Genomic DNA, 115,343 nt, shown 5'->3' with positions numbered 1-115,343 from the left:
CGTTGGGGATCCGCGCGCGTCGCCCCTCACTCGAAAGGAGGCGCAAGCGACGCTTCACGCTGTCTTGGAGTGGTTGTGGGACGCGGCGGCTGAACCGGTCTTGCTTCGCCTCGGTTTCACTGGTGAGCCCTCTTCCGGACAGCCGTGGCCCCGCGTCTGGTGGGCGCCCGGAGGGCTCCTTTCGCTGCTACCCCTGCACGCTGCCGGCCATCACTCCGAGCCGCCCCGGGCGGGTTTGAGGGACAGGGAACCGCCGACCGTCATGGACCGTGTCATCTCCTCGTACACCACCACTATCCGCGCACTGCACCACGCACGCCGTCATCACACCTCCGGGCCGACTGTGAGCGGGTCATTGATCGTGGCCATGCCCACAACTCCGGGCGTCCAAGGCCGCCTGGACCACGTCTCGGAAGAGGCCACACTGCTGTGCGGCCTGCTGCCCGAGCCGACGCTCCTCATCGAGCCGGATGCAGAGGCCGATGGCATGACCGCCACCGAGTCGGAGACACGACCGACCAAAGCTCGGGTCCTGAAGACTCTCTCCGATTGCGGGATCGTTCACTTCGCGTGCCACGGTGCCCACGATCCCGACGACCCGTCCCAGAGCCTGCTGCTTCTGCACGACCACGAACGTGATCCGCTCACGGTGGCGAGCCTTGCAGAAATGAGGATGGACTCGGCCCAACTGGCCTACCTGTCAGCGTGCCGAACAGCGTTCATGGAATCCGTAGAGCTGATCGACGAGGCCATCCATCTCGCATCTGCCTTTCAGCTCGCGGGTTTTCCCCACGTCATCGGTACCCTCTGGGAGATAAATGACGAGGTGGCCTCGCATATGGCAGCTGATTTTTATGCTGAGCTCGGCGGGATCACCGACCAGCATGGTGGCCTCGACACGGATTCAGCGGCCCGTGCTCTGCACCACACCGTGCGCAAGGTCCGTGATCGCTATCCCAAGTCCCCCTACCTCTGGGCGTCCCACCTGCACGCCGGGATCTGAACGCGGGCGGTGTCGCTGTTGAGCCGCGGCATCGACATGCACATTGCTGTCGATGCCGCTCGCACCTTGACCTCGACTGATCGTGAGTGCGCGGTGATCGGTTGTACGTGACGCGGATCTTCCACGATGGACATGTAGAGACTTCCCCAGGCTATGGCTCACATTGTGGTGGGCGGGGTCCCACCAGGCCGAGGTCCGACAGGACTTGGTGGGCCAGTTCGAAGGGCTGGTTGCGGGGGCCGTGGGGTACGGAGGCGGCGGATTCGAAGCCCCGCTGTGCAGCGAGGGCTCTGGGGCCTACCAGTCCGGTGAGCCGGTAATGTCGCCAGAGGGGAATCGGCCGGCGGGCATCGACCACGATGAGGTCGGGCCGACGCCAGACGACCAGCGCCCAGGCTCCCTCGCCGGAGTCGGAGCCCGAGCTGGCCCAGGCTCCGACCAGGGGCGCATCTTCGGCGGCGCCGACTGCTTCGAGTGCCACCAGCGCGGGGTTGCTGAAGCGGCCGGTGACATGAAGAAGGAGTCGTCCGTGGCGGTGTACGTCGCGCCCCTTCTCGGCGAGGGACCATACGGCGTCAGCGAGGGGATCGTCCTGGACGACGTCCGACGCGACATCGAGCACGGCGGCCTGGTCGACGGCCGGGCCGAAGGCTGTGTCGAGCAGCGTCGTGTACTCCGTGACGTACGCGGAATCCACTGCGGGCAGCAGGTGGCCGACTGCCTGGGAGGCTTCGTTGAAGGCGAGTGTCTCGGGGGTGATCTCGTAGCGTGGGGCGTGGCTTCGGAGCACGGCGAGTGCGACTGCGGCGAGGCTGCCGACCTGGGGCTCGATCCGCTCGGGGAGATCGTTTCGGTTCAGTGCGCGGACGGCCCGGGAGAGCAGCGGCAGCCAGTCGGTGTGTGCCGGAGGCCAGGCGCCTGCCGCGACGGTCCATAGGGTCAGCCGGACTACGAGCATGCGCTCGGGAGGGCCCAGGTGGGGAGCGAGGGCGACGAGGCGCTCCACCCAGCGCCGGTATCTACGGCGGACTTCCTGGTCGGCCTGCCGGAGGTCGGGCAGGGTGGCGGTGCTGCTCGCTTCGTCACCGGCTGCCTCGGGGTCGTGATCTGCTGCCACGGCCTCGGCGTCGTCATCGTCGAGGGCGGCTTCGATGTCGTCGGTGAACCGCTCGTCCCAGGAGACAGGCAGCAGGTCCTGAAAGGGCGTGCTGGTGTCGGTGGGCAGGGGGAGCCCCAGCGCGAAGCGCGTGAGCGGGTGTCCGACACGCCCGGCGCATTCGTCCAGATAGCGCTCCCAGCCGTCCTCGTCGCCGTCCAGCGGGGCCGTAGCGACCGCACCGCCACGGCTGCTGCTCGCGGATACGCCCGCTGGGGTGGGGGTCAGTCCCGTACGGAGGGTTTCCAGGTCGCCCAGGAATCGTTCGGCGAGCCGGGGATCCGCGAACAGGTCGGGTGGCCGTGTCGTGGGGGCCTGGGACTGGGCCGGGGTCATTCGGCGCAGGGCACGGTCAGGGTCGACGACGAACACGATGTTGCCGAAGCTTGGTACGCCGTCGTTGTCGACTACGACCAGGCGCGCACGGCTGCCCGCATCCGCCGGAGCCGTCACCGTCAGCGTGGCCTGGCCGGGCGGGATGTCGGCGATGCGCTCCCATGCCTCCGGCGGTGCTGCCGCCTGAGACAACTCCAGGCGAGCGGTGTCGGAGAGGGGCCGGGCCATGCTGATCTCCAGGCCGTCCGATACGCGTAGGGCACCGAGCAGCAGCGGCCCACTGCCAGCGATGGGGCGGGGAAGGGGCGGAGCCGTGTGCAGCCCGGCGGCGGGCTCGTCGGTGCCGTCCGGAAGGAGGGTGGTGGGGATGGGGGTGATGATGCCGAGTTCGCAGTTGCCGCCGTCGCCCTGGGAAAGCAGGAGGGCCGCGGCGGAAAGGTTCGGGCTGCCGGTCAGGGCCCACCGCTGCCCCTCGGCGACCCACTCGACAAGTTTCCCGTGGCGGTACCGCTGGTCGTTGTCGCTGATGACGCGTCCGTCGTACTCCTTCACCAGGGCCGCGACCGACGGACCGTCGAGATCGCTGAGTCCGGGCTGGTAGGCGAGGGTGAACCGGCTCGGACGGAAGCGTTCGAGCAGCCGCCGCAGTGCCATCGAGCGCCGGTCGTAGAAGGGCGCGAACACGGCCAGTTCATCGACGGGCCCCTCCGGCAGCTGATCGATGATCGGCGAACGCAGGCTGCTGACGACGCGGATCTGTGGAGCCGTGGGTGTCCTGTCGCGGTGTAGCCGGTCCAGCAGCGCCGCGACCCGCCCAAGCGCTTGTGGCACGCCGGCGGAGAACCTCACCTTTTCCGGGAGGTCGCGCAGCCATGCCGACAGCTCCGGAACCGCGGTGGGACTCTGCTCGCCGTCCACTTGCAGAACCGTCCACAGTTCGGCGTTGGCCTGCCAGCCAGCCAGCGTGGTGTTGCCGGAGCCGAGGGCGATGGTGGCGTGCTCCGGTCCGGCGAGGACCATCAGCTTGGGGTGGAACGCGGCACCGTGGGCGTATGCCAGACCGGAGAGGTAGCTGCGGCCGGCTCGCCGGACGGAGCGGGGATCGTTCCGGGCCATGGAGACATCTCCCGCCACGGTGACGCGTGCGCCGGTGGCCTGGGTGACGCCGAGGGCGACCTCCTCGAAGAAGCCGAGATCGGCGGTGAAGCTGAGGAAGAGTGCTTCTTCCAGGCTCCGGCCGCCCGTCCGCTCCTCGTCAAGGATGAGGGTCAGCGGAGAGGCGAACGTGGTTGGCGGCTCCACCACTCCCGGTGCCAGTGCGGTCTCAGTCAACGAGAGCCCTCCCACTACTGGTCACCGACCAGTGCTGGTCGTGGTAGTGCAGTACGCCGCAGGTGGCCAGGACCGTCCCGAGCTGGTCCAGCCGCAGGCCGACGTCACCGCGCCCCTCCTGGCTCGTCCGGTACAACAGCCCGCCCCGTTCGTGTAGCCGGGTCGGTAACCACAGCGTGCCGTCAGCACGTCGGCGGGCCTTGGCCAGCGCGATCCGCTGCGACCGCGCCACCAGGTCATAGGTGAGTCGGCGGGCGACATCGCGCAGTTTCATGGGCCGTGCTTCGTCAAGCCGCCACTGGACCCATTCCGGGCCGAGCTCGACACCGCGCTGGCCGAGGAACGCGTCCCGGACCCGACCGGTGAGTTCGTCCACCCGACGGGCACTGGCGGCGAGCACCCGCAGTTCGGCGACGGGCAGGGGATCACCCGCCCACCGCAGGTCGTGCTCGGCGGGCAACGGCGCTCCGGTCGTGCTCTGCGTCGCGGGAAGGGAGGACAGGAAGGCGTCCACCGTCATGTCGGGCAGCTCTGCGGCGAAGCGGTCGGCCACTTCCTCGATCGGCACCAGCCCGTCGACCTGCTCCACGAGCCAGGACCACAGGCGGCGCCACGCTCCGACGGAGTAGTTGCGCAGCACCACTCCGCGCCAGGCACCAGCAGCGTCGATGCCGCTGGTCACGGCATCGGTGGTCAGGAAGTCACCGAAAGCGAGCACATGGCCGATGTCACGGGTGAAATATCGGACGGGATGTGTGGCGACCACACGAGCCAGAAGCTGAATCGTCTGTCGTCGTGTTGCAGAGCGGGAGCCTGCTTCGGCTGGCGCGCCGGGCTCGCACATCAGGTTCGCCAGCCAAGCCCCGTCAGGGTGCTCGCCGCCCATGCACACGCACAGCTGGCCCCCGAAAGAGACGAGATCATCCACGTTCAGTGTGTCCTCGGCGGCCAGTTCGAGCAGCCTGCCCAGTCCGGCTCGTAGTGCCGTGGTCTCAAGCCGCGGTCCGGGAACTGGCATGGGGCCTCCACCGAGGATGCCGAGCGCGACCTCGGATCCGGCGTACGGTCCCCAGAACCCCCACGAGTTGCGTACGTACCCGTCCTTGCCCGGGACCTCGGCCTCGGACATGGCGACCGTGCCGGCCTGCAGCCGCCGGGCCAGGGCGTCGACCCCATGAGCGCGCGGCAGCCACTCCAGGGCCTGTGGATGATGCGCGAACGACACGGCCGCCAACGCCACTTCCGCGCGGCGGAGCAGAGTCTGGGCGGCCGGGACCGTCAGGTCTTCCGCCTTGGCTTGCGCCGCGATCAGCCCGTGCAGTGCGTAGTAACGCGCGTGCGGAGTCACCGCGGTCACCCCGGGGACCAGGTGATCGACCATGCGCATCACATGCCGCTCCACGGAGAGGGGATAACGGCCCGCGGCGACGTCCAGTCCGGGGCGGCTCCAGCCCGGTCCGTCCACGAGCGCCGGTGTTTGCCCCTTCCCACCGACGGCGACCATGCGCTCAACCATCGGACCGAGAGCAGCTGAACGCCGCTGGCCGGTGGGTGCGCCGCGCAGTGAGCCCTTTGCGGCAAGACGGTCCGCGGCTGCGCTCGACCATTTCCCGCTGCCACCCCCTCAGTGCTGTTCAGTTGGGAAACAGACCCGTCATTCTGTCGCATCTCCCCAGAGGCCAGTGGCACTTCAGACATGAATCACGCAGCTGGACGAGGCAGCTTGATGCGATGACTTCAGGCACGATTTGATAACCATCGTTATCAAACAAAGGCGCGTCCACCTCTCCGGGATCGGCGTATCGTCTTGTGGTGTCGGGGCGAGAATCCGCCCCAAGCGGAGCCGTGATGTGAGACAAGACCCGGTCTGATGGCCGAGGCGGCTGATGCGACGATAGATGAGCGGGGGAGGGATGCGCACCGTGGTCACTGGTCTGCCGGACCCGGCAGCACCGCTGCCCGTCCTGGTATCGATGTCCGATATCGCAACTTTCGCCCGGGTGAAGCGCCCCGTCGTGTCCACCTGGCGGCGACGCCACCCGGACTTCCCCGCCGCTATGTCCGAGAACTCGGGACGGCCGCTGTTCGACGGCGCACAGGTGACCGACTGGCTGATCGCCTCCGGCCTGGGCAACGCCGACCCGGCGGAGCTCCGATCCGAGCTGGCCCTCTTCGGCATCATCGCGCTGCGGGACCGCTTCACGCCGTGGCAGCTGGTCGAGACGCTGGGCAGCCTGCTGTGCCTGCGCCGGCTCGACGGCCGGCCACTGGCTAACGACGCGAACGTCTCCCCGGCCTCCCCGCTCGACGCCGAAGCCGACGAGGCCCTCTGGTCCGCGCTGCTGCGCCGAGCCGAACGGATCGACGCCGAGGACGATTTCGTACTCCGCGAGCTTCGCGCGATCGACGCCACGGCGGCCCCGCTCGCCCGCCTCGCCGAGGACCTGATCGAGTCCGCCTACGACGAGCGCGGCGCGTACGAGTGGCTGCTCGCCGCCCGCTCCCGGCTCGGGCTGGACTCCCTCGCCGCCGACGCGGTCACCCCGGAGCTGCGGAGCCTGCTCACCCAGCTCACCGACCTCCGCATCCGCCTTGAGCGAGGCGAGTCCCTCACCCTCGCCGACCCGCACGCCCGCGCCGGCGACCTGCTCGCCGCGCTCCTCGACGACACGGAGGACCGCGACCGAGTCACCGTCCTCGCCGCCGACACCGACGACCGGCTCACCCGCATCACCCGCCGCCGCCTCCTGCTGGCGGGCGTCGGCGAACTCGACCTGGACGTCCAGACCGGCCCCGACCTGGAGGAACGCTTCGCGGACCCGGACCTGGTAGTCACCCAGCTCCCGTACCGCCCTGGCGAGGACCGCTCGGTACTCACCGCCCTGACGGAGCTCGAACGCGTCGCCTACCTCCTCCGCCCCGGCTGCACGGCTCTCGTCCTCGGACCGGCCGACGCACTCGTCGACGAGCTGAAGAGCACCGAGGCCGCCCAGCTCCGTTCGGCCCTCCTCCGCGAGAACATCGTCGAGTCGGTCATCGCGCTTCCCGGCGGGGTCCTGCCCTTCCGCCCCGGCTACCGTCCCGCGCTGTGGACGCTCACACGCGGTCCCGTCCGGGAGGCGGAGGGCCTGGTCTTACTGGCCGACATCAGCTCGGAACAGCTCACGCCGGGTGTGCGCATGCGGCTCGCCGAGGACGTCCTCCTCTGGCGGGCAGAGGGCTTCCGAGGACTCGACGGGCACGACCCGCGCTACGGCCGTGTGGTCCCCGTCGCCGACCTGGACCGGGCCTTCGGCGGTCCCCTGACCCCACCTGCGCCGCCCGCCTCCGCGATCTGGTCCGACAAGGTCACCGAACGCCCCGCCCTGATCGCCGAGGCCGAGGCCCGCCTGGAGCGCGCGACGGCGGACACCCGGGCGTACGAGGACGAGCGAGGCCCTTACCGAGGGGCCGTAATGCGCAGGGTCGGCCTCCTGCCTGAGCGCACCACCCTCGGCAAGCTGATCATCGCACGCAGGGTGACCAGGCTCCCCGGCCACCGTATCGACGAGAACCACCTCACCCAGGACGGCCACCACACTGTCCTGGGTCCCGAGGAGATCACCGGCGAACGAGCCGTGGGTGACCGCCGCATCGACCGCCTGCTGCTGGCGACGGCGTACGAACGGGCGGCGCTCACCGAGCCCGGTGACGTCGTCTACACCCTCGCGCCTCGCCTCGGCGTGTACGTCGACCACGACGGCTTCTCGGTCGTCGCGTTCCCGGCCCGCATTCTCCGCGTCAACGCCGACGCCACCCGCCCGCTCACCCCCCGGGTCCTCGCGGCCCTGCTTGGCGCGGCCCGTGGCACCGCCCGCAGCCCCAGCGCCGTACGCCCGGCCCGCCGTATCGAGGACTACCAGCTCCCAGACCTCGATCCGGACGAGGTGCTGCGCTTCGAAGCCCTGCTGGCCGAGACCGAACGCCGGGAACGCCTGCTGCACGCTCAGGCCGACGCCCTCGCCGAGGCCCGCCGCCTGACGATCGCAGGCCTGGCCGACGGCACCCTCACCCTCGGCGGAACCCGAACCTTCAACCGGTAAGTAACCCATCCAGACCCACCCACTGACGAGTCGGAAGAAGGAACGATGCCTCCCCGCAAGCGAGCCGCGGCAGCCGCCGGACAGGGCGAACTGCTCAGTGTCTCCAGTACCAAGGAGATCCAGGACATCCTGTGGAAGGCCGCGGACAAGCTCCGCGGCTCCATGGACGCCGCCCAGTACAAGGAGTTCGTGCTCGGCCTGGTCTTCCTGAAGTACGTCTCCGACGCCTTCGCCGAACGCCGCGAGGAACTGGCCGCCGACCCCGAGCTGGCCCAGATCCCCGAGCACCGCCGGGCGGCCTTCCTTGAGGAGAAGGACGAGTACACGGAGAAGAACGTCTTCTGGGTGCCCCCGACCGCCCGCTGGGACCACATCTCCGAGAACGCGGCCAGCGCGGAGGGCGGCGTCGGCAAGCTCCTCGACGAGGCCATGGACGAGGTGATGAAGGCCAACAAGACCCTCACCGGCGTCCTCCCGAAGATCTTCAACCGCGACAACGTCGACCAGAAGCGCCTGAAGGAACTCGTCGACCTGATCAGCGACGCGCGCTTCACGGGGCATGGCGACCGTCCGGCGCAGGACGTGCTGGGCGAGACGTACGAGTACTTCCTGGAGAAGTTCGCGCGTGCCGAGGGCAAGCGGGCCGGCGAGTTCTACACGCCGGCGAGCGTGGTCCGCCTGCTCGTCGAGGTACTGGAGCCGTACGAGGGGCGGGTGTACGACCCGGCGTGCGGCTCGGGCGGCATGTTCGTGCAGAGCGGCAAGTTCGTGGCGCGACGGCGCGGCAAGGACCACACGCACGACATCGCGGTGTACGGCCAGGAGGCCAACGAGCGCACGTGGCGTCTGGCCAAGATGAACCTCGCCATCCACGGCATGGACCCCAAGGGCGTCGGCGACCGCTGGGCGGACACGTTCGCGGACGACAAGTTGCCTGACCTGAAGGCCGACTTCGTCATGGCCAACCCGCCGTTCAACATGTCCGACTGGGCAAGGAAGTCGGACGACAGGCGGTGGCGGTACGGCACCCCGCCCCAGTCGAACGCTAACTACGCGTGGCTCCAGCACATCGTGTCCAAGCTGGGGGACAGGGGCAGCGCGGGCGTGGTCCTGTCGAACGGCTCGATGTCGTCCAAGCAGTCTGGCGAGGGCGAGATCCGCGCTGCGATGGTCGAGGCGGACCTGGTCTCCTGCATGATCGCCCTGCCGGCCAACCTGTTCCGTACGACGGCGATCCCGGCGTGCCTGTGGTTCCTGACGAAGGACAAGTCCCCGCAGGGCGCGAAGGCGCTGGAGGACCGGCGGAGCCGGGTGCTGTTCATCGACGCGCGTGCGATGGGCACGATGGTCGACCGCACGGAGCGCGTCCTCACGGAGGAGGACCTGGAGAAGATCTCCGACACGTATCACGCGTGGCGGGGCACGAAGTCGGCGAAAGACAAGAGCCTTTCGTACGAGGACGTTCCGGGCTACTGCTACAGCGCGACGCTGGAGGAGATCGAGAAGCACGACTATGTGCTGACCCCGGGGCGGTACGTGGGGGCGGCGGAGGCCGAGGAAGACCCGGACGCGGAGCCTGTGGGAGAGCGGATCGCTCGAATGACGAAGGAACTGTTCGAGCAGCTGGACGAGTCGGCCAAGTTGGATGCGGTTGTGCGGGAGCAGTTGGGGAGGATCGGTGGCTGAGAACGCTGAAGCGCGGCTAGGGGACTTCTTGTCCCTGCAGCGTGGCACGACCTACAAGAGCAGCCTGCTGGGAGATTCAGGTCCTGTGCTTCTTGGTCTTGCTTCAATCCAACGGAACGGAGGGTTTCGATCAGACGCGCTTAAAACATATGGAGGAGACTCCCCGAACAAGCTTTTGCTCAGGCCGGGGGATATGTATGTGTCCCTCAAAGACGTGACGCAGTCGGCTGATCTGCTAGGGGCAGTCGCCCGAGTTCCGTCGAGTGTGCAGGTAGGCCGAGTCACCCAGGACACAGTTAAGCTTATTTTCGACAAGATGGAGATCAGGCAGAGCTATATCTACTGGCTGCTGCGAACTCCTCAGTATAGGAAGTATTGCCATTCGCATTCGAATGGCACAACGAATCTTTCTCTTTCGCGAGAGGATTTTCTGGCATACCCTGTTCCTTCGCTAACTCCCGATCGTGCAGCCCTGGTGGACTTGCTAGAGGTGATGGAAGCCAAGGTCGTGGTTAATGAACGTATCGCACAGTCGTGCCTTGCGCTGGCGCGAAGCTTGTATGAGGAGGCCGCCTGTGGTGCTGGGGAGGAAGTAGAGCTCGGGAAGGTCGTTACACTCAAATACGGAAAAGCTCTCCGGGAGCCCGACCGTCGACCTGGCCCTATCCCCGTATTCGGATGTACCGGGCAAGTTGGTTGGCACGATCTGGGACTCACGGCGCAAGCGGGGCCCGTGGTCGGACGCAAGGGGGCGAACGCTGGGTGGGTCTCGTGGTCGTCTCAGTCATGTTGGGTAATCGACACGGCTTTCTTTGTGGACATCTCCTGTGAATACCTCACTCCTGAAGTTGCCTACCTGATGCTGGAAGCGGCAAGATTGTCGGGCCTCGTGGGGGATTCGGCTGTTCCGGGATTGAATCGTGACGCTGCGCACAACCATTTGGTTAGGCTCCCGAATCAGGCGGCAGCTCTCGAATTGTCCAATAGGGTAAAACCGCTTATGTTGCGGTCGACACAGTCGCAGTACGAGTCCCGACAACTCGCCACCCTCCGCGACACCCTCCTCCCTCAACTAATGTCCGGCAAGCTCCGAGTCCGAGACGCCGAGAAGATCGTGGAGGACGCCGTATGACCACCGAAAGCGGCAGCGAGCGCACCCCCGCCCACCTCGACGCCAAAATGACCGAGTCCACCTGGGAGCACCTAGCCCTGGACGAACTCGGCGAGCTCGCCTGGGAAACCAAGCCCGGCAAAGACCTCGCCCCCGGCACCGGCCACCGCCGCGACTGGGACGACCTGATCCTCCACGACGAGCTCCAACTCGCCATCGAGAAGCTGAACCCGGAGCTGACCTCCACCGCCGTCCACGAAGCCCTCCGTATCGCCACCGACCCCGCCTCCCGCGAGGCATACCCGGAGAACAAGCAGGCTCACGAGCACCTGACCACCGGCATCCGCCTCACCTACACCGACGAGTTCGGAGCCGAGCAGACCCCGACCGTCCGCCTCGTCGACTTCACGGACCCCGACGCGAACAGCTACCTGGCCGTCAACCAGGTCACGGTCAGGGACACCGACGGCAGCCACCGCCGCTTCGACATCGTCCTGTACGTCAACGGCCTCCCCTTCGCCGTCGTCGAACTCAAAAGCGCCTCCGACGAGAATGCCACCCTCAAGTCGGCGCACGCCCAACTCCAGACGTACGTCTCGGAGTTCCCGATCGCTCTCCGCTACAACGTCCTCTGCCTGGTCTCCGACGGCATAACCGCCAAGTACGGCACAGCGTTCACGCCGTACGAGCACTTCGCGCCCTGGAACGTCGACCACGACGGCGAACGCGTCGACACCAACGAGCCCGGCTACGACGGCCTCGACGCGCTGAACCTGGCCCTGCACGGCCTGTTCACGCAGGACCGGTTCCTCTCCCTCACCCGCAACTTCGTCAACTTCCCCCCGCCCAAGCCGGGCGAGCCCCTCTCCGGCAAGCGCATCGCGAAACCGCACCAGTACTTCGCGGTGAACAAGGCCGTGGACGCCGTCGTCGAGGCGTCGCGGACGAACGGCCAGGCCGGCGTCGTCTGGCACACGCAGGGCGCGGGCAAGTCGGAGGAGATGGTGGAGACGGCGGCGCTAGTCGCCCGTCACCCGGCCCTCAACAACCCCACCATCGTCGTCATCACCGACCGAAACGACCTCGACGACCAGCTCTACGACACCTTCCTCGACAGCGAGACCCTGCTCGGGCAGAAGGCCCACCAGATCGACACGCGCGAGGAGCTGCGCACCGAGCTGACCCGACGCAACGTCGGCGGGATCGTCTTCACCACCCTCCAGAAGTTCGGCCTGAGCAAGGAGGAGAAGGACGCCGGCAAGTCGCACCCCCTCCTCTCCGAGCGCCGCAACATCCTGGTGATCGTCGACGAGGCCCACCGCTCGCACTACGACAGCCTCGACGGCTACGCCCGTCACCTGCGTGACGCCCTGCCGTACGCCACCTTGCTCGCCTTCACTGGTACGCCGATCTCGAAGGCCGAGGCCGACACCCGTGCCGTCTTCGGCGAGTACATCGACATCTACGACCTGAAGCGCGCCGTAGACGACGGGGCCACGGTCCGCGTCTTCCACGAGCCGCGTGTCATCAAGGTAGACCTGCCCAAGGGCGTCGACCCGAACAAGCTCGACGAGCAGGCCAACACCCTCACCGAGGGCATGGACGACGCCGAGCGCCGCCGCGCCATCCAGTACGCCACGACGATGAACACGGTCTACGGCGCCGAGGACCGCATAGCGAAGCTCGCCGACGACCTGATCGCCCACTGGGAGCAGCGCCGCGAGCTGGTCAAGCCCGACATCGGCGCCCCCGGCAAAGCGATGGTCGTGTGCGCGACCCGCGAGATCTGCGTACGGGTCTTCGACGCGCTGGCCGAGCGGCGGCCCGGCTGGGTCAGTGACCAGGTTGATAAGGGCGTCATGAAGATCGTCTTCCATGGCGACCGCTCCGACCCCGAGCACATGCGCAAGCACTCGCTGCGCAAGTCCCAGCAGAAGGTCGTGCAGAAGCGAGCCAAGAAGGCCGACGACGAGCTTGAACTGCTCATCGTCCACTCGATGCTGCTCACCGGCTACGACGCCCCGCCCATCCACACCCTGTACATGGACCGCCCGATGCAGGGCGCCAACCTGATGCAGGCGCTCGCCCGCGTCAACCGCCGTTTCCGCGGCAAGCAGGACGGCCTGCTCGTCGGCTACGCGCCTCTCACCGACAATCTCACCAAGGCCCTGCGCGAGTACTCGGACCAGGACCGCAAGGACCAGACCCTCGGCGCGGACATCGAACGGGCCGTCACCGAGGTCAAGAACGAGCTGGCCACCATCAAGGGGCTGCTGGCCGGGAGTCGTTGGAAGGAGTGGCTGGCTGACACCGGCCGCCCCGACACCCGCAAGCGAGCCCTCCGCCTGACCGCCGACTTCCTGCGTGACCCGAAGAACCCGGGCAACAAGGTCGAGCCTCCCGCCAAGCCGCTCTCCGTCCGCTTCAAGGACAGCGCTGCCCGGCTGGACCGTTTCTACCGTGTCTGTGCGATGAGCAAGGAGATCGCCGAGCGCTGCGAGGACCTGGACGACTGGCGTCGTGACATCTCGTTCTTCAGCGAGGTCAGGGCTTGGATGATCAAGCTCGACGCCGCCCAGCGCGAGGCGAACGGAGAGCCGCTCAGCGCCGAGGTCCAGCGCTATCTGCAAGCCCTCGCGGCCTCGGTCGTCGACGCCGACGAGATCACCGACCTGTACGCGGAGGCCGGTATCGGCCGGCTGGACATCACCCGCCTCAACGAGGCGCAGCTGCGCAAGCTGGAGAACTCCGAGACCCCGCACCTGGTCACCGAGGCGCTGCGCCGCATGATCCAGCAGAAGATGCGCGAGGTGACCAAGCACAACGTCGTCCGCAACGAGAGCTTCACCGAGCGTCTGAACGACCTGATGAGGCGTTACATGCTCCAGCAGCTCACCAGCGCCCAGGTCATCGCCGAACTCGCCGCCCTGGCACGGGAGGTGTCCGCGGAGGCCCGCCGTGGCGAGCGGTTCGACCCGCCGTTGACCCATGCCGAGCTGGCCTTCTACGACGCCGTCGCACACCGCGACATGGCCGAGGCGATGGAGGGCGGCGACGACACGCTCGCCAAGATCGCCCGTGCTCTCGTCAAGGACATCCAGAAGAACCTCTCCGTCGACTGGCTCTCCCGCGAACCCGTCCGAGCGAAGCTCCGTACCCGCATCCGCCGCGTGCTGGCGATGTTCGACTACCCGCCGGAGGAGGAGCGCGAGGCGGTCGACCTGGTCCTCAAGCAGATGGAGATCGTGGCCGCCCTCTGGGCGCCCGCCGCGAAGTAGCCGTAGTGCGACGGAGGCGCAGTTCCCTGGGGCGGGTGACGGCTACGCCAGCCCCAGGATCACGCGAATGCGCTCTTCCACACGCCGCATTTCGTTCGGATCGAGCAGGCCGAGACGCCGACGGAGCCTTGGTTTGTCCACGGTGTGCAGGTCGGTGCAGTTCACATATGACTCGTCGTATTTGGTCACCCCGCAGTCGGGGCCGACCGGGACATGGGTGGAGGCGGGCCCAGGTGTTCCGGTGATTACGACGACAGTCACCGCCGACAGTGGTTCGGCAACGCGATTGACCGTGAGAACGACCACCGGATGCGGGCCGATGGGGTTGGGCAGGGCACAACCCCAGACCTCGCCCCGCAGCGCCGAGCCGACCTTCACCATTCGGTCTCGTCCGCTGCCGCCAGCTCATCCGCGGTCGCGGGCAGAACGCCTTCGGGCGTCGGAGCCTGGTCGCCCCGGTAGAAGTCGCGGATCTCCTGAGAAGCGGCAACCTCGGTTGCTTCACGAGAGAGCAGCCGAAGCCCCTCGCGCAAAGCATCGGAGAGCGAGTGCAGCTTGAGGGTCTGCATCACTTGTTGCAGATCCGCCAGCTCATCCGGGCGCAGCCGCACCTGGGCCACGCTTGTCGCACCGCTGCCGCCCTGCTTCTGGCGCGCCTGTGAAGTCCGGGCCGCGGTCGAGGTGCGCCTCTTGGTCTTGGCCGTGGCAGCTGAGGTGCGGCTCTTCTGTTCGGTCTTCGGGACCATTCCTGCCTCCCTCCCCCTCGTGTATGACAGATGTCGTACAACCAGTGTCATGCTCGTGTCCCTGCTGGTCAAGCGCCCTGAGTCATTGACTCAGCAAGGTGCACCACGGCCCGGCAGAGCGCGTCCACCTGCTCAGGCGTCATGTCGTAGTCGTATGCGATGTCCTCAACGGTCTCCCCTGCCTCCCACAAGTCCGTGATGGCCTTGACCGTGACACGGTTGGTGGCCACCACGGGGAGACCGTGACCGAACCTCGGGTCGATCACGACGGGGACAGAGTCCGGGTACTGCCGGAGCCGCAGGCTGGAAGGGAAGTCGTCGCCCGGCTCCCAGGTGAGGTAGCGCAGATAGTCGGAGACCACTTCCTTGATGGGGACCTGGCCGTCGTGGGCTCTGCGGAGATCTCCCCAACCGTGCTCGATGAAGATGTCCACGCCGTCCGTGGCGATCCGCTGGGACACGAGACCGTAGGGGGTGTCGAAAGCTTCCCGTACGGCGGCTGCCGCCTCCCTGATCTCGTTCATGCGGAGCCCCAGGGAACGCAGAGAACGCAGAACGTGTGCCTCGGCCACCGCGATGAACGGTACCGAGGGCTGTCCCTTCCGAACCGGCTCGACCTGGTGGACGAGTGGCGCTCCGGCGGCCTTGCCCTTCAGCCACGAGGTGAGGGCCGAGTGCGGAATCTCAAGGTAGGAGGCCGTTTCCGTGGGCGTCAGAAGCCCGTCCTTGAACCTGTCGACCATGTCCGGCTCAGGCGGCGTCGGAGAGGCGCTGCCCGCGCCGTCGGCAGTCCCGGCAGCGGCCGGGTTCCGCCGAGCGGAATCCCCGGTCGCAACCGTCGCAGTTGCGCATGGGCATGACGGCCGGATCTGCTGGATGTTCTGCGCTTCTTGTCGGTGTGGCCAGAGGAGTCTCCTTGAGCCGGTAGGCGAGGATGCCGGCCGGTCGGGTCAGGAGGTGGTCCGGGAGCCGTGCGGTGAGGTGGTCCGTGATGCGTGTGGGCAGAAGGCCCGCCGCGAGCCACCGGGCGACGGCCGGGGCGAGGCGGGCGGCTTCCTGCTCGGAGAGGACGAGGCGGGGGTCGATCCGGCGCAGGGCGGTGAGTACGGCGATGGCCTTGGGGTCGGCGTCGGCGAGCGGGATCGGCGTCTCCGCCTCGGCATGGGGGGACGACGCCTGCGCCGTTTCCGGTACGGCCGCCGACCGGGGCGTGACAGCCGCAGTGCCGGGTCGCTTCCGGGGTCGCCGCGGTTGGGGAGACTCGGGCGGGCCGTCCGGATCGGGCTCGCCGCCGGGGACATCGTAGAGGTACGTCCGGGTACGGACCTGCCCGGTGGGTGTCCGCTCGCGCCGACGCTCCAGGTACCCGGCCTCTTCGAGCTCCCTGAGCGCCCGCGAGATGAGGATCTCGCCCTCGCTGAAGTGCTCGCACAGGGCTGTGATGGTCACGGGGGAGCCGTCGGGCAGGGAGAGGATGTAGGCCGCGACGCCGACCGTGACCGCGCTGCCGCGCCGTTGCGCGAGGGCGTTGGAGATCACCGTGAAGTCGGCCGTCAGCCGGGTGCGGACGTGGATCACGCCGGAGGTCGGAGCTCCGGCGTCGGCGCGCGAGGGCGCGTTAGACTGCGGGTCAGCCATCGGGAAGTCTGTTCCTTCTCGATCGGTCAGGCCCTCGTTCGGGATGCCAGTCCCGGCCGGGGGCCGTATCTGTTTGCGGTTGTCGCGGCGAACGTAACCGCCCGCGTCCCACGCCTGCAAGCCGGTCACTCGGACGGGTGACGCGAGCCGTGTGGCCGGGGAGGGTGGGTGGGCGGGTAGTTCTTTCCCCCGGTTCTTTGGGGAGGTCAGCGGCCTGCCGGGCCCTCGCGGACAGGGGGCCGGTGAGCCCGGGGCGTGGACGGCGACCAGAGCCCGGCGGACTCAGTGACGGTGGCCGCCGGCCTTCAACTCGCCTATGAAGGCGGCCCAGGAGGCGGCCTCGAAGCACAGCGCCGGACCGTACGGGACCTTGCTGTCACGGACGGGGACGACGGCCTCCTGGAGTCCGTCGGCCACCTCCACGCAGTTGCCGCCCTCCTGATTGCTGTAGCTGCTCTTGCGCCACACGGCGGCGCTCAGATCGGGACGGGACATTCGCTCCACGGTTGTAGCCCTCCATCACGGATCGGATCATGTCGAGCGACATGAGCGGGGGCAGGGCATTCGCCCGTAGCCGATCGTAGGTCACCGTGAAGCGGCTGACTTCGGCTGGATCCTCAATGAGTTGGCCGTAGTGCGCACCCTCTGTGTAGGCGACTTCAGAGCCGTCCGGCAGTGTCAGCACCGTCAGGGAACCGCCCATCGCGTCGTGCTCGCCCTGGTCGAACGGGAGCACCTGGACAGTGATGTCGTGCTCCGCCGCCACATAGAGCAGCAGCTCCAACTGCGCGCGCATCACGTCGCACCCGCCGATCGGACGCCTGAGAACAGCTTCGTCGAGTACCACCCACAAGTCCGGCCGGTCGGGCGAACCGAGCCGTTCCTGCCGTGTCATGCGGACGGCGAGTCGTTCTTCCAACTGCTCGTCACTGCTGAGCGTCAGGCCGACGCTCAGAACGGCTCTCGCGTACTGCTTGGTCTGCAACAGGCCCGGCACCACGTGAGCCGCGTACTCACGGATGACCACCGCCCGCTCCGAGTACTCCATGAACTTCCGCGACCAGTCCGGAAACGCCTCCCGGTACACGTACGGCCAGAGCTCCACCAGCAGATCGTCCGCACCGAGCGCCACGTCCAGCGCCCGCGCCAGATCCAGCGTCGGCTTCGCTCCGGACGCCCGCTCGATCTGCGTGATCCGCGTACCCACCACGTGGACCTTGTCACCGAGTCCGGTCTGGGTCAGTCCGGCCGCGAGGCGGAGCCTGCGCACCCGCGCGCCGAACAGCGCGGCCATCGACGAGCTGGGGTCAATTCCGTTGGCCAAAGCGTCACTTCCGTTCCTTACGGGCTCAAAAGTAAGGCTGCGTCACCTGTTGAGCGTAGGGCGGTCGGACGAATCTTGAGTGCGGAACGTGATGACTCGCGCACATAGCGCGACATCTCCCTGCTCGACAGACAAGGACGGAACACGCCGTGCTGACAGAAACGACCGTCCCGGCGGACGAGCCGGGGCGTGGTGCCGCGCTCCTCACGTCGGAAGGGGATGCCCTCACCGACGTGCAGAGCGAACCGCCGCCCCTTGCTGCACAGTTCGCCTCCTCGCCCCGCGGTGCGCGACAGGCCCGGCAACTCGCCGTACGGCACATGGAGGAGTGGGGATATCCGACGGCGTCGGACGCGTCGTGCGCGGTCGCCCTTGTTGTCGCCGAATTCGCCGCGAACGCCGTGCGGCACGGCCGCGTACCCGGACGGGACTTCGGCCTCCGGCTCGCTCTCGACGTGGCGGCGGGCCTGGTCCGCGTCGAGGTCGCGGACGCGGCCTCCGCGAATCGGCCCCCGGCGACCCTGCCTCCGTCGGCCCCTGAGGGCGAGTCAGGCCGAGGGCTGCTCCTGGTGGACGCCCTGGCCGCGCGCTGGGGTTCGGCGCCGCGTCACCCGCTGGGCAAGACGGTGTGGGCGGAAGTTCCTGTCGCTCCTTCAACTGGTGTTCGTTAGAAGCAAGTTGCGATAACCCGGGTTACCGCTGAGAACATGGGTTGAGCAACTTCTCCGCCTCTAGCGTCTGTTCCGTCACACCGGGCTCGCGCAAAGCGAGAGGCCCACGCCTCTCGCTCGCCGCACAGGCCTGGCCCCCGAACCGACCACGGAGGGCGGAGAGCGCCATGACGGAACATCCCGCACAGAGCGAGCCGAACGCATCTGACCAGCAGGTCGATCATCGCCGAGGCACCTCCTCGACGCTCTCCCGCCTGACTGCCCGCCTCGAAAGATCGGCGCTCGCCGAGGCGCCCCGGGAACTCCTGCGCGAGGCACTGGGCGCCACGGCGACGGACTCCGGCGCCCCCGCCGTTCCGCATCCGGACCAGCCGGTCTTCCTCGACTCCATCAGCGTCAACGGCTTTCGCGGCATCGGCCGCAAGGCGCGTCTGCCGCTGACCGCGAAGCCCGGCGTCACCCTCGTCGTGGGGCGCAACGGCTCGGGGAAGTCCAGCTTCGCCGAGGGCGCCGAGACGGCGCTCACGGGTCGGACCGCCCGCCTGGACAAGCAGCGGGGCGAGGTGTGGCGCCGGCACTGGCGCAACCTGCACGACGGGGCCGAACCGAAGGTCGAGGTCCGCCTCGCCGTCGCGGGCGACCCCCGGCTGTCCACTCTGACGTGCACCTGGCCCGGCGACGACGTCACCGCCCCCGAGGTCGAGTTCAGGCGGCCGGGCCACGGCCGTCGGCCCTTCGCCGGCATCGGGTGGGAGCGGGCCCTGAACGACTACAGCCCCTTCCTGTCGTACGCGGATCTCGACAAGGTCCTCAGCGGCAAGCCCAGCGAGCAGTACGACTCGGTCGCCGCCATCCTCGGACTCGGCGAGCTGACCGCCGCGGACGAGCGGCTCCAGGGCATCGAGAAGGCGCTCGACTCCGCGCTGAAGCAGGCGCAGGCGGAGCGGCCCGCACTCGTCGAGGTGTTGTCCGCACTGGACGACCCCCGGGCGGTACGCGCGCTCGCGGTCGTCGGCGGGGCGGGCGACCCCGACTTCGTCGAGCTCGACGCCCTCGTCACCGCGCTGCCCGACGCGGACGAGGGCCGTCTCCGGGAACTGCGCACGACCGCCGTGCTGACCGGACCCGACCTCGGCGCGGTCGGTGCGGCTGTGGACCGGCTGCGCGAGGCCGTCGCCGTACTCGACGATGTACGCGCCTCGGGCGCCGAGGACGCCCACCAGCGCGCGGAACTGCTGGCCAAGGCCCTGGAGCACAGCCGCCGGCACCAGGACGAGGGCACCTGCCCGGTGTGCGGGTCCGAGCGGGCGCTCGACGAGGCGTGGGCCGAGCGGGCCGCTGAGCAGGTGGCGAGCCTGCGGCGGGAGGCCGCGACTGCGAGGGAGGCCCGCACCGGACTGCGGGGAGCGGTGGACGCCGTCCGCTACCTCGTCGCGTCGGTCCCCGCGTGGCTGCCCGCCCCGCTCGTGGACCCCTGGGAGGAGTGGCAGGCGTGCCGGGCGATCGACGACGCCGAGCGGCTCGCCGCCCGCGCCGAGACCGCCGCGCTCGTCCTCGCCGACGCCTGCGCCGCGCTGCGCGAGGAGGCGCTGCGGGAGCTGGAGAAGCTGGACGAGGAATGGCGCTCCTGTGTCACCCGCCTCGCGGGCTGGCTCGACCGGGCCCGGCCCGCGTACGCCGGCAGGCCCCGGCTGCGCCAGGTCAGGGCGGCCCGTAAGTGGCTCAAGGAGGCGTGTGCCGAGCTGCGCGAGGAGCGGCTGCGGCCGTTCGAGGACCACTCGCAGCGGATCTGGGAGGAACTGCGCCAGCAGAGCAACGTGGACCTGCGTTCCGTACGTCTCACCGGCAGCGAGAAGGCCACCGTGCGCAAGCTGGTGATGGACGTGTCCGTCGACGGCACGGAGGCCGCGGCCCTCGGCGTCATGAGCCAGGGCGAACTGCACTCCCTCGCGCTCTCGCTCTTCCTGCCGCGCGCCGCCGCGCCGGACAGCCCCTTCGGATTCGTCGTCATCGACGACCCAGTGCAGTCCATGGATCCCGCCAAGGTCCACGGCCTCGCGAAGGTGCTGCACGACCTCGGGGAGACCCGGCAGGTCGTGGTCTTCACCCACGACACGCGGCTCCAGCGGGCCTTCACCAACCAGGAACTCCCGGTGACCGTACTGGAGGTGGAGCGGCAGGGCCGGTCCGCGGTGAGCGTGCGGCGGGTGACCGATCCGGTCTGCCAGGCCCTGGCCGACGCACGCGCCCTCGCCCGCACGCGGAACCTCCCGCCGGTCGCGATGACCCATGTACTGCCCAGCCTCTGCCGCACCGTCCTCGAACGCGCCTTCTCCGAGGCCGCGTGGCTGCGGCTGCACCGGGCGGGGATGGCCGAACACGAGGCGGAGAAGACCGTCGCGGGGGCCGTCACGCTGATGGACATCGCCGCCCTGGGGCTCTTCGGAGACCCGTCGAAGAGGGCGGGTGACGTCTACCCCGAGCTGCGCAGGCGGTGCGGACCCGGGGCGGTGGACCTCATCCGGCAGTGCCAGGAGGGTGCCCACCCGTCGGGCACCTCGATGCCGGACCCCCACCGGTTCGTGGACGACATCAAGGCCGTCGCCCTGACGGTACGCAAGCCCGAGGAGAGGCCGTGAACCAGACGATTCGCCAGCTGCTCGACACCGCCGACCTGCTCCTCACGGACACCGGCGAGCCCGCCACGCCCGCCGCCACGACCGTACCCGCCGCGTCCGCTGCCGCCACGGCGAGCCGGTGCCGAGGTGCCGCCTTCGCCCTCCGTGTCGCGCTGGAGAGCGCGGTCGCTGACCGCCTCACCGCCCACCGGGCGCCGCGCGCGATCCGGGAGGGCACCCAGCGGGCCGCGTTCCTCTGGCTCCGCGGTTGCGCCGAAGCAGGAACAGCCCGCCGCGCGAAGGCCGTGTGGAGCCAGCTCTGCCTGGGATGCCACTACCACCAGTACGAGATCGGTCCGACGGAGGACCAGGTCCGCGTGTGGCGTACCGAAGTTGCGGCGATCGTCGCCCTGTTGGCCCTCTGATCCGCATCGGCGCCAGGAGAGGCGCTGCCGGGGAGGAGACACGCGTGAGAACGACACCACGAGGACGGTTATCGCGACCGCCCACAAAGACCAGAAAGAGGAGCGGCACCACGACGGCCCGTACGTCCAATCGAACCCTGTACCGGCGTCCCCGAGAACCTCGGTGAAAGGCATCCGCTGGGGCGGACGCCCCCTCCTCAACACCGCATGACAGGACGGGCCGCGAGCAGGCTCAACCGACAGGGACTCTCTCCTTGAGAAAGCCGATCAGCAGATCGGTAACGGCCGATGGCCGCTCCAGGCTGGGAAGGTGACCTGCCCATGGCAGTTCGACGTGGTCGGCGTTCGCGAGCAGATGCGGCAGTCGGGCAGCGATCTGTCGGAAGTCCGCCAGATCATGCGCGCCCGACAGGACAAGGCAGGGCGCTTGAATTGCCGCCAGATCAACCACGGCCTCGACTGGCTCGAACTCCTCAGCGGCGGCCAGCTGCAGCTCGAAGGCGTGCCGCTGCATCTGGCGTACCGCCTCGCGGGCGGTCTCGTCGGCGTCCGGGCCGAGCCAGGTTTCGACCATCAGTTCCGTCGCGCCGACGATGTCCCCCGCCTCGATCAGCGCTTCCTCGCGCTCCCCGAGCGCTCTCAGTTCGGCAGAAGGTTCATGACCGGGCAGGGCGGAACAGATCAACCCAATGGCGCTCACCCGATCCGGCCAGCGCGCGGCGATCTCCAAGGCGACCTGCCCGCCGTACGAGGATCCCACCAGTGCCGCCTGCGCGATGCCCAGACTGTCCAGGAGGGCCAGCACATCCTCGGCGTCGCTGTGAGGCCGGTCCGGCGCCGGAGTCTCACCGAAGCCCCGAAGATCACAGCGCACCAGCCGGTAACCGGCGTCGATCAAGGCCGGCCACTGGGCATCCCACATCCGCCGGTCACACACCCCGGAATGCAACAGCACCAGCACCGGACCGTCTCCGGCCACATCATGAGAGAGCGTCATCCGGCAGACCCTACGCAGCGGCTGCTCGAAACACCTCCCGATTAGCACCGCCACTTCCCCGCCCATCAGCCCGGCGAACCATGCCGGTCACAGCACTAGCTCTGCCAGAGGCTCTGTGCTGCAATGGCCAAGTGCAGTTTGAGCATGACAACATGGTCGGGGTTCATTTGGCCGTGGCGCTGGTGAATCTCGATTCGAGTGGTTCATGGATGCCTGAGACGCTCGAACAGACGCTGCGGGCGCATCAGATTCGTCGTCCGCATGTCACTGGCTCCACATCCGAGGACATCAGAGCGTGGTCGCGGCTGATGAGGCCGGTCTTCGAGGCATCCTCACAGGCCGAACGCTGCCAGAACATCAACGCTCTGCTCGCGGACGGCGCCGCAAGCGTGTATCTGACCACGCACGACAACCTGCGGCCACATTTGCACTTCGCTCCAGATGCCCAGGACCTCCAAAGCCGCGTGAAAGCCGTGACCGCCGGAGGTCTGGCCATTTTCGCCCTGCAAGCCGAAGGGGAACGACTGGGCGTCTGCGCGCTGGGCTCTTGCCGGACCGCTTTCGTCGACACCAGCCGCAACGGCCGCCGTGCCTACTGTTCCCCCCGCTGCGCCAACACCGATGCGGTCCGCCGCCACCGCGACAAGCGACGCTAGCGTCGGGTTGGAGCTATGCCGGGACCAGTGCCACGACGAGGGGGACAGCGGCTATACCCAGGACCGTTTGTGTCGCGGTGATCCCGGCCATCAGTGGTGCGTCGCCACCGAGTTGCCTGGCCATGATGTACGACGACGATGCCGTGGGCAGGGCCTGGAAGAGCACGGCGATGATCAGCGCGTGAGAGCCCAAGCCGAAGAGCTGGGCCGCCAGGAACGTCGCGGCCGGCATGAGCGCGAACTTGACGGACGAGGAGGTGAGGATCGGTGCCACCCACGATCGTGCCGCACCGAAGCGCAGAGCAGCACCGATGCAGAGGAGCCCCAGGGGCATCGAGGCGGCTCCCAACGCCTGGAGTGCTGGTTCGATGCCCGGCGGCACGCTCAGATCGAGCGTCTGCAGGAGGATGCCCCCTATACAGGCGAGGATGAGCGGGTTGGTCACGAGCTGCTTGACGATGCCCGCGAAGTGCAGCCGTGCGGTCCCGAACCGGGCGAAGACCAGCACGCACAGCACATTGACGGTGGGCACGATCGCGGCGTTGCAGACCGCGGCAAAGGCGACGCCCTTGGTGCCGAACAGGCCGGCAGCGATCGTCACGCCGATGTAGTTGTTGAATCGGATGCTGCCTTGAAAGACCGAGGTGAAGGCGTCTCCGTCCAGCCGCATCAGTGGCTTGCAGGCGATGACCAGCGCGGCCACCGCCACTGTGGCGGTGATCAGGACGCCTGCCAGGGCCCCGGCCGGGAGATCGTCAGTGTCGGCGGTCGCGAGGCTGTGCAGAAAGAGGGCCGGCAGCAGGACGCGGTAGCTGAGACGCTCGGCTTCGGACCAGAAACCTTCGTCCGTGATCACCGAACGCTTGAGCGCGTAGCCCAGCGCGATCAGCAGGACGATCGGCACGAGCGCCCTTACGGTCAGTGCGATCACGCGGAGACCCCCTCCAGCGTGGCGACGATGATGCGGCAGCCCTCCTCCACGGTGGAGAGATCGGTGGCGAAGGAGAGTCGCAGGTGACCCGGCGCTCCGAAGGCGCTGCCCGGGACAGTCGCACATCCCGCTTCGAGGAGGGCGTCCGCTGCTGCGAGGTCGTCGCCGGCCGCGAGGCGCGGGAAGAGGTAGAAGGCGCCGTCGGGTTCCACCGTGTCCAGGTGCCGGCTCCGCTTGAGGATCGCCAGGCCCGCATCGCGGCGTCGACGGTATGTCTCACGCCGTTCCGCCAGAAGATCCTGCGGCCCCCGCAGGGCGGCGACCGCGGCGATCTGGCTCACGGTGGAGGTCTGCGTGCAGTTGTGCGTCTGCACGGCGGTGATGCGGTGGATCAGATCGGGCGGGCCGAATCCCCAGCCGACACGCCAGCCGGTCATCGCGTAAGCCTTGGAGACGCCGTCGACCAGCAGGATCCGCTCGCGCAGGTCGGGCGCGGCATGGGCGATGCTGACGTACTCCCCGGCGCGATAGCGGATGTGTGCGTAGATCTCGTCCGACAGGATCAGCGTCGAGGGGTGGCGCCGCAGTACCTCGGCGAGAGCGACCAGGAGGTCATGGTTGCAGGTGGCGCCCGACGGATTGCCGGGAGCGTTGAGCACGACCCAGCGGGTGCGATCGGTCACGGCCGCTGCCAGCGCGTCAGGGGAGAGCCTGAACCCCGACTCGGTCGAGCAAGGGACGATCACGGGCACTGCACCGCAAAGGCGGACCATGTCCGGATAGCCGGCCCGGTAAGGCGCTGGGATGATCACCTCGTCGCCCGGGCGCAGGGTGGCGAAGAACGCGTTGAAGATCACCTGCTTGGCACCGCACCCCACGGCCACCTCGGCATCCGAATAGCTCAGAGCACGGTCTCGTTCCAGCGCATGCCGTGCAGCACGGCGCAGTTCGGGTATCCCGTTGGCCGGCGTGTAGCCCATGGGGCGGGCGGCGGCTCGCTGGGCGGCGGCAACGGCGTGAACGGGTGGGGCGAAGTCCGGCTCACCGAGCGTGAGGTCGATGATGCGACGGCCGGCCGCACGGTACTCGGCCGCCCGGCGAGCCATCTCCAGGATCGGCGAACCGGCAGGCGCCGTGGGGGGACTAGACAACGGTCACCACCCTCACCATCGACCGGCCGACAGCCCACGGCGAGCGGCGTGTACTCGCTCGGGCCGGCGACAGCTCGGGCTCGGCCGACCGCGCGTCTCCTGCTTCTTCGCTGGTCGGGCGGGATGGATCAGTGGTCTGCGGGCTGAGCGTCGTACCGTTCATGCCGTTCATGCCGTTCATGCCCGACAGACTGATGTAACGTCGTTAGGCATTTCAACCATTACGGAACCATCGGGCGGCCCCTGGGGTGGCGGTCCGGCGCCCCCGCCGGTGTGAACCCGCACGCGGTGGCGGCTGTCTGCGGAAACGCCGACAGTGCTTGGAGGCAAGTCCTCCAAGCACTGTGGAAGAACGGCTGATGTCAGATCGGTGCTCGTGCGGTGCGGGGCGCCTCCCGGCCCGTCACAGACCCATGTCCGCCAGCCACTCCGTCGTGGTCCGGGGCGTGATGCCCAGCAGCTTCTGCGCGGAGTTCTCCGGCGCGATCGAGCGGCCCGGCATCGCGCTCATGGCCCGGTACGCCTCCGCGATGCCGACTGCGGGACCTTCACCGATCAGGGGTGCCACCGAGGTACGGAACTCATCAGGGCTGATCGGCCCGAAGACCACGTCCCGCCCGAACCGGGCGGCGAACGCCTCGGCCAGGTCCGGACCGGTGATCGCCGGGTACTGCCCGACCCCGACCACCCCGGTGACGTCGGGCCGATCGAGCAAGGCGACCGCGACGTCGGCGATGTCCAGGTGCGACGCCCAGGAGACGGGGAAGTCGGCGCGGATCGGGTAGGGCAGTACGCCTCGCTCCCGGACGGAGTCGACGACGTACGGCATGAGCAGGTTCTCCAGGTACAGCTCGGGGGCGATCACCGCATGGGACACCCCGCTGTCCGCCAGGCCGGCGGCCAGCGTCGCGGCGGCGCCGCCGGTTGCGGGGTCGATCTGGAAACCGCTGGTGGAGAACACCACGCGGCCCGGCCGGGCCGAACGGACGGCGGCGAGGATGTTGTTCGCGAAGGCCAGGCGGTCCTCCTCCGTGCCCACCGGCAGGTGGACGAACACTCCGTCGGCGCCGCGGTAGGCGGCGGTCAGGTCGGTGACGGAGGAGTAGCTCGCGGCCACGACGCGCACGCCGTCCACGACAGCGTCCGGGTTGCGGGTCAGCGCGGTCACGGACCTGCCCGCGGCGGTGAGTGCGGAAACGACAGGGGCACCTTGGGCGCCGGTGGCGCCATGGATCACGTAGGTCATGCCGGCTATTAGTGCACACGATGCATCGGTTACATCAACTGCACTAATGGGTTATTCTCAAAAAGTGACCGATCCCTGTCTTCCCGAGTGCGGTGTGGCCCGGTTCCTCACCCTTCTCAACGGCCCCTGGGCCACCCTCATCGTGCGCGAACTCCTCAAGGGCCCTCACCGCTTCACCGAACTGCGCCAGGCCCTGCCCGGCATCAGCCCCCACACTCTGACCAGTCGGCTGCGCCAGTTCGAGACCCACGGCATCGTCATCCGCACCACGTACGCGGAGATCCCCCCGCGCGTCGAGTACCGCCTCACTCCCCTCGGCGAGGGCCTGCGCGACGTTCTCGACGCCATGGCGACCTGGGCCGAGTCGGTCCCTGCCCCGGAGACCGTCCCCTAGGTCCCCGGCCGAGGGGACAGGTGAGCAACGGTAAGCGCCGATCAGAGGGTCGCGCGCAGGTGGCTGACCGTGACGAAGTGGTAGCCGCGGGCCGTCAGCGTGCGCAGGATCTGCGGGACGGCGGCCACCGAGGTGGGGTGGATGTCGTGCATCAGGACGACGTCGTTGGGCTCCGCCTTGCTGATGACGGTCTGGGCGACCTTGGCGGCGTCGCGGTACTTCCAGTCCTCGGTGTCCACGTCCCACAGCACGGGTGAGAGGCGGGTGGCGGCCCGGACCTGGGTGTTGATGGCGCCGTAGGGAGGGCGGAAGAGGGTGGGCTCCTTGCCGGTGGCGGCTTTGATGGCGGTGTTGGTCCGGTTGAGCTGGGAGGCGATCTGCTCGGGTGTGAGCTTGGTGAGGTCGGGGTGGTTCCAGGAGTGGTTGCCGATCTCGTTTCCGGCGCGGGCGGCGGCGCGGACCAGGTCCGGATGGGCGGCGACGTTCTGGCCGGTGGTGAAGAAGGTGGCGCGTGCCTTGTACTGCGCCAGGTAGGTCAGCAGGGTCGCGGTCTCCGGTGCCGCCGGTCCGTCGTCGAGGGTCAGGGCGATGCACTTGACCTTCTTGCAGTCGGTGTCGTCGTCGCCGGAGGCGGTGTGGGTGGGCACGGCCTGCGTGGGGGTGTGGGTCGCGCCCAGGTCGAGCGAACGGCTGGGCGTCACGGTCTGCTGCTGGACACGCTTTCCGAACGCGGACAGCCAGGGGCTGATCGTGTCCTTGGGCAAGGCCACCGCGTAGGACCCGGCGGCCGGAGTGCCGACATCGCCGCGGTCGAAGGCCACTCGCAGTCCGCCGTCGGCGGTGAACGCCATGTCGTCCAGGACGGCGGAGCGGGAGGCCGGGTCGGAGAACGTGCCGTCGAGGGCGGCGGCGTCCACGCCTTCGCGCCCCTGGAGCTGATCCTTCAACGCGGTGACGAAAGCGTCCTGTGAGCCCTCGGCGATGAGTCCGAGGGCTGTGCGGTGAGCGCCGGCCTTGCCGTCGTACCAGTACGTCCTGCTCGACAGCCCGGACCCGGCGACGCTGCCGTCCTGTGTGGCGAGCCGGACGCCGAGGACGTCGCCGGACGCGACGAGGAACTGGTGGCTGATGTTGAGATCAGGACCCTCGGCGTCGCCCGTGCCGCCCTCGCACACCGCCGAGCGGAAGCGGGTCAGGCTCTGTTGGACGTCCTTCTTCATCGCGGCGGTCATCGCCTCCGCGCCGGGCACGGCCGGGTAGCTCGTCGCGAAGGGGCAGGAGTTGTGCTCGCTGCTGTCGCTGACGATCTCCAGACCCTTGATCTTCGACGGATCAACGCTGCGGGTCGGCGAGGGGGTGGAGGTGGAGCCGGGGCGTCCGTCGGGGGATGCCGTACCCGAGGGGCCGTCCGATCCGGACGAGCAGGCGGCTGTGAAGGAGAGGGCGCCGAGCAGCAGGAGCGAGGGGACGAGGGCGTGAGTGCGCATGAGACCAGAACCTGAGTGAAGGGGATTTCGCGACGTCACCGACGGGAGGCCGCGGTCGTTCTGGTCATTGATCGTTCAGGGCGGAGGCGTTTTTCAGCGACCTGCGGGGCGCCCTGAACAATCCAATCCCCGACTGTTCATTGCTCTTTCAGGTGCAAACGTCCCGATATGGCGCATCAGGGATATAGGTCCGCCACTGCGCCTCGGTCAGTCCGCCGCCGGTGCGGCTGCAGATGGTGCGGACGGCCTGGTCCGGGTCGACGCGGACACGCTGGAGCGGTACGTGAGGACCGGCGGCGTAGATCGTGCCGCCGCCGTCGGCGAAGGCGAGGGAGCGCATCTCGTCGCCGGGCGTGGGCAGGTCCGCCCCGAGGAGCTGCTGCGACTCGGTGTCCCACAGCCGCAGGGTTCCGTTCGCGCCCCCCACGGCCAGCGTGCCGCCGTCGGAGGAGAAGGCGAGTGCTCCCACCGCTTCCGGCTCGCCCCGGGAAACCGTGTCGGAGGTGCCGGTCAGCGCGCCCGTACGGTGCCGGAGTCCGCCGTCCCAGAGGGTGACGTGTCCGGTGGAGTCGCCGACGGCGAGCCGGCTGCCGTCGGGGCTGAACGCCAGCGCGGTGACCTCGCGGCCGTCGGCGAGCGCGCGCCCCGTGACCTTTCCGGCCCGGGGATCGGCGTACTGATCGTCGGAGCTCACGAGCAGGGCTCCGTCCGGGCGCGCGGCGAGTACCTCCCCGGCAAGACCGCGCACGGTTCGCGACCGCCGGTGGTTGTCGGTGTCCCAGATCTCCGTCGTGGAGCTGTCGCCGTCGGAGGGGGAGCGGACGGCCAGGAGCGTACGGCCGCCGGGTCCCAGGGCGAGGGCGGTTGCCGGCCGGTCGGCCGCGCCGGAGGTGGTGAGGGCCGTACGCACCTTGTGCGTCCGTACGTCCCACACGGTGAAGCGCAGCCGCAGGGAGCCGCGAGAGGACACGGTGTCGGCGACGGCGAGCGCGCGGCCGTCTGGGCTGAAGGCCAGCCTGGGGATGTTCTCGTCGGACGGGCTCGGCAGTGGGCCGAGCGTCGAGTGGGCGAGAACCGTGCTCTTGCGTGTGGAACGCAGGTCGAAGCGGTAGCCGCTGCCGGACCGGGTGACGATGGCCAGGGCGGCGCCGTCCGGGCTGAGCACGCTCGCGTCGGCCGGGGTGCTTTGCCAGTGCGGGGTGAGACGGTCGGTCAGGTCGAGGGTGTGGACGGTGGCGCCGTCGAGGTAGCGAAGAAGGCGCTGCCTGCCCGGGTCCCAGGTCAGCCAGTGCGTCTCGTCCTCGGACAGCCGTCGGCGGAAGACCTGCGTGCCCCCGGTCGCCAGCCGCCATACAGCGAGCTCCTGGTCGTCCGCCGTGGCCAGGAACTCCCCGTCGGGCGAGAGACCGGCCTGGGAGAAGCCGGTGTCGCCGCCGCTGGTGAAGTCGGCGAGCGCGCGTCCGCTGCGGACGTCCCAGACCTGGGCCCTGGTGCCGTAGACGGCGGCCAGCCGCCTGCCGTCCCCGCTGAAACCCAGCAGGCGCGAGCCACCGTCCGCGCCGGAGCCGGTGCCGCACACGGTTTTGTCCGCCTTCTCCCAGTCCCCCGGCAGCCGCTTGCCACCAGCTGTGTCCCACAGCTGGAGCGGCCCTTCTGCGGGGCAGAGGGCGAGTAGTCGGCCACCGGGGCCGACGGCCGCCGAGGAGAGGGTGCGCGGGATGCCGGTGGTGAAGAGGACCTTGCCGTCGTCCGTCCTGTGCAGCTGGAGCGTGCCCGGGCCGTCCGCCGGTCCAGTGAGGTACGCGCTCCCGTCGGGCGCGCTGCCCCGCAGCGACGCGTCGCCCAGCTCGGCGGCGGATCTGCTCAGCGGGAGGTTCCACAGCCTCGCGCTTCCGTCCGGCCCGATGACGTCGAGGTGGCGGGAGTCGGGACCGATACCGCCTGCCTCCGTGCCGCTCGGCAGGCGGTAGGTGGCGGTGACCTTGTGGTCGGCCACGTTCCGGGCGGTCACCGTGGTGCCGTCGACGCTGAGCAGGGTCCGGCCGCCGTCGGAGAGGAAACGCCGCACGTCCTTCCCGGTCCGGGGGTCGGTGAAGGCGTCCCGTTCCGGCTGCGCCAAGGCGCCCAGCAGCGCCGAGCGGGACTCGGTGAGCGGGGCGGTCTTCCAGGCGGCCACGCCGAGCAGCGCGGCGGTGCGCGGATCGGTGGAACGCAGACTCTCGGCCACCGTGGCCAGTCGGCGGGAGGCGGCCTTGGCCGCCTCCTCCTGGCTTGCCCGGTCGCGCTGCCAGGCGACCAGGCCGGCGGCCAGCGCCAGCACCAGGAACACGGACAGGCCGACGGCCAGCGAACGCGTCCGTCGTGCCGTGCGGGTCTCGGCCTCCCGCTCGGCGCCTCGGGCCGCGAGGGAAGCGGTGAGGAAGGCGCGCTCCAGCGGGGTGAGGTCGTCGTCCGGTTCCTCGACGCGTGCGAACAGCTCCTCGGCCCGGGCCAGTCGCGACCCCCGGTACAGCGCTCCAGGGTCGCGTTCCAGCTCCTCCCAGCCGCGAGCCGCCTCGCCGAGCCGACGCTGGGCGCGCAGCCGGTCCCGGCCCTCCTCGATCCAGCCGGCCAGGCGCGGCCAGCCGGTGATCAGCGCCTCGTGCGCGAGTTCCACCGTGTCGCCGTCCAGGGTGACCAGACGGGCGGCGACGAGGCGTTCCAGCACGTCCCGCGCACCGCTGCCGAGTTCAGCACGGGACGCCGGACGGCGAGTGTCAGGTGTTCCTCCCCCAGTCTCGACTTCTCCCCCACTCTCGGCTTCGCTCGAGCGGGGGTACCCCCATGACCGGGGGGACCCCCATCCCGGAGCGATCAGCCGCAGCAGGATGCGCCGGGCGACACGGCCCTGCTCCGCCGACAGCCCGCCGTACACCTCTTCCGCGGTGGCGGCGATCGCGCCCCGCACGCCGCCCGTCTCCTCGTACGCGGCCAAGGTCAGCAACCGGCCTCGGCGGCGCCGCCAGGTCTCCAGCAAGGCGTGGGAGAGCATGGGGAGCGCGCCCGGCTGGTCGACGACTTCCTCGATGATCCGGGCGGTGAGGGCATGCTCCACGTGCAGGCCGGCGGAGGCGGCCGGGCCGGTGATCACCTCGCGCAGCTCGTCCCGGCCCATCGGGCCGACCAGCAGAGCGGCCCGGCAGACGGCCTCGGCCAGCTCACGGTGGTCGGCGCAGTGGCCGTAAAAGTCGCCGCGGACCGCCACCACCACGCGCAGTCGGCTCTCCGGCCGCCGGGCCGGGAGCAGCAGCTCCAGGAACCGGTCGCGTTCCTCGCGGTCGTGGCACAGGGTGAACAGTTCCTCGAACTGGTCGACGATCACCCAGGTGTCCGCGTCGCAGTCGCGCGGGACGAGGGCGTTCTCGTGCGTCCGGGCGGGCCGCTCACCGGGGGTGAGCACACGGATCACCGCCGGCCGCTCGGCACCTTCCGCCTGCCGCAGCCTCGGAATCAGTCCCGCCCGCAGCAGCGACGACTTGCCGCTGCCGGATGCCCCGAACACCGCCGCGAACCGGTGCTCGCGCACCAACTCCATCACGTCGGTGACGAGCGCCTCCCGGCCGAAGAACAGATCGCTGTCATCCGGTTCGAAGCGGGCCAGTCCCCGGTACGGCGGCCTCTCGTCCGGCGCGGGCACCCGGACCGCGGCATCCGCCTCCCGCCAGCGCTGCTCCCACTCGTCCGGATCGGCGTCCAGCGCCTCGGCGTACGCCCGCACGACCGCCAGGGACGGCAGTTGATCACCGGCGGCGGCCTGCGACAGCGCGGTCACGGAGAAGCCAGCCCGCCGGGCCATCTCCCGGTACGGCGGCTTCCCGGCCTTCTCCCGGAGAACACGCAGGTCGTACGCGAGCCGCTGTATGGGACCGGCATCGGGGTCGACCGGCTTCTCGCGACGTCCCACCGAGAGCACCTCTCACCGCTTCACCCCGAACAACAGGCGTTCAAGCTACGTTTTCACCCCATCTCGCGCCAACTGCCCGACCTGTGAGCCTGCCCACGGAGCACGTCGGCCCGAAACGCCGCGCTGCCTCACAGCCCGCTCAGAGGGTGGCGCGCAGGTGGCTGACCGTGACGAAGTGGTAGCCGCGGGCGGTGAGGGTGCGCAGGACCTCGGGGATGGCGGCGACCGAGGTGGGGTGGATGTCGTGGATCAGGAGGGCCCGTAGCCACAGCACGAGGTGCCAGTCCTGGTCGTTGGCGAGCGGGTCGGCGGTGTGCGCGGGGCGGCCGTCGACGGGCGAGGGCAGGACAAAGGCGCAGGTGGCGGAGCCGTCCTGACAAGCTCGACCTCGGTGCCGCCCACACCCCCGCCCCGGCCGTCGCCGCCCAGCCGGACCCGGGTCTTCGAACTCGGCGGCGCCACCCACCTGTCCATCGGCCTGAGGTTGGTGAGGACCGGGTGGTTCCAGGAGTGGTTGGCGATCTCGGGGCCGGACTTCATCTCGGCGCGGACGATGTCCGGGCGGCAGGCGCAGGAGCGTGGTGGCGGTCAGGGTGCTCCAGTAGTCGGGGAAGACGTCTCCCCACAGGCGGTGGGCGCCGAAACCAGTAGCCGTCAGGTCAGGGTGTGGGCGTCCAGGGTGTCGACGTCCCGCAGAACGGGGGACAGGCTGGTGGCCGCCTTGCGCCCCGCGCCGCGGCTCCCAGAACTGGCACACCGGGCCCCGGCTGTACGACACCCCGCACGCCGAATGGCCTCCGGCAACGAGGTGAGCCTGGTGCTCGGCGCCGGCTGTCGGATCAGTCGGCGATGCCGGCGAAGGCGATGACCTTCTCGATGCGGGCCCGGACGAGGAGGTTTCCGGGTCCGCCGTTGCGGGCGGCGTACTCCTCGGCGCGGCCCTCACCCATGTAACGGGCGCCGAGGCGCCCGGCCCAGCGCAGTGTCTCGTCGGGGTCCTCCGATATCTCGGCGCGGCCCTGCAGCAGGACGAAGGCGTAGGGAGGCCGGTCCTCGTCCACGCACAGAGCGAACCGGCCGTCCCGGGCCAGGTTGCGGCCCTTGACCCCGTCCTTCTCCGTGTTGAGCAGCACGTCGTCCCCGTCGAGCAAGCGATCACAGCGGGCGGCGCCAGCCAGGTTGTCAACCGCATCGAGGCGGCCGGGTACTGCCGGCGTCGCCCCCACCCGCACGACCGGCGCTCCGCCATCGTCGAACTGACTCCCGAAGGACAGGACTTGATGAGCAGGGCCGTCGAGGTCTTCAAAACGGAGCTGCGGAGACAGACCGGCTCGGCGGCCTCCGAACAGTCCCTGGTGCACTTCGCCCGCGACACTGAGCGCGTTGCGGGCCACCCTTTCCTCAGACAGGCGGCAGACGTCCACCGATCTGGACGCTTGATCGTGCGCGCTGGCCGGTGCCCCGCACACGCATCGAGCGCTGGTGGCAGCTCCCTCCGCCGGGAGCCCGGGGAGCCGCCCGGGCTCCGGATTCCGAAGTCGGCTCCCAAATGGCTCCCAGAATGGCCCCCGAACGACTCAGGGGCCCGACCCGCTGAGCGGATCAGGCCCCTGACCTGGTGTTTCTCTGTCGGGGTGGCGGGATTTGAACCCACGACCTCTTCGTCCCGAACGAAGCGCGCTGCCAAGCTGCGCTACACCCCGATGTCGCTGCTGTTCGCGGCGACGACGTTTACTCTAGCCCACCGGTGGCTGGAGACGAAATCCGGTTTTCGCGCGGTGATGGGCGCGGTGGCGGACCGGGTTGGGGCGGGTGTGGTCGAGGGCCACGAGGAGGACGGCCAGGGCGTAGATGGCGAGGCCGATGAGGAGGGCGTTGGCCAGGACGCTCCGGTAGCCGTGCCGGGCCACGTCGAGGAACGGGTAGAGGTAGTGGGTCGGCGTGCCGGGGGCGAGGAGCTCGCCGCGGGCGAGGGTGAACGCCAGGTAGGTGAGGGGATAGAGCAGCCAGGTCGCTGCCTGGCGCAGGTGCAGCTGGCCGGGGGCCGTCAGGAGCAGCCAGTCCAGCAGGGCCGCGAGGGGCGTCACCGTGTGCAGGACCTGGGTGGTGATCGCGTGCCGGCCTGTCGGGTCGGTGGCCTCGCCCGTCAGGACGCCGGGCAGTGCGAAGGGGCTCGATTCGTTCGCCAGGAGCAGGTGGTAGACCAGGCCCGTGACCATGGCGTAGAGCAGCGTGGCGCCCGTCAGTGCCGACGGGAGGGGGCGACGGGCGGTCCAGGCGCGGCGGGCCGCGAGGATGAAGACCAGAGCCAGCAGGATGTTGGCCTGGATCGCGAAGTGGCTCAGGGTGCGCAGCGGGCTGCCGAGGGTCAGCTCCACGGTGACCGCCGCTGCCGCGGCCAGGGCGATCAGCAGGCGGCACGCAGCGGCCAAGGGGCGGCGTACGGGGGCCATCACCGCTGCGGCGGGGACGTGGGAGGGCGGCAGCGCGGGAATGCCCGGTATAGCGGGGAGATCCGGGATGTCCCTGGGTATCGGGGCGGTCATGCCCTCACGCTAAGCAGGGCGGATAAAAGCGGCGATACGGGTGGGCTGTGCGGGTTACGCCGGGGCGTCCCCAGCCACCCCCAGCTGCCCCTGGCCGTCCGTAGCCGCCCCTGGTCGTCCCTGGTCGTCCCTTGTCGTCCCTGGTCCCGCCCCACCAACTACTCCCGCCCCACCAACTACTCCCGCCCCACCAACGTCAACAACGTCGCCTCCGGCGGGCAGGCGAAGCGGAACGGGGTGTAGCGGTTCGTGCCGCAGCCCGCCGAGACGTGCAAGTAGGACGTACGGCCTTCCGCCGTGTGCGTGGACAGGCCCTTCACGCGGTCCGTGTCCAGGTCGCAGTTGGTGACCAGGGCGCCGTAGAAGGGGATGCAGAGCTGGCCGCCGTGGGTGTGGCCGGCCAGGACCAGGGGGTAGTCGTCGGCCGTGTACGCGTCCAGGACGCGCAGGTACGGCGCGTGCACCACGCCCATCGCGAAGTCGGCGGCACCCGACGGGCCACCGGCCACCTGCTGGTAGCGGTCCCTCTTGATGTGCGGGTCGTCCAGGCCGGTGAGCTCCACGGACAGGCCCTCGACCTTCAGCGTCCCGCGCGTGTTCGTCAGGTTGAGCCAGCCCGCGGCGTCGAAGCCGTCGCGCAGGTCCTCCCACGGGTTGTGGATCGCGCCGACGACGGGCGGGTTGCCGTTGAGGCCGTGGCGGCCCTGGACCTTCTCCAGCAGGTAGCGGGCGGGGTTGCGCGGGGTGGGGCCGTAGTAGTCGTTCGAGCCGAAGACGTACGCGCCCGGGAACTCCATCAACGGGCCCAGCGCGTCCAGGACCTCGGGCACGCCCTCCGGGTCGGAGAGGTTGTCGCCCGTGTTGATCACGAAGTCGGGGCGCAGGCCGGCCAGCGAGCGCAGCCAGCGCTGCTTCTTGCGCTGGCCGCCGACCATATGGATGTCGGAGACCTGGAGCACGCGCAGCGGACGCATGCCGGCCGGCAGGACGGGGACCGTGACCCGTCGCAGGCGGAAGGAACGGGCCTCGAAGCCCGCCGAATACAGCAGACCGGCGGCGCCAACCGCCGCGATTCCCAGGGGTACTCCGTATTGCGCGCGCATACGACCCATCGTGTCAGACCGCAGGAGCGCCGCAGGACGGGCCGTCCTCGACCGCTTCCGCTACGACGTCTGCGTGCAGGCTCCTTGAAATCAACGGGCGTTCCGCTGCCCACACCTGCGACAATCGACGCCATGACCACGCTCAAGTCGAAGCTGCAGGAAGACCTCAACGCCGCGATCAAGGAGCGCGACGAGCTCCGCTCCTCGACGCTCCGGCTGACGCTCGCCGCGATCACCAAGGAGGAGGTCGCGGGCAAGGAGAAGCGCGAGCTCTCCGACGACGAGGTGCAGAAGGTGATCACCCGCGAGGCGAAGAAGCGTCGTGAGGCGGCCGACGCCTTCGCGCAGGGTGGTCGTCCCGCGCAGGCCGAGCGGGAGAAGGCGGAGGGCGAGGTCCTCGCCGCGTACCTGCCGAAGCAGCTCAGCGACGACGAGCTGAACCAGATCGTCGCCCAGGCCGTCGAGGAGGCCAAGGCGGCCGGCGCCGAGGGCCCGCGGGCCATGGGTGCCGTCATGAAGATCGTGAACCCGAAGGTCGCAGGTCAGGCGGAGGGCGGCCGCGTGGCAGCGGCGGTCAAGAAGCTGCTGGCCGGCTGACACCCACGGCACGGGCAGCAGCCGACGGCTGCGAACGCCCCGCGCACGACCAGCTCTGTACGGCAAACGGCCCCTGTCCCTCGTACGACCGACACGAAGTCCTCGTACGCAGGGACAGGGGCCGTCCCTGTCTCAAGGGACACCTCAAGGGGCATCTCAAGGGGCATCTCAAGGGGCAAGGGAGCGCCGCGTCAGTCGCGGCCCCCGTTGCCGTTCCCGTTCGTCTGGCCCTGCCACCAGCCCTCCGGGATCGAGAAGGTCGGTGTCGGGAACGTGCCGCCGTCCGCGCCGCCGGTGTCTCCGCCGCCGACCAGGCCGCCGATCGGGTTGTCGTCGCCGTTGTCCCCGTCGTTGCCGCCGTTCTGGTTCCCGTTGTCGTCGCCGTCTCCGTCACCCCGGTCACCGTCGTCGGGCTCCGGGATGCGGACGAAGTTGAACTGCTCCACGGGCTTGCCCTCGAGGGCGCCGGTCATGGCGTCCCGCCAGATCGGGCCGGGGACCTTGCCGCCGTAGACCAGCTCGTTGTACACGCCGCCGATGTAGATGTTGCGCATCTTGACCTTCTGGGTGGCACTGCCGACCCAGACGGCGCCCGAGAGGTTCGGCGTGTAGCCGACGAACCACGCGTTGCGGCGCTCGTCCGTCGTACCCGTCTTACCCGCGCTGTCGCGGTCGGTGAGACCGGCCTCCTGGCCCGTACCGGAGTCGACCACGCCCTGCAGCAGGTTGTTGATGGTGTCGGCGGTCTGCTCGGACATCGCCCGCGAGCACGTCGACTTGGGCACCTCCAGCGACTTCCGCTGGCCGCCGACCTTCTGCGAGATCGACTCGATGGCGATCGGCGTGCAGTACATGCCGCGGGAGGCGAAGCCGGCATACGCGCTCGCCATCGTCAGCGGCGAGAGGCCGACGGAGCCGAGGGCGATGGCGGGGCGCTCGGGGAGCTTGGTGCCGTTGCCCTGGCGGACCTGGAGCTTGTCGGTGATGTTGACCACCGGGCACAGGCCGATGTCGGCGATCATCTGCACGAAGTAGGTGTTGACCGACAGCTCCATCGCCTTCTTCAGGCGGTAGGGGCCGCGCTCCGACTCGCTCTCGTTCTCCAGCTTCTCGTTGTTGCGGTTGGTCCACGGTGTGCTGTCGCAGGTCTGGACCGGGCTCGGGTACGGCATCTCGTACGGCGACGAGTACTCCTGCGTCGGCGGCCGGCCCTCCTCCAGCGCGGCCGCCGCGACGAACGGCTTGAACGTCGAACCGGTCGGGAAGCCGAAGTTGGAGCCGCCGTACGCCGAGTCGACCGAGTAGTTGAGCTCGGTCTCGTTCTTGCCGTAGCCGTACGGCTTCGACTGGCCCATGCCGAGGATCTTGCCGGTGCCGGGCTCGACCAGGGTGGCCGCGGCCGCGACCTTGTCCGTCTGGTTGACGTGGTCCTTGAGCGAGGCCTGGACCGACTCCTGGGCCTGCGGGTCGAGGGTCGTCGTGATGGTCAGGCCGCCCTGGTTCCAGATCTTGGCGCGGGCCTCGCGGTTCTTGCCGAAGACCGGGTCGCTGATGAAGACCTTCTCGACGTACTTGCAGAAGAAGCTGGCGCCCTTGACCGCGGTGATGCAGCCGTTCTTGGGCTTGCTGACCTTCAGGCCGAGCGGGGTCTCCTTGGCCTTGTCGGCCTCCGCCTGGGAGACGTCGCCGAGGTCGGCCATGCGCTGCAGCACGGTGTTGCGCCGCTTGGTGGCCTCGGCCTCGTCATTGACCGGGTCGTAGCGGCTGGGCGACTGGACGATGCCGGCGAGCAGTGCGGCTTCCTGGAGCTTGAGGTCCTTGGCGGACTTGGAGAAGTAGCGCTGGGCGGCGGCCTCGACGCCGTATGCCTGCTGGCCGAAGAACGTGATGTTCAGGTAGTTCTCGAGGATCTTCTTCTTGCCGAGCTCCTCCTCGACCTGGATCGCGTACTTCAGCTCCTTGATCTTGCGGCCGAGGGTCTGCTGGGTGGCCTGCGCGACCTTCGTCGGGTCGTCGCCGGCCTCCTCGACGAAGACGTTCTTCACGTACTGCTGCGTGAGCGTGGACGCGCCCTCGCTGACACCGCCGCTCTGGGCGTTGCGGTTGAGGGCACGCAGGACGCCCTTCAGGTCGACCGCGCCGTGCTGGTAGAAGCGGGCGTCCTCGATCGCGACGATCGCCTTCTGCATGTCCGGCGCGATGTCCTTGAGGTCGACCACCGTGCGGTCGCGCGAGTAGACCGTGGCGATCGTGCCGCCCTTGGCGTCCAGGATCGTGGTGCGCTGGCTCAGCGGCGGGGTCTTGAGGTTGGCCGGGAGCTCGTCGAAACTCTCGACCGATCCCTTGGCGGCAAGTCCCAGCGCGCCGACGGCGGGCAGCGCGATGCCGGCCAGCACGGCTCCCGCGAGCACACTGACACCGAGGAACTTGGCGGCCTGCTGAGTGGCCGACAGGCCACCGCCTGAGCGCTTCTTTGGCATGGGGGCAGCCTAAACCGTAGAGATGAGCGAACCGAGGGGCGGCCGTGCGGGAGCACGCCATGGGCACGGCGAGCCGACGAGAGCCATGGCACGGCAAAGTCGGCCGTGCACCCGCGAGCGGAGCTCGCTGATGGATGCAGCGCATTCGCCGGACAGGCGCGCAGGCCTTGGCCTAAGCTGCTCTCAACTGTCACAGCAGTGCGGCCACGTATCAATACGTCCGGCGACCCCGAATCGTTGCGGAGGTTCCCCACTTTTTTGGTGGGCGCGTGTCCGAATCCGCCTTGTGTGTCATCCGGCGTCCGTTGTGACTCAACTGAACTGTCCCGGTTTGCCGGGAAAGTCACGCATGTCGCCAGCTCACTCCCCCGGGTGATCTGCCGCTTACGCATAGTCCGTTCGGGCCATTCAAGATTGGGCCCGAAGGGGGTGTTGCGCTGTGCCCACCTTCCGTAACGTCCTCAACTGGCGGCGGTGAATATGCCGCTGCCGCCGTGGGGGAGCCTCGATTCGGGAGAGGACGGCGCCGGTATGGGCTGGGTAGTCGACTGGAGTGCGCAGGCGGCCTGCCGCACTACCGATCCGGATGAACTGTTCGTTCAGGGAGCAGCGCAGAACAGGGCCAAGGCGGTGTGCACCGGATGCCCGGTGCGCACGGAGTGCCTGGCCGACGCGCTCGACAACCGCGTCGAGTTCGGCGTGTGGGGAGGCATGACGGAGCGGGAGCGCCGCGCACTGCTGCGCAGGCGGCCGACCGTGACCTCGTGGCGCCGGCTGCTGGAGACGGCACGTACGGAGTACGAGCGCGGGGCGGGCATCCTGCCGCTCGACGACGACGAGGTGTACGAGAACTACGCGGCGGTGAGCTGAGGGGGCCCACGAGGTCTCTCCGCACACTGCGGACAGGGTCTGCCCCCGGGCCGGCTCGAGAGGACTCCCTCAGGCGCCGACCGCGGGATCAGGCAGCTCCGGCCGATTGGCCGCGAGCCGGTTTCCGATGTCCCGCAGTCCCGCGAGGTCATGCACATCACCGGGCAGCGCGGCCACTTCGGCCACCGCCACCTCGGGGTGGAGCGCGGTGAAGCGGTCACGCGTGCGCTGCTCGCGTGAGAGCAACTGCATCCGCTCGGAGTGCAGCCTCAACAGGCCTGCCGTGAGCTGGTCTACGGACCGCTCAAGATGCGGGGTGGCGGGCTGTGGCTCGTCCGTGGCTGCGGTGTGCTCCATGTCCGTGACGGCGGGGGAGCCTGCGTCAGGAGCCGGTGCCTCGGAAGCGGCCGATTCTGAACTGTCGTACGTGTCGGGGGAGTTACGAAGTCCAGCTTTCCCGCCCTCCTGATCCACAATGCGAGGCTCTTCAAGATTTTCCGCGGCGGCGAGCGCCCGCTCGGCGGACAGCCGGTCGGCGCCGCTGCCGTGGACCCGGTTGAGCACCAGACCGGCGAGCGGCATGTCCTCGGCGGCCAGCCGCTCCACGAAGTAGGCGGCCTCGCGCAGCGCGTCCCGCTCCGGCGCGGCCACCACCAGGAACGCCGTCCCGGGCGCCTGCAGCAGCTTGTACGTCGCGTCCGCGCGCGTACGGAAACCCCCGAACATCGAGTCCATCGCGGCCACGAAGGTCTGCACGTCCTTCAGCAACTGCCCGCCGAGCAGCTTGCCGAGCGCCCCCGTCATCATCGACATGCCGACGTTCAGGAACTTCATCCCGGCGCGCCCGCCGACCTTCGCCGGGGCCAGCAGGACCCGGATCAGCTTGCCGTCGAGGAACGAGCCGAGCCGCTTGGGTGCGTCCAGGAAGTCCAGCGCGGAGCGGGACGGCGGCGTGTCCACGACGATGAGATCCCACTCGTCCTTCGCCCGCAGCTGTCCCAGCTTCTCCATCGCCATGTACTCCTGCGTGCCCGCGAAGCCCGCCGAGAGCGACTGGTAGAAGGGGTTGCCCAGGATGGCGGACGCCCGCTCGGGGTCCGCGTGCGCCTCGACGATCTCGTCGAAGGTGCGCTTCATGTCGAGCATCATCGCGTGCAGCTCGCCGCCCGCCCGTCGCCCACCACCACCCTCAACCGAATCGCTGCGCGATGCCCCTGAGTGATCCTCGACGCCCTTCACCCGGCGCGGGGTGTTGTCCAGCGAGTCGATGCCCATGGACTGGGCGAGCCGGCGGGCCGGGTCGATGGTCAGCACGACCACCTTGCGCCCGCGCTCGGCGGCCCGCAGGCCCAGCGCCGCCGCGGTCGTGGTCTTGCCGACGCCGCCCGCGCCGCAGCACACCACGATGCGGGTGCTCGGGTCGTCGAGCAGCGGATCCAGGTCGAGCACGCGCGCGGGGGAGAGGTGAGGGGGATGCTGGCGTGCGGCGTCGTGCGCGTGGGCGGCTTCCGGACGACTCATGACATCCCCTGCTTCCGACGCTGACGCTCTTGACGTACGGCACGCCGGTCCCGCCGTACGACGGGCAGCTCCCGGCGTGCCGCGCACTGCTCCTGCCATGAGAACGGACTCATGACAGGCCCTGTTCCCGCAGCTCGCCCGCGAGTTCGTACAGGCCCGCCAGGTCCATGCCCTCGGCCAGCAGGGGCAGTTCGTGCACCGGCAGCCCCAACTCGTCCAGGACCGCCCGCTGTTCGTGCTCCAGCGCGTGCCGCTCGGCGTACTCGTCGGCCTGCGCCAGCAGCGGGTCCACCAGCCGCTCGGCGTTCCCGCCGCGCCGCGCCCCGCCGAGCCCGGCCGAGGACAGCGACTTGGCCACGGCGGCACGCGGCACACTGCGTACGAGTTCCAGGTCGGCCGCGTCCAACACCTCGGGCCGCACCATGTTCACGATGATCCGCCCCACCGGCAGCCGCGCCGCCCGCAGCTCGGCGATCCCGTCCGCGGTCTCCTGGACGGGCATCTCCTCCAGCAGCGTCACCATGTGCACGGCCGTCTCCGCCGACTTCAGCACCCGCATCACGGCCTGCGCCTGATTGTGTATCGGCCCGATCCTGGCGAGCCCCGCCACCTCGTCGTTGACGTTCAGGAAGCGGGTGATGCGCCCCGTGGGGGGCGCGTCCATCACGACGTAGTCGTAGACGAACCGCCCGCTCTTGTCCTTCCGCCGCACGGCCTCACACGCCTTGCCGGTCAGCAGTACGTCTCTGAGGCCCGGTGCGATGGTGGTGGCGAAGTCGATGGCGCCGAGCTTCTTCAGGGCCCGGCCGGCGCCGCCCATCTTGTAGAACATCTGGAGGTAGTCCAGAAGGGCCAGTTCGGGGTCGATGGCGAGGGCATACACCTCCCCGCCCCCTGGAGCGACGGCGATCTTCCGCTCCTCATAGGGCAGCGCCTCTGTCTCGAAGAGCTGCGCGATGCCCTGCCTGCCCTCGACCTCGACGAGAAGCGTCCGCTTCCCCTCGGTGGCGAGAGCAAGCGCGAGCGCGGCGGCGACCGTGGTCTTTCCGGTCCCGCCCTTGCCGCTGACGACCTGGAGCCTGCTCACACCTTCGAGCCTAACCAGTCGGCGCGCCGACTACGCGACAGCCTGTGGACAACTCGACGGCGGTCGGCCGCATGGCCTTCACCGGGCAGCGGATAAAGTCGGCCACATGACCAAGTGGGAATACGCAACCGTGCCGCTGCTCGTCCATGCCACGAAGCAGATTCTGGACACCTGGGGCGAGGACGGCTGGGAGCTCGTCCAGGTCGTGCCCGGGCCGAACAACCCCGAGCAGCTCGTGGCCTACCTGAAGCGGGAGAAGCAGGCGTGAGCGCGGTCGAGGCGAGGCTCGCCGAGCTGGGCCTGATGCTCCCGGAGGTCGTGCCTCCGCTGGCCGCGTACCAGCCGGCCGTGCAGTCGGGCGTGTACATCTACACCGCCGGCCAGCTCCCCATGGTGGAGGGGAAGCTTCCGGTCACCGGCAAGGTGGGCGCGGAGGTGACGCCGGAGGAGGCCAAGGAGCTGGCGCGTACATGCGCGCTGAACGCTCTGGCCGCCGTCAAGTCCGTCGCGGGCGACCTGGACCGCATCGCGCGTGTGGTGAAGGTGGTGGGCTTCGTGGCCTCGGCCCCGGACTTCACCGGCCAGCCGGCCGTCCTCAACGGCGCCAGCGAACTCCTGGGCGAGGTCCTCGGCGACAAGGGCGTCCACGCGCGCAGCGCGGTGGGCGTGGCGGTGCTTCCGCTGGACGCGCCGGTGGAGGTCGAGGTCCAGGTGGAGCTGACGGAGGCGTAGGCCTTGGGTGGTGGGGGCGGCGTATCCCGGCCGTAAAAATGAGCCGCCCCTCCACCTCCCGGCAGGGCACAGTGGCCCCATGGCCGAAATCGCTGTCCGCAGAGGGCTCGACGCTCAGGGGTACATCGCGCGCGAAGGCTCCCTCGCGCGCATCACCCACGACTTCCGGCCGGTCGTCGCCACCGCGCGCGACCGTCTGCTGGATGTGTTCGGGGCGCGGATGCACAGCGCCTACCTCTACGGCTCGATTCCGCGCGGCACCGCGCGCGTGGGGCGTAGCGACCTGGATCTGCTGGTCGCCCTGAGTGAGGAACCGACCGAGGCGGACCGGGCGGACGCGCGTGTGCTCGGCGAGGGCCTGGACAAGGAGTTCGCGCAGATCGACGGGGCCGGGACGCTGCTGTACAGCCGCGGGCGGCTGCTGAGCGACCTGGAGACATACGACCTCGGATGGTTCGTCGCCTGCCTCTGTACGCCCCTGCTGGGGGACGATCTCGCCGCATATCTGCCGCGCTACCGGCCCGACGCGCTGCTCGCGCGGGAGACCAACGGTGACCTCGGCCTGCTGCTGCCCCGCTGGCGGGAGCGGATCGCCGGCGCCGACGACAGCGAGGAGGCCCGGCGGCCGCTCGTGCGGTTCATGTCCCGGCATCTCGTGCGCACCGGGTTCACGCTCGTCATGCCTCGCTGGGGCGGATGGACCAGCGATCTGCGGGAGATGGCGGAGGCCTTCGGGTCGTACTACCCGGCGCGCGCCGAGCAGATGGGGACGGCGGCCGGGCTCGGGTACGAGCCGACGGGCGACGCGGGCGTCCTCCGGTCGTACGTCGAGGACCTCGCGCCGTGGCTCGTGGACGAGTACGCGCGCGTGCACGGCGTCAAAGCGCCGCGGCCTCAGGAGGCATAGTCACGCGCTAGATGAGGCCGTGCTCCTCCAGGTAGTCCATCTGCGCCCGCACCGACAACTCGGCGGCCGGCCACAAGGAGCGGTCCACGTCCGCGTACACGTGGGCGACGACCTCGGCCGGTGTGCCGTAGCCGTCCTCGACGGCCGTCTCGACCTGGGCGAGGCGGTGGGCGCGGTGGGCGAGGTAGAACTCGACGGCGCCCTGGGCGTCCTCCAGGACCGGCCCGTGGCCGGGGAGGACGGTGTGTACCCCGTCGTCGACCGTGAGGGATCTGAGCCGCCGCAGCGAGTCCAGGTAGTCGCCCAGGCGGCCGTCGGGGTGCGCCACGACCGTCGTACCGCGGCCCAGGATCGTGTCGCCGGTCAGCACGGCGCGGTCGGCCGGGAGGTGGAAGGAGAGGGAGTCGGCGGTGTGTCCGGGCGTCGGAACGACCCGCAGCTCCAGCCCGCCGACGCGGACCACGTCCCCGGCGCCCAGCCCCTCGTCGCCGAGCCGCAGCGCCGGGTCGAGGGCACGCACGCGCGTGCCGGTCAGCTCGGCGAAGCGGACGGCGCCCTCGGCGTGGTCCGGGTGGCCGTGGGTGAGCAGGGTCAGGGCGATGCGCTTGCCGGCCTTCTCGGCCGTGTCGACGACGTTGCGCAGGTGTCCCTCGTCCAGTGGGCCCGGGTCGACGACGACGGCCAGGTCGGAGTCCGGCTCGCAGAGGATCCAGGTGTTGGTGCCGTCCAGGGTCATCGCGGAGGCGTTGGGCGCGAGGACGTTGACGGCGCGGGGGGTGGCGGGGCCGGAGAGGACCCCGCCTCGCGGCTGGCCGGGGAGGGCTGCTGCGTCCGTCATGCGAAGGGGCCTTCCAGGGCTGCGGGCATTGCGGGGACTGTGGGGACTGTGGGGACTGCGGGCAAGGTCATGCGGGAGCTCCGCCGGCCGGGATGTGCTTGGTGAACTCGTCGTGGCCCGGCCAGGAGAGCACGATCTCGCCGTCATCGAGGCGGGCCTGTGCCAGTACGGCGGTCAGATCCCGGTCGGGGGCGGCGGCGAGGGCATGGGCGGCGCTGTCGTACGGGGTCAGCTGGCGCAGTGTCGCGATGGTGGGCGGCATCATCAGCAGCTCGCCCTTGTCGTACGAGGCGGCGGCGTCGGCGGGCCGGATCCACACCGTACGGTCGGCCTCCGTGGAGGCGTTGCGGGTGCGCTGGCCCTGGGGGAGGGCGGCGACGAAGAACCAGGTGTCGTAGCGGCGGGGCTCGAACTCCGGGGTGATCCACCGGGTCCAGGCGCCCAGGAGGTCCGAGCGCAGGGCCAGTCCCCGACGGTCCAGGAACTCGGCGAACGACAGGTCCCGGGCGACCAGGGCAGCACGGTCGGCCTCCCAGCCCTCGCCGGTGGTGTCGCCGACGACGGAATCGTCGGTGGGCCCGGCGAGCAGGACACCCGCCTCCTCGTACGTCTCCCGCACGGCCGCACAGACGACCGCCTGCGCCGCCGCCTCGTCGACGCCGAGCCTGCGTGCCCACCACGCGCGCGTGGGGCCCGCCCAACGGATCCGATGCTCGTCGCGGGGATCGACGCCGCCGCCCGGGTAGGCGTACGCCCCGCCGGCGAAGGCCATGGAGGCGCGGCGGCGCAGCATGTGCACGGCCGGCCCGGCGTCGGTGTCCCTGAGCAGCATGACGGTGGCGGCACGCTTCGGGACGACAGGGGTCAGGCGTCCTTCCGCGAGCGCACGGATACGGTCCGGCCACTCCGGTGGGTACCACTGCCCGTTAGCCATGGGCGGAGGCTATCTCCTGGTAGGCGGATGTTCGAGGGGTGGCCGAATGCGGCGGGGTCCCGCCTCGCAATGAGACGGGACCCCGGCGTCGTATGACTGGACGCGCTACCGGACGTGGCCGGACGCGTGGCTGGAAGCGCCTAGCGCGACCGCTTGGCCAGCCGCTCCACGTCCAGCAGGATCACCGCACGCGCCTCCAGGCGGAGCCACCCACGCTGCGCGAAGTCAGCCAGCGCCTTGTTGACCGTCTCGCGGGATGCGCCGACCAGCTGGGCCAGCTCCTCCTGGGTGAGGTCGTGGACGACGTGGATGCCCTCCTCGGACTGCACGCCGAAGCGGCGGGAGAGGTCGAGGAGCGCGCGGGCCACGCGGCCGGGGACGTCCGAGAAGACGAGGTCGGACATCGCGTCGTTGGTGCGGCGCAGACGGCGCGCGACGGCGCGCAGCAGGGCGGTCGCCACCTCGGGGCGGACGTTCAGCCAGGGCTGCAGGTCGCCGTGGCCCAGGCCCAGCAGCTTGACCTCGGTCAGCGCGGTCGCGGTCGCCGTACGCGGGCCCGGGTCGAAGAGGGACAGCTCGCCGATGAGCTCGCCGGGACCGACGACGGCCAGCATGTTCTCGCGGCCGTCGGGTGAGGTGCGGTGGAGCTTCACCTTGCCCTCGGTGACGACGTAGAGCCGGTCACCGGGGTCGCCCTCGTGGAAAAGGGAGTCACCGCGTGCGAGGGTCACCTCACTCATGGAGGCGCGGAGCTCCGCGGACTGCTCGTCATCGAGCGCCGCGAAGAGCGGGTTGCGCCGCAGAACGTCGTCCACGAGTTCTCTCCTTGTCGACCTGCTCAGGGGATGGCTCCCCCGCGTACCAGGGAACCGTGCTCCCCATTTTGCCGGACGGTCCAAACAGTGTGATCTGTCACAAGGATGCCGCACTGGTGTCCCGAGGTAAGCGGCAGGGGTCCAATTGGGGGCCGATCTTCGGGGTCCGGGGCGGATGTCGGTGCCGGGCTTTAGGCTGGCCGGGTGTCCAAATCGCCGGTGAGAGCACAGGCCAAGGGGGCTGGGCGGGTGGTTGTACGTCGTGATTCCGCTGTGGGCGAACAGGGCCCCAGCGGCGGAAGGAAACCGGCAAAAGCGGCGACAGGGGCGCCGGGCGAGATGGCGGCAAGTGGCGAGAAAGCGGCGGTGAAGAAGCCGGCGGCCGCGAGGAAGGCCACGCCTGCGAAGAAGGCGACGGCGAAGAAGACTGCGACCACGAAGAGGGCCACGCCTGCGAAGAAGGCCGTGCCTGCGAAGAAGACGGCGACGGCCACGGGGAAAAAGGTGACCACAAAGAAGGCGATCACCAAGAAACCCGTCATCGCCCCCGCGAAGGCCACCGCCGCGGTAAAGGGTGCCTCACCCGTCAAAACCGTCACTCCGAAGCCCCTCGCGGCCGAGTCCCGCACCGCCCTCGTGCGCCGAGCCCGCCGTATCAACCGCGAGCTCGCCGAGGTCTACCCGTACGCCCACCCCGAGCTGGACTTCGACAACCCCTTCCAGCTCCTGGTCGCCACGGTCCTGTCCGCCCAGACCACCGACCTGCGCGTCAACCAGACGACTCCCGCGCTCTTCACCCAGTACCCCACCCCCGAGGACCTGGCCGCCGCCAACCCCGAGGAGGTCGAGGAGATCCTCCGCCCGTGCGGGTTCTTCCGGGCCAAGACCAAGTCGGTCATGGGCCTGTCGAAGGCGCTGGTGGAGAACCACGGTGGTGAGGTCCCGGGCCGGCTCGAGGACCTGGTCAAGCTCCCCGGCGTCGGCCGCAAGACGGCCTTCGTCGTGCTCGGCAACGCCTTCGGTCACCCCGGCATCACCGTGGACACGCACTTCCAGCGGCTGGTGCGGCGCTGGCAGTGGACCGAGCAGACCGACCCGGACAAGATCGAGGCCGAGATCGGCACGCTGTTCCCCAAGAGCGACTGGACGGACCTCTCGCACCACGTGATCTGGCACGGCCGCCGTATCTGCCACGCCCGCAAGCCCGCGTGCGGCGCCTGCCCCATCGCGCCGCTCTGCCCGGCGTACGGCGAGGGCGAGACGGACCCGGAGAAGGCGAAGAAGCTCCTCAAGTACGAGAAGGGCGGCTTCCCCGGCCAGCGCCTCAAGCCTCCGCAGTCCTATTTGGACGCGGGCGGCAAGGCGGCCCCGCCGCTGGGGGCCGGATGACGGGGGGAATCGGAGCGGTCGGGGCGCCGCCACGTGGCCGTCCGGCCGGGGCGGAACGATCCAGGTGCCGTCGGGCGTTGGAATCGGCAGGACGACGGGGGTGGCGATGACGCGCGCGAGCGGTACGCAGGACGGGCCGGTGGTGCTCAGCAAGGACGGGCTGCCGGCCTGGCTGGATCCGGTGGTGCGGGTCGTCGAGACGGTCGAGCCGTTGCAGCTGAGCCGCTTCCTGCCGCCGAAGAGCGGCGCGGGACGCCAGTCCGCCGTACTGATCCTCTTCGGCGAGGGCGAGCACGGGCCCGAGCTGCTGCTCATGGAGCGGGCCAGCTCACTGCGTTCGCATGCCGGCCAGCCCTCATTCCCGGGCGGCGCCCTCGACGCCGAGGACGGGGACCCGAAGGCCGACGGGCCGCTGCGGGCCGCTCTGCGCGAGGCCGAGGAGGAGACCGGGCTCGATCCGGGCGGCGTCCAGCTCTTCGGCGCGCTGCCCAAGCTGTACATCCCGGTCAGCGGCTTCGTCGTCACGCCCGTGCTGGGCTGGTGGCGCGAGCCGAGCCCGGTCGACGTCGTCGATCCGAACGAGACGGCTCGTGTCTTCACCGTGCCCGTGGCGGATCTCACGAATCCGGACAACCGCGCCACGACCGTCCACCCCAGCGGCCACCGAGGCCCGGCATTTCTGGTCGAATCGGCCCTGGTCTGGGGCTTCACGGCCGGAATCATCGACCGTCTGCTCCATTTCTCGGGCTGGGAGCGGCCCTGGGACCGGGACAAGCAGGTCCCGCTCGACTGGCGGTCATGACAGGGTGTCTGCCGTGCTGTGTTGCCCGGGGCACCCCTGACCTCGGTCCCCCGGCCGTCCTGTGGTGATCGGAAAGTGACGAGGCGAGGCCTGAAACAGTGAACGTGGTGGACATCCTGTTGCTGGTCGCCGCCCTGTGGTTCGCGATCGTGGGCTATCGCCAGGGCTTCGTCGTCGGCATCCTCTCGGTGATCGGTTTCCTCGGCGGCGGCCTCGTGGCCGTGTACCTCCTTCCGGTCATCTGGAACGCGCTGACCAACCACGCGCAGGTGAGCACGACCGCCGCCGTCGTCGCGGTCGTCGTCGTCATCATCTGCGCCTCCGTCGGCCAGGCCCTGACCACCCACCTCGGCAACAAGCTGCGCCGTTACATCACTTGGTCCCCGGCCCGTGCCCTGGACGCGACCGGCGGCGCCCTCGTCAACGTCGTCGCCATGCTCCTGGTGGCCTGGCTGATCGGCTCCGCTCTCGGGCAGACCACAATGCCGGGGATGGGTAAGGAGGTCCGCAGCTCCAAGGTGCTGCTGGGCGTGTCCGAGGCGCTGCCCGACCAGGCCGACACCTGGTTCAAGGACTACACCTCGGTCCTCGCGCAGAACGGCTTCCCGCAGGTCTTCAGCCCGTTCGCCAACGAGCCGATCAAGGAGGTCGCGCCGCCCGACCCGGCCCTGGCCAAGAGCCCGGTGGCCACCCGCGCCCAGCGTTCCATCGTCAAGGTCATGGGCACGGCGACGAGTTGCGGCAAGGTCCTGGAGGGCACCGGCTTCGTCTTCGCGGACCGCCGCGTCATGACCAACGCGCATGTGGTCGGCGGCGTCGACGAACCCACCGTCCAGATAGGCGGCGAGGGCAAGAGGTACGACGCGACGGTCGTCCTCTATGACTGGGAGCGCGACATTGCCGTACTCGACGTGCCGGACATGAAGGCGCCCGTGCTGCAGTTCACGGCCACCGACGCCGAGAGCGGCGACAGCGCGATCATCGCGGGCTTCCCGGAGAACGGGTCGTACGACGTGCGGGCCGCGCGTGTGCGCGGGCGCCTGCCGGCCAACGGTGCCGACATCTATCACCGCGGCACCGTGAGCCGTGATGTCTACTCGCTGTACGCGACCGTCCGCCAGGGCAACTCCGGTGGCCCGCTGCTCACGCCCGAGGGCAAGGTGTACGGCGTGGTCTTCGCCAAGTCCCTCGACGACGCCGACACCGGCTACGCGCTCACCGCGGACGAGATCCAGGAGGACATCGTCAAGGGCCGTACCGCCAACCAGCAGGTGGACAGCGACAGCTGCGCGCTCTGACGGTCGGGCCAGGCCCAACGACCCCGGGATGATCCAAACGACCGGGCCTGGGTCAGCCGCGCGGGTGGCGCAGGCGCACCGAGACCCAGCGGGCCCGGCGGCGCAGGATGCGCGGAATGCCCACCCTCGGGTCCGAGCCCGGCATCTGCGGGGCGCTGCCTCGCTGGTGAGAGCTCAGCCCACCGGCCGAGCGGCGATTGCGTGCTGCGTCACTGTAGTCGTGCGTCCAGCCCATACCCCGACGTCTGCCCCTGCCCCAAGGTCGATAACCGCCCCCAGAGCCCCCAATTGGCCTATGCGCCGGGCAATTGGCTGTTCGTAGGACACGTGTTCAGTTCCGGATACCGGGCGCATCGGCGCGGTCACCGATCGGGTTCGGGGTCTTTCAGCCAGTTGATCAGTTCGGTCGAGAAGGCGACCGGGTCTTCCTCGTGAGGGAAGTGCCCGAGCCCGTCGAACAGCCGCCAACGGTACGGCGCTTCGACGTACTCACCCGAACCGGCCGCGCTGCGCGTGCGCATGACGGGATCGAGCGAGCCGTGCAGATGCAAGGTCGGGACGCGCACCGGCCGCTTCATGCGCCGGTTGAACTGGATGCCGTCGGGACGGGCCAGCGAGCGCACCATCCAGCGGTACGGCTCGATGGAGCAGTGCGCCGTCGACGGGATGCAGATCGCGCGGCGGTACGTCTCCACCGCGTCGTCGTCCGGCAGGCGCGGGCCCGACCAGTCCCGGACCAGCCGGGCGACGAGCGCCCCGTCGTCGGCCGTCAGCTGCCGCTCGGGAATCCACGGCCGCTGAAACCCCCAGATGTAGGAGCTCGCACTCGTCTGCTTGACGTCCGAGAGCATCGCCGAGCGCCAGCGCCGGGGGTGCGGCATGGACGCGACCGCGAGCCGCCGGACGAGCTTGGGGCGCATCACGGCCGCCGTCCATGCCAGATATCCGCCCAGGTCGTGGCCGACCAGCGCGGCGTCGGGCTCGCCCAGCGAGCGGATCACGCCGGTGATGTCGAGGGCGAGGTTGGCCGGGTCGTAACCGCGTGGCGTACGGTCGCTGCCGCCGACGCCCCTGAGGTCCATCGCGACGGCCCGGAAGCCCGCGTCGGAGAGGGCGACGAGCTGGTGCCGCCAGGTCCACCAGAACTGCGGGAAGCCGTGCAGCAGCAGCACCAGCGGGCCGTCGCCCATCTCCGCGATGTGGAAGCGCGCACCATTGGCGGCCACGTCCCTGTGTGTCCAGGGACCGTCCAGTCGTACGACTGAGCCAGGTTGCGCCGAAGGGGCGGCGGGATCCGTCATGACGACGAGCGTGCCACAGCCTCGATGGCCGCGGGTGCCCGGTCCTCCAGCTCCGGTGCGGCGGGCGCCGGGCGCGGATGGGGCTTGGCCTTCTGCAGGACGCCCGCCGTCTCCTTCACCGACGCGGCGACCTTCTGCGGGCCCTTGCTCCTCTTGGCCTTCTTCGCGAAGACGGCGCCGATCAGCCCGAGTACGCCGGCGACGATGCAGTTCGCCAGGAAGGACAGCAGGAAGCAGAGCGCGAGGTTCCAGTCGCTCCAGGTCCGAATGCCGTACGCCAGCGCGAAGTTCAGCATCGGCAGGGAGAAGACCAGCACCGCACCGGCCACCATGAACACGCCGCCGCTGATCGCGCCGCGCTTGACGTCCTGCTTGAGCTGCGCTTTCGCCAGTGCGATCTCGTCGTGCACCAGCGCCGACATCTCGGTCGTCGCCGAGGCGAACAGTTGGCCGATGCTGCGTTCGGCGCCGACCGGGCTGCCGTCGGGTGCGCTCATCGCGGTCTCCCTCGTGGTTACGGTTCCGTCTTCTGCCTGACTGCGTACGGTTCCGTCTTTTGTACCGTCCCGTCAGATCATGCCCGACGGTGCTCCTCCTCGCCTGCCCCGCCCGCCACTTCGGCAAGCGCGTTGCGCGCGGCGGCCTTCTCCTCGGCGATACGGCGGTGCTCGGCGGCCTTGCGCTCGTGGATGGCGGCCATCCGCAGGTGGTACTCCGGCTGGTCCTCCTCGTAGATGTCCGGAATGCCGTCGGCGTCCTCGTCGCGTTCCTCTTCCTCGCACATCCGGCGGTACTTGGCGTTACGTATCTTCAGCAGCACCGACGCCAGGACCGCCGCGATGAGGGACCCGATCAGTACGGCGGCCTTGACCTCGTCCGTCAGTGTGGCGTCGCCCTCGAAGGCGAGCTCGCCGATGAGCAGCGAGACGGTGAAGCCGATGCCGGCGAGGGTCGCGACGGCGAACACGTCCGCCCACTCCAGGTCGTCACTGAGCGAGGCCCTGGTGAAACGTGCCGTCAGCCACGTACCGCCGAAGATGCCGATCGTCTTGCCGACGACGAGCCCGAGGACGACACCGAGCGTCTCCGGCCGGGCGAACACATCGCCGAGCGCGCCGCCGGAGATGGTCACACCAGCGCTGAACAGCGCGAACAGCGGCACGGCCAGGCCCGCCGAGAGGGGCCGTACGAGATGCTCGATGTGCTCACCGGGGGAGTGCGCCTCGTCCTCGTGCCGCGTGCAGCGCAGCATCAGGCCCATCGCCACGCCGGCGATGGTGGCGTGGATGCCGCTGTTGTACATCAGCCCCCAGATGACGAGGGCGAGCGGGAGGTACAGGTACCACCCGCGTACGCCCTTCCTCAGCAGCAGCCAGAAGACGGCGAGGCCGACGACGGCGCCGCCGAGTGCGGCGAAGTTGATCCGGTCGGTGAAGAAGATCGCGATGATCAGGATCGCGAACAGGTCGTCGACGACGGCGAGCGTGAGCAGGAAGGCGCGCAGCGCGCTCGGCAGGGAGGTGCCGATGACGGCGAGCACGGCGAGCGCGAAGGCGATGTCGGTGGCGGTCGGGACCGCCCAGCCCGTCGACGCACCGCCCCCGGTCACGGCGGTCAGCGTGTAGACGAGCGCGGGCACCGCCATCCCGCACAGCGCGGCGACGACCGGCAGTACCGCCGCCTTGGGGTCCCTGAGATCGCCGGCGACCAGCTCACGCTTGAGCTCGATCCCGGCGACGAAGAAGAAGATCGCGAGGAGTCCGTCGGCGGCCCAGTGCTCGATGGACAGGTTCAGGCCGAGGGCCTCGGGGCCGAGGTGGAAGTGGCCGACGCTCTCGTAGCTGTCGTGCAGTGCGGGCACGTTCGCCCAGATCAGCGCGGTGATCGTGGCGATGAGTAGCAGCACGCCACCGACGGTCTCGGTGCGCAGCGCCTCCGCGACGAAGTTCCGCTCGGGGAGGGACAGTCGTCCGAAGGCCTTGCGGGCGGGGGCGGTGGTGGGGGGCGCGGCCACGGGGAGACCTCCGGTCGGTGGGCAGGACAAAGCACATGCCGACCAGACTTCCCGGCGCACCTCAGGCTGAAGTTGTTTTGCTTAGCTTACCTAAGAATGCGTCGGGCTGCATCCGTCGATCTCCACGGTACGTACGCGAAGGGCACCCGGCGCGCTGGTCGCCGGGTGCCCCGATGGCCTGACTCGATGTCGGCCGTACTCAGTGTCTGCCGTACTCGGTCTCGGCCGTACTCAGTCCTCGCTGGGTGCGGCGGGGAGCTTGGCCTGGATGAGGTCCATGACCGTCGAGTCGGTCAGCGTCGTCACGTCACCGAGCTGGCGGTTCTCGGCGACGTCCCGCAGCAGACGGCGCATGATCTTGCCGGAGCGGGTCTTGGGCAGCTCGGCCACCGGAAGGATCCGCTTGGGCTTGGCGATCGGGCCGAGGGTGGCGCCGACGTGGTTGCGCAGGTCGGCGACGAGGCCCTCGTCCTCGGCGTTCGCCGTGCCGCGCAGGATGACGAAGGCGACGATGGCCTGACCGGTGGTCTCGTCGGCGGCGCCGACGACGGCCGCCTCGGCGACGGACGGGTGGGAGACCAGAGCGGACTCGACCTCCGTGGTGGAGATGTTGTGCCCCGACACGAGCATGACGTCGTCGACGCGGCCCAGCAGCCAGATGTCGCCGTCGTCGTCCTTCTTCGCCCCGTCACCGGCGAAGTACTTGCCCTCGAAGCGTGACCAGTAGGTGTCGAGGAACCGCTGGTCGTCGCCCCAGATGGTGCGCAGCATCGACGGCCACGGCTCGGTCAGGACCAGGTAGCCGCCCCCGCCGTTGGGCACCTCGTTCGCCTCGTCGTCGACGACGGTCGCGGCGATGCCGGGCAGCGGCGTCTGCGCGGAACCCGGCTTGGTCGCGGTGACGCCCGGCAGCGGGGAGATCATCATCGCGCCGGTCTCGGTCTGCCACCAGGTGTCCACGATCGGCGTCCGGTCGGCGCCGATGTGCTTGCGGTACCAGATCCACGCCTCGGGGTTGATCGGCTCGCCGACGGACCCGAGCACCCGCAGGCTGCTGAGGTCGAACTTCGCGGGGATGTCGTCGCCCCACTTCATGAACGTGCGGATGGCGGTGGGCGCCGTGTACAGGATCGTCACCCCGTACTTCTGCACGATCTCCCAGAACCGGCCCTGGTGCGGGGTGTCCGGCGTGCCCTCGTACATGACCTGCGTCGCACCGTTCGCCAGCGGCCCGTACACGATGTACGAGTGGCCGGTGACCCAGCCGACGTCGGCGGTGCACCAGTAGACGTCCGTCTCCGGCTTGAGGTCGAAGACGGCGTGGTGGGTGTACGACGCCTGGGTGAGGTAGCCCCCGGAGGTGTGCAGGATGCCCTTCGGCTTACCCGTCGTACCGGACGTGTAGAGGATGAACAGCGGCTGCTCGGCGTTGAACGCCTCGGGGGCGTGCTCGGCCGACTGCCGCTCGACGATCTCGTGCCACCAGACATCACGGCTGTCGTCCCAGGCGACCTCCTGGCCGGTACGCCGGACGACGAGCACATGCTCCACGTTGTCGACCTTGGCGATCGCCTCGTCCACGGCTGGCTTGAGCGCGGACGGCTTGCCGCGCCGGTAGCCGCCGTCGGAGGTGATGACGACCTTGGCGTCCGCGTCCTGGATACGGGTGGCGAGGGCGTCCGCCGAGAAGCCGCCGAAGACGACGGAGTGCGCGGCGCCGATACGGGCGCACGCCAGCATCGCGACCGCCGTCTCCGGGATCATCGGCATGTAGACGGCGACCCGGTCGCCCTTCTGAACCCCGAGCTCCAGCAGGGCGTTCGCGGCCTTGGAGACCTCGTCCTTGAGCTCGGCGTACGTGATGGCGCGGCTGTCGCCGGGCTCGCCCTCGAAGTGGATGGCGACCCGGTCGCCGTGCCCGGCCTCCACATGCCGGTCCACGCAGTTGTACGCGACGTTCAGCTCGCCGTCCTTGAACCACTTCGCGAACGGCGGGTTCGACCAGTCCAGCGTCTCCGTCGGCTCCTTGGCCCAGGTCAGCCGACGGGCCTGCTCGGCCCAGAAGCCGAGCCTGTCAGCCTTGGCCTGTTCATACGCCTCCGCGGTGACATTGGCTTCGGCGGCCAGGTCGGCGGAGGGTGCGAACCTGCGCTCTTCCTTGAGCAGGTTGGCCAGGCTTTCGTTGCTCACGACATCTCCCTTTCCCAGGGTGTCCGTTGTGTCCCAGGCCACAGCTCATCAGACCTGGGGGCCCGATGACAAGGGTCGACGGAAAATTGGTTTAGACCTGTCGGTCGGGTCGGCCCAAAGGTTGGCCCGGGTTCGCCCGGAGCTGCTTTCGGCGCCGGGGTCATCCGTTCCCACGGGCGCCGGACGGACGCGGTTCAGCTCTGTAATCCCTTTCACATTCCGGATCGCGCTCCGGTCCGGCGCAGGTGAAACGCCGTCCCTCACGTCCAGGGCCGTCGGCTCCTCACGCGAAGCGCGGCCCCGCGCCGAACGGGGCCGCGCGCATCTCTCCCCGTCAGGCCGACAGATCCGCCACGCCCACGTCGTCGAACACCTCGTCCTCGTTCCCCTCGGCGAGCAGATACGCCTGCGCCTCGCCCACGTGGAAGTACATCCCGTGCAACTCCAGCGCCCCCGCCCGCAGGGCTCGGGCCACCGACTCGTGGGCACGCAGGTGCTCCAACTGCTGGACCACGTTGGTCAGGCAGAGCTGCTCGACCGCGTCGGCCGGCGCCCGCCCGGCGAGTCTGGCCCAGGGCCGGCTCTCGTCGGACATCCGCTCCAGGCTCGGCAGTCCGTGCCGCAGCCAACGCCGCAGCGGCGTCTGTGGACCACCGGGCTCGGAGTTCAGCAGCGCCTGCATGGCCCCGCACCCGGAGTGCCCGCACACCGTGATGGACCGCACCTGCAGCACGTCCACCGCGTACTCGATCGCCGCCGCCACCGAGTCGTCCCCGCTCTCCTGGCCGGGCTGGGAGCACGTCCCAGCGTTGGCTGGGGGAGGAACGAGGTTGCCGACGTTGCGCACCACGAACAGGTCTCCCGGACCACTGGAGGTGATCATTGACGTGACCACCCGCGAGTCCGCGCAGGTCAGGAACAGCTGGGAAGGCTGCTGCCCCTCACGCGCCAGCCGCGCCAGCTCGCCCCGCACCAGGGGCGCGGTGTTGCGCTGGAACGCGCTGATGCCGCGAGCCAGTTGATGCGAGCTCGGTCGGCTCCCGTCGGTTCCGCCGGACCCGTCGGCACTGCTCTCGCCGGGGCGGCCGGGCCGGGTGGGTCCGTCGGCACCGCTGGACTCGCCGGCCGTGTCGAGCTCGCCCATGGTGCTGGAGGCGTCGGTGTCGCGGGGCGCGTCGGCCCGGCCGGTGTTGCCGGTCCCGGTCGCCTGCGCCTGAGCAGGGCGTCCGTCCTGGGGCGCGACGGAGTCCGGGATCTCGCACTGGTGGTTGCGCCAGGCCGTCCAGGGGTGGCAACGGCAGTCGGCCGACTCGGCCGCGCTCGTCCCGGTGTCGGGATGGAGGCCGACCGGTCCCGTCGGCTCGCCGATCCGGACCCCGGCTCTGCGGCCGATCAGCTCGACGGAGCCGCCGTGCGCGGTGTGCGTGTTCTGCCAGTCCTGCAGTGACTCGTACGCCGCGTGGTCCATGAACGACCCATCCAACTCCACGACAGCGGAGGCGCCTTGGGGTACGAGATGCAAAGCCCGGCTGAGCCGTGGCACCGCGAGGAACGTCAACTGCCCTCGTACATGTACGTGATGGACTCCTTCCTTCTCGTCATGTGTGATCCGGGTGCGGGTGAGGCGGTGCAGGGCGACGGCGACGGCCATGGCGATCCCCAGTGCCACGCCCTGCAGGACACCGAAGAACACCACGCCGAGGGTGGTGACGGCGTACACCAGCACCTCTCGGTGGCGGGTCACCGTGCGGATGTGGTGCAGGGACACCATCTGGATGCCGACGGCCATCACCAGGGCGGCGAGCGAGGCGAGCGGGATGAGCTCCAGGATCGGGACCATCAGCAGCGCGGCGACTACTACGAAAACGCCGTGCAGCATCGTGGAGTTCCGGCTCACGGCACCGGCTTGCACATTCGCCGAACTTCGCACCGCCACACCCGCCACGGGCAGTCCGCCGAGCGTGCCGGAGACGACGTTGGCGGCACCCTGTCCCAGCAGTTCGCAGTCCAGGTTGGAGCGGCTGACGCGAGCGGGCTGGCCGGGGCGGGCGGCGACCAGATCGGGACGGGAGGCGACCAGCTTGTCCACCGCGACCGCGCCGAGCAGTGACTGCACACTGCACACCAGCGTGATGGTGAGCACGGCGGCGATGAGCCCGAGCACCGGGCCCTCGGGGAGCCCGGCCAGAGCATGGCTGCTCCAGGACGGCAGGTCGACCCTGGACAGGGTGAGCCCCATGAGCGAGGCGGTGGCGGTGGCGCCGGTGACGGCGACGAGTGCGGCCGGGATCTTGTGCAGGAGGCGTCCGATGCGGCCGGGGATCCGAGGCCAGAGCAGCAGCAGGGCCAGCGTCAGGGCGCTCACCGACACGGCGGCCGGGTGCAGGTCCGCCAACTGGGCGGGTAGCGCCCGGAGGTTGTCGAGGACGGCACTCTGCGGCGTGCTGCCCAGGACGATGTGCAGCTGCGCCACGGCGATGGTGACGCCGATGCCGGCGAGCATGCCGTGCACGATGGCGGGGCTGACGGCGAGGGCGCTGCGGGCCACGCGCAGGCAGCCCAGGCCCAGTTGGGCGAGGCCGGCCAGGACGGTGATGGCGCAGGTCGTCCGCCAGCCGTAGCGGTGGATGAGGTCGGCGGTGACGACGGTGAGTCCGGCGGCGGGGCCGCTGACCTGGAGGGGTGAGCCGCCGAGCCATCCGGCGACGATGCCTCCGACGGCGGCGGCGACGAGGCCGGCCTGGAGGGGCGCGCCGGTGGCCAGGGCGATACCGAGGGACAGGGGGAGTGCGATCAGGAAGACCGCGATGGAGGCCGACAGATCGGCGCCCGCGATGCGGTAGCGGCGGGGCCGGTTCGGCGGTGGGCTGTGGGGCTCGTGGATGCGCTTCTGTCGACGTGGGTCGTCGGCGCGGGTGGGGACGCAGGCGGACATGTTTCCCGTCTCCTCCGGGGCAGCGCGGTCGCGGATCTGGTGGTCCCCCGCTCCTGGGCGAGGGGTCGGGTCGCGGCCGTGTGGTCACGGCATGCAGCGGCGGGATGCATCAACAGTGAGTAAACGAATCGTAATGCAGAGTAAAGGACCGGAATAGATTTTCCGAGCAAATGGACTAATAAATCCCCCCAAAGAGTGAAGTGGCTAATTAGTCGGCTTGTCGTACTAATTCCTTCTTGCTCCCGTGCGACCTTGGCGGCGCTGTCGGCACCCGAGAGAAGGAAGAAGGTGGACGGAACATGGCCGCCACCCGCAGGTTCGCCGCACCTCGCAGGACTTCGGCGACACACCGGATCGTCGTGACGCACAGGATCGCCGCGGGTACCGCGATCGCCGCGGTCTGCGCCGCATCGCTCGCCGGTTGCGCGACCGGCGACGACACGACCCGGCAGGGGGCGTCCGGGCCGCAGAAGCCGCAGAAGCCGCAGCCGGCGGCGCCCGCGCCCCAAAGCGTGGTCCGCCTGATCGGCGACGGGTCGACCGCGTACACCGGAGTGCAACCGCATCTGCCCAGACCCGAACGTCTGAAGCCAGGTCACAAGCCCCCGCAGTTCGTGGTGTTCTCCTGGGACGGCGCCGGCGAGGACGGCCAGAAGCTGTTCTCCCACTTCCGCGGGGTCGCCAAGGCGAACAACGCGACGATGACGTACTTCCTCAGCGGCGTGTACATGCTGCCGGACCACAAGCGTGACCTGTATCGCCCGCCGCAGCACTCCCCGGGCCGCTCGGACATCGGCTTCAACGACACGGAGGGCATCGCCGACACCGTGAAGCAGCTGCGTCTGGCGTGGCTCGAGGGCAACGAGATCGGCACCCACTTCAACGGCCACTTCTGCGGCACCGGCGGCGGAGTCGGCGAATGGTCGGTGGAGGAATGGAAGGACGAGATCGCCCAGGCCAAGAGGTTCGTGAAGTCCTGGAAGACCAACACCGGCATGACGACGACGGCCCCCCTGCCCTTCGACTACGACAAGGAACTCATCGGCGCCCGCACGCCCTGTCTGGAAGGCCGCAAGAACTTCGTCAAGGCCGCCCGCGAGATGGGCTTCCGCTATGACTCGAGCGGCGTCAACAACCAGGTCTGGCCCGCGAAGAAGGGGGGCCTGTGGGATCTGTCGATGCAGCTCGTGCCATTCCCAGGGCACTCCTACGAGCAGCTCACGATGGACTACAACTTCATGGTCAACCAGTCGGGCACCAAGACGCAGGGCGACCCCGCCAAGCACGACTTCTGGGGCGACCAGATGCGGGACGGCCTGCTCATGGGTTTCCGCCGGGCCTACGACGGCAACCGAGCGCCCCTGATCATCGGCAACCACTTCGAGTCCTGGAACGGCGGCACCTACATGCGCGCCGTCGAGGAGGTCGTCGAGGCCGTCTGCAACAGACCCGACGTGCGCTGCGTCTCCTTCCGGCAGCTCGCCGACTGGCTGGACGCCCAGGACCCGACGGTCCTGGAGAAGCTGCGCACGCTAGGGGTCGGCGAGGCCCCGCGGCAGGGCTGGGCGTCCTTCCTGTCGGGGCACCCGGCCCCGGCCCCGAAGGGGGTACCGGGGGCGTCGGCGGTCAAGCAGTAGGAGTCCGGCGGGAGTTGTCCTCGGGCAGGACGATGAAGCTCTCGCCGAGTACGAACCCGGGGTCGATCTGTGCCGCCAGGTCATCTGGCCTGTGGAGCTGGCCAACGTCCCATGAAGTGCGGTACGTTGCCGCTCCTGCGCGGGAGTCCCCGAAGGCACAGATCCGGCATCGCCGGTGGACCCGGTTTCATACGGGACGCTTGACCGCGTAGGTGCGGGGCGCAGTCAATCGCCTCTGCTCCACCGTGGTGGAGCTGGACGCAAACGCCGCGTCACAACCAGTGGCGCTCGTTGTGCAAGCTCGCCGATTCATCGACGAGTAGTTGACATGGAAGTGCACCACTGGTGCGTGTAGCAGGTCGTCCCCGGCCTCGGCGCGGAGAAAGCCGAGGTCGGCGTCGTCCCACACCTTGTCGCCGACGACCTTCAGGACGACTCCGAAGTCGCGGGCGTACTCCTTGTACTGGCGATAGACGGAGACCCCCTTCCGGGTCGGCTCGGCGACGAGGAACGTGATGTCGAAGCGGGTGAACATGCCGGAGGCGAAGGAGTCCGAGCCCGCCGTCATGTCGACCACGACGTACTCGTCGGGGCCGTCCATCAGGTGGTTCAGGAACAGCTCCACCGCTCCCGTCTTGGAGTGGTAGCAGGCGACCCCCAGGTCGGAGTCCGTGAAGGGGCCGGTGACCATCAAACGGACGGCGCCGCCGTCGAGTTCCACCGGCCGGGCGCAGGCGTCGTACACCGGATTGTTCTCGCACACCCGCAGCAGCCGCGAACCCTCGCCGGGCGGCGTCGTCTTGATCATCGTCTGGGTGGAGGCGATCCGCGGATTGGAGCCGCGCAGGTAGTCCTTGATCAACGGCAGTCGCTCGCCCATCGCGGGCAGTGCGGCGGCCTGCCCCTCGTCGAGGCCGAGTGCGGTTCCCAGGTGCTGGTTGATGTCGGCGTCGACGGCGACGACCGGTGCGCCGGTGGCGGCGAGGTGGCGGACGAACAGGGCGGACAGGGTGGTCTTGCCGCTGCCGCCCTTCCCGACGAAAGCAATTTTCATGTTCACGAAGCGTAGCGGGGCGATAGCTGTATGTGGCATGCGTGCGTGAAGAAGGCCACTCGATCGTGGGGCGGGGGCCCGGGGTGCGTAATGTCGTACTCATGAGTACGACAGGTGCGAACGCCGATCCGCTCGCAGCCCTCGGTTCACTGCCCGGTGTGCCCGAGTCCGTGGAGTCCGTGCGCAAGGCCGTGGACCGGGTCTACGGGCACCGGGTCATGCGGCGTCGCAGCAACGAGATCACCTCCGAGGCGGCCCTGCGCGGCGCCCGAGGCTCCGCGGCGCTGTCGGGTGCCGACTGGGCGCTCGAAGAGGTGCGTCGGCGCACCGACTTCAGCGGTGACGATGAGGCGCGCGTCATGGGTGCGGCCCTGCGGCTCACGGCCGAGGCGGGCCAACTGCTGTCCATCTGGCGGCAGTCACCGCTCCGGGTGCTGGCCCGGCTGCACCTGGTGGCAGCGGCGAGCAAGGACGGCACGGTCGGGCGACCCCGCCAGGAGGGCGAGCCGGTCGACGAGCCGCTGGTCGAGCTGCCGCTGCCGAGCGCGGCGGAGGTGCATGGCCGCCTGGAGGGACTGTCCGAGCTGATCATCGCCGGCGGTTCGGCGCCCGCGCTGGTGACGGCCGCCGTCGTGCACGGCGAAATCCTCGCGCTGCGCCCCTTCACGTCCCGCAACGGCCTCGTCGCGCGCGCGGCCGAGCGCATCGTCCTGGTCGGCAGCGGCCTCGATCCGAAGTCCGTCTGCCCGGCGGAGGTCGGCCACGGCGAACTGGGCCGTGCGGCCTATCTGGCGGCGCTCGAGGGCTACGTCTCCGGCACCCCCGAGGGCATGGCCGCCTGGATCGCCCACTGCGGCAAGGCGATCGAGCTCGGCGCGCGCGAGTCGACGGCGGTGTGCGAGGCGCTGCAGCGCGGGGCGGCGTAACGCACACGCGCGTGGGGCCCACATGAGTTGCGGCGGTACGAGAATTCGTACCGCCGCTGGCATGTTCACCGAGTTACCAAGCGTCCTCGATATGTTGCCCATCAGGTCGGGAACTTTGCCCGTCACCTGGTGTGGCTGGCCCGTAATCGACGGGTCGACGTCGCGTGGGTGCCCGATGTTCATGCTCGGTCCGTGGGGCCAAATGCGTATTAAAGGTGATCCTCGCGGATGTCCTTGGTCTCGCGGGCCGTTGAGTCCTTTGTACTCCAGGACCCAACCAAGCGGAAGGCCTGGCTGCAGTTCTTTACTTTTGCTCTCAAAACTGCGTCAAACGGGCGTCGATGCGTCGAACTGTGCGCGCGGAAATGGGGAAGCGCAGGTCAAGCGCAGATCAGGCGAGCGCCGTACGGCGTCGGCTCGCGTACCAGACGAGGCCTGCGGTGGCCGCGGCGGCTCCTATGGCTGCCGCCGCGACAAGGGCTGGTCGCGGCGGCACGGAGAAGGAGGGAATCCGCTGCTTGAGTCGAACGGGGCGGTGGAAGTCGAGAATCGGCCACCCGCGCGCGAGTGCCTCGCGGCGCAGTGCGCGATCGGGGTTCACGGCGTGCGGGCGGCCGACGGACTGAAGCATCGGCAGGTCCGTTGCCGAGTCGCTGTATGCGTAGCAGCGGGACAGGTCGTAGCCCTCGGACTCGGCCAGCTCCTTGATCGCCTCGGCCTTCGTCGGGCCGTATGCGTAGTACTCCACCTCCCCGGTGAAACAGCCGTCCTCGCCCACGACCATGCGCGTGGCCACCACGCGGTCGGCGCCGAGCAACTCGCCGATCGGCTCGACCACCTCGGCACCCGACGTGGAAACGATCACGACGTCGCGGCCGGCGGTGTGGTGCTCCTCGATGAGGGACGCGGCCTCGTCGTAGATGATCGGGTCGATCAGGTCGTGCAGCGTCTCGGCGACGATCTCCTTGACCTGCTGGACGTTCCAGCCGCGGACGAGCGCGGAGAGGTACTCGCGGGTGCGCTCCATCTGGTCATGGTCCATACCGCCCAGGCGGAAGACGAACTGGGCATATGCGGTCCGCAAGGCGGCCCTGCGGTTGATCAGACCGCCTTGGTAGAAGGACTTGCTGAACGTGAGCGTGCTCGACTTCGCAATGACCGTCTTGTCCAGGTCAAAGAAGGCCGCTGTGCGGGGCAAGGAGTGGTTTTCCACAACCCTGAGCATAGGGGCAGCCCATTCGGCGTAAGGTGGGCGCGTGGGTTTGCCTGAGAGGGCTCTCGGGTACACCATGGAAGTCACGGATCGTTCGCGACCGTGCTAACCCGGTCCGACTCCTCCCCCCCCCGAGTCGGCCGTGGAGACGACCCCCGCTCTCCCCCCCGGCGGGGGTCGTCGCATGTCCGGGTGGGTTTTCCTCTTCTGAACGCGGCCGCGAGGCCGCAGCGAGGCGGCTGTGGCCGCCTTTTCGGCATGCCCATGATCCGTGACTGTGTGTAGCTGTCGTGCTGCTCTGCGGAAGTCGCACAGGGGTCGGTGCGGGGGTCACCGGTATGGGTGACGGCCATATTCACAACCGCCGAGTTGTCCACAGTTATCGACCAAGATCCACACGATTTCCGGGATCGCTGCACCGTGATTCCAGCGCGCCCCGCTCGGGCCGACTTCATGGCCGGTTCCGGTTAGTCGGGCGTGTTTGGCCGGTTCGTATCGGCCGTTCATATGGAGGCCGCTTGCCGGTTCTTCACACGTTTGGGAATCGCGGGGCCGCAGGGCTGCGCGAGTGATGCAGCGAAGGGGGATGGAAACCGTGACCGCAGCCGTCACACACGATCCGCCGCCCGCCGCCTCCGGGCGGCCGGGCAAACCGTTGATCGTCACGGAGGACGCCGACCTGCTCGACGACCTGCTGCGCCTGTGCGCGGCGGCCGGCGCCACACCAGAGGTCCACCACGGGGTGCCCGAGCCCCGGGGCAGCTGGGAGTCCGCGCCGCTCGTCCTGGTCGGTGACGACGCCGCACGCCGCGTGCGCGGGGCCGGACGCAGACGCGGAGTGGTGCTGGTCGGCCGTGACCAGGACGACTCGGGCGTCTGGCGCCGGGCCGTCGAGATCGGCGCCGACCACGTCCTGATGCTGCCCGACGGCGAACAGTGGTTGGTCGACCGCCTCGCCGACGTCGCCGAGGGCGTCGGCCGGCCGGCCCTCACCGTCGGGGTCATCGGCGGCCGCGGCGGAGCCGGAGCGTCCACGCTCGCGTGTGCCCTCGCCGTCACCGCCGCGCGTGAAGGGCTGCGCACCCTGCTCGTGGACGCCGATCCGCTGGGCGGCGGACTCGACGTCCTCCTCGGCGGCGAGGCCGCCGAGGGCCTGCGCTGGCCCTCGTTCGCCGGCTCACGCGGGCGGCTCGGCAGCGGCGCCCTGGAGGAGTCCTTGCCGAAGCTGCACTCCCTACGGGTCCTGAGCTGGGATCGCGGCGACTACCTCGCCGTCCCGCCGCAGGCGATGCGAGCGGTACTCGCCGCGGCCCGGCGCCGGGGAGGCACCGTCGTCGTCGACCTGCCCCGCCGTATCGACGACGGCGTCGCGGAGGCCCTCGCCCAGCTCGACGTGGGGATCCTCGTGGTCCCCGCCGAACTGCGCGCCCTCACCGCCGCTCGGCAGGTGGCCTCCGCGGTCCGGATGGTCCTGCGGGATCTGCGGGTGGCGGTACGTGGGCCGTACGCACCCGGGCTCGACGACCGCGAGGTGGCCCGGCTGCTGGAGCTACCGCTCGTCGGCGAGGTGCCGGTCGAGTCGGGACTGCTGCGGCCGCACGAGACCAAGGCTCCACCGGGGGCGGAGGGGCGGGGGCCGCTGGCGCGGTTCTGCCGGGAGTTCTGGGAGCGCGCGTTGCTTGAGGCGAGGGCGGCATGAGTGACGGCGTGAGCAGTGGCATGAGTGACGGCGTCGGCACGGCTTCGGGGCTCGACTGGGTGAGCGGTGGCGCGGATGGTTCGGTGCGGGCGTCTCCCGAGCGGTGGCGGTCGAGCGGGACGGCTGCCGGGAGGGTGCGTAGGGCCACGCCGCGATGGGCGGTGGACGGTTCGGCTGGTGATGCTGTCGCGCGGCGGGGGTCGGGCGGTTCGGTGGGTGCCGGTGTGGTGCGGCGGGTGTCGGACGGTTCGGTAGGCGCCGGTGTGGTGTCGCGGGTGGTGGAGGTCGCGGCGAGTACGGCCACTGGGCGGTGGGAGCCGGTCGACCGGGCCGGTCCGTCGGCTGGGCGGTGGGCGTCGGACGGGACGGCGGCCGGTGCGGGCATGCCCACGGGGCTGCTCGACGGGGTACGGCAGTGGCTGGCCGAGAGCGGGGCCGAGCCCACTCCCGCGCGCGTGGCGCAGGCCCTGCGGGAGCAGGGCAAGGTGCTGGGGGATGCCGAAGTCCTGGGTGCGGCCGAGCAGTTGCGGTCCGAGCTGGTCGGGAGCGGCCCGCTGGAGCCATTGCTCGCCGATCCGTCGGTGACGGATGTGCTGGTGTCGGCGCCGGACCGGGTCTGGGTGGACCGGGGCGGCGGCCTGGAGCTGACTTCCGTGTCCTTCCCGGACGCGGCGGCCGTACGACGCCTTGCGCAGCGCCTCGCCGCGGTGGCCGGGCGGCGGCTGGACGACGCGCGGCCCTGGGTGGACGCCCGGCTGCCCGACGGGACCCGACTGCACGCGGTACTGCCACCGGTCGCCGTCGGCTGCGCCTGCCTGTCGTTGCGGGTCGTGCGGCCGCGGGCGTTCACGCTCGACGAGCTGGTCGCGGCGGGCACGGTGCCGCCGGGCGGGGACCGAGTGCTGCGGGCGCTGGTCGACGCGCGGCTGTCCTTCCTCATCAGCGGCGGGACAGGCAGTGGCAAGACGACGTTGCTGAGCGCGTTGCTCGGGCTGGCCGGGCCGGGCGAGCGGATCGTGCTCGCGGAGGACTCGGCGGAGCTCAGGCCGGACCATCCGCACGTCGTTCGGCTGGAGAGCAGACCCGCCAACCAGGAGGGCGCCGGGCTCGTCACCCTCGAGGACCTGGTGCGGCAGGCGCTGCGGATGCGGCCGGACCGACTCGTCGTGGGCGAAGTGCGCGGACCAGAAGTCGTGCATCTCCTGGCGGCCTTGAACACCGGTCACGAAGGCGGCTGCGGGACCGTCCACGCGAATGCGGCGGCCGACGTGCCGGCCCGGCTGGAGGCGCTCGGCACGGCGGCAGGGCTCGACCGGGCCGCGCTGCACAGCCAGTTGGCGGCCGCGCTGTCGGTCGTACTCCATCTCGTGCGCGACCGGGCCGGGCGGCGGCGGATCTCGGAGGTGCATGTGCTGGAACGGGACCCGTCGGGGCTGGTGCGGACGGTGCCGGCGCTGCGCTGGGGTGCGGGGGCGTTCGCGTACGAGCGCGGGTGGGAGCGGCTGCGGGGGCTGCTTCGGGGTGCGAGCGAAGTGGAGGCGTGCCGTGGTCGTGAGGGTGCGGGGGCCGTGGATGGGGCGCGGTGATCGTGAGGGGTTCCGGAGTGTGGAGGGGGTGCTGACGTGGGGGATTCGGTGGCCGTGACCGGTCAGGCGACGCGATGGGTCCGGCGACGCGAGGGGCCCGGTGGCCCTGAGGAGTCGGTGAGGTGAGGGGTTCGGTGGCCGTGAGGAGTCGGTGACGTGAGGGGTTCGGTGGCCCTGAGGAGTCGGCGACGCGATGGGCTCGGTGGCCCTGAGGAATCGGTGACGTGAGGGGTTCGGTGGTCTGAATGGGTGAGATGTCGTGGGGCGCGGCAGTGGCGTGTCTCGGGGCGGCGGTCTGGTTGCTGGGCGGGCGGAACTCAGGGGCGCGGCGGGCGCAGCTACTGCTTGCGGGCGGTGGAGCGGTCGGAGCAGGGCCGCCCGGCTGGCGGCAGATGGCCGGGGAGCTGCGACGGCTGCGGGGGCGGCTGCGGGCCGAGTGGTGGGCGCCGGTTCTCGGGCTGGTGCTGGGTGCGCTGGGAGCTTCGGTGCTGCCGGTCGTCGCGGGGGCGGCCGGGGTGCCGCTGCTGCGGAGGGTGCGGCTGGCTCGGGAGGCGCGGCGGACGCGGGAGCGTTGCGGGGATGCGCTGATCGCGCTGTGCGGGGCGCTTGCCGGGGAGGTGCGGGCCGGGCGGCAGCCGGGTGAGGCGTTGCTGCGGGCGGCGCGGGACTCCGGTGGGCTCGGTCGACGGTCGTGATGCTCGCCGGGTTGCCGGTCCTGGGGCTGCTGCTCGGTGCCGCGATGGGAGCCGACCCACTGCATGTGCTGCTGCATACCGGGGCGGGGCTCGGATGCGTGGTGGTCGGAGGGGTGCTCGAGGGGCTGGGGATGTGGTGGGCAATGCGGATCGTGCGGGGAGCGGAGGCGGCGTGAGGACCCGGGGCGGTCGGGGCGTGAGAGGGAGGTGGCGGCGTGAGGACTTGGGCGGGTCCAGGTCGTGAGAGGGAGATGGCGGCGTGAGTGCGGAAGTTGTCCACAGGCTGGGGGCGGCCGTGGGAGCGGCGTTGGTCGTCGGTTGGCTGGTGCAGTGGCCCGTGGCCGCGCGTCACGAGCGGAGGGCACGGCGACGCCTGGCCGAGTTGATGTCGGCCGCCGACGTGACGTCGACGTGCCGACGGTTCGACGTCCGGCAGGGCATGCGGCAAGGGCTGCCCATGGCGGCGGTCGTGGGTGCCGGGTGGGCGCTGGTCGGCGGCATCGTCGGCCTGGCGGTGGGGCTGATCGTCGCGGTCGGGCTGTGGGTATGGCGGCGTCGGCAGGGGTCCGTTGGCGCCGAGGAGCAGCCCGACGCCGGTGAGGTGGCTCGCCAGCTGCCGCTCGCCGCCGATCTGGTGGCGGCCTGCATCGCGGCGGGCGCCGGTCCGGTGATCGCGGCGCAGGCCGTGGGGGAGGCCTTGGGCGGCCCCGTCGGGGACGGGCTGGCGCGAGGGGCGGCGGAGGTGCGGCTCGGTGGTGAACCGGGCGAGGCATGGCAGCGGCTGGCCTCGATGCCGGGGGCCGGCGCGCTGGCGCGGTTGCTCGAAAGGGCCGATGTGTCGGGGCTTCCGGCGGCCGGACCGGTTGCTCGGCTCGCCGCGGAGGCCCGCGCCGACCGGGCGCGCACCGCGACGGAACGGGCCAGGCGGGCGGCCGTCATGGTCACCGCGCCGGTGGGGTTGTGCTTCCTGCCCGCGTTCATCGCGGTGGGCGTGGCGCCGGTGGTGATCGGGCTGGCGGGCGGGGTGCTGGGAGGAGGTGATGGATGACGGGGTGAGGGGCGGCGACGGTCGCCGGTCAGTAGCCGAGTTCGGACTTCGGCAGCAGGCGAGTTCGGAGTTTGCAGCAGACGTTCAACAGCTGGATTCAACAGCTGGATTCAACAGGACTGAGCCTTACGGGGGTTGAGATGTACAAGGCGGTACGGGCAAGGATGCGCGCCCTGGTGTACAGGATGCGGGCGGCGCGGAGGGACGCGGGGATGGTCACCTCCGAGTACGCGATGGGGATCGTCGCGGCGGTGGCGTTCGCCGTGGTGCTCTACAAGGTCGTGACGAGCGGCCAGGTCAGCGCGGAGTTGCAGGCCATCGTGAAGCAGGCGCTCGATGCGCGGATGTGAGCGGGAGATCGAACGGGGGTCGGGTCGGCGTGCCGGTTGGGGGGCCGGTCGGGGATCGGACCAGGGGTTCGTGACGGCGGAGTCGGCTGTGGTGCTGCCCGTGCTGGTGATGTTCGCGATGGCACTGGTGTGGGGGCTGCTCGTGGTGGCCGCGCAGCTCCAGTGCGTGGACGCGGCCCGGACTGGCGCTCGTGCGGCAGCCCGGCAGGATCCGGCCGACGCGGTCATCGAGGTCACCCGTGAGGCGGCACCGCGCGGCGCGACGGTCACGGTCGGCCGGGAGGGGAACGAGGTCCGCGTGGTCGTCGTGGCCAAGCCGCCCGTGCTGCGCGGGCTCCCCTTCGAGGTACGGGAGGAAGCCGTGGCGTCGGCGGAGGACATGGTGGGGGCGGGGACATGAGAGGGGGGTTCGCCGTGGGGCTCGGGTTTGTCGCCGGCCGACGAGCTGGGCGTGAGATGGCGGGCGGTCGTTCTTCTGCCCGCGCCTCTGTCGCCAGATGGGGCTGTAGCTCCCTCAGGGGCTGGCGTACGTGCCGCAGGCCGATCGCCGGCCGGGGATCTGACCACAGGCCCATGGCCGACAGGAGATCTGACCGCAGCCCCATGGCCGACCGGGGACCTGCTCCCAAACCCCTCGCCGGCCGGGGATCTGACCCCAAGAACATCGCCGGCCGAGGGCCCGGCCACAGGCCCACATGTGGCCGAGAGTCCGGCCACAGGCCCATCACTGGCCGAGAGTCTGGCCATAGGCCCGCCACTGGCCGACCGTCTGGGCACAGGTCCGTCACCGGTCGGAGCTCCGGGCGCAGTCCCGTCATCGAGCGGCATGCGGACCGCAGGCCCGTCGCCGACCGGCATGCGGCCCGGGGACCTGCTGTCGGCCTGCGCTCCGATCGCGGTTCCGCCACCGTCTGGAGCGTCGGCGCCATCGCCGTGCTCTGCGTCGTCTTCGGCGTCGTACTCGCCCTGGGCCAAGCCGTCGCGAGCCGACACCGTGCGGCCGGCGGTGCGGATCTGGCGGCGCTCGCGGCGGCCGATCACTGGGCGGAGGGCGGTACGGCGGCCTGCGCCCGTGCGGAGCGGGTGGCCCGGGCACAGGGCGTGCGGCTCGTGCGGTGCGTGATGGTGGGCGAGGTCTCGGACGTGACGGCGGCTTCGGGCCGGGGGCCGTTCGCGGCGGAAGTCAGGGCGCGGGCGGGGCCTGCGGGCCCGGAGGGGGCGCCCCTGCCGACGGGGCCTCCGCCGGGTGGCCCTGCGGGGACGGGCCGGCCGACGCCGGCTCCTTGACCGGTTGCGCGACTGCCATCGGCTCCGATTCCCCGGCCCTGGCCCCGGCCGAGGCAGCTTCCCCTTCCCGGCCGGGTCAGTGTCTCCCCTCCCGTCGGCGGTACGTTCTCCGCCGCGAGACAGGGCACGCCCCGCTCCCCGGCCGGGCAGCTTCCCCGCTTCCCGCCCAGGGCAGCGCCCTCTGCCGCCGGCGATACGTTCTCCGCCGCCAGCCAGGGCATGCTCCCCTACCCGGCCGCGGCAAGCTGTCCGTCCCCCGCTGGGGCAGTCTCCCTCTCCTCGGCCAGGACAGTCCCTGCGTCCCCAGCCGGGCACGCGAGCCGTCCCCAGCTGGGTCGGGGCCCTTTGCCGTCAGCCGGTGCGCTGTCCCCGGTTGGGTCAGGGCCCTTCGTCCTTCGCTGGTGCGCTGTCCTCGGTTGGGTCAGGGCCCTTCGTCCTTCGCTGGTGCGCTGTCCCCGGTTGGGTCAGGGTCCCTCGCCCTCCGCCGGTGAGCCCTCCCCAGTCGGACCAGGACCCCCGCCCCTCGCCGGGACAGGCTCCCCCTCCCCGGCCGTGGCAAGCTCCCCTTCCCCACCCTCCGCAGGCTCCCCCTTCTCCTCCGGCGCCCCCCGCAGCAGCACCGTGAGCAACCGCACCGCCCCCCTCTTGTGCAGCGGATCGTTCCCGTTGCCGCACTTGGGGGACTGGATGCAGGACGGGCAGCCGGCGTCGCACTCGCAGGCGGCGATGGCCTGGCGGGTGGCGGTGAGCCAGGCGCGGGCGGTGTGGAAGGCGCGCTCGGCGAAGCCCGCGCCGCCGGGGTGGCCGTCGTAGACGAAGACGGTCGGGAGCAGTGTGTCGGGGTGCAGCGGGATCGAGACGCCGCCGATGTCCCAGCGGTCGCAGGTCGCGAAGAGGGGCAGCAGGCCGATCGAGGCGTGCTCGGCGGCGTGCAGGGCGCCGCCGAGGATCTCGGGGTTGATCCGGGCCTCGTCCAGCTGGTCCTCGGTGACGGTCCACCACACCGCGCGTGTGCGCAGCGTACGAGGAGGGAGGTCGAGTTTCGTCTCGCCCAGTACTTCGCCGGTGATCAGCCGGCGGCGCAGGAAGGAGACCACCTGGTTGGTGACCTCGACGGAGCCGTAGCACAGGCGGCCATCGCCCCACGGGACCTCGACGTCCGTCTCCAGGACGGAGATCGACGTGGTGTCGCGGGCGACCGTCGAATACGGCGGAGCGGCCTCCTCGACCAGGGCGACCGAGTCCTCCAGGTCGAGGGTGCGGACGAGATACGTGCGGCCCTGATGGAGATGGACCGCGCCCTCGTGGACGGTGGTGTGCGCGGCGCCCGCGTCGACCGTGCCGAGTAGGCGGCCCGTGCCGGACTCGACGATCTGGACCGGGCGGCCGCCCCCGCCGCGGATGTCGGTCAGGTCGGCGGCCCGTTCCCGGCGCGTCCAGTGCCAGGCCTTCGTGCGGCGGCGCAGCAGCTTCGCGGCCTCCAGTTGGGGCAACAGCGCCTCGGTCTCGGGGCCGAAAAGCGCCAAGTCCTCGTCCGTCAGCGGGATTTCCGCGGCGGCCGCGCACAGGTGCGGAGCCAGGACGTACGGGTTGTCGGGGTCGAGGACCGTCGACTCCACCGGCCGTTCGAACAGGGCCTCGGGGTGGTGGACGAGGTAGGTGTCCAGCGGGTCGTCGCGGGCGACCAGGACGGCCAGCGCGCCCTGCCCGGAGCGCCCGGCCCGGCCCGCCTGCTGCCACAGGGACGCGCGCGTGCCCGGGTAGCCGGCGATCAGTACGGCGTCCAGGCCGGAGACGTCGATGCCGAGTTCCAGCGCGGTGGTGGCGGCGAGGCCGAGGAGTTCGCCGGAGTGCAGGGCCTGTTCCAGCGCGCGGCGTTCCTCGGGGAGGTAGCCGCCCCGATACGCCGCGACACGCCGGGCGAGGGAGCGGTCGACCTCGGCGAGGCGTTCCTGGGCGATGACCGAGATCAGCTCGGCGCCACGCCGGGAGCGTACGAAGGCGACCGACCGCACACCTTGCACGGCCAGATCCGTCAGCAGGTCGGCCGTCTCGGCGGTGGCGGTACGCCGGACGGGGGCGCCCTTCTCGCCCTGGAGTTCGGTGAGCGGGGGCTCCCAGAGGGCGAAGACCAGTTCCCCGCGTGGGGAGGCGTCGTCGGCGACCTCCACCACCGGCAGGCCCGTCAGGCGCCCGGCGGCCACCGCGGGCTCGGCGGCGGTCGCGGAGGCCAGCAGGAAGACGGGAGAGGCGCCGTAGCGGGCGCACAGGCGGCGCAGGCGGCGCAACACCTGGGCGACGTGGGAGCCGAAGACGCCGCGGTAGGTGTGGCACTCGTCGATGACGACGTACTTCAGCGCCTTCAGGAAGGAGGACCAGCGGGGGTGGGACGGGAGTATGCCGCGATGCAGCATGTCGGGGTTGGTGAGGACGTAGTTGGCGTACTGGCGGATCCACTCGCGTTCCTCGAACGGAGTATCGCCGTCGTACACGGCCGGCCGTACGGAATTGCCCAGCGGATGTGAAAGTTCCTTCACCGAACGGCACTGATCCGCCGCAAGGGCCTTGGTGGGGGCCAGGTAGAGGGCAGTGGCGCCACGGCCGTTGGGGGCTTCGGAGCCGTCCAGAAGTGTCGAGAGGACCGGCGCGAGGTAGGCCAGGGACTTGCCGGACGCCGTGCCGGTGGCGACGACCACCGAGTCGCCGTCCAGGGCGTGCTCGGCGGCGCGTGCCTGGTGGGCCCAGGGATGTTCGATTCCCGCGGTCTGCACCGCGGCGATGACCTCCGCCCGGATTCGATCAGGCCAGACTGCATGGCGACCCGCGCGCGGGGGCACATGCTCCGTATGAGTGATGCGCGAAGCCCGGCTCGGTCCCGAGGCGAGCCGGCCCAGCAGCGTACCCGGGTCCACCCGGGAATCGGGGCCCGTCGGGGATCGATCGGATCGGTGATTCTTGGCCATCGGCACCGAGTGTGTCACTGGCGTGACGGACAATGGGACCAAGGCGTCGTGCACGCCTGCCGGTAAGTGATTGAATGCCATCGCGGCTGGCGAACCGTCCTGGGGACTGCAAGCCGAGGTGTCCCGAGGGACGACCGCTCGATTAGCAAGGTGCTGGAGGATCCGTGGACCTGTCCCTGTCGACCCGTACCGTCGGCGATCGTACGGTCGTCGAGGTTGGTGGCGAAATCGACGTATATACCGCGCCCAAGCTGCGCGAGCAGCTGGTCGAGCTGGTGAACGACGGGAGTTTCCACCTCGTCGTCGACATGGAGGGCGTGGACTTCCTCGACTCCACCGGGCTCGGCGTGCTGGTCGGCGGCCTGAAGCGTGTGCGTGCCCATGAGGGCTCACTGCGCCTGGTCTGCAACCAGGAGCGCATTCTGAAGATCTTCCGCATCACCGGCCTCACCAAGGTGTTCCCGATCCACACCTCGGTCGAGGAAGCGGTTGCGGCGACCGACTGATCACCGGACCCGGGCCCGCCGCTGAGCGTGCCCGGGGCGGCAGAAGTTGCAAGAGAACGGGGACCGGGCTTTCGGCAGCCCGGTCCTCCGGACAGCACGCCCGTAGTTCCGAGGGGGATGCATGGCCACCGTTGAACTCCGCTTCAGCGCGCTGCCCGAGCACGTCAGGACCGCCCGGCTGGTGGCGGCAGCGGTGGCGCGCAGGGCCGGAGTGGACGAGGCCGTACTCGACGAAGTCAGACTCGCCGTCGGCGAGGCCTGCACCCGTGCCGTCGGACTGCATCAGAGCGTCGGCATCACGGCGCCGGTGAAGGTCGTGCTGATCGAGGAGGAGAAACAGTTCTCCATCGAGGTCGGCGACGAGGCGCCGCACTCCGCCCCCGGCGATCGGGCATCCGGCGCCGCGGGCGACGACGGCGACGTGGAGGCCGAGGAGGACGAAATGGGCCTCGCGGTCATCAGCGGTCTCGTCGACGACGTGGAGGTCTCGGCCGGGGAGCACGGCGGGCTGATCCGCATGACTTGGCCGACCACACCGCCGGCCGCGGTGCTCTCCTGACCTCACCTCATCTTCGAAGGGGCCCTGCTCAGCAGGGCCCCTTCGCGTTTTCCCCGGCCGGGCCCGGCCGGGCAGGGGAATTCGTGAAGGAATTCACGATCAATGGGCCGATAATTTGATCAAGTGCCTATGCGGGCGTCAACGGTTTTGAGGCATTAGCGCTTTCGGGTTCATCGGCTTGACGTCGATCATTTGCTGAACGGCACGTGCAGGCTAATTCCGTTTACCGCGCTCTGTTTTGATCAGGTTCCGGTACCTAGAATCCGTCCACATCTTGAGCTCAGCCCAAGCGTCAAGGAGGACGAATGGCGGGGCTTTCTACCCCTCATCAGCTGGACCAACCCACAACCCTCGCAGCCGCAGTGCTGACCGACGACAACCGGATCATCATCACGGTCATCGGCGTCGTGGCACTGGCAGCGCTCGTGGTCGCCGGCGTCCTGGTGCGCCAGGTGCTTGCGGCGGGCGAGGGCACCGAGAGCATGAAGAAGATCGCGTCGGCGATCCAGGAAGGCGCGAACGCCTATCTGGGACGGCAGATGCGCACGCTCGGCGTATTCGCCGTCGTCGTGTTCTTCCTGCTCATGCTGCTGCCCGCGGACGACTGGAATCAGCGCATCGGCCGATCGGTGTTCTTCTTGATCGGCGCCGCGTTCTCGGCGGCCACCGGTTATATCGGCATGTGGCTCGCCGTACGCAGCAATGTGCGGGTCGCCGCGGCCGCACGGGAAGCGACCCCGGCGCCGGGAGAGCCGGAAAAGGATCTCACTGCCGTCTCGCACAAAGCCATGAAGATCGCTTTCCGCACGGGCGGCGTCGTCGGCATGTTCACGGTGGGGCTCGGTCTGCTGGGCGCCTCCTGTGTGGTGCTCGTGTACGCGGCCGACGCGCCGAAGGTGCTCGAAGGATTCGGTCTCGGTGCCGCACTGATCGCGATGTTCATGCGTGTCGGCGGCGGCATCTTCACCAAGGCCGCCGACGTCGGCGCCGACCTGGTCGGCAAGGTCGAGCAGGGCATTCCGGAGGACGATCCGCGCAATGCCGCGACCATCGCCGACAACGTGGGCGACAACGTCGGCGACTGCGCGGGCATGGCGGCCGACCTGTTCGAGTCGTACGCCGTGACCCTGGTCGCCGCGCTGATCCTCGGATCGGCGGCGTTCGGTGACTCCGGGCTCGCGTTCCCGCTGATCGTGCCCGCGATCGGCGTGATCACCGCGATGATCGGCATCTTCGCGGTGGCCCCGCGCCGCTCCGACCGCAGCGGCATGACGGCGATCAACCGTGGCTTCTTCATCTCCGCGGTGATCTCGATCGTGCTGGTCGCGATCGCGGTGTTCATCTACCTGCCGTCGTCGTACGCCGACCTCGACGGCGTCACCGACGCCGCGATCGCGGGCAAGGGCGGCGACCCACGGGTCCTCGCGCTCGTCGCGGTGGCGATCGGCATCGTGCTGGCCGCTGTCATCCAGCAGCTGACCGGCTACTTCACCGAGACCAACCGCCGCCCGGTCATGGACATCGGCAAGACCTCGCTGACCGGCCCGGCCACCGTCGTCCTCGCCGGTATCTCGGTCGGTCTCGAATCGGCCGTCTACACCGCCCTCTTGATCGGCCTCGGCGTCTACGGGGCGTTCCTGCTCGGCGGTACGTCGATCATGCTGGCGCTGTTCGCGGTGGCGCTGGCCGGTACCGGTCTGCTCACCACGGTGGGCGTGATCGTCGCCATGGACACCTTCGGGCCGGTCTCCGACAACGCGCAGGGCATCGCCGAGATGTCCGGCGACGTCGCGGGCGCCGGCGCCCAGGTGCTCACCAACCTGGACGCGGTCGGCAACACCACCAAGGCCATCACCAAGGGCATCGCCATCGCCACCGCCGTCCTGGCGGCAGCGGCGCTCTTCGGGTCGTACCGCGACGCCATCACCACCGGCGCACGGGACGTCGGCGAGAAACTCAGCGGCGAAGGCGCGCCGATGAACCTGATGATGGACATCTCGCAGCCCAACAACCTCGTCGGGCTGGTCGCGGGCGCGGCGGTCGTCTTCCTCTTCTCGGGGCTCGCCATCAACGCCGTGTCGCGGTCGGCGGGGGCCGTGGTGTACGAGGTGCGGCGGCAGTTCCGCGAGAAGCCCGGGATCATGGACTACAGCGAGACGCCCGAGTACGGCAAGGTCGTCGACATCTGCACCAAGGACGCGCTCCGGGAGCTCGCGACACCCGGTCTGCTCGCCGTGATGGCGCCGATCTTCATCGGGTTCACGCTCGGCGTCGGTGCCCTCGGCGCGTTCCTCGCGGGGGCCATCGGCGCCGGCACGCTGATGGCGGTGTTCCTCGCCAACTCCGGCGGCGCCTGGGACAACGCCAAGAAGCTCGTTGAGGACGGCCACCACGGCGGCAAGGGCAGCGAGGCGCACGCCGCCACGGTGATCGGTGACACGGTCGGCGACCCCTTCAAGGACACCGCCGGTCCCGCGATCAACCCGCTGCTGAAGGTGATGAACCTGGTGTCGCTGCTCATCGCGCCCGCGGTCATCCAGTTCAGCTACGGCGAGGACAGGAACATCGGCGTACGGATCGTGATCGCCGTGCTCTCGCTCCTCGTGATCGTCGGCGCGGTGTACGTCTCCAAGCGGCGCGGCATCGCCATGGGTGACGAAGGCAACGCCGAAAGGGTGCCCAAACCGGTCGATCCCGCGGTGGTTTCGTAGGCGGTCTTACGACGGCCCAGCTCAAGGGGCGGGCGGGCGGCGCACATTGACGTGCCGTCCGCCCGCCTTGTGCGTGTTCACGCCCTTGCCGTGACCCTTCTCTCACTTGGTGTAAATCTCAATAAGATCCGCATTTCAGTCATTGGGGGCATGGCCGTCCACCGCCCGACGTGTAAGGTCCGGTGGCCGAGAGCCACGGAAGGGACCGAACCGGTGAACAAGAAGCTCGCGGCCGCACTGTCCGGCGGTGCGGTACTGGTGCTGGCGCTGACGGGATGCACGAGCGACGAGGGCAACCCGGAGCTGGATGCCTGGGCCAAGCAGGTCTGCGACGCCGTGCCCGCGCAGAACGCGAAGATCTCTGCGGCCTACGTCGCCATCACGAAGGCGGCCAAGGACACCACCAGCACGCCCAAGGAGCTCCAGCAGGCGGACGCCAAGGCCTTCCAGGACCTGGCCGACGGCTACAAGGCACGCGCGAGCCTCATCGGCAACGCCGGGGCGCCTCCGGGTGTCGAGAAGGGCGCGCAGGTCCAGAAGGACGTCGTCAAGAAGCTCACCGCCCTCTCCGCGGCCTACGCCGACCTGAAGAAGCAGGTCGACGGGCTGAACACGAAGGACCAGGGGAAGTTCGCCTCCGGCCTGAAGGACGTCTCGGCCGAGATGAAGCAGGTGGAGACGCAGCGCAAGAGCGCGATCACGGCGCTGAAGAAGCTGGAGTCGGGCGACACCAAGAAGGCGCTGACGTCGCAGGAGGGCTGCAAGGCGGCCGCTTCGGCGTCCTCGTCGGCCGCGGCCACCGACAGCTGAACCACCGTCAGAGGCGGGCGCGGGTCACAATGAGGGCGTGAGTGACTCCAGCCTGTCTGCCCTGCCCGCCTCCGACCGTCCCGATGTCGCCGCCCGGCTGAGAGATGCCCTACTCGGGGCCTCCTTCACCGCCGACGGGCTGCTAGAGCTGCTCGGCGCGCCCGCGTACACGGCGCTCGCGCGGAGCGAGACCGTGCCCGCGCTCCGGGCGACCCGGGGGGACACGCCGCTCGAGACGCTCGTACGGCTGTTCCTGTTGCAGCAACCCGTGCCGCACGCGCGCGTGGCGGGCGTTCTGCCCGTCGACGTGTGCCTGGAGAGCGGGTGGCTGGTCCGGGTCGGCGAGGACCTCGCGGCGACCGTGGACGTACGGCCGTACGGCGGGCCCGCGGGCGAGGACTGGTTCATCGTGTCCGACCTGGGGTGCGCGGTCGGCGGGGCCGGCGGCAGCGGCAGCAACGGCCGCCAGGCGGACACGGCCGTCGTCCTCGGCGTCGGCGGCGCCTCGACGACCCTCGCCGGCATCACCGTCCGTACGCCCGTTGCCTCCGCCCTCGACCTGGGCACCGGCTCCGGCATCCAGGCGCTGCACGCCGCGCAGCACGCCACGCGCGTGACGGCGACCGATCTCAACCCGCGCGCGCTGCACATCACCGCCCTGACGCTCGCGCTGTCCGGCGCCCCGACCGTGGACCTGCGGGAGGGCTCGCTGTTCGAGCCGGTCAAGAACGGTGAGACGTACGACCTGATCGTGTCGAACCCGCCCTTCGTGATCTCGCCGGGCGCGCGGCTGACGTACCGCGACGGCGGGATGGGCGGGGACGATCTGTGCCGGTCGATCGTTCAGGGGGCAGGGGAGCGGCTGAACGAGGGCGGGTTCGCGCAGTTCCTCGCCAACTGGCAGCACGTGGAAGGGGAGGACTGGCAGGACAGGCTGCGGTCGTGGGTGCCGCGCGGGTGCGACGCGTGGGTCGTGCAGCGCGAGGTCCAGGACGTCACGCAGTACGCCGAGTTGTGGCTCAGGGACGCCGGTGACCACCGGGGCGACGTGGCCGAGTACCAGGCGCGGTACGACGCGTGGCTGGACGAGTTCGAGGCGCGCAAGGTGAAGGCCGTGGGCTTCGGCTGGATCACCCTGCGCAAGGCGTCGGCCGCCGTGCCCTCGATCACGGTCGAGGAATGGCCGCATCCCGTCGAGCAGCCGCTCGGCGACACGGTCCGGGCGCACTTCGACCGGCTCGACTACCTGCGCGCCCACGACGACGCGGCCCTGCTGGAGGACCACTTCAAGCTCGTCGGCGAGGTTGTGCAGGAGCAGGTCGGGCTGCCCGGCGCCGAGGACCCGGAACACGTGGTGCTGCGCCAGCATCGCGGAATGCGCCGGGCCACGCAGGTGGACACGGTCGGCGCGGGGTTCGCGGGCGTGTGCGACGGTTCGCTGAGCGCGGGCCGCATTCTGGACGCGATCGCCCAACTGATGGGGGAGGACCCGGTGATGCTGCGCGACCGTACGCCCGCGCAGATCCGGTTGCTGGTGGAGCAGGGGTTCCTCGAACCGGCGCGGTGAACGCTGACGCCCGTTGATCGACTGCGTCGAACCGCACACCGGCCAGGTCATGGGCACTGTTCAGGCGCCCGGTGAAATGAGCCACAAGAAGGGCTCCGACAACACCACCAAGCTGTGCGGTGACAAATTCGAGTCGATCTGGGCGCCGGGGTCCGGATCATCAGCAAGGTCATGTGCCACGGTCAGCAGGGCCGACGGCACAGGACGACACGGGACGACACAGGACGACCGGAAAGAAGACGACCGGAAAAATACCCGCGCCCGGCCAGGTCTGAGGTGGCCGAGACGGGCGAGGCCCATGAGGGCGGCGGGCCCGGTGGGGTCGGCGTGGCAGGTGGGTCCGCAAGGTCCGGAGAGTCCACAGCCGTGTCGGCCCCGCGTTCACCTGAGGTTCGCCTGTGCGCCGTCCGCGCGTGTCAGCCTCGCCGGGCTGGGCACTCGCGGACGGTAGAAAAGGGGCAAACGGAACCATGGAAAGGGGACCGGCGATCTTCGCTGGGGTCGTGTTCGCGCTGTTCGGAGGCGGGCTGCTCGTGTGGACCGCGGTCCGGGTACGGCAGCGCCGACCCGTCGCCCACAATGTGAGCCCCATCGCATCGGCGACGCTTGCGGGCCTTGCCTCGGTGATCGCGTTGATCCTCGGAACGTGGTGCTTCAGCCGCCTCTGAGAACGCCCATGAGCTGCGCGGCCGATAATTGGGAGGTCCTCTTCCGGAAAGGCTCGAAAAGGCCGGTGGGCACTCCGGGCGGCAGGAATGGCGGAAGTCGGGTTACCGTTCGAGTGGCCGTTGCGGGCTTTTCCCGTTTGACAACGGGGCGGGATGTACCGTCACACTCCGCAGCGTCACCACCACCCGACCCCGGGCCCAATCGGCCCTGGGGAGGCCCCAGCGTCGACCGGAGAGAAGAGCGAAGTTGTCCCCGACCAGCGAGACCGCACAGGGCGGCCGCCGACTCGTCATCGTCGAGTCGCCTGCCAAGGCGAAGACGATCAAGGGCTACCTGGGCCCCGGCTACGTAGTCGAAGCGAGCGTCGGGCACATCCGCGACCTCCCCAACGGCGCCGCGGAGGTGCCCGAGAAGTACACCGGCGAGGTCCGCCGGCTCGGCGTGGACGTCGAGCACGACTTCGAGCCGATCTATGTCGTCAACGCCGACAAGAGGGCCCAGGTCAAGAAGCTCAAGGACCTGCTGAAGGATTCCGACGAGCTCTACCTCGCCACCGATGAGGACCGCGAGGGCGAGGCCATCGCCTGGCACCTCCAGGAGGTGCTCAAGCCCAAGGTCCCGGTCAAGCGGATGGTCTTCCACGAGATCACCAAGGCCGCGATCCAGGCCGCCGTGGCCAACCCGCGCCAGCTCAACCAGAAGCTGGTCGACGCCCAGGAGACCCGCCGCATCCTCGACCGCCTCTACGGCTACGAGGTCTCGCCGGTCCTGTGGAAGAAGGTCATGCCGCGCCTGTCGGCGGGCCGCGTCCAGTCGGTCGCCACACGACTTGTCGTGGAGCGGGAACGCGAGCGCATCGCGTTTCGTTCTGCTGAGTACTGGGACCTGACGGGCACCTTCGCGACCGGCCGCGCGGGGGATTCGTCGGACCCGTCGTCGCTGGTCGCCCGCCTGCAGACCGTCGACGGCAGGCGAGTCGCGCAGGGCCGCGACTTCGACTCCCTGGGACAGCTCAAGAGCGCGAACACCCTCCACCTCGACGAGGCGAACGCCCGCGCCCTCGCCGCCGCCCTGGAGCAGACGCGGTTCGCCGTCCGGTCCGTCGAGTCCAAGCCCTACCGCCGCTCGCCGTACGCCCCGTTCCGTACGACGACGCTGCAGCAGGAGGCCAGCCGCAAGCTCGGCTTCGGTGCGAAGGCCACCATGCAGGTCGCGCAGAAGCTGTACGAGAACGGCTACATCACCTACATGCGTACGGACTCCACGACGCTGAGCGACACCGCCGTGGCCGCCGCCCGCGCCCAGGTGACGCAGCTGTACGGCGCCGACTACCTGCCGTCGTCCCCGCGGACGTACGCCGGGAAGGTCAAGAACGCGCAGGAAGCGCACGAGGCGATCCGCCCCTCCGGCGACCGCTTCCGCACCCCTGCCGAGACCGGGCTGACCGGCGACCAGTTCAAGCTCTACGAGCTGATCTGGAAGCGGACGGTCGCCTCCCAGATGAAGGACGCGACCGGTAACTCGGTCACGGTCAAGATCGGCGGCACGGCGGCCGACGGGCGGGACGTCGAGTTCAGCGCGTCCGGCAAGACGATCACCTTCCACGGCTTCCTGAAGGCCTACGTCGAGGGCGCCGACGACCCGAACGCCGAGCTCGACGACCGCGAGCGCCGACTGCCGCAGGTCAGCGAGGGCGACGCCCTGAGCGCCGAGGAGATCACGGTCGACGGGCACGCCACCAAGCCCCCGGCCCGCTACACCGAGGCGTCGCTCGTCAAGGAGCTGGAAGAGCGCGAGATCGGCCGCCCGTCGACGTACGCGTCGATCATCGGCACGATCCTCGACCGCGGCTATGTGTTCAAGAAGGGCACGGCGCTCGTCCCGTCCTTCCTGTCCTTCGCCGTGGTCAACCTCCTGGAGAAGCACTTCGGGCGGCTCGTCGACTACGACTTCACCGCCAAGATGGAGGACGACCTCGACCGCATCGCCCGCGGTGAGGCCCAGTCCGTGCCGTGGCTGAAGCGGTTCTACTTCGGTGAGGGGACCGCTGCGGGCGGCGCGGCCGACGCCGGCAACGGCGACGGGGACCACCTCGGCGGCCTCAAGGAGCTGGTGACCGACCTGGGCGCGATCGACGCGCGCGAGGTGTCGTCGTTCCCGGTGGGCAACGACATCGTGCTCAGGGTCGGCCGCTACGGCCCGTACATCGAGCGCGGCGAGAAGGATGCCGAGGGCCACCAGCGGGCGGACGTGCCCGAGGACCTGGCCCCGGACGAGCTGTCCGTCGAGCTCGCGGAGGAGCTGCTCGCCAAGCCGAGCGGCGACTTCGAGCTCGGCGCCGACCCGCAGACCGGCCACCAGATCATCGCCCGCGACGGCCGCTACGGCCCGTACGTCACCGAGGTGCTCCCCGAGGGCACCCCGAAGACCGGCAAGAACGCCGTCAAGCCGCGTACGGCCTCGCTGTTCAAGTCGATGTCGCTGGACACGGTGACGCTCGAGGACGCGCTCAAGCTGATGTCGCTGCCGCGGGTCGTCGGCACGGACGCAGACGGCGTCGAGATCACCGCGCAGAACGGCCGCTACGGCCCGTATCTGAAGAAGGGCACGGACTCGCGCTCGCTGCAGACCGAGGACCAGCTCTTCACGATCACGCTGGAGGAGGCGCAGGCGATCTACGCCCAGCCCAAGCAGCGTGGGCGCGCGGCCGCCAAGCCGCCGCTGAAGGAGCTGGGCGAGGACCCGGTCAGCGGAAAGCCGGTCGTCGTCAAGGACGGTCGTTTCGGGCCGTACGTGACGGACGGGGAGACCAACGCGACCCTGCGCTCCGGCGACAGCGTCGAGGAGATCACCCCGGAGCGGGGCTACGAGCTGCTCGCCGAGAAGCGCGCGAAGGCCCCCGCCAAGAAGACGGCGAAGAAGGCCCCCGCGAAGAAGGCGACCGCCAAGAAGGCCGCCCCGGCCAAGAAGGCGGCAGCCAAGAAGACCGCGGCGAAGAAGACGACGACGGCCGCGAAGAAGACGACGGCGAAGAAGACGGCCGCGAAGACGGCGACGGCTTCGAAGTCGGCGAGCGAGGACTGAGCCGGAAGGACCGGACTCGCAACGGGGCTCTTTCTGCGCCCGGTTGAGGGTCCGGTTCCTCACGTCCGGTTCGCAAAACGAACGCCTCGGCATCAGTTTGGTGTCGGGGCGGGCGTACGTTCGGGCGCGCGCGCCGGGCTGTCGGTGGGTCCCGATAGGCTGAAAGCATGACGCGAGCCGAGCAGCCAACGGCCCCCCACCCCGCCTCCGACGACGCCCTTGCCGCGGACTCCCGCGAGCGTGCCGTCCGCGCCCTGCTGCGCCGACCGCAGCTCAAGCGCTTGTGGAGCGCACAGTTGGTGGGCGGTGTCGGCGACATGCTCGCCCTCCTGGTCCTGGTCCTGCTGGCCCTTCAGGCGGCGATCGCCGAGGGGTCGTTCGGCGGTGGGTACCGGGACGTGGCGTTCGCAGTGGCGACCGTCTTCGGCGTACGCATCCTGGCGACGCTGCTCTTCGGCGCCGTACTCCTGGGTCCCCTGACGTCGCTGACCTCCCAGGAAGGCCCGCTCGACCGGCGCTGGACCATGGTCGGCGCGGACGGCCTGCGGGTCGGCCTGCTGATCGTCGCGCCCCTGTGGATCGACTGGACGCCGGACGACGCGCTGGCAGTCCTCCTGGTCACCGTCTTCGTGACCGGCGTCGCCGAGCGTTTCTGGACGGTGTGCCGGGAGAGCGCGGCGCCCGCGCTGCTGCCGCCCCCGCCCCCGGAGGGCGCGACGGTACGACCGCTGCCGGATCACATGGACACCCTGCGCCGCCTGTCGCTGCGTACCGGCTTCGTGGCGGTCCCGCTGGCCGCCGCCGCACTTGTCGTCGCCGCTCTGCTCAACAATCTGCTCGGTGCCGGACTCGACTGGTTCGAGCAGCACCAAGCGGCCCTCGCGTCGTATGTCGCGGCCGGTCTGTTCGCCGCGTCCCTGTCCGTGCTGACCTTCCTGGAGCTGCCCGACACGCGCACCCCGCGCGCGCGGTCGCCGCTGGAGGGGCTGCGCCGCCCCAAGACGGGCTCGGGCGTCGACAAGGGCCGTACCGGCGCCATCCCGCTGCTGGTGACGGCGTGCGCGGCGGTCGCCGGGGCGGTGTCCGCCGCGGTCGCCGTGGCCGTGCTGCACGCCAAGGACCTGGACGGCGGACCGGTGCTGTACGGCCTGCTGGTGCTCGCGCTGACCGGCGGCGTGGTCGTCGGCATCCGTACGGCGCCCTCCGTGGTGCCCGCCCTGTCGCGGCGTCGGCTGCTGGCGCTGGCGATCGCCTTCACCGGCGTCGCGTTGCTGGCCGCGGGACTCGTCCCGGACGTCACCACCGTGCTGCTGATCGTCGCGCTGGCCGGAATCGGCGCGGGCGTGGCCGCCAACAGCGGGCACACGCTGCTCGACCAGGAGGCCGAGGAATTCCGGCGGCCGCGGACGACCGAGCATCTGCACGCGGTCGTACGGGTCTGTGTGGCGCTCGGCGCGGTGGTCGCGCCGCTGGTGGCCGCGCTCATCGGGCCGCACCGGCTGGAGAGCGGCAAGTTCGTCTTCGCGCACGGCGGTGCGGCGTTCACGCTGATGCTGGTCGGGGCTCTGCTGCTGCCGGTGGCCGTGCTGGTGCTGGCCAAGGTCGACGACCGTTCCGGCGTGCCGCTGCGGCAGGACCTGCGGGACGCGCTGCTCGGCGGGGACGACCCGGAGCAGGTGCCCGCGACGTCCGGCTTTTTCATCGCCCTGGAGGGCGGCGACGGCGCCGGGAAGTCCACCCAGGCCGAGGCGCTCGCCGAGTGGATCCGGGGCAAGGGCCACGAGGTCGTCGTCACGCGCGAGCCGGGGGCGACACCGGTCGGCAAGCGGCTGCGGTCGATCCTGCTGGACGTGTCGAGCGCCGGGCTGTCGCACCGGGCCGAGGCGCTGCTGTACGCGGCGGACCGCGCGGAGCACGTGGACACGGTGGTCCGGCCCGCGCTGGAGCGGGGCGCGGTCGTGATCTCGGACCGGTACGTCGACTCCTCGGTCGCCTACCAGGGGGCGGGCCGCGACCTGTCCCCGACGGAGATCGCCCGGATCAACCGCTGGGCGACGAACGGACTCGCGCCGCATCTGACCGTGCTGCTGGACGTCTCGCCGGAGATCGCCCGGGAGCGGTTCACCGAGGCGCCGGACCGGCTGGAGTCGGAGCCGGCCGAGTTCCACGCGCGCGTGCGCTCCGGATTCCTGACGCTGGCCGCGGCCGACCCCGGGCGGTACCTGGTGGTGGACGCGGGCCAGGAGCCGGAAGCCGTGACCACCGTCGTCCGGCACCGGCTCGACCAGATGCTGCCGCTGTCCGAGGCCGAGATCCAGGCCCAGGAGGAGGCTCGGCGCAAGGCCGAGGAGGAGGCCCGCCGCAAGGCCGAGGAAGAGGCCGCCCGCAAGGCCGAGGAGGAGCGCCTGGAGCGTGAGCGCCAGGAGCAGCTTGCCCGGCTGCGTGCCGAGGAGGAGGAGCGCAAGCGGCGCGAGCTGGAGGAGGCGCAGCGGCGCGAGGCCGAACGGCAGGCGGAGGAGGCCCGGCAGCGGGCCGAGGAAGCACGTCGGCGTGCCGAGGAGGAGCGGCAGCGGCTCCTCGCGGAGGAGAAGGCACGCGCCGAGGAAGAAGCGCGCCGCAAGGCCGACGAGGAACGGCGTCGCAAGCAGGCCGAGGAAGAGGCCCGGCTGCGGGCCGAGGCGGAGGCGGTCCGCCTGGAGAAGCAGCGCAAGGCCGAGGAGGCTTTGCTGCGGGCCGAGGAGGCGCGGCGGCTGGCCGAGCAGGCGGCAGCGTCCGCGCAGGCGGGGCCGAGGCCGCCGGGGCCCGGGGCCGCCGGGGCTGCCCCTGGGGACGCGGCGACGGTTCCTACGCCGGTGGTGACGCCGGGGAAGGCTCCGGGCGGGGCGTCGGACGAGACGACTGTGTTGCGGCCGGTGCGGGATGAGGAGCGGAGCGGTGACCGTCCTTCCGACGACCGTCCTGCCGGTGACCTCGCTTCCCGTGACCGTGCTTCCCGTGACCGTGCCTCGGGGGAGTCCGACTCCGAGGTGACGGCGAAGCTGCCCCAGCCGCAGGTGCCCACGGGCGCGGCGGACGAGACGGCCGTGCTTCCGCCGGTGCCGCCCGGTGCGGCCGATGAGACCGCGGTGCTTCCGCCGGTTCCTCCGGGGGCCGCGGACGAGACGGCGGTACTGCCTCCCGTGCCGGGGGCGGGGCGGGAGTCTGCCGATCGGGTTCCGCCGGGGTACTTCCGGGACGAGGAACGTACGCGCGAGATGCCTCAGGTCGACGAGACGGGGGCGCTCCGGCGCAGGGCGCGGTCCGACTGGGCCGAGGAGACGCCGCTGGACGATCTGCCGACGCTGGCGGATGAGCTGTTGGGGCCGCATGAGGACGAGTACGGCGAGGACGGGGGCCGCGGGCGGCGACGCTGAGGTCGGGCGGCACCGAGTCGTTGGCGTTGAGGTCGGGCGGGCTGGTGCTCGGCGTGGAGCTGGGGCGGGGCGCTCATCGGTGTCAGCCGGGTGCCGGCTCTGCCCGCTCCGGCACCCGTTGTCAGTGGTGCCCCGCACAATGGATCCCGCACCGCGAAATGTGAGCGAAGGGCGGCGTGACCCATGAGCGTGTGGGACGACCTGGTGGGGCAGGAGAGGGTGAGTGAGCAGCTGAGTGCTGCCGCTCGGGACGCCGATGCCCTCGTCACCGCCGTCGCTGCCGACGCGCCTCTGCCCGAGGCGTCCAAGATGACGCACGCCTGGTTGTTCACGGGGCCGCCCGGAGCGGGGCGGAATCAGGCGGCGCGGGCCTTCGCCGCCGCCCTGCAGTGCGTCAGCCCTGATCGGGCGCTGGGTGGCGCCCCCGGATGCGGGTTCTGCGACGGCTGCCATACGGCGCTCGTGGGCACGCACGCCGACGTCAACACCGTCGCCGCCGTCGGCACCCAGATCCTCGCCGACGACATGCGGGACACGGTCCGCAAGTCGTTCACCTCGCCGGCGAACGGCCGCTGGCAGATCATCCTCGTCGAGGACGCCGAGCGGCTGAACGAGAAGTCGGCCAACGCCGTCCTGAAGGCCGTCGAGGAGCCCGCCCCCCGCACGGTCTGGCTGCTCTGCGCCCCCTCCATCGAGGACGTCCTGCCCACCATCCGCTCCCGCTGCCGCCACCTGAACCTGAGCACGCCCTCGGTCGACGCCGTGGCCGACATGCTCGTACGGCGCGAGGGCGTCGAGCCCGAGGTCGCCGCCGCCGCGGCCCGCGCCACGCAGGGGCACGTCGACCGGGCCCGCCGCCTGGCCACCGACCCGGCCGCCCGTGAGCGCCGGGCCGCCGTCCTCAAGCTGCCCCTCCGGATCGGCGACGTCGGCGGTTGCCTCAAGGCCGCCCAGGAGCTCGTCGACGCCGCCGCCGAGGACGCCAAGCAACTCGCCGAGGAGATGGACGGCAAGGAGACCGAGGAGCTGAAAGCGGCGATGGGCGCGGGCCAGGGCGGCAGGATGCCGCGCGGCACGGCGGGCGTGATGAAGGAGCTGGAGGACAAGCAGAAGCGGCGCCGTACGCGGACACAGCGCGACAGCCTCGACCTCGCGCTGACCGACCTCACCGCCTTCTACCGCGATGTCCTCGCCCTCCAGCTCGGCTCCCGCGTCGCCCTCGCCAACACCGACGCCGAGGACGCCCTGCAGCGCCTCGCCCGTGACAGTGCCCCGGAGTCCACGCTGCGCCGCATCGAGGCGATCGCCGCCTGCCGCGACGCCCTCGACCGCAATGTGGCGCCGCTGCTCGCGGTGGAGGCGATGACCATGGCCCTCAGAGCCGGCTGAACGGACTGGACCGGCCGCCCGCGTCCACTCCTCCCACCCCTCATCACCCGCAAGTGATCAACAGGAGGCCGACCATGTAACTCGTACGAGCCGAGGTGTGCACGCACGGCATCCAAGCCACTGCACAGAGTTACGCTCGCCTGATGTACACCAGGCGCACTCCAGTCAGCACAGACCCGAGCCCGACCGGGCACGGCCCACGCACCCGCCGCCCGACCCCCTGGCGAGCCCGCGCGGTCGGCAGCCTCCTCGCCGTCGCCGCGCTGCTCGTCTCCGCCTGCACCTCCGGCGGGTCGACGCATTCGGGGAGCCCGGCGGCCGAGGCGGCGCTGGCCGCGCTGCCGCGGTCGACGCCGGCCGCGCTCACGCCGTACTACGGGCAGAGGCTGACCTGGCGCAGCTGCGGGACGCCCGGCTTCCAGTGCGCCACGATGAAGGCACCGCTCGACTACGCGGAGCCGGGCGCCGGGGACATCAAGCTCGCCGTGGCCCGCAAGAAGGCGACGCGACCGGGCAAACGGCTCGGGTCCCTGCTCGTGAACCCGGGCGGCCCGGGCGGCTCGGCGATCGCCTACCTCCAGCAGTACGCGGGGATCGGCTACCCGGCCGACGTGCGTGCCCGGTACGACATGGTGGCGCTCGACCCGCGCGGAGTCGCCCGCAGTGAGCCCGTCGAATGCCTGAACGGCCGCCAGATGGACTGGTACGCGCAAACGGACTTCACGCCCGACGACGCGCAGGAGACCGACGAACTCGTCGCCACCTACAAGAGGTTCGCGGAAGGGTGCGGAGCGGACGCGCCCCGCCTCCTGCGTCACGTCTCCACCGCCGAGGTGGCCCGGGACATGGACATCCTGCGGGCTGCGCTGGGCGACAACCGGCTGACGTATGTGGGGGCGTCGTACGGCACCTTCCTCGGGGCGACGTACGCCGGGCTCTTCCCGGACCGGGTGGGCAGGCTGGTCCTGGACGGAGCGATGGACCCCTCCCTGCCGGCCCGCCGGATGAACCTCGACCAGACGGCGGGCTTCGAGACGGCGTTCCAGGCGTTCGCGCGGGACTGCGTGCGGCAGCGGGACTGCCCACTGGGCAGGAAGGCGAGCGACGTCGGCAAGAACCTGAAGGCCTTCTTCGGGAAGCTCGACGCGCGACCCATCCCGACCGGCGACCCGGACGGCCGGGTGCTCGGCGAGTCCCTCGCCACCACCGGCGTGATCGCGGCGATGTACGACGAGGGGGCCTGGGCGCAACTGCGCGACGCGCTGTCCTCGGCGATGCGGGAGAAGGACGGCGCGGGTCTCCTCGTCCTCTCCGACAGCTACTACGAGCGCGACGCCGACGGCCGCTACACGAACCTGATGTTCGCCAACGCGGCCGTGAACTGCCTGGACCTCCCGGCGGCCTTCACCACCCCCGACGACGTCCGTGAATCCCTCCCCGCCTTCGAAAAGGCGTCCCCCGTCTTCGGTGAGGGCCTCGCCTGGGCCACCCTGAACTGCGCGTACTGGCCGGTGGCGCCCACCGGTGAGCCGCGCCGCATCGAGGCGAGGGGCGCGGCCCCGATCGTCGTGGTCGGCACCACCCGCGACCCGGCGACCCCGTACCGCTGGGCCCGCGCCCTCTCCGGCCAGCTCGCCTCCGCCCGGCTGCTCACCTACGAGGGCGACGGTCACACGGCGTACGGGCGGGGCAGCAGGTGCATCGACAACACGATCAACGCGTATCTCCTCCGAGGGACGCCGCCCACCCCTGACAAGCGCTGCTCGTAGCCTCTCGGCCGGCGCGGTTCCCGGCCCTGTTCCGGCCCCGGATGCCCTCACTCCGGGGCCGGAGGGGGCCTGGGCAGGGCCGGAACGGGAGCTGAACGGGGGCGGTACGGAGCATCCTCGGAAACTGTGTAGACTTACCGACGTTGCTGATCGCACCATAGTGCGGACAGCGCGCCGCCTTAGCTCAGATGGCCAGAGCAACGCACTCGTAATGCGTAGGTCTCGGGTTCGAATCCCGAAGGCGGCTCCATGGTGAACCCCAGGTTAGGCCTCTGACCTGGGGTTTCTTGTTTTCGTTGACCTTGGAATCTCGGCGAATCGGCACTGTCCGTCTGTGCATCGCAATGCGTAGGTCGCCGTTTCACATGCTGTTGTCGATTGGCTGCCGAAAGGCTGTGACCTGCTGTTTTGCTCGGCTGAACCACGGAGCCCGTCAGATCTCGATATCTTCGGTGGACAGCCGGTGGACAGTGGTGCGTGATGGACAGTCAGGAGTTCTCTCGCCGAGTCCGGGTTCTGGCGCCGGTCGGGCGGTCTGGGTGCTGCGATCAGCGATCTCGATCTTGTGTCGTTCCGACAGCCGTAAGCGGGATTGGCGGTCCCGCGATACACATGGGGGAACGGCCGGGGGGTGGCGCTCAGCGTCGGAGGGCGACGACCTCGCCCTCCGCGTTCATGGCGCGGAGCCGTCGTGCAGACTGGAGCAGGGAGACTTGCGCGAAGGTGAGCCGGACTTCGTCTGGTAGGGCGACTCGGGACGACCCTCTGGCGGTCGTGGACGCCTTCGCGGGCACAGTGAGCTCATCGCGAAGCGGCTGAACCCTGGTGGCGTGCTCGCGTTCAGCCACGCAGAGCCCATCGGGGGCTACGAGGGCCCACAAGCGATGTACGGCAACCTACGGAAGTCCCTCGATCTGATCCTTGGCCCACCACAGGAACGCGGCGGCGTGCTGCTGGTTGGCAAAGCCCTGGCCGACGAGGTCATTCAGGAGGTCGTTGCTCCAGAGGATGAGCCGGCCGAGGGTCCAGTTCACCGACTCGGGTGCCGGCAGCTCCAGTCCGTAGACCATTCGCGCGATCTCGCGCTTGCCGCCCGCCTCCGTCGTGTACTTGAGGATCGTCAGGAACCGGTCGGGGGACATCACGCAGAGAACCCTCGTGAGAAGGGCCTCCTTGAAACCGGTCATGGCGAACGGCTTGGTGCCGTCCAGGAGATGCTGGAGCCGGTCTTCGAGCGGCACGTCGTCAGGGCCGTACAGCAGGTACTCGATCGTCCTGCGGGTCGCCTCCCCGGACGTGGCATCGCCCATGCCGTTCCACGCGGAGTTGAAGGTGGCTTGATTGCCGGGGCGGGCTCCGACCTCGGAGTTGGCGAAGTCCTTGAGGACTCTGGGATCGCATGCCCACAGCCCGTCGGGGGAGAAGATCTGCTGGTACTTCGACCAGTAGGCCGCCACGTCGGGGTCGAAGTCCGGTTTGACGGCGAGGTACTGCTCCTTCAGCCGGGCCACGCGCTCCAACTGCTCGGGGTCGACGTCCTCGGGTTTCGGGAAACGGGCCTTGAGGTCGGCGAAGGTGCGGAGCGGGTTCCTCTGAGGGACGGTGGGCTCCTTGTGCTCCCATTCGTAGCCGCACCGGTGCTTCACGAGACGACGTCCGCCGTCGAGCGTGCGGATCACCTCGATGTCCTCGTCGTCGCTGCACAGTGGACACATAACCAACGCCATGGCTACCCCCGTTCCAACAGTGTTCGTGCCCGCCCCGAGCCGATGCACTTGTCCACCCAAGGGCCGCATTCTTGCATTCGGCAAAAGTAGGCGGGATGTGGGGGCATCCGGCGAGACTGAGGTCGGGGACCTCCTGTCCGTCGGATCCGCCCATCCCCAGCTGCGGTTCGTACCGGCCCTCGGTGCCCCATGGCAGCCTGGGCAGCGCGCCGCTCTTCCTCGGACAACGGATCCGAGCGGGGTGTCTCTCACTACGAGAACAGGAGCGCCGTACGGGGCAAGGCTGGGCGTCCTGAGCAGCAGCTTCGTTGGTGCGCGGGAGGTGGCGCTGTTCCACGTAGACGAACTGGCGGACCAGGTAGTCGACTCGCGCCGCCCAGTCTGCGGGCATGAAGGAGCATTGCTCGAAGACAACATCCAGACCATCACGCGCATCGCAGCTCAGCAGAGGGCGGTACCCCGCCCTCTCGGACACGCCACGCACATAGGATGCCCACACTCTTCATACTTTGGTTCCACCAGTTCAGCGAGGTGGCTTGTGTCCGCATCCGCCGTGACGCCCGACGATGTTGTCCGCCACGTCTTCCGTTACCTCGCGGAGGTGGGTGAGAGCCGCACCAAGCCGGTGCGCACGCACGACGACGCCAGGCATCAGGTGTGGCTCGCCGACCTGCCCGCGCAGTTCGGCTCCTTCCTCACCGACGCCGTCCCCGGCGACACGCCGTTGTGGCTGCGGGCCGACCGCCCCGTACGGCACGAACCGCCGGTTCCGCCGCTGCCGCTCGCCCACTGGCTGAACGACCGGGAGATCCGCGACTCGGCAAGGGGAACGCCCCCCGAGCCGCGGGCCGAGACGGACATACCGGCGGACGAGATCTCCGCGGAGGGAAGCGCACGCACCCGGCACATCACCGTGCTCCTGGCCGACTCGCCCCAGCGTGACACCGTGTACGCCCAGTACCGTGCCTGGTTGCGTGAATGGGAAGGGTGGGCACGTCGCGACCGCGCAATGAAGCCCGTCGTACGTGCCTACGACCGCCTCTACCGCCTGTGCGTGGACGCCTCCGAACTCGGCGAGACCTTCGAACTGGTCGTCGGATTCGGCTACCTCACCTGGTCGGCGCAGGGCGAGCCGATCCGTCGCCATCTCGTCACTTGCCGGGCCGTCATCACCATCGACCCCGACACCGGAGCCATCACCGTCGGACCCGATCCCGAGCACGGCAGCCCGGTGCTGGAGGAGTCCATGCTCGACCCCGGGCAGAAGGCGCGGGCGGACACTCGTGCCCTTGTACGGCAGGAGCTGGAAGCTGCCGGCGACACCACGGATCCGCAGCTCGCCGACCAGCTGCACCGGGCCCTCACCACCTGGATCATCGCGGCCCACGAAGCAGGACGCTACGACCGCGCACCGAATCGGCACCGAGCAGCGGGAGACCCTGCCCTACCGGTCGTCAGCTTCGCGCCGGTGCTGCTGCTCAGAGAGCGCACCCGGCGCAGCATGCTCGAAGCGCTGCGCGCCGTCGCCCTGTCCATCGAGCAAGGCGCCGAGCCCACCGCTCTGCTGCGGGCGATCGCCGGTGCGGGCGGTGACCGCCCGCTGGGGGAACCGGGCAGCGGTGACGCCGCGGGACCGCCGCCGGAGCTGTACTTCGCGCTGCCCTCCAACGACGAACAGCGCACCATCGCCGAGCGGCTGCGGGACCGGGATCTCGTCGTGGTCCAGGGACCGCCCGGCACCGGTAAGACGCACACGATCGCCAACCTGGTCACCGACCTTCTCGCGCACGGCAACCGCGTACTGATCACCAGCCATACGGCACGTGCCCTGAAGGTCCTCAAGGACAAACTCCCCGTCGGTATCCGCGAGCTGTGCGTGAGCCGTACCGATGACGGAGCCGGGCAACTGGAACTGGAGCAGTCCGTCAAGGCCGTCCTCGACCGGCAGGGAGACTTCTCCTCACGGGCATACCGGCGACGCATCCAGGAGCACGAAGAGCGCCTCAGATCCGCCCGGTCCGCGCAGGCGCTCGCCCTGAAGGCGCTGCGTGCGCTGCGGGAGCAGGAGACATACCACCATCCGGCCGAGATCGGCGACTACGAGGGAACCCTGGCCCGGATCGCCCAGCGGCTCGCCGAGGAACACCCACGGTTCGGCTGGATCGGCGCCGTCCCCGCTGACGCCCCGACGCTGAATGCCGAGGTGCTCACGCGCCTGCGCCGTGCGGCGCTCGCCTTCACCGATCGGCACCGTGCTCTCGCCGCATCGGTGAGCGCCGCGCTGCCCGAGCCCGGGCAGCTGCCCACGGTGCCCGCCTTCGCCGAGGCGGTCGAGACGGTAAAGGCGGCAGAGGCCGACCTCGCCGCGCTCCGGCAGGACGGCTCCGTCTCCCGCCTCGACGATGCCGTGTCCGCCCTCACCCCAACACAGCAGGACCAACTGGCCACCGCGCTCGACCACTTCACTGCCGCAGCCAGGGCGGCCACCTCGATGCAGGCCGCCTGGGCTGCCGAGCTGCGTGACGAAATCCTCGCCGGACAGGACCTCGGCGCGCGCAGCCGCCACGAGCGCACCATCGCGGCCCTGACCACGATCGAGGAGGCGGAGCGTGCCCTCGGCACCACCCTGGTCACTGGGCTGGAGGCGTACGACGTGCCGATGGCCCTCGGTCTCGCCGGCACCCTCCGGGACGGGCTCGCGTCCGGTGCGAAGCTGCGCGGAGCCCTGGGCATGAAGACCAAACTGCGCAAGGCTGTCGGCGACTTCCCCGAGACCGTGCGCGTCGACGGCCGCGCCGTGGAGACAGCGACCGCCGCGTCCGCCGTGCTGCACCGCGTCACGCTGGAGCGGCACCTCCAGGACATCGAACAGGAGTGGGGCGACGGCCACGACGCATGGCAGGCCACCGCCCGGCGCACCGCCCGCCTGCGCCAGGACATTGCCACCCTCACCACTCTGACCGCTCTCGCCGACATGCGCCACGCCGTGGTCAGCACAGCCGCAGCCGCACCAGAGCTGGCCGGCGTCGGCTGGGGCGACCCGGAGCGGGCCACCACCGTGCGAAACCTCCTGAAGGCCAGAGCAGCGCGCAGGAACGCCGCCCCTGCCCGCACTCTGATCGACGACGCCCTGCGTGTACTGCGCGCCGCGGCCCACCGCAGGGGAGCCTCGGCAGCCCTGGAACGAGCCCGCGCCGCGGTCGAGTCCCGCGACCCGGCGGCCTATAGCGCCGCGGTGAACGACGTGGACGACCTGCGGGAGGCACTCGCGCGCAAGAAGGCATGTGACGACGCCTACCGGCCGGCCGCGGCCGAACTCCCAGACCTCGCCGACAGAGTGGAGTCCACACCCGAGGACGAAGAGTGGGACACCCGACTCGCGGACTTCGAGGCCGCGTGGGCGTGGTCGGTCTGGTACGACCGAATGAAGGAGCTGACGGACCCGGAGGCCGAGGCCCGGCAGATGAGGCTGCTCGCCGAGGCGGACGTCGAGATCCGCATCGGCCTGGAACGGCTGGCGGCCGACAAGGCCTGGTTCAGCTGTCTGTCCCGGCTCACGGACGACCAGGCCGTGGCCCTCACCTCGTACCAGCAGAACGTCCGCAAGCTGGGCAAGGGCACCGGCAAATACGCGGCCACCTACCGCAGACAGGCCCGGGAGAGTTTGCAGGCCAGCCAGGCGGCGGTGCCCGCCTGGATCATGCCGCTGCACCAGGTGACCGAAACCGTGCCGATGGACCGAGCCGGTCGCTTCGACGTCGTGATCGTCGACGAGGCCAGCCAGTCCGGCCCCGAGGCGCTGCTGCTCGCCTGGCTGGGTGCGAAGGTGATCGTCGTCGGCGACGACCAGCAGGTCAGCCCCGCCCAGGTGGGCGTGGACCACGACGAGCAGTTCGCGCTCCAGCGACGGCTCCTCGCCCAGTTGCCCGCCGCCCGCCGCAACCTGTTCACACCGACCGCCAGCCTCTTCGACATCGCGTCCGGTCTGGCCGGAGGCCGCGGCAGGCTGATGCTCCAGGAACACTTCCGGTGCATGCCGGAGATCATCGGATTCTCCAACGAGCTCTGCTATGGCGGCCGGCTCCAGCCGTTGCGACAGTACGGTGCCGACCGGCTGCGGCCCTTGCGCCCGGTGCATGTACCCGATGGCTACGTCGAAGGGAGCGGGCAGAAGCAGGTCAACCGGTCCGAGGCAGTGCGGCTGGTGGATGAGGTCGCCCGGTGCATCGCCGACCCCGCCTACGCGGGGCGCACCATGGGTGTGATCACCCTGCTCGGCGCAGGACAGAAGTACCTCATCGAAGACCTGCTGGCCGACCGGATCCCGCTGGATGAGAGACAGCGCCGACGCCTGCGCGTGGGCAACGCCGAGGAGTTCCAGGGCGACGAGCGCGACATCGTCTTCGTCAGTACGGTCGTGTCGCTCACCGGCCCTGACGGGCCGCGCCGCATCGGCTCCTTCAGCAGCTCCCTGAACCGGCAGCACCTCAACGTGGCCGCATCCCGGGCCCGCGACCAGGTGTGGTTGTTCCACAGCTTCACTCTCACGGAACTCGGCGAGACCGATCTGCGGCGTGCCTATCTGGACTGGTTCTCCCGCCCGGCCGAGGAACAGGACGGCCTCGGACTGGGCGAGGTCCGGCCGGACGTTCCGCACGAGGCATTCGACAGCCTTTTCGAGCAGCGTGTCTACCTGGCTCTGCGGGCCCGGGGCTACCGGGTGCGGCCGCAGTATCCGGCCGGCCGCTACCGCATCGACCTCGTCGTCGAGGGCGGCACCAGACGCCTTGCCGTGGAGTGCGACGGCGACGCGTTCCACACGGAGGAGAACGCCGACGCGGACGCGGCACGCCAGCGCGAACTGGAGCGCGTGGGATGGACATTCGTCCGCATCCGGGGTAGCCGCTTCTTCCTCGACCCGGAACGGGCACTCGAACCGCTGTGGGCGGAACTCGACCGACTCGGCATCGAGTCGGCGGCGTACCCACCTGGCGGCAGGCTGCGGGCAGCGTCGCCCTTGAACCGAGCCCCTGAGGACAGCGTTGCGGGCCCGACCGGTGACCTTGTGGACCCGACCGGGGACGGCGGCACGGTCCCCGACGGCGGTACGGTTCCGACAAGCGACGGCAGTACAGTCTCCAGGCGCGACGGCGACACGGACCCGGTCGGCCACAGCCCTACGGTCCCTACCGGCCACAGCGACGACGCCCCCATTGGCAGCGTGGAGCCCGACGTCATCGAGAGACTGATGCGCGGCGCATCCAATGCGGGCGTCATCAGTCAGCGGGCCTTCGCACTGGAGGCGGACCGACTCGGGCTGAGGACCGATGAACAGCGGCAAAGGCTTCGTGACGGGCTGGCCGCTGCTGGCATTCACGTAAAAGTGTCGCGCCGGGGAGGCGTGAACCTCCATCCCCCGCACGGCGCCGAGGAGGCGCAGCCCCAATTCGTGACCGTGGCACGGCTGCACCGCGACGAGGTCAATGCAGCCCAGCACGCGTTCAGCATGCGGGCGACCGTGCCCGAGGCCGCACGGTTCCTCGGGAGAGCGGGTGTGCCAGGCTTCCCGGGGGCCGACGCCGTGGACATCCTGCGCGAGGGGCATGCCGTCGTGCGGGTCGCCCACCCCGAGGTACACGCGATGATCCGCGCCGCGATCGCCCATGCCGACGTACCGGTGCTGGGAGACGGCGGTCAGGTGGGGCTGGCGCGGCACCACGCACCCGGCTCCTCCGGCGCTTCCGACGGCCGTACGACGGAGCTGCTGCGTGCACGAGCGGTGGCTGACCCGGCCCCGGTGAAGAGTCTTCCGGCGGTGCCGCGCCAGCCGACCCACGGCGACGAACCCGCCCCCGTGACGGGAATCGCGGTTCTCGGCGGTTCCGGGGCGTCTCTTCGTCTCCCGATCGACCGGCTCAGCGTCGCCGCCCATCGACGGGTGCAGCGCGAGCTCCAGCGCGTGCAGGACGCGCTGGACCAGGCGCTTCCGGAGTTCGTGGCCGTGGACTCGTCGTCCAGGAATGCCCAGCTGGCCGATCACGACAGGCGGCGCCAGGCCCTGCAGGATCGGCGCAGTCACCTGCGTGCCCTGCTCGACCAAGTGGTCCCTGACTCCTTCCTGACGGGCGGGGCGATGGTCGTCCCTGGATGCCTCGTCGGAGTCGAGGACCCCGACGAGCCCGGCATCATGACGTACGAGATCGCGATGCTCGCGGGTGACGAGGCGGAGCGGTTGAGCCCTGACACCCCGCTGGGGAAGGCCCTGATGTGGCGAGAGGTCGGGGACGAGGTGAGCTGGCAAACGGAGCGGGGCACGCGCATGCGCGTCATCGTCCGGTACATCCAGGACTGAGAGACCGCAGCGGAGCGGGGCTGCGCGGCGGCTGCGGGGCGGTCCGTAGCTGGTCGTGCCCAACAGCCCCGCGTCCCGCCAGGCCAGTTTGCTCGCGTGCGTGACCCGGGAGCGCTCCGCAGCCGTGGTGAGCTGGACGCGCTCTATCGCCACTCGCGGCCCAGTCCTCCAGCGCCATCAGGTAAATCCGGCGGATACGGAGCGTCAGGCCGGTGGCGATGGGCTTGGTCGCCGTCCCGAGCAGAGGTGGAATAGGCGGAGGGGGCGCTTGCGATCGGCGCCAGGAAGAAGATGGCGAGGGCCAGTTCGACGAGGCTTACCCCGGCGATCCAGCCCAGGACCCGCAGGGATCCACGCAGAGCCAGGCTGTACAGGGTGACCAGTGCGCTGACGCAGGCCAGCTGCCGAACTCCCCAGCGACCATTCGATGAGGGACACCAGACAACTCATCGGAGGTGGGGAAGGGCGGCATTCTCATCGGTCGGCGCTGCCGGGCGAGACGACCCATTCGGTGGGTTGGCCGGTGAGGGAGGCGATCATGTCGAAGTCGCCGTCGTAGTGGAGGACCGCCCGCCGGTGCAGTTCTGCCGTGGCGGCGATCAGCAGGTCGGGGAGGGACAGGGCGCGGTGGAAGCCCGCGTTGAGAGCGTGGCGCTGGACTTCCAGGGCGCGGGCGAAGGCGCGGTCGTCGGTGTGGAGGTAGTCGAAGGCGTGGAGCCAGGTGCTGATCCGTGTCGCCTCCGAGCTGTCCCGTGCGGAGTGGATCATCTCGTACTCGGTGGGCTGGCACACGGCGAGGAGGTAGCGCTCGTGCAGGGGCTTGAGTACGTCCTTGACGTTCGGCTTCGTCCAGCGGGCGAGGGCGGACTTGTCGATCAGGTAGCGGTCCTGCATCAGGCGGCCCGGCCTCCGTCGCGGTCGCCGTCGCGCTTGAGGGAGCCGTCCGCGTTGCGGGGCCCGGTGTTCTCGACGATCTCGCTGAAGTCGAGCTCGCCGGCCTCCATGGCGTCGAAGCCCTCTTGCCGAAGGTGCCTCTTGACGGCGTCTTCCATGGCTAGGCGGACGGCTTTGGCCTTTGTCTTGGTCCCGAAGATGCGCATGGCCTCGGTGACCATGTCTTCATCGAGGTCGATGACGGTTCTGGCCATGTGGAGATCCTCTCGGAGATGCTTCCGCTAGTGAAACGATACCATTCATCGGCTGTAGTAGATATCGTTTCGATCGGGGGTCCCCCCTCATGGATGGAGGCTGTGGCGTTCATGGTGGCATGCCGCGCGGTCACTCCTTGTGGATGATGGACATCGTCCTAATGTCAGGCTCCGCCCCTGTCGTGGGTTGCCTCAGAAGCGACGGGGTGGCGAGAGGCGGCTGGCCAAGCAGCCCCGTCGGTGGACAGCCGGTGGACAGACGCCTTTGGACGGTGCGTCACGGGGTGGCACAGGTCAACCTGGCGCACATGCTCTGATCAGCAAAAACGTCACCGGACAGCATGGCGAGGCACTGCATAACACGAGTGCTCGTGGTCTCGTAATGCGTAGGTCTCGGGTTCGAATCCCGAAGGCGGCTCCGGCAAAGGCCAGGTCACATAGCCCGTGACCTGGCCTTTTGTGTTACTCCGGGCATGACGCGTCGCACGGCCGGGGTGCCGCGAGACGGCTTGCGTGAGCGATGCGTGAGCGGAGCGGCTCGGAGCCCTACTTCTTGGGCTTCTTCCGCTTGCCCTTCTTCTTGGCCCTAGCCTCGGCTTTCGCCTTGGCCGCCGCCTTCTTGGCGGCCTTGCGGGCCTCCTCCGCCTCGGCCTTCCGCTGAAGCGGTACCAGTTTGGCGGTGGCCTCTGCGGTGCTCTTGCCGACGTGGGGGAGAACGCTCTGGTAGATGTCCCGCGTGATCCGGGTGTCGCTGTGCCCGAGCGTGTCCGACACGATCTTCACGTCGATGCCGGCGGCGAGCATGAGCGTGGCCGCCCCGTGCCGGAGGTGGCTTGCCGAGGGGCGAGCCGCTGTCGAGGCCAGCGAGCCGGACATGGCGCTGCTGTCGCGTGTCCTGGAGGGCCTGCGGACCTCTCTGTAACACCCCAAAAGACCCCGTCCGGTGTACCTGAAGAGCAGCTCCGGGCGGTACGGCGCCCGCTCGTGTCCCCCAGGGTGAGCCGGCGCCGCTCCAGATCCGCTGTCGGGAACCGACACAGCGGATCTACTCAAGACCTCTCGCTCTGGCCGAGCGGGAGCAAGCAGAGAGAACAGGAGTGCACGATGCCCGAGAACGTCGTCATGCAGCCCGCCGAGGACGGGCTGATCGTCTCCCGGAAGTCCATCGCCGCCGCCCGATCCCGCGCCGAGCAGCCGTCCGACGGCGGCTCGACCGGTGTCTCCGACTCCAACGACTGAGCGGAGCCGACAGAAGTGACCGCCTTCTCACAGGTGGTCGAACGCCTCGGTGGGGACTTCCCCACCGGGGCCTTCGGCTGCACTTACCGCACATGGCGCAGCGTCGCCGACTTCTCACCCATCCTGACGTGGGACGACCTCAACACCGTCATCGGCCGGGGACGCCTCGAACCGCCTCGCCTCCGCCTTCACCGAGAGGGGGGAACTCATCCCGCCGCAGCGCTACGCCACCGCCGTCACAACCCGCAGGAACGTGGTGTGGCAGCGCATCCAACCCTCTCGGCTGCACGAGCAACTCCACGACGGCGCCTCGCTGGTACTGGACGCTGTGGATGAACTCCACCAGCCCGCCGAACGCTTGGCCCATGGCCTCGAAGGCGTCTTCCGGAGCCGGGTCCAGATCAACATGTACGTCTCCTGGACCGCGACGGAGGGCTTCGGCACCCATTGGGACGATCACGACGTCATCGTGGTCCAACTCGAAGGGGCCAAGCGGTGGCGTCTGTACGGACCGACCCGAATCAATCCGCTCCACCGCGACACCGAAGCCCCGGAGCCCCCGGCAGACGAGCCCCTCGAAGAAGTCGTCCTGCGCGCCGGCGACATGCTGTACCTGCCCCGGGGCTGGTGGCACGCGGTGGCAGCCACCGAGGGACGCTCCCTGCACCTGACGTGCGGGCTCCAGACCACGACCGGCGCGGATCTGCTGGGCTGGCTCTCGGACCGGCTGCGGACCTCGGAAACCGTACGCGCGCACCTGCCCGTCTTCGCCCAGCCACAGGACCAAGCCGACTACCTCGAACTCCTCCGCAAGGAAGTCACGGACGCCCTCCACGACAGTGCGATTGCAGACTTCCTCATCGCGCGGGACGGCAACGAACCGGGCCGCCCCATGCCGTCACTGCCGTTCCTCGACGCCGTACCAGCGCGCGAAGACCTGCATGTTCGGCTCACCACCGCCCGGGCCCAGCTCACGGACAACGATCAGGGCCAGGTCGTGCTCGTTGAGTGGACGTTCGCCCCGCCCGTGCACGCCGTGCTGTCCCCGCTCCTCGACGGCTCCTCGGTGCCGCTCGGGCACCTCGCGGAAACAAGCGGGCTCACCGTCGGACAGGTCGCCGGGCTCATCACCGAACTGGTCAACGCAAACATCGCGGCGGTGAGCGAGCCGTGAGCCCCGACCTCGCACTGGGAACCTACCGGTGTCGGGACATCCCGCAGGCGGCCGTCCACGCGGTCGCCTGCGGGGGAACTTGGATCGACACCGCCCCCAACTACCACCACGGCCGCGCCCAGACCCAGCTCCAGCCTGTGCTCGCCGGAAACCCGGACCTGCGGGTGTCGACGAAGGTCGGCTTCTTCACCCCCGACATCGCGACAGCCGCCAGGGGCGCCGGCGTTCTCACACCGGCCGAAGCCGCCTCAGGCCAGTGCCTCACTCACCGCTACGTCGCCTGGCAGAGCCGCCGCACTACCGCAGAGCTGGGCCGTACGCCGGACATCGTGTTCGTCCACAACCCGGAACGAGCCGCCCGCCCTCACGACGCCATCGCCAGCGCCTTCACCGCTCTCGAAGTCGAAGCCCGCGCCGGACGGATCGGAGGCTACGGCGTCGCCACCTGGACCGGCTTCGAAGGCACGTTCAGCGTCGCTGACCTTCTCGACATCGCTACCCGTTGCGGAGGTCCCGGCCATCACCTGGCTGCCGTCCAGCTCCCTGTCTCGCTGGTCGTACTCAAGCCGGTCGCGCAGGCACTGGACGGCACCGGCCCTCTCGCCGAGGCGACCGCGGCTGGCCTGGACACCTTCGTTTCCGCGCCTTTGCATGGCGGAGAGCTCCCCGCCATGGTCACCGACGAACTCGCCCACCTCATTGACCCAGGCTCCACGCCGGCCGAGGCCGCGCTGCGTGTCACCGCGTCCGCCCCAGGGGCGAAACGCATCCTCCTGGGATCCGGGCGTGCGCAACACTGGGAGGCCGCCCAGCGCGTCCTCGCTCTGCCTCCGCTCCCGGACAAGACCCTGCATGAGGTGATCGATGTTCTCGGCGCCTGACGACGCCACCGCCCAGCGCATGCGTACCGCCAGGGCTTTCGCGTGCACCACTCTCACCCTGACCGACCTCGCCGAGGAACCCATCTGGGGCTACGCCGGCCGGACCCTCTCCGGTGCCGTTGCCGGTGCGCAGGGCACCGGCTGGCTCCGCCTCGTCGCCGAGCGCCCCGACAAGGCGCACGGGAAACTCTGGGACGGCCCGAAGACCGCCCAGCAGATGCTGCCTCCCGAGATCCCCCGTCCCGTCCTCCACCAAGTCCACGACCGGCAGGCCGTCGGCTGGGCGTACCGGGCGGAGCTGTACCAGCACACGGACGCCACCGTCATCTCCCGCTCACCGGTCCTCGAACACGATCCAGCCCTCCCCGATGCATGGTGGGCGCAGCTTCGAACCGGCCTCGACGCCCTTGCCGAAGCGGCCACCGAACGCATTGCCGTTCGCGAGGAGTACATCCGCCGGGCTGTCCCTCAATACACGGGGCGTGACGTCGGTGACATCGAATGGTCCACCGCCCACGGCGACTTCCACTGGTCCAATCTCGGCGGCCCCGACCTCACCATCCTCGACTGGGAAGGCTGGGGGAGGGCCCCGATTGGCTTCGACGCCGCCCAGCTCCACCTCTACTCGCTCCCCAGCCCTACCACGGCCGCCCGTATTCGCCAGACCCTTGCCCACGTCCTCGACACACCGGCCGCACGCGTGGCAGAACTGACCATCTGCGCCCAGGTACTCCAGGCCGCCGACCGCACGCCGTTCTACAGGGATCTGGCGGGGCCGGTGAAGGGGTACCTGGACACGACATACGAGAGGACGAGGTGAAAGTGGCGCATCGCAAAACCGACGGTCAGCCCCAAGCTCTCCCGCCCGCCCTCGAGTCCATGACCCTGCTCGTCGCGGCCGTCATCGTTCACGACAGGGCCACCAACCGCGTCGTCCTTCTCCAGCGCAGCCAGAACGCCAAGTTCGCGCAGGGCATGTGGGACCTCCCGGTCGGCAAGAGCGAGCCCGGCGAGCCGATCACCGAGACAGCCGTGCGCGAGCTGTATGAGGAAACCGGCCTGACCGTGAAGCCGGAGTCCTTGAGGGTCGCCCACATCATCCACGGCGCCTGGGGCGTGGAGGCTCCCAACGGCTTCCTCACTGTGGTCTTCGCCGCTTATGAATGGACCGGCGAACCCGAGAACCGCGAACCGCGCAAGCACGCCCAGGTCCGATGGGTCGACGCCGACGCCATCCCGGAGGAGTTCGTGAACACCACCGCCAACGCTCTCCACCGCTATCTCCAGAGTGGCCCTCAGGTATCGCTCGACGGATGGAAGTAGCGGCAGTCCAGTAGTGGCTGGAGTCGTAGCCCGAGCCTCTGACTGCCGTTTACATACCCATCACCCTCCCGCCGAGGTGGACGTCGGCGGGAGGGTGTGAAGCGGAGAGGGGTGACTCAGCCGGGCAGCATCTGATGGTGACGACCGAGGCCCGCAGGCGCTTCGTGGCCCTGCCTGGAGCTTCGGCATCCTCGGCTGCCAGGATCGGGCCATGAAGCACCCGCCCAAGGCGAACGAGCCGGTGGACTCAGTCCTCGCGTGGTTCAGTCTCGCGCTGTCCGTGATGTTGTTGATCGTCGGCGTGGACATGTACCGCGACGGCGAGTGGTCGGTGCTCGCCATCGGGGCGATCATGGTCGTGGTGAGCCTGTACCAACTGCGTCGCAGTTCCGCTGTCCGCCGCGATCAGGGCGAAGACGAGTCCTAAGGCCTGTCGTTTCGATCATGCCGCAGCGCGGCATCGCCCAGCGCATCGCCCGCACAGGCACAGGGTCCTTGCCCGGGGAGGTACCGGCCACTGTGCCCGGGAGTCAACGGCGTTGCCGGGTGGCAGGGTCGGCGTCCGCAGTCGCCGACTCCGGAGATCCCCACGGTGCCTCCAGTGCGGCCCGAAGTGCGGTGACGGTATCCGCACCGACGCGCCCGGCGAGCGCGTCTTCGAGCCCGGCCAGCATCTCCATCGTCTCCGCGCGGCGCCGGACACCGGCTGCCGTGAGGAGTACGAGCTTGGACCGGGCGGACCGCGGATCGCTCTCCACGGTCACCGCGCCGAGGGCGACGAGTTCATGGACCCACTGGTGCGCAGTGGGGGCGCTGACGCCCAGACGCCGGGCCAGCTCGGCGATGCTCGCCCCCTCTGACGGGAGCTGACTCAGCAGGGTCACGTGTGCCGAACTGATGGCCGACCCGTCTTCCTGGGCCTCGAACGCAGTGGTCAGGGCGGTTCGGAACCAGTTGTGTGCGCGCCACAGCAGCCGGATGAGCGGCTCGGATTCAGACGGGGAGGAGGACATGTGGTTCTGCTTTCCCAGTGGGGCGGTCGGTTCGGCGCGGTCTGTCGATCGTAAGCCGGTCAGACCTGGTGCCCAACATCACCGGGGTTTCCGAGACCATCCTTCATTAGGTAGCCTATGATTAGGCTACCTAATGCTGGGCTCGATCGATCCCAGCCCCAGCCCCATGTCCCCGATTCGCATAAACCGATGGAAAGGCAGGACGATGACGACAGGACCGTCTGTATCCCCCCTCGCAGCGGGCACCTCGCGGCCCCGCCCGCAGCCGCCCAGGCCGCCGCCTCCACGTCGGCCGGGACCGCCGCCGGCCGTCCGGGGCGCGGCATGAAGGTGATCGCAGTCGAAGAGGCGTTCTCCGTTCCGGAGCTGATCCCGTGGCCGGGCGAGGCCCCTATGCCCCCCGGCTGGGGGCAGGAGTGGGGGCGCCGGCTCGCGGACTTCACGGAGTTGCGGCTGGCGGACATGGACGAGCACGGGGTGGACATGCAGGTCCTGTCGCTCACCTCACCCGGCGTTGAGGCCATCGAGGACCCCTCCGCGGCCGTGGCCGCGGCCCGCCGGGTCAACGACCACCTGGCCGACGTGGTCGCCGCCCACCCGACACGGTTCGCCGGCTTCGCCGCCCTGCCGTTGCAGGACCCGCAGGCCGCCGTGGTCGAGCTGCGCCGGGCGGTGGAGCAACTGGGCCTCAAGGGGGTCCTGCACAACGACCACGTCCAGGGCCACTACCTCGACGAGCCGCAGTTCCGGCCGGTGTGGGCCGAGCTTGAACGGCTCGGCGTGACGCTCTACCTCCATCCCGCGCTCGTCCCTGCCGATCAGTGGCGGGTGTTCCAGGGGCATCCCGTGCTGAGCGGGCCGTCCTGGGGATGGACAGCGCAGGTCGGCGCACACGCACTTCGCCTGATCTACGGCGGAGTGTTCGACGAGTTCCCCGGGGCCTCGGTGACGCTGGGGCACATGGGAGAGCTGCTGCCTTTCCAACTGGCCCGGCTCGACAGCCGCTACCACCAGGCCGACCCCAAGGGCAGGCCACGCCGACTGCCCTCCCACTACCTGCGGCACAACCTCTACGCGACCACCAGCGGCGTCTTCTCGCACGCGGCCCTCCTCGGAGCTGTCCACGCCATCGGCGCCGACCGGCTGCTGTTCGCCGTCGACTACCCCTACGAATCAACGGCCGAGGCAGTCGAGTTCCTCCGCACAGCGCCGTTCTCCCGTGCCGACCTCAAACGCATCGCACACGGCAACGCGGAACGCCTGCTGAACCTCTGACCAGGCACGAGTGCGCAAGCATACCGAGTTCGAAGAGGCCAACCAGTGAGCCTGACCAACGAGAGGAACGAGGACGTGGACACTGCGACGGTGTAGCGATTGCTGGACGAATCGGAGCTGCGGAAGCTGATACAGGCGGTGCCGCGAATGCTCGATGAAAGGGATTTCGACGGCTACGGTGCACTGTTCACCGAAGACGCTGTGATGGAGATCGGCAGGGAAGTCCGCCGCGGTCGACAAGCGATCGCCGACGGCCCCAAGCGCGATTTGCCCTCCCGCTACGAGGCGACGTTTCACCACATGGGCCAGATCTACATCGAGGTCGACGGGGATGAGGCAACGATCCTCACCTACCAAGTTGCGTATCACCTCCCGAAAGTCTCGGAGCCGATGACGCACGAGGACGCCGGTGGCAAGTACCACGCCGTCGCCCGGCGAACCGAGAACGGCTGGCGAATCGCGCGACTCCGTCTCGAAATCGTCCTGACCCAAGGGGCTTCCCTGAGCCTCGACGTCTAGTCGGTTTCGATTGGATCATCGGGCAGACCACAGGAAGATACCCGCGACATGGAGTCCGGCCAGGTAGATGATCGCGGTCTTCTCGTAGCGGGTCGCGATGCCGCGCCACTGCTTGAGGCGGTTGATGCACCGCTCGACGGTGTCGCGCTGCTTGTAGGTCTCGCGGTCGAAGGCCGGTGGTCTGCCGCCCCGGCTGCCCCTTCGCAGCCGGTGGCCGCGCTGGTCCGCCGGGACGGGAATCACTGCCCGGATGCCGCGCTTGCGCAGGTGCCCGCGAATGGCGCGCGACGAATACGCCTTGTCGGCCAGGACGACGTCCGGCCTGGTGCGGGGCCGTCCACGCCGGCGGGGAACGCGCGGACGCCTCATCACCTCGCCGAAGGCGGGTGCGTCACCGGCCTGTCCGGCGGTGAGATGGAAGGCCAGAGGCCGGCAGCGGCCATCGGCTGCGAGGTGGATCTTTGTGGTCAGCCCGCCGCGGGACCGGCCGATGGCGTGGTCGGCCGGTTCGCGTGAACCCGAGGCGCTGGGCGGCCTTGATCACCCGCAGCGCGGTCACCGCGTCCTCTCCGTACAAGCGGTGACCGCCGTTGCTGCGCTCCGGCTCGGCCAGCAGCCCGCGCCGCTCGTAATAGCGCAGGGTCTGGACGTTCACCCCGGCCGCCTCGGCAACCTGCCCGCTGCGCAGTCCCGCGTTCACTGCTGCGTCCCGGCGGTCCATGTGGCGAGAGCGTCCAGGACCGTCTCGTGCGCCGGGTCCACCGCAATGTCCAGGCCGATCAGGTTCTCGCTGGGGGTGGTGGTGAAGGTGAAGAAGGAGCAGCAGCCGCTCTCACGTGCCACCAGGTCCCGGACTCGCTCCTCTACGCCCGGGCCATCGGCCAGTTCCAGGCGCAGCCGCAGAGGCGCGGGCCTTGACGACGAGGCCAGCCGCTCGGAGATCAACGCGTCCCACTCCGCCACCCGCAGGGGCCGCTCGTCGGTGGGCAGCGTGCAGGACTGCGGCACCCACGCCAGATCGCTCATCGCACTCACTCCCGTCGTTACGTCCCCGTGGGCGGGACACCTCCGACGGTAAACCTGTACCTGAGTATCGGTTGCAAGCCCGGGCACGGATTTGGTGGGGAGATCTACTGAGCCAGGGCTGCGGCCGACCACCCCACACGGCGATGGCCTGGCGGCGCAGACGAGGGCGCCGCCTGTGATGGGGAACAGCGACCGCAGGGAATGCCGGGCATCTGCGCTGCTGAGCCGGTCAGGAACCGCGCGGTCCGTCACCCGGATCTGCGGTAGCGGTGACTCCTGCAGTGATACGCCGGTAGGCGGCGCGTGCGTTGGTCAGGCGGGCCAGGGCCGTACCGATGAGGGCGGCGGCGAGTAGGCAGGTCAGCCAGAACGTGTCGCGGTGTCCGGTCCAGGTGAGGATCCCGGCGGGCGGGATGGCGAAGCCGTTGAGGAACAGCCAGCACAGTACGGCGGTCCCGGGGGCGGCGGTGAAGCGTGCGCACAGCCCCAGGAGGGCGGCCAGCAGGGAGAGTACGGCCAGGGCGAGCCCTGGGCGGCCCGGGCCCACGAGGGTGTTGAGAAGAGCCACCAGCACTGCCGCGCCGCCGAACGCCCCGACCCACACCAGCGGGGTGGCGACGGGCTGGGGGACTGGGCGCGCCCCAGTGCTGAGGGACACCCACTCGATCATGCTGACGCTTCCTTCCGGTTCTCCGTGGCGCTGGTGAAATGAGCAACGCCGATCGTCCGGTGGCCGTGGGTTGCAGGCCCTGGGCACGGATTGTCCCACCGCCGTTGCGAGCGGGCTCCGACGGCCGCCTCCGGGGTGCTCGCTAGGGTGGCACCGACGGTTCTCTAAAGAAACAGTCAAACAAGACAGCCACACAGGAGGACAGCCGTGGGCGCTGCGCGGATGAGCAGTACGCCGTTGCCGGGGATCGGCGTGCGCTACGACCTGACCACGCGGGAGCAGCGCCGCTTGTCGGTGGTCGCGCACCGGGACGGGTCGCGGACCTTGAGCGCGTACCAGCAGGATGACCCGGACGCGTGCGCGCTGTCGGTGCGGCTGACGTCCGGGGAGGCGGCGACGCTGATCGACGCGCTGATGCCAGCCCACCACAGCCCGAACCTGCTCTCCACTACCGAGTTGGGTCTGGTGGCCGAGCGCATCGAACTGTCCGCCACCTCCCACTGGAACGGGCGGCTGCTGGGCGACACCCGGATGCGTACCGAGACCGGCGTGTCCATCGTGGCAGTACTGCGTCGCGCCGAGGCGATCCCCTCCCCGGGGCCGGACTTCCGGCTGGCGGGGGGCGACACCCTTATCGTGATCGGCACCCGCGAGGGTGTGGAGGCTGCTGCCGCGATACTCGGGCGGGAGTGACGGTCGTGCACTCCTCCGCGGTCTTCCTGATCGAGTTCGGCGCGATCATCCTCGGTCTGGGACTGCTGGGCCGGTTCGCCGGACGCTTCCAGTTCTCGCCGATCCCGCTGTACCTGCTGGCCGGGCTCGCATTCGGCGAGGGCGGATTGCTGCCCCTCGGCACGAGTGAGGAGTTCGTGGCAATCGGCGCCGAGATCGGCGTGATCCTGCTGCTGCTCATGCTCGGCCTGGAGTACACGGCCAGCGATCTGGTCTCCAACCTCAGGACCCAGTACCCGGCCGGTCTCGTCGACGCCGCGTTCAACGCCGTGCCCGGCGCGGCCATGGCGCTGCTGCTGGGATGGGGGCCGGTGGCAGCCGTGGTGCTCGCCGGCGTCACCTGGATCTCGTCCTCCGGGGTGATCGCCAAGGTCCTCGGTGACCTGGGCCGGCTGGGTAACCGCGAAACGCCGGTCATCCTTAGCATCCTGGTGCTCGAAGACCTCTCCATGGCGGTCTACTTGCCGATCATCACCGCTCTGCTGGCCGGAACGAGTCTCGCGGCGGGCAGCGCCACACTGGCCATCGCGCTCGGCGTCGCCGGAATCGTGCTCCTGGTGGCGGTGCGCTACGGGCGGCACATCTCGCGCTTCGTCTCCAGCGACGACCCCGAGAAACTGCTGCTGGTGGTGCTGGGCCTGACTCTGCTCGTCGCCGGCCTGGCCCAGCAACTGCAGGTATCGGCCGCCGTGGGTGCGTTCCTGGTCGGCATCGCCCTGTCCGGCGAGGTCGCCGAGGGCGCGCACAACCTGCTGGCGCCGCTGCGGGATCTGTTCGCGGCGGTGTTCTTCGTCTTCTTCGGCCTGCACCGATCCATCCAGCATCCCGCCGGTCCTCCTCCCGGCGCTCGCCTTGGCCGTCATCACCGCCCTCACGAAGATCGCCACCGGCTACTGGGCCGCCCGCCGGGCCGGGATCTCCGCCAAGGGCCGATGGCGTGCAGGCGGCGCCCTGGTCGCACGCGGCGAGTTCTCCATCGTCATCGCCGGACTGGCGGTCACGGCGGGCATCGAACCTTCCCTGGGCCCCCTGGCCACGGCGTACGTGCTGATCCTGGTGATCCTGGGCCCGCTCACCGCCCGCTACACCGAGCCGGTAGCCCTCCGTCTGGTGGGCCGCCTGGGCAAGGCCGCACCGACGGGGCAGGTGCCGAGCGACGGCGAGACGTCGCTGACGGCGCCTTCCGAAGTGGTGGACGATCAGGGCGCGGTCGGACGGTCATGAGTGGGGACAGCTGGGCGGCGCTGACGCAGCGGGACATGGTCCTGCTGCGACCGTGTGCTCCGGCGCGGCCGTGCGGGCAGCCGCGACGCACCGGACGCCGCGCCCATGTGCTCGGTTCTGCCGTGCTCAGCGGTGAGCGTGCGCGGCCTCGGCGGGCTCGGACACCGCCGTCGCGGCCGACGCCTCGCGCGGCGGGCGGCGGGTGAGGCGGCGAGCCAGGGGCTCGGTCCAGCGGGCAGCCAGTGGCCCGAGGACGACCAGGATCAGGACGTAGGCGGTGGCCAGTGGGCCGATGCGCGGTTCGACGCCGACCGCGAGTCCGGCGATGACGATGGAGAACTCGCCCCGCGCCACCAGTGTTCCGCCCGCGCGCCAGCGGCCCTTGGCCGAGATCCCGGCACGGCGGGCGGCCCAGTAGCCCGTGGCGATCTTCGTCAGGATGGTGACGGCGGCCAGAGCGAGAGCGGGCACCAGTACGGGCGGGATCTCGGCGGGATCGGTGTGCAGGCCGAAGAAGACGAAGAACACTGCGGCGAACAGGTCCCGCAGCGGGGTGAGGAGGTTGCCGGCGCCCTCGGCGACCTCGCCGGACAGGGCGATGCCGACCAGGAACGCGCCGACCGCCGCCGACACCTGGAGCTGCTGGGCGATGCCCGCGACGAGCAGGGTGAGGCCGAAGACGACCAGCAGGAGCATCTCCGCGCTGTCGGAGGAGACCGCACGGCTGACCAAGCGGCCGTGGCGCAAGGCCACGTACAGCACGGCGCCGACCGTGCCCAGGGCAATCAGGAGAGTCACGGCGCCGCCCGCCAGGCTCACCCCGGCCAGCAGGGCGGTGAGGATCGGCAGATAGACGGCCATGGAGAGGTCTTCCAGGACCAACACGCCGAGTACGACCGGGGTCTCGCGGTTACCGAGCCGGCGCAGATCGCCGAGCACCTTGGCGATCACCCCGGATGACGAGATCCAGGTGACACCGGCCAGCGCGACGGCCGCCACCGGGCCCCAGCCGAGCAGCAGGGCCATCGCGGCACCGGGCGTGGCGTTGAGGACGAAGTCGACCGCGCCGGAGGGGTATTGGGTCTTGAGGGTGGTGACGAGTTCGGAGGCGCTGTACTCCAGGCCGAGCAGGAGCAGCAGGAGTATGACGCCGATCTCGGCCCCAGTGGCGACGAACTCCTCACTGGCCTGCAGGGGCAGGATGCCGCCATGGCCGAAGGCCAGTCCGGCGAGCAGATACAGGGGTATGGGCGAGAAGCCCACCCGTCCGGCGAGGCGTCCCAGCAACCCGAGGGCGAGGATGATCGCCCCGAGTTCGATGAGCATGGCGGTGGTGTTGTGCACGGGCGTCTGACCTCCGTGGATCGGTTCGGTGGCGGCGTCTGTGCCTGTTGCGGGTGCCGGCGGTTCGGGCTTGAGCCCCGGACGGGCCTTGGGTGCCATTGCGGGTACGCGAGTAACCGTTCGGGCCGGTCGGCTTCGCATCGTCTTGCGGCAAGACGGTGCTGAGGGTCGTGTGTGCGAGCCGAGCGAAACGGCTCGGTGAGAAGCGGGGCGGGGCTGCGTCCTTGCAGCGGGCTCGGGGGGTCGGCAGGAGATCCGGACCGCGTGGTGCCGTGCGACCAGCCGTGTCGCGGCCGCTTGTCCCCGTCGGGCGGGGCGCCCGTCAGCGCGCCGAGCGGCCGTTCAAGCCGGTGGCGCTGTCGGTATCAGGGACGCCGTCGCGGGCGGGGTTCTCGACGCGCGCAGGGACGTTGTTGCGTACGCGGATGACCCGACCCATGTCACGCCCCCATCCCATCGGCCCGAAAACAGCAACACCACCCCAACGCCTGAGCGACCCCTCGCTCAACAGAGCGTAAGGGCTCGGTAAAGAATTCTAGCGCACCCCAAATGCCGGTAATCATACGGAAATTGCCGTATCGGCATGAGGCGGGCGCATGGTCAGCACATCACCCCGTCAGCACAGGGGCCGGTACGCGCTGGTCTCGGGGTGCCTCTGATGGCGCCTCAGTCGCCGTTCGCAGCAGGGCGGTTCCACTCGGCGGTGGTCCTGGGGTCGCCATGCTCGGCCTCCCGATCGCACGGAGGCCGCGCTCGGCGGCTTCGGTGGCGACGATCCCGGCGAGCAGGACGACCCCGCAGACCAAGAGCATCGCGTACAGCTGCCGCAGCGTCACCGGCGGACCCAGCCGCTGCCGCAGGGGCCCGGTCCGGCGCGTCAGCGGAAAGGAGGGCTGCGGCGCCCTGCTCGCACGCGATGCGGGTCGAACAACTGGACGGCGATGCCGGTGAGGACCAACCCCGTGGCGATGAGCAGCCCGTTGGCCAGAACAATGCCGGTGACCAGTACGGCCACGGCGACCACGAGCTCCCACCAGGCACTGGTGTACCGGTACTCGCGAGGCCGGGCGGGGCGTCCAGCCCCGAACGCCCGGGCGAAGCGGGGATCATCACGCGCAAGTCGTTCTTCTAGGGCGGCCAAGTATTCGTCGTCGGACTGGGGCACGGCTCCTCCTTCCCGGAACACGTCGCCGTCCTGGAACGGGTTGAGGCGGTGGGCGGCTGGGGCCAAAGGTGTTTCCTCGGGCGCCGGGCGCCGGGCGCCGGGCGCCGGGCGCCGGGCGCCGGACGTCGGGCGCCGGACGCCGGGCGTCGTGCACAGGTCAGGGTGAGGACAACTCGGCACTCAGACCCGCTCAGCACCGCATACGACCCCCGCTGCGGCACACGGCTCGCAGCAGCGCCCAGCCCAGCGTCAGCAGCCGACCGCGACCTCAGGCCGCCGCCGTCACAGGGCACCGAACCGTCCGCACACGGCCACGGCCGTATCACCCGGCCTCCCGTGTTCCCCTTCCCGCCATCAGGCCCAACACCCAACCTTTCCTGGTGGCGGAAACGCACAAACCCTTGCTGGAGGACCTGCACAAACACCGCCACCCACATCCAGCAGCCGTGCACGGCTGTCGGTCGCGCCCGGCGGGTGCGCACGAAGATGGGTGGGAGGGGGGACGGCGCACGACTCACCGGGTGACGCTCGCGCTGGTCAGGTACTGCCGTCTCGTGTGTCGGGCGCTGGCCGAGGCCGGGACGGGGCTGGGCCTGCCAGACGGGTGAGGACCGGGCCCACGAGGGCGAGGATGAAGACGTACGTGGTCACCAGCGGGCCCAGAGTGTCGTGCAGGGCGCCGACCAGCCCGACGATCACCAGGGAGAACTCGCCGCGGGCGATGAGCGCGGTCCCGGCACGCAGCTGCCCGCGGCGGCCCACCTGGTCACGCATGGCGGCGTACCGTCCAGTGAGGATCTTCGTGACCACGGTGACCGCGGCGAGCGCGAGCGCTGCCGGGAGGGCGGGCAGCAGGTCGACAGGGTCGACGGACAGCCCGATGGCCAGGAAGAACACGGCGGCGAAGAGGTCACGCAAGGGGCTGAGCACGGCCCGGGTACGGGTGGCGGTCTCACCGGTCAGGGTGAGACCGACCAGGAAGGCGCCGACGGCGGCCGAGGCATGGACGAACTCGGCCAGAGCAGCGACGATCAGCGTGAGGCCGAGCACCCGCAGCAGCAGTTGTTCGGCGTCTGGGTGGGCGATGAGCTTGCCCAGGTGGTGCCCCCACCGGTAGGAGACGGCGAAGGCGGTGAGCACGGCGCCGACCGCGGCGAGCACACCCAGCATCGCCTGCCACCACTGGCCGCCGGAGGCGAGCACGGCGAGGACGGGCAGGTAGAGGGCCATGGCGCAGTCCTCCATGACCAGCACCGACAAGACCGCCGGTGTCTCCCGGTTGCCCAGTCGGCGAAGGTCGGTGAGCAGGCGGGCGATGATGCCGGAAGAGGAGATGTATGTGGCGCCGGCCAGCGCGAGAATGCCGACGCCGTCCATGCCGAGCAACACCCCGGCCACCGCACCGGGTGCGGCGTTGAGTACGAGATCGACCAGAGCCGATGGCACGTGCCTGCGCATACCGACCGCGAACTCGGTCAGGGAGAACTCCAGGCCGAGCGTCAGCAGGAGCAGCACCACCCCGATGGCGGCGCCTGTCTCGACGAATTGCCCCGCTGCGGGGACGGGGGCCACGCCCCCTTCGCCGACCGCCAGCCCCGCCAGCAGATACAGCGGAATGGGCGAGAGGGTGAAGCGCCGCGCCAATGTCCCGAGCACGCTCAGGGCGGCGAGGAGCAACCCCAGCTCCAGCAGCAACGCGACCGGTGTACGCACGGGGCTCAGCCCTGGACGATGCGTGCCACGCCCGTGATGCCCTCGTGGGTACCGATCACGACCAGGACGTCCCCGCCCCGGAGAACCTCCTGAGGCGTGGGAGAGGCGATCACATCCTCACCCCGCACCACCGCGACGATCGACGCCCCGGTCTGAGTCCGTGCCCGCGTCGCGCCCAGGGGCCGGCCGTCATACGCACTTCCCGCGCCCACCCGGACCTGCCCGGACACCAGTCCCGGAACCTCCTTCGTCAGGTCGGCGAACCGCTCCGCGATTCGCGGCGCGCCCAGGATCTCCGCGACCGTGTCGGCCTCTTCGCTATTGAGCTCAAGAACCGGACGACCTTCATCCGGGTCCTCTCCCGCATAGACCACCAGCTCGAAGTCCCCCGTGCGCCGTGCCACCACCCCCACCCGCTCGCCCCGGTGATTGGTGAACTCATAGCGCAGGCCCACACCGGGCAGCAGCACCTCGGTGACATCCATCCCCCCATCATCGAGTGAGATCACGGAAACGGCATCCGAGGAGGCCATGCGGGAAGAACGACTCAGCACCGACAGCCGCGAGGACGTACGACTGCGTCTCCTCGGCGAATTCGCCCTCAGCGCTTGGCGCTGTGGCGCCCGCAACTGGGTCGCCGGCCGCAGCCCTGATCAAGTGCCTTTGGGTCGTGGGCCAGACGGTCGAACAGCGTGACGTAGTGGTCGATCACCGCGGCGTTCGTCTGGGGCTTCTGAGCCGTCTCGGTCATTGCCGTACCTCTTCGTCTCTTACGGGCACCGGATACGCTCCGGTCGGGTTTCCAAGGGCCCGGACCACAGCGGATCATGACCGTGTCACCGACGCCGGACAGCAAGCGGCGGCCGCATCGAGAAAGTCGATACGGCCGCCGCTGCCGTGACGAGGTTCCGTCGCCCGACGGTGATGCCGGGATGACGAGAATCAGACGCCGTAGGGGTTTTCGATGACGAAGACCCAGTCGCCCTCGGTCGTCCTTCTCATCACCTCGACCGACTTTCCTTCCACGGTGCCGCTCTCGCTCGTGATCCGCCAGGACACCTGGACCATCGCCAGGTCGCCGTTCTGATGGACCGACGTGGCCCCCATCTCAATGGTGCTGGGCGAGGCGAGGTAGGACTTCAGCGCTTCCTTGATGCTTTCCCTGCCGTAGACGGGCTCCTGTCCCGGTCCCGGTACGAACATGGCGTCTTCGCCGAACAGGGAACCCAGTCCGTCGAGGTCCTGGTCCTTGAGGTACTGGGCGAAGCGCTCGTGCACGACTTCCGGTGTCATGTTCTTTCCTTTTCTTTTCT

Annotated in this window: 92 protein-coding genes, 2 tRNA genes and 4 pseudogenes (1 of these 98 running past the window's edge); 49 read left to right on the top strand and 49 right to left on the bottom strand. The window is 69.9% G+C overall.

Going from position 1 to position 115,343, the window contains the following annotated elements:
- On the top strand, window positions 1-1,003 hold the end of the coding sequence (locus tag ADL12_RS01885) for a CHAT domain-containing protein (protein ID WP_062697718.1). Its footprint begins 2,798 nt before the window's first position; 1,003 of the gene's 3,801 nt are visible here — the last part of the coding sequence; its start codon lies beyond the left edge, outside the window; it ends in the stop codon at window positions 1,001-1,003.
- 151 nt (window positions 1,004-1,154) lie between these two features.
- Here ADL12_RS01885 and ADL12_RS01880 read toward each other — a convergent pair whose 3' ends face one another.
- Together ADL12_RS01880 and ADL12_RS01875 are read right to left on the bottom strand one after the other, a co-directional pair.
- Window positions 1,155-3,827, bottom strand: coding sequence for a hypothetical protein (locus ADL12_RS01880; RefSeq protein ID WP_159053053.1), 2,673 nt, complete (start codon window positions 3,825-3,827; stop codon window positions 1,155-1,157).
- Window positions 3,820-5,343: a hypothetical protein gene (locus ADL12_RS01875; RefSeq protein WP_159053052.1), complete on the bottom strand. Its 1,524-nt coding sequence runs from the start codon at window positions 5,341-5,343 to the stop codon at window positions 3,820-3,822. The genes ADL12_RS01880 and ADL12_RS01875 overlap by 8 nt, the downstream gene beginning before the upstream one ends.
- Before the next feature lie 457 nt (window positions 5,344-5,800).
- On the opposite strand from ADL12_RS01875, the gene ADL12_RS01870 reads away from it, so the two are divergent.
- Genes ADL12_RS01870 through ADL12_RS01860 form a run of 4 tightly spaced genes read left to right on the top strand, consistent with a single transcriptional unit; the run spans window position 5,801 to window position 13,984 of the window.
- Entirely contained in the window at window positions 5,801-7,909 is a 2,109-nt protein-coding gene (locus tag ADL12_RS01870) for a hypothetical protein (protein WP_208614452.1), read from the top strand.
- Between the two features lie 45 nt (window positions 7,910-7,954).
- The gene (locus tag ADL12_RS01865) at window positions 7,955-9,595 is read left to right on the top strand and encodes a class I SAM-dependent DNA methyltransferase (protein ID WP_062697710.1); all 1,641 of its coding nucleotides are present in this window, start codon (window positions 7,955-7,957) and stop codon (window positions 9,593-9,595) included.
- The gene (locus tag ADL12_RS53665) at window positions 9,588-10,727 is read left to right on the top strand and encodes a restriction endonuclease subunit S domain-containing protein (RefSeq protein ID WP_159053051.1); all 1,140 of its coding nucleotides are present in this window, start codon (window positions 9,588-9,590) and stop codon (window positions 10,725-10,727) included. Before ADL12_RS01865 ends, ADL12_RS53665 begins: the two co-directional genes overlap by 8 nt.
- Window positions 10,724-13,984 (top strand): type I restriction endonuclease subunit R, encoded by a 3,261-nt coding sequence (locus ADL12_RS01860; RefSeq protein WP_062697708.1) that lies wholly within the window; start codon window positions 10,724-10,726, stop codon window positions 13,982-13,984. Before ADL12_RS53665 ends, ADL12_RS01860 begins: the two co-directional genes overlap by 4 nt.
- Window positions 13,985-14,026: 42 nt before the next feature.
- Here ADL12_RS01860 and ADL12_RS01855 read toward each other — a convergent pair whose 3' ends face one another.
- The 6 genes from ADL12_RS01855 to ADL12_RS01830 all read right to left on the bottom strand — a co-directional run bounded on the left by ADL12_RS01855 (window position 14,027) and on the right by ADL12_RS01830 (window position 17,662).
- Window positions 14,027-14,365: a type II toxin-antitoxin system PemK/MazF family toxin gene (locus ADL12_RS01855; protein WP_062697705.1), complete on the bottom strand. Its 339-nt coding sequence runs from the start codon at window positions 14,363-14,365 to the stop codon at window positions 14,027-14,029.
- Window positions 14,359-14,730 (bottom strand): hypothetical protein, encoded by a 372-nt coding sequence (locus ADL12_RS01850; RefSeq protein WP_062697703.1) that lies wholly within the window; start codon window positions 14,728-14,730, stop codon window positions 14,359-14,361. The genes ADL12_RS01855 and ADL12_RS01850 overlap by 7 nt, the downstream gene beginning before the upstream one ends.
- 68 nt (window positions 14,731-14,798) lie before the next feature.
- Window positions 14,799-15,473, bottom strand: coding sequence for a DUF433 domain-containing protein (locus ADL12_RS01845; RefSeq protein ID WP_062697701.1), 675 nt, complete (start codon window positions 15,471-15,473; stop codon window positions 14,799-14,801).
- A 7-nt stretch (window positions 15,474-15,480) separates the two neighbouring features.
- Complete coding sequence (locus ADL12_RS01840) at window positions 15,481-16,368, bottom strand: hypothetical protein (RefSeq protein ID WP_208614451.1); 888 nt, start codon at window positions 16,366-16,368, stop codon at window positions 15,481-15,483.
- Between the two features lie 282 nt (window positions 16,369-16,650).
- Window positions 16,651-16,785, bottom strand: coding sequence for a DUF397 domain-containing protein (locus ADL12_RS55950; RefSeq protein ID WP_244187732.1), 135 nt, complete (start codon window positions 16,783-16,785; stop codon window positions 16,651-16,653).
- On the bottom strand, window positions 16,745-17,662 hold the full coding sequence (locus ADL12_RS01830) for a helix-turn-helix domain-containing protein (protein WP_062697697.1): 918 nt from the start codon (window positions 17,660-17,662) through the stop codon (window positions 16,745-16,747). Before ADL12_RS01830 ends, ADL12_RS55950 begins: the two co-directional genes overlap by 41 nt.
- Before the next feature lie 263 nt (window positions 17,663-17,925).
- On the opposite strand from ADL12_RS01830, the gene ADL12_RS01825 reads away from it, so the two are divergent.
- The 3 genes from ADL12_RS01825 (at window position 17,926) to ADL12_RS01815 (ending at window position 21,406) form a co-directional block, all read left to right on the top strand.
- Window positions 17,926-18,363, top strand: a complete 438-nt coding sequence (locus tag ADL12_RS01825; RefSeq protein WP_425265057.1) for an ATP-binding protein — start codon at window positions 17,926-17,928, stop codon at window positions 18,361-18,363.
- 167 nt (window positions 18,364-18,530) lie between these two features.
- The gene (locus ADL12_RS01820) at window positions 18,531-21,002 is read left to right on the top strand and encodes an AAA family ATPase (protein ID WP_062697692.1); all 2,472 of its coding nucleotides are present in this window, start codon (window positions 18,531-18,533) and stop codon (window positions 21,000-21,002) included.
- The gene (locus ADL12_RS01815) at window positions 20,999-21,406 is read left to right on the top strand and encodes a hypothetical protein (RefSeq protein WP_062697690.1); all 408 of its coding nucleotides are present in this window, start codon (window positions 20,999-21,001) and stop codon (window positions 21,404-21,406) included. The genes ADL12_RS01820 and ADL12_RS01815 overlap by 4 nt, the downstream gene beginning before the upstream one ends.
- Window positions 21,407-21,638: 232 nt before the next feature.
- Here the strand turns inward: ADL12_RS01815 and ADL12_RS01810 are convergent, their stop codons facing one another.
- Window positions 21,639-22,403 (bottom strand): alpha/beta fold hydrolase, encoded by a 765-nt coding sequence (locus ADL12_RS01810; protein WP_062697688.1) that lies wholly within the window; start codon window positions 22,401-22,403, stop codon window positions 21,639-21,641.
- Window positions 22,404-22,534: 131 nt separating this feature from the next.
- Between ADL12_RS01810 and ADL12_RS01805 the strand changes: the two genes are divergently transcribed.
- The gene (locus ADL12_RS01805; protein ID WP_062697686.1) at window positions 22,535-23,059 is read left to right on the top strand and encodes a CGNR zinc finger domain-containing protein; all 525 of its coding nucleotides are present in this window, start codon (window positions 22,535-22,537) and stop codon (window positions 23,057-23,059) included.
- A gap of 13 nt (window positions 23,060-23,072) precedes the next feature.
- Here the strand turns inward: ADL12_RS01805 and ADL12_RS01800 are convergent, their stop codons facing one another.
- From ADL12_RS01800 to ADL12_RS01790, 3 genes are all read right to left on the bottom strand, one after another.
- Entirely contained in the window at window positions 23,073-23,990 is a 918-nt protein-coding gene (locus tag ADL12_RS01800; RefSeq protein WP_062697684.1) for an AEC family transporter, read from the bottom strand.
- Window positions 23,987-25,141, bottom strand: coding sequence for an aminotransferase class I/II-fold pyridoxal phosphate-dependent enzyme (locus ADL12_RS01795; RefSeq protein WP_208614449.1), 1,155 nt, complete (start codon window positions 25,139-25,141; stop codon window positions 23,987-23,989). Before ADL12_RS01795 ends, ADL12_RS01800 begins: the two co-directional genes overlap by 4 nt.
- 403 nt (window positions 25,142-25,544) lie before the next feature.
- Window positions 25,545-26,387, bottom strand: a complete 843-nt coding sequence (locus ADL12_RS01790; protein ID WP_062697679.1) for an SDR family oxidoreductase — start codon at window positions 26,385-26,387, stop codon at window positions 25,545-25,547.
- Window positions 26,388-26,451: 64 nt separating this feature from the next.
- Between ADL12_RS01790 and ADL12_RS01785 the strand changes: the two genes are divergently transcribed.
- Entirely contained in the window at window positions 26,452-26,781 is a 330-nt protein-coding gene (locus ADL12_RS01785; RefSeq protein WP_107119803.1) for a winged helix-turn-helix transcriptional regulator, read from the top strand.
- A gap of 41 nt (window positions 26,782-26,822) precedes the next feature.
- Here ADL12_RS01785 and ADL12_RS49170 read toward each other — a convergent pair whose 3' ends face one another.
- The 7 genes from ADL12_RS49170 to ADL12_RS01755 form a co-directional block, all read right to left on the bottom strand.
- A complete protein-coding gene (locus ADL12_RS49170; protein ID WP_063806599.1) occupies window positions 26,823-28,268 on the bottom strand; it encodes a polysaccharide deacetylase family protein in 1,446 nt (481 codons plus the stop codon).
- Between the two features lie 148 nt (window positions 28,269-28,416).
- Entirely contained in the window at window positions 28,417-32,211 is a 3,795-nt protein-coding gene (locus ADL12_RS01775; protein WP_063806601.1) for an nSTAND1 domain-containing NTPase, read from the bottom strand.
- 139 nt (window positions 32,212-32,350) lie between these two features.
- The gene (locus tag ADL12_RS49480) at window positions 32,351-32,677 is read right to left on the bottom strand and encodes a hypothetical protein (protein ID WP_079051792.1); all 327 of its coding nucleotides are present in this window, start codon (window positions 32,675-32,677) and stop codon (window positions 32,351-32,353) included.
- 373 nt (window positions 32,678-33,050) lie between these two features.
- On the bottom strand, window positions 33,051-33,389 hold the full coding sequence (locus ADL12_RS01770; protein ID WP_482261697.1) for a PPOX class F420-dependent oxidoreductase: 339 nt from the start codon (window positions 33,387-33,389) through the stop codon (window positions 33,051-33,053).
- Window positions 33,390-33,840: 451 nt separating this feature from the next.
- Window positions 33,841-33,914, bottom strand: a tRNA-Pro gene (locus ADL12_RS01765).
- Between the two features lie 33 nt (window positions 33,915-33,947).
- On the bottom strand, window positions 33,948-34,757 hold the full coding sequence (locus tag ADL12_RS01760; protein WP_062697675.1) for a Pr6Pr family membrane protein: 810 nt from the start codon (window positions 34,755-34,757) through the stop codon (window positions 33,948-33,950).
- Window positions 34,758-34,933: 176 nt separating this feature from the next.
- Window positions 34,934-35,860, bottom strand: a complete 927-nt coding sequence (locus ADL12_RS01755) for a metallophosphoesterase (RefSeq protein ID WP_062697673.1) — start codon at window positions 35,858-35,860, stop codon at window positions 34,934-34,936.
- A 132-nt stretch (window positions 35,861-35,992) separates the two neighbouring features.
- Between ADL12_RS01755 and ADL12_RS01750 the strand changes: the two genes are divergently transcribed.
- On the top strand, window positions 35,993-36,457 hold the full coding sequence (locus ADL12_RS01750) for a GatB/YqeY domain-containing protein (protein ID WP_062697671.1): 465 nt from the start codon (window positions 35,993-35,995) through the stop codon (window positions 36,455-36,457).
- A 191-nt stretch (window positions 36,458-36,648) separates the two neighbouring features.
- On the opposite strand, the gene ADL12_RS01745 is transcribed toward ADL12_RS01750, so the two are convergent.
- Window positions 36,649-38,937, bottom strand: a complete 2,289-nt coding sequence (locus ADL12_RS01745) for a transglycosylase domain-containing protein (RefSeq protein ID WP_062697669.1) — start codon at window positions 38,935-38,937, stop codon at window positions 36,649-36,651.
- 531 nt (window positions 38,938-39,468) lie between these two features.
- On the opposite strand from ADL12_RS01745, the gene wblA reads away from it, so the two are divergent.
- Window positions 39,469-39,807 carry a transcriptional regulator WblA gene (gene wblA, locus ADL12_RS01740; RefSeq protein ID WP_062697668.1) on the top strand — a complete coding sequence of 113 codons (339 nt, stop codon included), beginning with the start codon at window positions 39,469-39,471 and terminating at the stop codon, window positions 39,805-39,807.
- A 69-nt stretch (window positions 39,808-39,876) separates the two neighbouring features.
- Here the strand turns inward: wblA and bagB are convergent, their stop codons facing one another.
- Window positions 39,877-41,328, bottom strand: coding sequence for an ATPase BagB (gene bagB, locus ADL12_RS01735; protein WP_062697665.1), 1,452 nt, complete (start codon window positions 41,326-41,328; stop codon window positions 39,877-39,879).
- A gap of 109 nt (window positions 41,329-41,437) precedes the next feature.
- Window positions 41,438-42,415 (bottom strand): ATPase BagA, encoded by a 978-nt coding sequence (gene bagA, locus ADL12_RS01730; RefSeq protein WP_062697663.1) that lies wholly within the window; start codon window positions 42,413-42,415, stop codon window positions 41,438-41,440.
- A gap of 106 nt (window positions 42,416-42,521) precedes the next feature.
- Between bagA and sp36 the strand changes: the two genes are divergently transcribed.
- The 3 genes from sp36 (at window position 42,522) to ADL12_RS01720 (ending at window position 44,054) form a co-directional block, all read left to right on the top strand.
- Window positions 42,522-42,683, top strand: a complete 162-nt coding sequence (gene sp36 / locus ADL12_RS52305) for a Sp36 family protein (protein WP_003975360.1) — start codon at window positions 42,522-42,524, stop codon at window positions 42,681-42,683.
- Window positions 42,680-43,147 (top strand): RidA family protein, encoded by a 468-nt coding sequence (locus ADL12_RS01725; RefSeq protein WP_062697661.1) that lies wholly within the window; start codon window positions 42,680-42,682, stop codon window positions 43,145-43,147. Before sp36 ends, ADL12_RS01725 begins: the two co-directional genes overlap by 4 nt.
- 79 nt (window positions 43,148-43,226) lie before the next feature.
- Window positions 43,227-44,054 carry a nucleotidyltransferase domain-containing protein gene (locus ADL12_RS01720; RefSeq protein ID WP_062697659.1) on the top strand — a complete coding sequence of 276 codons (828 nt, stop codon included), beginning with the start codon at window positions 43,227-43,229 and terminating at the stop codon, window positions 44,052-44,054.
- A 7-nt stretch (window positions 44,055-44,061) separates the two neighbouring features.
- Here ADL12_RS01720 and ADL12_RS01715 read toward each other — a convergent pair whose 3' ends face one another.
- The 3 genes from ADL12_RS01715 to ADL12_RS01705 all read right to left on the bottom strand — a co-directional run bounded on the left by ADL12_RS01715 (window position 44,062) and on the right by ADL12_RS01705 (window position 46,641).
- The gene (locus tag ADL12_RS01715) at window positions 44,062-44,892 is read right to left on the bottom strand and encodes an MBL fold metallo-hydrolase (protein WP_062697657.1); all 831 of its coding nucleotides are present in this window, start codon (window positions 44,890-44,892) and stop codon (window positions 44,062-44,064) included.
- Window positions 44,893-44,959: 67 nt separating this feature from the next.
- A complete protein-coding gene (locus tag ADL12_RS01710; RefSeq protein ID WP_062697655.1) occupies window positions 44,960-45,826 on the bottom strand; it encodes an NUDIX hydrolase in 867 nt (288 codons plus the stop codon).
- 140 nt (window positions 45,827-45,966) lie between these two features.
- Window positions 45,967-46,641, bottom strand: coding sequence for a Crp/Fnr family transcriptional regulator (locus ADL12_RS01705; protein WP_030943409.1), 675 nt, complete (start codon window positions 46,639-46,641; stop codon window positions 45,967-45,969).
- Window positions 46,642-46,980: 339 nt separating this feature from the next.
- On the opposite strand from ADL12_RS01705, the gene nth reads away from it, so the two are divergent.
- From nth to ADL12_RS01690, 3 genes are all read left to right on the top strand, one after another.
- The gene (gene nth / locus ADL12_RS01700) at window positions 46,981-48,030 is read left to right on the top strand and encodes an endonuclease III (RefSeq protein ID WP_062697652.1); all 1,050 of its coding nucleotides are present in this window, start codon (window positions 46,981-46,983) and stop codon (window positions 48,028-48,030) included.
- Window positions 48,031-48,136: 106 nt separating this feature from the next.
- Entirely contained in the window at window positions 48,137-48,832 is a 696-nt protein-coding gene (locus ADL12_RS01695; protein WP_062697781.1) for an NUDIX hydrolase, read from the top strand.
- 98 nt (window positions 48,833-48,930) lie between these two features.
- Window positions 48,931-50,130, top strand: coding sequence for a MarP family serine protease (locus ADL12_RS01690; RefSeq protein ID WP_062697651.1), 1,200 nt, complete (start codon window positions 48,931-48,933; stop codon window positions 50,128-50,130).
- A 52-nt stretch (window positions 50,131-50,182) separates the two neighbouring features.
- Here ADL12_RS01690 and ADL12_RS55940 read toward each other — a convergent pair whose 3' ends face one another.
- From ADL12_RS55940 to ADL12_RS01665, 6 genes are all read right to left on the bottom strand, one after another.
- Window positions 50,183-50,365 (bottom strand): hypothetical protein, encoded by a 183-nt coding sequence (locus ADL12_RS55940; protein ID WP_079051790.1) that lies wholly within the window; start codon window positions 50,363-50,365, stop codon window positions 50,183-50,185.
- 127 nt (window positions 50,366-50,492) lie between these two features.
- Entirely contained in the window at window positions 50,493-51,431 is a 939-nt protein-coding gene (locus ADL12_RS01685; RefSeq protein WP_062697649.1) for an alpha/beta fold hydrolase, read from the bottom strand.
- Window positions 51,428-51,928: a phage holin family protein gene (locus tag ADL12_RS01680; RefSeq protein ID WP_062697647.1), complete on the bottom strand. Its 501-nt coding sequence runs from the start codon at window positions 51,926-51,928 to the stop codon at window positions 51,428-51,430. The genes ADL12_RS01685 and ADL12_RS01680 overlap by 4 nt, the downstream gene beginning before the upstream one ends.
- Before the next feature lie 77 nt (window positions 51,929-52,005).
- Complete coding sequence (nhaA, locus tag ADL12_RS01675; RefSeq protein ID WP_062697645.1) at window positions 52,006-53,445, bottom strand: Na+/H+ antiporter NhaA; 1,440 nt, start codon at window positions 53,443-53,445, stop codon at window positions 52,006-52,008.
- Between the two features lie 231 nt (window positions 53,446-53,676).
- Window positions 53,677-55,677, bottom strand: a complete 2,001-nt coding sequence (gene acs, locus ADL12_RS01670; protein WP_208614448.1) for an acetate--CoA ligase — start codon at window positions 55,675-55,677, stop codon at window positions 53,677-53,679.
- 292 nt (window positions 55,678-55,969) lie between these two features.
- A complete protein-coding gene (locus ADL12_RS01665) occupies window positions 55,970-58,570 on the bottom strand; it encodes a bifunctional SulP family inorganic anion transporter/carbonic anhydrase (RefSeq protein WP_062697641.1) in 2,601 nt (866 codons plus the stop codon).
- A gap of 299 nt (window positions 58,571-58,869) precedes the next feature.
- Here ADL12_RS01665 and ADL12_RS01660 point away from each other — a divergent pair, with 299 nt between their 5' ends.
- Window positions 58,870-60,207 carry a polysaccharide deacetylase family protein gene (locus tag ADL12_RS01660; protein WP_062697639.1) on the top strand — a complete coding sequence of 446 codons (1,338 nt, stop codon included), beginning with the start codon at window positions 58,870-58,872 and terminating at the stop codon, window positions 60,205-60,207.
- 187 nt (window positions 60,208-60,394) lie between these two features.
- Here ADL12_RS01660 and ADL12_RS01655 read toward each other — a convergent pair whose 3' ends face one another.
- The gene (locus ADL12_RS01655) at window positions 60,395-61,261 is read right to left on the bottom strand and encodes an ATP-binding protein (protein ID WP_079051789.1); all 867 of its coding nucleotides are present in this window, start codon (window positions 61,259-61,261) and stop codon (window positions 60,395-60,397) included.
- Window positions 61,262-61,362: 101 nt separating this feature from the next.
- Between ADL12_RS01655 and ADL12_RS01650 the strand changes: the two genes are divergently transcribed.
- Complete coding sequence (locus ADL12_RS01650; protein WP_062697637.1) at window positions 61,363-62,187, top strand: Fic family protein; 825 nt, start codon at window positions 61,363-61,365, stop codon at window positions 62,185-62,187.
- Window positions 62,188-62,578: 391 nt separating this feature from the next.
- On the opposite strand, the gene ADL12_RS01645 is transcribed toward ADL12_RS01650, so the two are convergent.
- Window positions 62,579-63,412, bottom strand: coding sequence for an HAD family hydrolase (locus tag ADL12_RS01645; protein WP_062697635.1), 834 nt, complete (start codon window positions 63,410-63,412; stop codon window positions 62,579-62,581).
- A 574-nt stretch (window positions 63,413-63,986) separates the two neighbouring features.
- Between ADL12_RS01645 and ssd the strand changes: the two genes are divergently transcribed.
- The 7 genes and pseudogenes from ssd (at window position 63,987) to ADL12_RS01610 (ending at window position 70,065) form a co-directional block, all read left to right on the top strand.
- Window positions 63,987-65,099 carry a septum site-determining protein Ssd gene (gene ssd / locus ADL12_RS01640; RefSeq protein ID WP_062697634.1) on the top strand — a complete coding sequence of 371 codons (1,113 nt, stop codon included), beginning with the start codon at window positions 63,987-63,989 and terminating at the stop codon, window positions 65,097-65,099.
- Window positions 65,100-65,482: 383 nt separating this feature from the next.
- Complete coding sequence (locus ADL12_RS01635) at window positions 65,483-66,685, top strand: TadA family conjugal transfer-associated ATPase (RefSeq protein WP_062697779.1); 1,203 nt, start codon at window positions 65,483-65,485, stop codon at window positions 66,683-66,685.
- A gap of 245 nt (window positions 66,686-66,930) precedes the next feature.
- Window positions 66,931-67,556 (top strand): annotated as a pseudogene (locus ADL12_RS01630) (type II secretion system F family protein).
- Window positions 67,557-67,639: 83 nt separating this feature from the next.
- Window positions 67,640-68,428 carry a type II secretion system F family protein gene (locus ADL12_RS01625; protein WP_062697632.1) on the top strand — a complete coding sequence of 263 codons (789 nt, stop codon included), beginning with the start codon at window positions 67,640-67,642 and terminating at the stop codon, window positions 68,426-68,428.
- Between the two features lie 140 nt (window positions 68,429-68,568).
- Window positions 68,569-68,778 (top strand): DUF4244 domain-containing protein, encoded by a 210-nt coding sequence (locus tag ADL12_RS01620; protein ID WP_062697630.1) that lies wholly within the window; start codon window positions 68,569-68,571, stop codon window positions 68,776-68,778.
- 70 nt (window positions 68,779-68,848) lie between these two features.
- Window positions 68,849-69,178 (top strand): TadE family type IV pilus minor pilin, encoded by a 330-nt coding sequence (locus tag ADL12_RS01615; RefSeq protein ID WP_062697629.1) that lies wholly within the window; start codon window positions 68,849-68,851, stop codon window positions 69,176-69,178.
- 482 nt (window positions 69,179-69,660) lie between these two features.
- On the top strand, window positions 69,661-70,065 hold the full coding sequence (locus ADL12_RS01610) for an Rv3654c family TadE-like protein (protein WP_062697777.1): 405 nt from the start codon (window positions 69,661-69,663) through the stop codon (window positions 70,063-70,065).
- A 464-nt stretch (window positions 70,066-70,529) separates the two neighbouring features.
- Here ADL12_RS01610 and ADL12_RS01605 read toward each other — a convergent pair whose 3' ends face one another.
- Entirely contained in the window at window positions 70,530-73,109 is a 2,580-nt protein-coding gene (locus ADL12_RS01605; RefSeq protein WP_244187730.1) for a DEAD/DEAH box helicase, read from the bottom strand.
- Between the two features lie 83 nt (window positions 73,110-73,192).
- Between ADL12_RS01605 and bldG the strand changes: the two genes are divergently transcribed.
- From bldG to ADL12_RS01550, 11 genes are all read left to right on the top strand, one after another.
- On the top strand, window positions 73,193-73,534 hold the full coding sequence (gene bldG, locus ADL12_RS01600) for an anti-sigma factor antagonist BldG (protein WP_003975386.1): 342 nt from the start codon (window positions 73,193-73,195) through the stop codon (window positions 73,532-73,534).
- A gap of 121 nt (window positions 73,535-73,655) precedes the next feature.
- Window positions 73,656-74,093, top strand: a complete 438-nt coding sequence (locus ADL12_RS01595) for an ATP-binding protein (protein WP_062697625.1) — start codon at window positions 73,656-73,658, stop codon at window positions 74,091-74,093.
- Between the two features lie 305 nt (window positions 74,094-74,398).
- Window positions 74,399-76,804, top strand: coding sequence for a sodium-translocating pyrophosphatase (locus ADL12_RS01590; RefSeq protein ID WP_062697623.1), 2,406 nt, complete (start codon window positions 74,399-74,401; stop codon window positions 76,802-76,804).
- A 213-nt stretch (window positions 76,805-77,017) separates the two neighbouring features.
- Window positions 77,018-77,614 carry a hypothetical protein gene (locus ADL12_RS01585; protein WP_062697621.1) on the top strand — a complete coding sequence of 199 codons (597 nt, stop codon included), beginning with the start codon at window positions 77,018-77,020 and terminating at the stop codon, window positions 77,612-77,614.
- Between the two features lie 37 nt (window positions 77,615-77,651).
- Window positions 77,652-79,181, top strand: coding sequence for a DUF7059 domain-containing protein (locus ADL12_RS01580; RefSeq protein ID WP_062697619.1), 1,530 nt, complete (start codon window positions 77,652-77,654; stop codon window positions 79,179-79,181).
- A 470-nt stretch (window positions 79,182-79,651) separates the two neighbouring features.
- Window positions 79,652-79,849 (top strand): hypothetical protein, encoded by a 198-nt coding sequence (locus tag ADL12_RS01575; protein ID WP_062697618.1) that lies wholly within the window; start codon window positions 79,652-79,654, stop codon window positions 79,847-79,849.
- Window positions 79,850-80,096: 247 nt separating this feature from the next.
- On the top strand, window positions 80,097-82,934 hold the full coding sequence (topA, locus tag ADL12_RS01570) for a type I DNA topoisomerase (protein ID WP_062697616.1): 2,838 nt from the start codon (window positions 80,097-80,099) through the stop codon (window positions 82,932-82,934).
- 167 nt (window positions 82,935-83,101) lie between these two features.
- On the top strand, window positions 83,102-86,347 hold the full coding sequence (tmk, locus tag ADL12_RS01565; protein WP_062697614.1) for a dTMP kinase: 3,246 nt from the start codon (window positions 83,102-83,104) through the stop codon (window positions 86,345-86,347).
- A 183-nt stretch (window positions 86,348-86,530) separates the two neighbouring features.
- Window positions 86,531-87,736, top strand: coding sequence for a DNA polymerase III subunit delta' (locus tag ADL12_RS01560; protein WP_062697611.1), 1,206 nt, complete (start codon window positions 86,531-86,533; stop codon window positions 87,734-87,736).
- A gap of 143 nt (window positions 87,737-87,879) precedes the next feature.
- The gene (locus tag ADL12_RS01555; RefSeq protein ID WP_062697775.1) at window positions 87,880-89,505 is read left to right on the top strand and encodes an alpha/beta hydrolase; all 1,626 of its coding nucleotides are present in this window, start codon (window positions 87,880-87,882) and stop codon (window positions 89,503-89,505) included.
- Window positions 89,506-89,678: 173 nt separating this feature from the next.
- A tRNA-Thr gene (locus tag ADL12_RS01550) sits at window positions 89,679-89,755 on the top strand.
- Window positions 89,756-90,401: 646 nt separating this feature from the next.
- Here the strand turns inward: ADL12_RS01550 and ADL12_RS01545 are convergent.
- Complete coding sequence (locus tag ADL12_RS01545; protein ID WP_062697609.1) at window positions 90,402-91,232, bottom strand: hypothetical protein; 831 nt, start codon at window positions 91,230-91,232, stop codon at window positions 90,402-90,404.
- A 538-nt stretch (window positions 91,233-91,770) separates the two neighbouring features.
- On the opposite strand from ADL12_RS01545, the gene ADL12_RS01540 reads away from it, so the two are divergent.
- Entirely contained in the window at window positions 91,771-97,584 is a 5,814-nt protein-coding gene (locus ADL12_RS01540; RefSeq protein ID WP_062697607.1) for an AAA domain-containing protein, read from the top strand.
- A 474-nt stretch (window positions 97,585-98,058) separates the two neighbouring features.
- Here the strand turns inward: ADL12_RS01540 and ADL12_RS01535 are convergent, their stop codons facing one another.
- The 3 genes and pseudogenes from ADL12_RS01535 to ADL12_RS58275 all read right to left on the bottom strand — a co-directional run.
- Window positions 98,059-98,478 (bottom strand): PIN domain nuclease, encoded by a 420-nt coding sequence (locus ADL12_RS01535; protein WP_062697605.1) that lies wholly within the window; start codon window positions 98,476-98,478, stop codon window positions 98,059-98,061.
- Window positions 98,478-98,732 carry a type II toxin-antitoxin system VapB family antitoxin gene (locus ADL12_RS01530; RefSeq protein WP_062697603.1) on the bottom strand — a complete coding sequence of 85 codons (255 nt, stop codon included), beginning with the start codon at window positions 98,730-98,732 and terminating at the stop codon, window positions 98,478-98,480. The genes ADL12_RS01535 and ADL12_RS01530 overlap by 1 nt, the downstream gene beginning before the upstream one ends.
- Window positions 98,733-99,278: 546 nt before the next feature.
- A pseudogene (locus ADL12_RS58275) lies at window positions 99,279-99,596 on the bottom strand (tyrosine-type recombinase/integrase); the annotation flags it as partial.
- Window positions 99,597-99,836: 240 nt separating this feature from the next.
- On the opposite strand from ADL12_RS58275, the gene ADL12_RS57590 reads away from it, so the two are divergent.
- The 6 genes from ADL12_RS57590 (at window position 99,837) to ADL12_RS01500 (ending at window position 103,776) form a co-directional block, all read left to right on the top strand.
- Entirely contained in the window at window positions 99,837-99,971 is a 135-nt protein-coding gene (locus ADL12_RS57590; protein ID WP_279617120.1) for a hypothetical protein, read from the top strand.
- A 256-nt stretch (window positions 99,972-100,227) separates the two neighbouring features.
- Window positions 100,228-101,145: a cupin domain-containing protein gene (locus tag ADL12_RS01520; protein ID WP_244187729.1), complete on the top strand. Its 918-nt coding sequence runs from the start codon at window positions 100,228-100,230 to the stop codon at window positions 101,143-101,145.
- Window positions 101,142-102,026, top strand: a complete 885-nt coding sequence (locus ADL12_RS01515) for an aldo/keto reductase (protein ID WP_062697599.1) — start codon at window positions 101,142-101,144, stop codon at window positions 102,024-102,026. Before ADL12_RS01520 ends, ADL12_RS01515 begins: the two co-directional genes overlap by 4 nt.
- Window positions 102,010-102,846 (top strand): hypothetical protein, encoded by an 837-nt coding sequence (locus ADL12_RS01510; protein ID WP_062697597.1) that lies wholly within the window; start codon window positions 102,010-102,012, stop codon window positions 102,844-102,846. Before ADL12_RS01515 ends, ADL12_RS01510 begins: the two co-directional genes overlap by 17 nt.
- A 2-nt stretch (window positions 102,847-102,848) precedes the next feature.
- Window positions 102,849-103,349 carry an NUDIX domain-containing protein gene (locus tag ADL12_RS01505; protein WP_062697595.1) on the top strand — a complete coding sequence of 167 codons (501 nt, stop codon included), beginning with the start codon at window positions 102,849-102,851 and terminating at the stop codon, window positions 103,347-103,349.
- A 211-nt stretch (window positions 103,350-103,560) separates the two neighbouring features.
- A complete protein-coding gene (locus ADL12_RS01500; protein ID WP_062697593.1) occupies window positions 103,561-103,776 on the top strand; it encodes a hypothetical protein in 216 nt (71 codons plus the stop codon).
- A gap of 103 nt (window positions 103,777-103,879) precedes the next feature.
- Here ADL12_RS01500 and ADL12_RS01495 read toward each other — a convergent pair whose 3' ends face one another.
- Window positions 103,880-104,362, bottom strand: coding sequence for a MarR family winged helix-turn-helix transcriptional regulator (locus ADL12_RS01495; RefSeq protein WP_062697591.1), 483 nt, complete (start codon window positions 104,360-104,362; stop codon window positions 103,880-103,882).
- 189 nt (window positions 104,363-104,551) lie between these two features.
- Between ADL12_RS01495 and ADL12_RS01490 the strand changes: the two genes are divergently transcribed.
- Both ADL12_RS01490 and ADL12_RS01485 read left to right on the top strand, forming a co-directional pair.
- Window positions 104,552-105,637 (top strand): amidohydrolase family protein, encoded by a 1,086-nt coding sequence (locus ADL12_RS01490; RefSeq protein WP_244187728.1) that lies wholly within the window; start codon window positions 104,552-104,554, stop codon window positions 105,635-105,637.
- Between the two features lie 99 nt (window positions 105,638-105,736).
- The gene (locus tag ADL12_RS01485) at window positions 105,737-106,156 is read left to right on the top strand and encodes a nuclear transport factor 2 family protein (protein WP_062697589.1); all 420 of its coding nucleotides are present in this window, start codon (window positions 105,737-105,739) and stop codon (window positions 106,154-106,156) included.
- Window positions 106,157-106,171: 15 nt separating this feature from the next.
- Here the strand turns inward: ADL12_RS01485 and ADL12_RS01480 are convergent.
- The 4 genes and pseudogenes from ADL12_RS01480 to ADL12_RS01470 all read right to left on the bottom strand — a co-directional run.
- Window positions 106,172-106,648 (bottom strand): annotated as a pseudogene (locus ADL12_RS01480) (IS5 family transposase); the annotation flags it as partial.
- Window positions 106,548-106,877, bottom strand: a complete 330-nt coding sequence (locus ADL12_RS53655) for a MerR family transcriptional regulator (RefSeq protein ID WP_244187727.1) — start codon at window positions 106,875-106,877, stop codon at window positions 106,548-106,550. The gene ADL12_RS53655 and the pseudogene ADL12_RS01480, both read right to left, overlap by 101 nt.
- A complete protein-coding gene (locus ADL12_RS01475) occupies window positions 106,853-107,182 on the bottom strand; it encodes a hypothetical protein (protein ID WP_062697585.1) in 330 nt (109 codons plus the stop codon). Before ADL12_RS01475 ends, ADL12_RS53655 begins: the two co-directional genes overlap by 25 nt.
- A gap of 229 nt (window positions 107,183-107,411) precedes the next feature.
- Entirely contained in the window at window positions 107,412-107,852 is a 441-nt protein-coding gene (locus ADL12_RS01470; RefSeq protein WP_062697583.1) for a hypothetical protein, read from the bottom strand.
- A gap of 222 nt (window positions 107,853-108,074) precedes the next feature.
- On the opposite strand from ADL12_RS01470, the gene ADL12_RS01465 reads away from it, so the two are divergent.
- A complete protein-coding gene (locus ADL12_RS01465; protein ID WP_062697771.1) occupies window positions 108,075-108,545 on the top strand; it encodes a cation:proton antiporter regulatory subunit in 471 nt (156 codons plus the stop codon).
- Window positions 108,546-108,550: 5 nt separating this feature from the next.
- Window positions 108,551-109,808: pseudogene (locus ADL12_RS01460) on the top strand (cation:proton antiporter).
- 126 nt (window positions 109,809-109,934) lie between these two features.
- On the opposite strand, the gene ADL12_RS01455 reads toward ADL12_RS01460, so the two are convergent.
- The 6 genes from ADL12_RS01455 to ADL12_RS01435 all read right to left on the bottom strand — a co-directional run bounded on the left by ADL12_RS01455 (window position 109,935) and on the right by ADL12_RS01435 (window position 115,323).
- Window positions 109,935-111,152: a cation:proton antiporter gene (locus ADL12_RS01455; RefSeq protein ID WP_062697581.1), complete on the bottom strand. Its 1,218-nt coding sequence runs from the start codon at window positions 111,150-111,152 to the stop codon at window positions 109,935-109,937.
- 877 nt (window positions 111,153-112,029) lie between these two features.
- The gene (locus ADL12_RS01450; protein WP_062697769.1) at window positions 112,030-112,317 is read right to left on the bottom strand and encodes a DUF3040 domain-containing protein; all 288 of its coding nucleotides are present in this window, start codon (window positions 112,315-112,317) and stop codon (window positions 112,030-112,032) included.
- Between the two features lie 537 nt (window positions 112,318-112,854).
- Window positions 112,855-114,030, bottom strand: coding sequence for a cation:proton antiporter (locus ADL12_RS01445; protein WP_062697579.1), 1,176 nt, complete (start codon window positions 114,028-114,030; stop codon window positions 112,855-112,857).
- A 5-nt stretch (window positions 114,031-114,035) separates the two neighbouring features.
- Window positions 114,036-114,515: a cation:proton antiporter regulatory subunit gene (locus ADL12_RS01440; RefSeq protein WP_062697577.1), complete on the bottom strand. Its 480-nt coding sequence runs from the start codon at window positions 114,513-114,515 to the stop codon at window positions 114,036-114,038.
- Between the two features lie 116 nt (window positions 114,516-114,631).
- The gene (locus ADL12_RS53650; RefSeq protein ID WP_159053048.1) at window positions 114,632-114,781 is read right to left on the bottom strand and encodes a hypothetical protein; all 150 of its coding nucleotides are present in this window, start codon (window positions 114,779-114,781) and stop codon (window positions 114,632-114,634) included.
- A gap of 191 nt (window positions 114,782-114,972) precedes the next feature.
- Window positions 114,973-115,323, bottom strand: coding sequence for a YybH family protein (locus ADL12_RS01435; protein ID WP_063806598.1), 351 nt, complete (start codon window positions 115,321-115,323; stop codon window positions 114,973-114,975).
- Window positions 115,324-115,343: the final 20 nt, after the last annotated feature.

Origin of the sequence: Streptomyces regalis (genome assembly GCF_001509475.1) — a bacterium.
Lineage (GTDB): Bacteria > Actinomycetota > Actinomycetes > Streptomycetales > Streptomycetaceae > Streptomyces > Streptomyces regalis.
Note: the sequence above shows the minus strand (reverse complement) of the source record. Positions and strands in the feature narration are given on the sequence as shown.

Coding starts and splice junctions, on each gene's coding strand:
- ADL12_RS01875 (WP_159053052.1), bottom strand. CDS start 5,343: ATGGTTGAGCGCATGGTCGCCGTCGGTGGGAAGGGGCAAACACCGGCG.
- ADL12_RS01870 (WP_208614452.1), top strand. CDS start 5,801: ATGTCCGATATCGCAACTTTCGCCCGGGTGAAGCGCCCCGTCGTGTCC.
- ADL12_RS01865 (WP_062697710.1), top strand. CDS start 7,955: ATGCCTCCCCGCAAGCGAGCCGCGGCAGCCGCCGGACAGGGCGAACTG.
- ADL12_RS01860 (WP_062697708.1), top strand. CDS start 10,724: ATGACCACCGAAAGCGGCAGCGAGCGCACCCCCGCCCACCTCGACGCC.
- ADL12_RS01855 (WP_062697705.1), bottom strand. CDS start 14,365: ATGGTGAAGGTCGGCTCGGCGCTGCGGGGCGAGGTCTGGGGTTGTGCC.
- ADL12_RS01850 (WP_062697703.1), bottom strand. CDS start 14,730: ATGGTCCCGAAGACCGAACAGAAGAGCCGCACCTCAGCTGCCACGGCC.
- ADL12_RS01845 (WP_062697701.1), bottom strand. CDS start 15,473: ATGGTCGACAGGTTCAAGGACGGGCTTCTGACGCCCACGGAAACGGCC.
- ADL12_RS01840 (WP_208614451.1), bottom strand. CDS start 16,368: ATGGCTGACCCGCAGTCTAACGCGCCCTCGCGCGCCGACGCCGGAGCT.
- ADL12_RS01830 (WP_062697697.1), bottom strand. CDS start 17,662: ATGGCCGCGCTGTTCGGCGCGCGGGTGCGCAGGCTCCGCCTCGCGGCC.
- ADL12_RS01820 (WP_062697692.1), top strand. CDS start 18,531: ATGACGGAACATCCCGCACAGAGCGAGCCGAACGCATCTGACCAGCAG.
- ADL12_RS01810 (WP_062697688.1), bottom strand. CDS start 22,403: ATGACGCTCTCTCATGATGTGGCCGGAGACGGTCCGGTGCTGGTGCTG.
- ADL12_RS01790 (WP_062697679.1), bottom strand. CDS start 26,387: ATGACCTACGTGATCCATGGCGCCACCGGCGCCCAAGGTGCCCCTGTC.
- ADL12_RS49170 (WP_063806599.1), bottom strand. CDS start 28,268: ATGCGCACTCACGCCCTCGTCCCCTCGCTCCTGCTGCTCGGCGCCCTC.
- ADL12_RS01760 (WP_062697675.1), bottom strand. CDS start 34,757: ATGACCGCCCCGATACCCAGGGACATCCCGGATCTCCCCGCTATACCG.
- ADL12_RS01755 (WP_062697673.1), bottom strand. CDS start 35,860: ATGCGCGCGCAATACGGAGTACCCCTGGGAATCGCGGCGGTTGGCGCC.
- ADL12_RS01750 (WP_062697671.1), top strand. CDS start 35,993: ATGACCACGCTCAAGTCGAAGCTGCAGGAAGACCTCAACGCCGCGATC.
- ADL12_RS01745 (WP_062697669.1), bottom strand. CDS start 38,937: ATGCCAAAGAAGCGCTCAGGCGGTGGCCTGTCGGCCACTCAGCAGGCC.
- wblA (WP_062697668.1), top strand. CDS start 39,469: ATGGGCTGGGTAGTCGACTGGAGTGCGCAGGCGGCCTGCCGCACTACC.
- bagB (WP_062697665.1), bottom strand. CDS start 41,328: ATGAGTCGTCCGGAAGCCGCCCACGCGCACGACGCCGCACGCCAGCAT.
- sp36 (WP_003975360.1), top strand. CDS start 42,522: ATGACCAAGTGGGAATACGCAACCGTGCCGCTGCTCGTCCATGCCACG.
- ADL12_RS01720 (WP_062697659.1), top strand. CDS start 43,227: ATGGCCGAAATCGCTGTCCGCAGAGGGCTCGACGCTCAGGGGTACATC.
- ADL12_RS01715 (WP_062697657.1), bottom strand. CDS start 44,892: ATGACGGACGCAGCAGCCCTCCCCGGCCAGCCGCGAGGCGGGGTCCTC.
- ADL12_RS01710 (WP_062697655.1), bottom strand. CDS start 45,826: ATGGCTAACGGGCAGTGGTACCCACCGGAGTGGCCGGACCGTATCCGT.
- nth (WP_062697652.1), top strand. CDS start 46,981: ATGGCGGCAAGTGGCGAGAAAGCGGCGGTGAAGAAGCCGGCGGCCGCG.
- ADL12_RS01695 (WP_062697781.1), top strand. CDS start 48,137: ATGACGCGCGCGAGCGGTACGCAGGACGGGCCGGTGGTGCTCAGCAAG.
- ADL12_RS55940 (WP_079051790.1), bottom strand. CDS start 50,365: ATGGGCTGGACGCACGACTACAGTGACGCAGCACGCAATCGCCGCTCG.
- ADL12_RS01685 (WP_062697649.1), bottom strand. CDS start 51,431: ATGACGGATCCCGCCGCCCCTTCGGCGCAACCTGGCTCAGTCGTACGA.
- ADL12_RS01680 (WP_062697647.1), bottom strand. CDS start 51,928: ATGAGCGCACCCGACGGCAGCCCGGTCGGCGCCGAACGCAGCATCGGC.
- ADL12_RS01665 (WP_062697641.1), bottom strand. CDS start 58,570: ATGTCCGCCTGCGTCCCCACCCGCGCCGACGACCCACGTCGACAGAAG.
- ADL12_RS01660 (WP_062697639.1), top strand. CDS start 58,870: ATGGCCGCCACCCGCAGGTTCGCCGCACCTCGCAGGACTTCGGCGACA.
- ADL12_RS01655 (WP_079051789.1), bottom strand. CDS start 61,261: ATGAAAATTGCTTTCGTCGGGAAGGGCGGCAGCGGCAAGACCACCCTG.
- ADL12_RS01650 (WP_062697637.1), top strand. CDS start 61,363: ATGAGTACGACAGGTGCGAACGCCGATCCGCTCGCAGCCCTCGGTTCA.
- ADL12_RS01645 (WP_062697635.1), bottom strand. CDS start 63,412: ATGCTCAGGGTTGTGGAAAACCACTCCTTGCCCCGCACAGCGGCCTTC.
- ssd (WP_062697634.1), top strand. CDS start 63,987: ATGGAAACCGTGACCGCAGCCGTCACACACGATCCGCCGCCCGCCGCC.
- ADL12_RS01635 (WP_062697779.1), top strand. CDS start 65,483: ATGCCCACGGGGCTGCTCGACGGGGTACGGCAGTGGCTGGCCGAGAGC.
- ADL12_RS01620 (WP_062697630.1), top strand. CDS start 68,569: ATGTACAAGGCGGTACGGGCAAGGATGCGCGCCCTGGTGTACAGGATG.
- ADL12_RS01605 (WP_244187730.1), bottom strand. CDS start 73,109: ATGGCATTCAATCACTTACCGGCAGGCGTGCACGACGCCTTGGTCCCA.
- ADL12_RS01595 (WP_062697625.1), top strand. CDS start 73,656: ATGGCCACCGTTGAACTCCGCTTCAGCGCGCTGCCCGAGCACGTCAGG.
- ADL12_RS01590 (WP_062697623.1), top strand. CDS start 74,399: ATGGCGGGGCTTTCTACCCCTCATCAGCTGGACCAACCCACAACCCTC.
- ADL12_RS01575 (WP_062697618.1), top strand. CDS start 79,652: ATGGAAAGGGGACCGGCGATCTTCGCTGGGGTCGTGTTCGCGCTGTTC.
- tmk (WP_062697614.1), top strand. CDS start 83,102: ATGACGCGAGCCGAGCAGCCAACGGCCCCCCACCCCGCCTCCGACGAC.
- ADL12_RS01560 (WP_062697611.1), top strand. CDS start 86,531: ATGAGCGTGTGGGACGACCTGGTGGGGCAGGAGAGGGTGAGTGAGCAG.
- ADL12_RS01555 (WP_062697775.1), top strand. CDS start 87,880: ATGTACACCAGGCGCACTCCAGTCAGCACAGACCCGAGCCCGACCGGG.
- ADL12_RS01545 (WP_062697609.1), bottom strand. CDS start 91,232: ATGGCGTTGGTTATGTGTCCACTGTGCAGCGACGACGAGGACATCGAG.
- ADL12_RS01535 (WP_062697605.1), bottom strand. CDS start 98,478: ATGCAGGACCGCTACCTGATCGACAAGTCCGCCCTCGCCCGCTGGACG.
- ADL12_RS01530 (WP_062697603.1), bottom strand. CDS start 98,732: ATGGCCAGAACCGTCATCGACCTCGATGAAGACATGGTCACCGAGGCC.
- ADL12_RS57590 (WP_279617120.1), top strand. CDS start 99,837: ATGCCCGAGAACGTCGTCATGCAGCCCGCCGAGGACGGGCTGATCGTC.
- ADL12_RS01510 (WP_062697597.1), top strand. CDS start 102,010: ATGTTCTCGGCGCCTGACGACGCCACCGCCCAGCGCATGCGTACCGCC.
- ADL12_RS01500 (WP_062697593.1), top strand. CDS start 103,561: ATGAAGCACCCGCCCAAGGCGAACGAGCCGGTGGACTCAGTCCTCGCG.
- ADL12_RS01495 (WP_062697591.1), bottom strand. CDS start 104,362: ATGTCCTCCTCCCCGTCTGAATCCGAGCCGCTCATCCGGCTGCTGTGG.
- ADL12_RS01490 (WP_244187728.1), top strand. CDS start 104,552: ATGGAAAGGCAGGACGATGACGACAGGACCGTCTGTATCCCCCCTCGC.
- ADL12_RS53655 (WP_244187727.1), bottom strand. CDS start 106,877: ATGGACCGCCGGGACGCAGCAGTGAACGCGGGACTGCGCAGCGGGCAG.
- ADL12_RS01475 (WP_062697585.1), bottom strand. CDS start 107,182: ATGAGCGATCTGGCGTGGGTGCCGCAGTCCTGCACGCTGCCCACCGAC.
- ADL12_RS01470 (WP_062697583.1), bottom strand. CDS start 107,852: ATGATCGAGTGGGTGTCCCTCAGCACTGGGGCGCGCCCAGTCCCCCAG.
- ADL12_RS01465 (WP_062697771.1), top strand. CDS start 108,075: ATGAGCAGTACGCCGTTGCCGGGGATCGGCGTGCGCTACGACCTGACC.
- ADL12_RS01440 (WP_062697577.1), bottom strand. CDS start 114,515: ATGGATGTCACCGAGGTGCTGCTGCCCGGTGTGGGCCTGCGCTATGAG.
- ADL12_RS53650 (WP_159053048.1), bottom strand. CDS start 114,781: ATGACCGAGACGGCTCAGAAGCCCCAGACGAACGCCGCGGTGATCGAC.
- ADL12_RS01435 (WP_063806598.1), bottom strand. CDS start 115,323: ATGACACCGGAAGTCGTGCACGAGCGCTTCGCCCAGTACCTCAAGGAC.